General features: G+C 27.5%; 95 protein-coding genes and 4 tRNA genes (2 of these 99 cut by a window edge). 62 read left to right on the plus strand and 37 right to left on the minus strand.

Annotated features, from left to right (window positions below; all coding sequences use genetic code 11):
- The 4 genes from ABM4_RS02475 to hisA form a co-directional block, all read right to left on the minus strand.
- Nucleotides 1-330 carry the 5' portion of a flavodoxin gene (locus tag ABM4_RS02475; protein ID WP_016358102.1) on the minus strand. The gene continues 162 nt to the left of window position 1, outside the view, so 330 of the gene's 492 nt are visible here — the first part of the coding sequence; it begins with the start codon at nt 328-330; its stop codon lies beyond the left edge, outside the window.
- Between the two features lie 265 nt (nt 331-595).
- Nucleotides 596-1639, minus strand: coding sequence for an N-acetyl-gamma-glutamyl-phosphate reductase (gene argC / locus ABM4_RS02480; RefSeq protein WP_016358103.1), 1044 nt, complete (start codon nt 1637-1639; stop codon nt 596-598).
- A gap of 61 nt (nt 1640-1700) precedes the next feature.
- The gene (locus ABM4_RS02485) at nt 1701-2159 is read right to left on the minus strand and encodes an adenylyltransferase/cytidyltransferase family protein (RefSeq protein ID WP_016358104.1); all 459 of its coding nucleotides are present in this window, start codon (nt 2157-2159) and stop codon (nt 1701-1703) included.
- Nucleotides 2160-2370: 211 nt separating this feature from the next.
- The gene (gene hisA / locus ABM4_RS02490; protein ID WP_016358105.1) at nt 2371-3111 is read right to left on the minus strand and encodes a 1-(5-phosphoribosyl)-5-[(5-phosphoribosylamino)methylideneamino]imidazole-4-carboxamide isomerase; all 741 of its coding nucleotides are present in this window, start codon (nt 3109-3111) and stop codon (nt 2371-2373) included.
- Between the two features lie 531 nt (nt 3112-3642).
- Between hisA and truA the strand changes: the two genes are divergently transcribed.
- The 5 genes from truA (at nt 3643) to ABM4_RS02515 (ending at nt 9205) form a co-directional block, all read left to right on the plus strand.
- Complete coding sequence (truA, locus tag ABM4_RS02495; RefSeq protein ID WP_016358106.1) at nt 3643-4533, plus strand: tRNA pseudouridine(38-40) synthase TruA; 891 nt, start codon at nt 3643-3645, stop codon at nt 4531-4533.
- A 25-nt stretch (nt 4534-4558) separates the two neighbouring features.
- Entirely contained in the window at nt 4559-5107 is a 549-nt protein-coding gene (locus ABM4_RS02500) for a hypothetical protein (protein ID WP_016358107.1), read from the plus strand.
- 217 nt (nt 5108-5324) lie between these two features.
- Nucleotides 5325-6656 (plus strand): non-hydrolyzing UDP-N-acetylglucosamine 2-epimerase, encoded by a 1332-nt coding sequence (wecB, locus tag ABM4_RS02505; protein ID WP_016358108.1) that lies wholly within the window; start codon nt 5325-5327, stop codon nt 6654-6656.
- 47 nt (nt 6657-6703) lie between these two features.
- The gene (locus ABM4_RS02510) at nt 6704-7861 is read left to right on the plus strand and encodes an ATP-grasp domain-containing protein (protein WP_016358109.1); all 1158 of its coding nucleotides are present in this window, start codon (nt 6704-6706) and stop codon (nt 7859-7861) included.
- 300 nt (nt 7862-8161) lie between these two features.
- Nucleotides 8162-9205, plus strand: coding sequence for a hydantoinase/oxoprolinase family protein (locus ABM4_RS02515; RefSeq protein WP_016358110.1), 1044 nt, complete (start codon nt 8162-8164; stop codon nt 9203-9205).
- Here ABM4_RS02515 and ABM4_RS02520 read toward each other — a convergent pair whose 3' ends face one another.
- The gene (locus tag ABM4_RS02520) at nt 9206-9421 is read right to left on the minus strand and encodes a hypothetical protein (RefSeq protein WP_040682606.1); all 216 of its coding nucleotides are present in this window, start codon (nt 9419-9421) and stop codon (nt 9206-9208) included.
- A gap of 253 nt (nt 9422-9674) precedes the next feature.
- Between ABM4_RS02520 and ABM4_RS02525 the strand changes: the two genes are divergently transcribed.
- From ABM4_RS02525 to ABM4_RS02535, 3 genes are all read left to right on the plus strand, one after another.
- Nucleotides 9675-10004: a helix-turn-helix domain-containing protein gene (locus ABM4_RS02525; RefSeq protein ID WP_016358111.1), complete on the plus strand. Its 330-nt coding sequence runs from the start codon at nt 9675-9677 to the stop codon at nt 10002-10004.
- Nucleotides 10005-10009: 5 nt separating this feature from the next.
- On the plus strand, nt 10010-10726 hold the full coding sequence (locus ABM4_RS02530; protein WP_016358112.1) for an ImmA/IrrE family metallo-endopeptidase: 717 nt from the start codon (nt 10010-10012) through the stop codon (nt 10724-10726).
- Nucleotides 10727-10799: 73 nt separating this feature from the next.
- Complete coding sequence (locus ABM4_RS02535; RefSeq protein WP_198008271.1) at nt 10800-11303, plus strand: hypothetical protein; 504 nt, start codon at nt 10800-10802, stop codon at nt 11301-11303.
- Between the two features lie 130 nt (nt 11304-11433).
- Here ABM4_RS02535 and ABM4_RS02540 read toward each other — a convergent pair whose 3' ends face one another.
- On the minus strand, nt 11434-12000 hold the full coding sequence (locus tag ABM4_RS02540) for a CDP-2,3-bis-(O-geranylgeranyl)-sn-glycerol synthase (RefSeq protein WP_016358114.1): 567 nt from the start codon (nt 11998-12000) through the stop codon (nt 11434-11436).
- A gap of 242 nt (nt 12001-12242) precedes the next feature.
- On the opposite strand from ABM4_RS02540, the gene tes reads away from it, so the two are divergent.
- From tes to ABM4_RS02565, 5 genes are all read left to right on the plus strand, one after another.
- Nucleotides 12243-13772 (plus strand): tetraether lipid synthase Tes, encoded by a 1530-nt coding sequence (tes, locus tag ABM4_RS02545; RefSeq protein ID WP_016358115.1) that lies wholly within the window; start codon nt 12243-12245, stop codon nt 13770-13772.
- Between the two features lie 264 nt (nt 13773-14036).
- Complete coding sequence (locus tag ABM4_RS02550) at nt 14037-15026, plus strand: beta-ribofuranosylaminobenzene 5'-phosphate synthase (RefSeq protein WP_016358116.1); 990 nt, start codon at nt 14037-14039, stop codon at nt 15024-15026.
- A gap of 660 nt (nt 15027-15686) precedes the next feature.
- Complete coding sequence (locus tag ABM4_RS02555; protein WP_016358117.1) at nt 15687-16682, plus strand: beta-ribofuranosylaminobenzene 5'-phosphate synthase; 996 nt, start codon at nt 15687-15689, stop codon at nt 16680-16682.
- Between the two features lie 644 nt (nt 16683-17326).
- Nucleotides 17327-17812: a homoaconitase small subunit gene (gene hacB, locus ABM4_RS02560; RefSeq protein ID WP_016358118.1), complete on the plus strand. Its 486-nt coding sequence runs from the start codon at nt 17327-17329 to the stop codon at nt 17810-17812.
- A gap of 117 nt (nt 17813-17929) precedes the next feature.
- Nucleotides 17930-18565, plus strand: a complete 636-nt coding sequence (locus tag ABM4_RS02565) for an HVO_0476 family zinc finger protein (RefSeq protein WP_016358119.1) — start codon at nt 17930-17932, stop codon at nt 18563-18565.
- A gap of 226 nt (nt 18566-18791) precedes the next feature.
- Here ABM4_RS02565 and ABM4_RS02570 read toward each other — a convergent pair whose 3' ends face one another.
- Nucleotides 18792-19430 (minus strand): hypothetical protein, encoded by a 639-nt coding sequence (locus ABM4_RS02570; RefSeq protein WP_016358120.1) that lies wholly within the window; start codon nt 19428-19430, stop codon nt 18792-18794.
- Between the two features lie 367 nt (nt 19431-19797).
- Entirely contained in the window at nt 19798-20553 is a 756-nt protein-coding gene (locus ABM4_RS02575) for a hypothetical protein (protein ID WP_156815319.1), read from the minus strand.
- A 789-nt stretch (nt 20554-21342) separates the two neighbouring features.
- Between ABM4_RS02575 and ABM4_RS02580 the strand changes: the two genes are divergently transcribed.
- The 4 genes from ABM4_RS02580 (at nt 21343) to ABM4_RS02595 (ending at nt 28687) form a co-directional block, all read left to right on the plus strand.
- Nucleotides 21343-24081, plus strand: coding sequence for a type I restriction endonuclease subunit R (locus tag ABM4_RS02580; protein ID WP_016358122.1), 2739 nt, complete (start codon nt 21343-21345; stop codon nt 24079-24081).
- Between the two features lie 1027 nt (nt 24082-25108).
- Nucleotides 25109-25657 (plus strand): restriction endonuclease subunit S, encoded by a 549-nt coding sequence (locus ABM4_RS02585; RefSeq protein ID WP_016358123.1) that lies wholly within the window; start codon nt 25109-25111, stop codon nt 25655-25657.
- A gap of 312 nt (nt 25658-25969) precedes the next feature.
- Nucleotides 25970-27505 (plus strand): type I restriction-modification system subunit M, encoded by a 1536-nt coding sequence (locus ABM4_RS02590; protein WP_016358124.1) that lies wholly within the window; start codon nt 25970-25972, stop codon nt 27503-27505.
- An 18-nt stretch (nt 27506-27523) separates the two neighbouring features.
- Nucleotides 27524-28687 (plus strand): restriction endonuclease subunit S, encoded by a 1164-nt coding sequence (locus ABM4_RS02595; protein ID WP_016358125.1) that lies wholly within the window; start codon nt 27524-27526, stop codon nt 28685-28687.
- Nucleotides 28688-28745: 58 nt separating this feature from the next.
- Here the strand turns inward: ABM4_RS02595 and ABM4_RS08885 are convergent, their stop codons facing one another.
- Nucleotides 28746-29363, minus strand: a complete 618-nt coding sequence (locus ABM4_RS08885; RefSeq protein WP_083925400.1) for a restriction endonuclease subunit S — start codon at nt 29361-29363, stop codon at nt 28746-28748.
- 132 nt (nt 29364-29495) lie between these two features.
- Here ABM4_RS08885 and ABM4_RS02605 point away from each other — a divergent pair, with 132 nt between their 5' ends.
- Nucleotides 29496-30479 (plus strand): integrase, encoded by a 984-nt coding sequence (locus tag ABM4_RS02605; protein WP_232216526.1) that lies wholly within the window; start codon nt 29496-29498, stop codon nt 30477-30479.
- On the opposite strand, the gene ABM4_RS02610 is transcribed toward ABM4_RS02605, so the two are convergent.
- A complete protein-coding gene (locus ABM4_RS02610; RefSeq protein WP_083925401.1) occupies nt 30476-31618 on the minus strand; it encodes a restriction endonuclease subunit S in 1143 nt (380 codons plus the stop codon). The two genes, ABM4_RS02605 and ABM4_RS02610, sit on opposite strands and share 4 nt — an antisense overlap.
- Before the next feature lie 787 nt (nt 31619-32405).
- On the opposite strand from ABM4_RS02610, the gene ABM4_RS02615 reads away from it, so the two are divergent.
- The 4 genes from ABM4_RS02615 (at nt 32406) to ABM4_RS02630 (ending at nt 34891) form a co-directional block, all read left to right on the plus strand.
- Nucleotides 32406-33686, plus strand: coding sequence for a tRNA (N(6)-L-threonylcarbamoyladenosine(37)-C(2))-methylthiotransferase (locus ABM4_RS02615; protein ID WP_048201002.1), 1281 nt, complete (start codon nt 32406-32408; stop codon nt 33684-33686).
- A 635-nt stretch (nt 33687-34321) separates the two neighbouring features.
- Nucleotides 34322-34522, plus strand: a complete 201-nt coding sequence (locus ABM4_RS02620; protein ID WP_016358130.1) for a histone family protein — start codon at nt 34322-34324, stop codon at nt 34520-34522.
- Nucleotides 34523-34743: 221 nt separating this feature from the next.
- Nucleotides 34744-34815: transfer RNA gene (locus ABM4_RS02625), tRNA-Val, on the plus strand.
- A 3-nt stretch (nt 34816-34818) separates the two neighbouring features.
- Nucleotides 34819-34891 (plus strand) — tRNA-Phe (locus ABM4_RS02630).
- Between the two features lie 894 nt (nt 34892-35785).
- Here ABM4_RS02630 and deoC read toward each other — a convergent pair.
- Nucleotides 35786-36502, minus strand: coding sequence for a deoxyribose-phosphate aldolase (gene deoC, locus ABM4_RS02635; protein ID WP_016358131.1), 717 nt, complete (start codon nt 36500-36502; stop codon nt 35786-35788).
- A gap of 144 nt (nt 36503-36646) precedes the next feature.
- The gene (locus ABM4_RS02640; RefSeq protein WP_016358132.1) at nt 36647-38359 is read right to left on the minus strand and encodes a tRNA uridine(34) 5-carboxymethylaminomethyl modification radical SAM/GNAT enzyme Elp3; all 1713 of its coding nucleotides are present in this window, start codon (nt 38357-38359) and stop codon (nt 36647-36649) included.
- Between the two features lie 186 nt (nt 38360-38545).
- Between ABM4_RS02640 and ABM4_RS02645 the strand changes: the two genes are divergently transcribed.
- The 3 genes from ABM4_RS02645 (at nt 38546) to ABM4_RS02655 (ending at nt 39957) form a co-directional block, all read left to right on the plus strand.
- The gene (locus ABM4_RS02645) at nt 38546-38770 is read left to right on the plus strand and encodes a PRC-barrel domain-containing protein (RefSeq protein WP_016358133.1); all 225 of its coding nucleotides are present in this window, start codon (nt 38546-38548) and stop codon (nt 38768-38770) included.
- Nucleotides 38771-38794: 24 nt separating this feature from the next.
- Complete coding sequence (locus tag ABM4_RS02650; protein WP_016358134.1) at nt 38795-39103, plus strand: DUF2098 domain-containing protein; 309 nt, start codon at nt 38795-38797, stop codon at nt 39101-39103.
- 356 nt (nt 39104-39459) lie between these two features.
- Nucleotides 39460-39957: a DUF308 domain-containing protein gene (locus ABM4_RS02655; protein WP_016358135.1), complete on the plus strand. Its 498-nt coding sequence runs from the start codon at nt 39460-39462 to the stop codon at nt 39955-39957.
- Between the two features lie 301 nt (nt 39958-40258).
- On the opposite strand, the gene ABM4_RS02660 is transcribed toward ABM4_RS02655, so the two are convergent.
- Nucleotides 40259-42343 (minus strand): DEAD/DEAH box helicase, encoded by a 2085-nt coding sequence (locus ABM4_RS02660; RefSeq protein WP_016358136.1) that lies wholly within the window; start codon nt 42341-42343, stop codon nt 40259-40261.
- A 195-nt stretch (nt 42344-42538) separates the two neighbouring features.
- Nucleotides 42539-43012 carry a cyclic pyranopterin monophosphate synthase MoaC gene (moaC, locus tag ABM4_RS02665; protein WP_016358137.1) on the minus strand — a complete coding sequence of 158 codons (474 nt, stop codon included), beginning with the start codon at nt 43010-43012 and terminating at the stop codon, nt 42539-42541.
- Between the two features lie 378 nt (nt 43013-43390).
- Here moaC and ABM4_RS02670 point away from each other — a divergent pair, with 378 nt between their 5' ends.
- Nucleotides 43391-43807 (plus strand): cupin domain-containing protein, encoded by a 417-nt coding sequence (locus ABM4_RS02670; protein WP_016358138.1) that lies wholly within the window; start codon nt 43391-43393, stop codon nt 43805-43807.
- Between the two features lie 111 nt (nt 43808-43918).
- Here the strand turns inward: ABM4_RS02670 and ABM4_RS02675 are convergent, their stop codons facing one another.
- Nucleotides 43919-45010, minus strand: a complete 1092-nt coding sequence (locus ABM4_RS02675) for a glycosyltransferase family 4 protein (RefSeq protein WP_016358139.1) — start codon at nt 45008-45010, stop codon at nt 43919-43921.
- 337 nt (nt 45011-45347) lie between these two features.
- Nucleotides 45348-46358 (minus strand): NADH-dependent flavin oxidoreductase, encoded by a 1011-nt coding sequence (locus tag ABM4_RS02680; RefSeq protein WP_016358140.1) that lies wholly within the window; start codon nt 46356-46358, stop codon nt 45348-45350.
- Nucleotides 46359-46849: 491 nt separating this feature from the next.
- Here ABM4_RS02680 and ABM4_RS08705 point away from each other — a divergent pair, with 491 nt between their 5' ends.
- Nucleotides 46850-47977, plus strand: a complete 1128-nt coding sequence (locus ABM4_RS08705; protein WP_016358141.1) for a hypothetical protein — start codon at nt 46850-46852, stop codon at nt 47975-47977.
- 108 nt (nt 47978-48085) lie between these two features.
- Here the strand turns inward: ABM4_RS08705 and cbiD are convergent, their stop codons facing one another.
- The 3 genes from cbiD to sppA form a co-directional block, all read right to left on the minus strand.
- Nucleotides 48086-49234: a cobalt-precorrin-5B (C(1))-methyltransferase CbiD gene (gene cbiD / locus ABM4_RS02690; RefSeq protein ID WP_016358142.1), complete on the minus strand. Its 1149-nt coding sequence runs from the start codon at nt 49232-49234 to the stop codon at nt 48086-48088.
- 221 nt (nt 49235-49455) lie between these two features.
- Nucleotides 49456-49701: an MJ0307 family thioredoxin gene (locus ABM4_RS02695; protein WP_016358143.1), complete on the minus strand. Its 246-nt coding sequence runs from the start codon at nt 49699-49701 to the stop codon at nt 49456-49458.
- Between the two features lie 126 nt (nt 49702-49827).
- Entirely contained in the window at nt 49828-50694 is an 867-nt protein-coding gene (gene sppA, locus ABM4_RS02700; RefSeq protein WP_016358144.1) for a signal peptide peptidase SppA, read from the minus strand.
- A gap of 168 nt (nt 50695-50862) precedes the next feature.
- Here sppA and ABM4_RS02705 point away from each other — a divergent pair, with 168 nt between their 5' ends.
- From ABM4_RS02705 to ABM4_RS02745, 9 genes are all read left to right on the plus strand, one after another.
- Nucleotides 50863-51723, plus strand: a complete 861-nt coding sequence (locus ABM4_RS02705; RefSeq protein WP_016358145.1) for a shikimate kinase — start codon at nt 50863-50865, stop codon at nt 51721-51723.
- Between the two features lie 144 nt (nt 51724-51867).
- On the plus strand, nt 51868-52197 hold the full coding sequence (locus tag ABM4_RS02710) for a chorismate mutase (protein ID WP_016358146.1): 330 nt from the start codon (nt 51868-51870) through the stop codon (nt 52195-52197).
- A 35-nt stretch (nt 52198-52232) separates the two neighbouring features.
- On the plus strand, nt 52233-52427 hold the full coding sequence (locus tag ABM4_RS02715; RefSeq protein ID WP_016358147.1) for a 30S ribosomal protein S17e: 195 nt from the start codon (nt 52233-52235) through the stop codon (nt 52425-52427).
- A 448-nt stretch (nt 52428-52875) separates the two neighbouring features.
- Nucleotides 52876-55137: a UvrD-helicase domain-containing protein gene (locus ABM4_RS02720; RefSeq protein WP_016358148.1), complete on the plus strand. Its 2262-nt coding sequence runs from the start codon at nt 52876-52878 to the stop codon at nt 55135-55137.
- A gap of 427 nt (nt 55138-55564) precedes the next feature.
- Nucleotides 55565-56791 (plus strand): aspartate kinase, encoded by a 1227-nt coding sequence (locus tag ABM4_RS02725; protein WP_016358149.1) that lies wholly within the window; start codon nt 55565-55567, stop codon nt 56789-56791.
- Nucleotides 56788-57681: a 4-hydroxy-tetrahydrodipicolinate synthase gene (gene dapA / locus ABM4_RS02730; protein ID WP_016358150.1), complete on the plus strand. Its 894-nt coding sequence runs from the start codon at nt 56788-56790 to the stop codon at nt 57679-57681. The genes ABM4_RS02725 and dapA overlap by 4 nt, the downstream gene beginning before the upstream one ends.
- A gap of 88 nt (nt 57682-57769) precedes the next feature.
- Nucleotides 57770-58591 carry a 4-hydroxy-tetrahydrodipicolinate reductase gene (gene dapB / locus ABM4_RS02735; protein WP_016358151.1) on the plus strand — a complete coding sequence of 274 codons (822 nt, stop codon included), beginning with the start codon at nt 57770-57772 and terminating at the stop codon, nt 58589-58591.
- 20 nt (nt 58592-58611) lie between these two features.
- A complete protein-coding gene (gene asd, locus ABM4_RS02740; protein WP_016358152.1) occupies nt 58612-59661 on the plus strand; it encodes an aspartate-semialdehyde dehydrogenase in 1050 nt (349 codons plus the stop codon).
- Between the two features lie 316 nt (nt 59662-59977).
- A complete protein-coding gene (locus tag ABM4_RS02745) occupies nt 59978-62101 on the plus strand; it encodes a hypothetical protein (RefSeq protein ID WP_016358153.1) in 2124 nt (707 codons plus the stop codon).
- Nucleotides 62102-62348: 247 nt separating this feature from the next.
- On the opposite strand, the gene ABM4_RS02750 is transcribed toward ABM4_RS02745, so the two are convergent.
- The 3 genes from ABM4_RS02750 to ABM4_RS02760 all read right to left on the minus strand — a co-directional run bounded on the left by ABM4_RS02750 (nt 62349) and on the right by ABM4_RS02760 (nt 65764).
- On the minus strand, nt 62349-62978 hold the full coding sequence (locus ABM4_RS02750; RefSeq protein ID WP_016358154.1) for a cyclase family protein: 630 nt from the start codon (nt 62976-62978) through the stop codon (nt 62349-62351).
- A 361-nt stretch (nt 62979-63339) separates the two neighbouring features.
- A complete protein-coding gene (locus ABM4_RS02755; protein ID WP_016358155.1) occupies nt 63340-65478 on the minus strand; it encodes a heavy metal translocating P-type ATPase in 2139 nt (712 codons plus the stop codon).
- 22 nt (nt 65479-65500) lie between these two features.
- Complete coding sequence (locus tag ABM4_RS02760; RefSeq protein WP_016358156.1) at nt 65501-65764, minus strand: hypothetical protein; 264 nt, start codon at nt 65762-65764, stop codon at nt 65501-65503.
- A gap of 455 nt (nt 65765-66219) precedes the next feature.
- Here ABM4_RS02760 and ABM4_RS02765 point away from each other — a divergent pair, with 455 nt between their 5' ends.
- Nucleotides 66220-66783: a flavin reductase family protein gene (locus tag ABM4_RS02765; RefSeq protein ID WP_016358157.1), complete on the plus strand. Its 564-nt coding sequence runs from the start codon at nt 66220-66222 to the stop codon at nt 66781-66783.
- Between the two features lie 426 nt (nt 66784-67209).
- Here ABM4_RS02765 and ABM4_RS02770 read toward each other — a convergent pair.
- Nucleotides 67210-67283: transfer RNA gene (locus ABM4_RS02770), tRNA-Gly, on the minus strand.
- A 3-nt stretch (nt 67284-67286) separates the two neighbouring features.
- Nucleotides 67287-67361, minus strand: a tRNA-Gly gene (locus ABM4_RS02775).
- 559 nt (nt 67362-67920) lie between these two features.
- On the opposite strand from ABM4_RS02775, the gene ABM4_RS02780 reads away from it, so the two are divergent.
- Both ABM4_RS02780 and ABM4_RS02785 read left to right on the plus strand, forming a co-directional pair.
- Nucleotides 67921-68211: a hypothetical protein gene (locus tag ABM4_RS02780; protein WP_016358158.1), complete on the plus strand. Its 291-nt coding sequence runs from the start codon at nt 67921-67923 to the stop codon at nt 68209-68211.
- Nucleotides 68212-68221: 10 nt separating this feature from the next.
- The gene (locus ABM4_RS02785) at nt 68222-68494 is read left to right on the plus strand and encodes a hypothetical protein (RefSeq protein ID WP_016358159.1); all 273 of its coding nucleotides are present in this window, start codon (nt 68222-68224) and stop codon (nt 68492-68494) included.
- A gap of 771 nt (nt 68495-69265) precedes the next feature.
- Here ABM4_RS02785 and ABM4_RS02790 read toward each other — a convergent pair.
- The 3 genes from ABM4_RS02790 to thsA all read right to left on the minus strand — a co-directional run bounded on the left by ABM4_RS02790 (nt 69266) and on the right by thsA (nt 74065).
- Nucleotides 69266-70756, minus strand: coding sequence for a sodium-dependent transporter (locus ABM4_RS02790; RefSeq protein WP_016358160.1), 1491 nt, complete (start codon nt 70754-70756; stop codon nt 69266-69268).
- A gap of 703 nt (nt 70757-71459) precedes the next feature.
- Nucleotides 71460-72140 carry a class I SAM-dependent methyltransferase gene (locus tag ABM4_RS02795; RefSeq protein ID WP_016358161.1) on the minus strand — a complete coding sequence of 227 codons (681 nt, stop codon included), beginning with the start codon at nt 72138-72140 and terminating at the stop codon, nt 71460-71462.
- A gap of 305 nt (nt 72141-72445) precedes the next feature.
- Nucleotides 72446-74065, minus strand: a complete 1620-nt coding sequence (gene thsA, locus ABM4_RS02800; protein WP_016358162.1) for a thermosome subunit alpha — start codon at nt 74063-74065, stop codon at nt 72446-72448.
- Between the two features lie 771 nt (nt 74066-74836).
- On the opposite strand from thsA, the gene ABM4_RS02805 reads away from it, so the two are divergent.
- The 6 genes from ABM4_RS02805 (at nt 74837) to ABM4_RS02830 (ending at nt 80751) form a co-directional block, all read left to right on the plus strand.
- Complete coding sequence (locus tag ABM4_RS02805) at nt 74837-75877, plus strand: hydroxymethylglutaryl-CoA synthase (RefSeq protein WP_016358163.1); 1041 nt, start codon at nt 74837-74839, stop codon at nt 75875-75877.
- 12 nt (nt 75878-75889) lie between these two features.
- A complete protein-coding gene (locus tag ABM4_RS02810; RefSeq protein WP_016358164.1) occupies nt 75890-77050 on the plus strand; it encodes a thiolase domain-containing protein in 1161 nt (386 codons plus the stop codon).
- 400 nt (nt 77051-77450) lie between these two features.
- Nucleotides 77451-77918: a flavodoxin gene (locus tag ABM4_RS02815; protein WP_016358165.1), complete on the plus strand. Its 468-nt coding sequence runs from the start codon at nt 77451-77453 to the stop codon at nt 77916-77918.
- A gap of 245 nt (nt 77919-78163) precedes the next feature.
- On the plus strand, nt 78164-78628 hold the full coding sequence (locus tag ABM4_RS02820) for a GNAT family N-acetyltransferase (RefSeq protein WP_016358166.1): 465 nt from the start codon (nt 78164-78166) through the stop codon (nt 78626-78628).
- Nucleotides 78629-78838: 210 nt separating this feature from the next.
- Nucleotides 78839-79402: a TetR/AcrR family transcriptional regulator gene (locus ABM4_RS02825; RefSeq protein WP_016358167.1), complete on the plus strand. Its 564-nt coding sequence runs from the start codon at nt 78839-78841 to the stop codon at nt 79400-79402.
- 221 nt (nt 79403-79623) lie between these two features.
- The gene (locus tag ABM4_RS02830; RefSeq protein WP_016358168.1) at nt 79624-80751 is read left to right on the plus strand and encodes an aldo/keto reductase; all 1128 of its coding nucleotides are present in this window, start codon (nt 79624-79626) and stop codon (nt 80749-80751) included.
- A 177-nt stretch (nt 80752-80928) separates the two neighbouring features.
- Here the strand turns inward: ABM4_RS02830 and bsh are convergent, their stop codons facing one another.
- The gene (gene bsh, locus ABM4_RS02835; protein ID WP_016358169.1) at nt 80929-81906 is read right to left on the minus strand and encodes a choloylglycine hydrolase; all 978 of its coding nucleotides are present in this window, start codon (nt 81904-81906) and stop codon (nt 80929-80931) included.
- A gap of 483 nt (nt 81907-82389) precedes the next feature.
- On the opposite strand from bsh, the gene ABM4_RS02840 reads away from it, so the two are divergent.
- The 8 genes from ABM4_RS02840 (at nt 82390) to ABM4_RS02875 (ending at nt 95185) form a co-directional block, all read left to right on the plus strand.
- Nucleotides 82390-83457, plus strand: a complete 1068-nt coding sequence (locus ABM4_RS02840) for a sensor histidine kinase (protein ID WP_016358170.1) — start codon at nt 82390-82392, stop codon at nt 83455-83457.
- Between the two features lie 30 nt (nt 83458-83487).
- Nucleotides 83488-83832, plus strand: coding sequence for a response regulator (locus ABM4_RS08710; RefSeq protein ID WP_016358171.1), 345 nt, complete (start codon nt 83488-83490; stop codon nt 83830-83832).
- Between the two features lie 756 nt (nt 83833-84588).
- On the plus strand, nt 84589-85005 hold the full coding sequence (locus ABM4_RS02850; protein WP_016358172.1) for a response regulator: 417 nt from the start codon (nt 84589-84591) through the stop codon (nt 85003-85005).
- 540 nt (nt 85006-85545) lie between these two features.
- Entirely contained in the window at nt 85546-87594 is a 2049-nt protein-coding gene (locus ABM4_RS08890; protein WP_016358173.1) for a glycosyltransferase, read from the plus strand.
- A gap of 19 nt (nt 87595-87613) precedes the next feature.
- Nucleotides 87614-88249 carry a hypothetical protein gene (locus ABM4_RS09045; protein ID WP_016358174.1) on the plus strand — a complete coding sequence of 212 codons (636 nt, stop codon included), beginning with the start codon at nt 87614-87616 and terminating at the stop codon, nt 88247-88249.
- A 593-nt stretch (nt 88250-88842) separates the two neighbouring features.
- A complete protein-coding gene (locus ABM4_RS02865; protein WP_198008272.1) occupies nt 88843-91842 on the plus strand; it encodes a right-handed parallel beta-helix repeat-containing protein in 3000 nt (999 codons plus the stop codon).
- Nucleotides 91843-92305: 463 nt separating this feature from the next.
- Nucleotides 92306-93724 (plus strand): nicotinate phosphoribosyltransferase, encoded by a 1419-nt coding sequence (locus ABM4_RS02870; protein ID WP_016358176.1) that lies wholly within the window; start codon nt 92306-92308, stop codon nt 93722-93724.
- 351 nt (nt 93725-94075) lie between these two features.
- Complete coding sequence (locus tag ABM4_RS02875) at nt 94076-95185, plus strand: M48 family metallopeptidase (RefSeq protein WP_016358177.1); 1110 nt, start codon at nt 94076-94078, stop codon at nt 95183-95185.
- 399 nt (nt 95186-95584) lie between these two features.
- Here the strand turns inward: ABM4_RS02875 and ABM4_RS08715 are convergent, their stop codons facing one another.
- Complete coding sequence (locus tag ABM4_RS08715; protein ID WP_016358178.1) at nt 95585-98335, minus strand: Ig-like domain-containing protein; 2751 nt, start codon at nt 98333-98335, stop codon at nt 95585-95587.
- A gap of 609 nt (nt 98336-98944) precedes the next feature.
- Nucleotides 98945-100114 (minus strand): zinc ribbon domain-containing protein, encoded by a 1170-nt coding sequence (locus ABM4_RS02885; RefSeq protein WP_016358179.1) that lies wholly within the window; start codon nt 100112-100114, stop codon nt 98945-98947.
- A 333-nt stretch (nt 100115-100447) separates the two neighbouring features.
- On the opposite strand from ABM4_RS02885, the gene ABM4_RS09050 reads away from it, so the two are divergent.
- The 4 genes from ABM4_RS09050 (at nt 100448) to ABM4_RS02900 (ending at nt 103218) form a co-directional block, all read left to right on the plus strand.
- Nucleotides 100448-100696 (plus strand): hypothetical protein, encoded by a 249-nt coding sequence (locus tag ABM4_RS09050; protein ID WP_198008273.1) that lies wholly within the window; start codon nt 100448-100450, stop codon nt 100694-100696.
- The gene (locus ABM4_RS09055) at nt 100696-101238 is read left to right on the plus strand and encodes a class I SAM-dependent methyltransferase (protein WP_255349076.1); all 543 of its coding nucleotides are present in this window, start codon (nt 100696-100698) and stop codon (nt 101236-101238) included. The genes ABM4_RS09050 and ABM4_RS09055 overlap by 1 nt, the downstream gene beginning before the upstream one ends.
- Before the next feature lie 312 nt (nt 101239-101550).
- On the plus strand, nt 101551-102006 hold the full coding sequence (locus ABM4_RS02895) for a MarR family winged helix-turn-helix transcriptional regulator (protein WP_016358180.1): 456 nt from the start codon (nt 101551-101553) through the stop codon (nt 102004-102006).
- Between the two features lie 321 nt (nt 102007-102327).
- Nucleotides 102328-103218, plus strand: a complete 891-nt coding sequence (locus ABM4_RS02900) for an aldo/keto reductase (protein ID WP_016358181.1) — start codon at nt 102328-102330, stop codon at nt 103216-103218.
- Nucleotides 103219-103492: 274 nt separating this feature from the next.
- On the opposite strand, the gene ABM4_RS02905 is transcribed toward ABM4_RS02900, so the two are convergent.
- A complete protein-coding gene (locus ABM4_RS02905) occupies nt 103493-105244 on the minus strand; it encodes a glycosyltransferase (protein WP_016358182.1) in 1752 nt (583 codons plus the stop codon).
- Between the two features lie 515 nt (nt 105245-105759).
- On the opposite strand from ABM4_RS02905, the gene ABM4_RS02910 reads away from it, so the two are divergent.
- The gene (locus ABM4_RS02910; protein WP_016358183.1) at nt 105760-106425 is read left to right on the plus strand and encodes a YitT family protein; all 666 of its coding nucleotides are present in this window, start codon (nt 105760-105762) and stop codon (nt 106423-106425) included.
- Nucleotides 106426-106485: 60 nt separating this feature from the next.
- On the opposite strand, the gene ABM4_RS02915 is transcribed toward ABM4_RS02910, so the two are convergent.
- Both ABM4_RS02915 and ABM4_RS02920 read right to left on the minus strand, forming a co-directional pair.
- Nucleotides 106486-107655: an MFS transporter gene (locus tag ABM4_RS02915; protein WP_016358184.1), complete on the minus strand. Its 1170-nt coding sequence runs from the start codon at nt 107653-107655 to the stop codon at nt 106486-106488.
- Nucleotides 107656-108063: 408 nt separating this feature from the next.
- Nucleotides 108064-108825, minus strand: a complete 762-nt coding sequence (locus ABM4_RS02920; RefSeq protein WP_016358185.1) for a hypothetical protein — start codon at nt 108823-108825, stop codon at nt 108064-108066.
- Between the two features lie 702 nt (nt 108826-109527).
- Between ABM4_RS02920 and ABM4_RS02925 the strand changes: the two genes are divergently transcribed.
- The 4 genes from ABM4_RS02925 (at nt 109528) to ABM4_RS02940 (ending at nt 114357) form a co-directional block, all read left to right on the plus strand.
- A complete protein-coding gene (locus ABM4_RS02925; RefSeq protein ID WP_016358186.1) occupies nt 109528-109932 on the plus strand; it encodes a pyridoxamine 5'-phosphate oxidase family protein in 405 nt (134 codons plus the stop codon).
- A gap of 777 nt (nt 109933-110709) precedes the next feature.
- Nucleotides 110710-113103: a response regulator gene (locus ABM4_RS08895; protein WP_016358187.1), complete on the plus strand. Its 2394-nt coding sequence runs from the start codon at nt 110710-110712 to the stop codon at nt 113101-113103.
- A gap of 15 nt (nt 113104-113118) precedes the next feature.
- Nucleotides 113119-113736 carry a hypothetical protein gene (locus ABM4_RS02935; RefSeq protein ID WP_016358188.1) on the plus strand — a complete coding sequence of 206 codons (618 nt, stop codon included), beginning with the start codon at nt 113119-113121 and terminating at the stop codon, nt 113734-113736.
- A gap of 15 nt (nt 113737-113751) precedes the next feature.
- On the plus strand, nt 113752-114357 hold the full coding sequence (locus ABM4_RS02940) for a signal transduction histidine kinase (RefSeq protein ID WP_016358189.1): 606 nt from the start codon (nt 113752-113754) through the stop codon (nt 114355-114357).
- A gap of 83 nt (nt 114358-114440) precedes the next feature.
- Here the strand turns inward: ABM4_RS02940 and ABM4_RS08725 are convergent, their stop codons facing one another.
- The 4 genes from ABM4_RS08725 to ABM4_RS08970 all read right to left on the minus strand — a co-directional run.
- Entirely contained in the window at nt 114441-114701 is a 261-nt protein-coding gene (locus ABM4_RS08725; protein ID WP_052312810.1) for a hypothetical protein, read from the minus strand.
- Between the two features lie 215 nt (nt 114702-114916).
- A complete protein-coding gene (locus tag ABM4_RS08730) occupies nt 114917-115132 on the minus strand; it encodes a hypothetical protein (protein ID WP_198008275.1) in 216 nt (71 codons plus the stop codon).
- The gene (locus ABM4_RS08735) at nt 115113-115301 is read right to left on the minus strand and encodes a hypothetical protein (RefSeq protein WP_156815322.1); all 189 of its coding nucleotides are present in this window, start codon (nt 115299-115301) and stop codon (nt 115113-115115) included. Before ABM4_RS08735 ends, ABM4_RS08730 begins: the two co-directional genes overlap by 20 nt.
- Nucleotides 115276-115343, minus strand: the 3' end of a protein-coding gene (locus ABM4_RS08970) for a hypothetical protein (RefSeq protein ID WP_156815323.1). It continues 70 nt past the right edge of the window; 68 of the gene's 138 nt are visible here — the last part of the coding sequence; its start codon lies off the right edge, out of view; it ends in the stop codon at nt 115276-115278. Before ABM4_RS08970 ends, ABM4_RS08735 begins: the two co-directional genes overlap by 26 nt.

The raw sequence follows: 115343 nt of genomic DNA on the forward strand, positions 1-115343 counted from the left end.
TGATGAGGTCATTGTTGCAAATAATACCACATCTTTACCTCTGAGGTCACATCTATCGATTATTGTAATAATAGCGGGACTAGGTTTACCTGACCATACAGGTGTTCCAAAGTAAATTACATCATAGTCACTAACATCAACACGTTTTGGAGAAATTTCGGTTTTATTTTCTCTTAAAGCATCAATGGAGGATGTTAACCTATTTTTAAAACCTGAACGATTTTTCTTATCTTCTATCTGTATTAAATCTCCATCTAACTTAACAGATAATGTTTCAGCAACAATCTTTGTTTTTTCACTGTCAGAGTAATATATAATTAAGGTTTTCATTTTAATCAATATTTTCTTTTATTCAATATAAAATTCAATATTATGTAAAAGTATATTTTTTCAATTAATATAGTTTGTTATTATTTAATAATATTAATCAATTTATAAAATATCTATTTAAAATTAATAGTTTAAATAAAATTTCTTAAACTTTTCATGTTTTTGTAAAATTAGCGATTTTTCAGATTGAATATTTTTATATTGTATCTTATTTTGAAATAATTTTTATAATAATTAGTTAAAAAGATTATGGGAGGTTTTAATTTTATGGATGTAATCCATAAAGGTTTAAACCTGCCTTTTCATCAAATCCACACATGATATTCATGTTTTGTATTGCTTGACCTGCAGCACCTTTTACAAGGTTATCTATTGCAGAAATGACTACAAGTTGACCAGTTTCATCAACTTCAAAACAGCCAATGTGGATATAGTTGGATCCACGTACTGAGCTTAATCTTGGAATCTCACCATTTTCAAGTATCTTTACAAATGGTTCGTCTTTATATTCTTTTTTATAGATTTCTGTGATTTTTCCTTGAAGATCTTCCCTTTCCTCTTTAGTTTCATATCCCACATCATCAGATAACAGTACATGGTTAGTTGTAAGTATTCCCCTTTCAACAGGTACGAGTATTGGTGTAAATGAAATCTTGACATCTGAGAATCTTTGAAGTTCCTGCTGGATTTCAGGAGTATGTCTGTGGGTAGTTACTTTATATGGATTAACATTATCTGCAATGTTTGGATAATGGGTTGTTTCGGAAGGTGAAATTCCTGCACCACTTACACCAGTTTTAGAGTCAAATATCATTCTATCTGCTAATTGGTGTTTGGATAATGGATAACCTGATAGGATGGCTCCTGTTGTAAAACAACCTGGATTTCCAATAAGTCTTGATTTTTTAATCTCCTCCCTGTGAATTTCTGGAAGACCATAGACACTTGGTATTGGCTCTGTGTGTTTTAAATGATACCATTTTTCATAAACGGAATAATCATCAAACCTATAATCTCCACTTAAATCAATGATTTTTGCATCGGTCTTTTCATATAAATCAGGAATGATTTTCATTGATGCTCCATGAGGTGTTGCTGTAAATATTATATCCTCATCAAATTCCCCAAGTTCTTTGTTTTCAAATACCAATCCAGTATCTTGTAAATGGTGATGGATTGTCTCAATTGGTTTTGATTCATTACTTCTTGATGTCACTGTACTTACTTCAACTTCCGGATGATTTAACAATAATCTTAATAATTCACCACCAGTATAACCACTGGCTCCAATAATAGCTACATTAACCATAATTCAATACCTTCTATTTTTGTTATTTATTTTAAATACTTTAATTTTCAATTAATTAGGATTAATCACAGTTTTCTAATCTTTTGTCTTTAAAATCAGATTCTTTTATTTTTTTAATGATTTTACAACTACTGTCCAAGTCGTCTCTGTGATAATCATTAACCTTCATAACTTTTGAATTAATTCCACGTTTTCTTAAGGATTCTTCCAATCTTTCAATATCAAAATCCTGATCTGGTCCTATGGATATGATGTCCGGTTTTAATTCTTTAACGATTCTGAATTTGTCCCCTTCATATCCAAGATATGCCTCATCTACAGGCTTTAACATCTTGATCATCTCAAGACGTTGGTTTTCATTTATAACGGGAATTCTTTTTCTTGCTTTAACAGTGGAATCACGTGCCACAACAACTACTAACTTAGCATCAGGTCCTCCTAATTCCTTAGATTTTTGAAGATAAATTCCATGTCCAGGATGTAACAAATCGAAAGTTCCTGTTGCCATAACTGTAGTCATATTACTAACCTCTAAATTTTTTTAATATATTTTTAGTTTTTATATAATATTAATATAGTTCTTTTTAGATTTTTAATTTAGTTAATATTATAATAGTTTAGTTTTTTTCTAGAATTCTTAAATAGTTCATATAATTTCATATTTGATTTAGTTTATATGTTATTAAAACATTATTTCAAGATTCCTAATTCAGCTTTTCTGGATTCTTCGATTAATCTATATCCTGATATTTTAAAGCATCTTTTAGATTTAATTTATTCTTATATAATGCAGATCCAATTACTACTCCTTTAACGCCTGTATTTTGAAGTATCTTTAAATCGTCCTCGCTACTTACTCCACCGGAATATACAACTGGTATTAGAGAAGACTTGACAAGGTCTATAATCGGTTCTGTATTTAATCCATTTAAAAGTCCCTCAACATCAACATTTGTATAGAGTATACTTCCTGCACCATTGTCTGCAAATTCCTTTGATAATTCCACAGGGCTTTTATCTATCTTTTCCTGCCATCCTTTAATTACTACCTTTGAATCTTTACTGTCAAGTGAAATCATGATGTGTTCCGGACCATATTCATCAGATAATTCCCTTATTGTCTCGGGATGTATTATGCCCATAGTTCCAATTATTACCCTTTCAACTCCGAGATCTAATAGTTGGCCGGCATATTCTACAGATCTTATTCCTCCCCCTATTTGAACTGGAACATTTACTGTATCAATGATTTTTTTAATTAACTTAACATTGCTTTTACCGTCTATGGTTCCATCAAGGTCTATTACATGGACTACCTCAGCACCTTCATTTTCCCATTTTAAAGCAACCTCTTCAGGATTATCAATAATTACTTGTTCACTTCCAGGTTTTCCCTGAACAAGCTGAACACATTTTCCATTTTTTATATCTACCGCAGGCATAATCTCCATTTTATTGTCTTCAAATACCATTTAAAACACCAAAGATTTATTATAAATAAGTTTTTATTTTATCCTATATAAAAAATTTTAATTTATCAATGTTTCAAATCTTAATTTGAATAGAAATGGCGGAGTATCCGATTTAAAAAAAGTATTTGGGTTTTTATATTTTTAGTTTAAAAAAAGTTGGTAGAATATTAATTTAATATTCTACTTATGTTTATTCTAATTTAAATTATCTGATTTTGATTTAATAGGATTTTTAGTGTTTTACGATTTTTTTAAGAATCTTAAGTTTCAATGCTCTTTTTGCATGTTTCTTAATTCTATGTTCGTCTCTTAAACTAGGCATTTTTTCTACCTCCTATTTTGCTAAAAAGTATATTTTGTTTTATTAGATTTGCATATACTAATAATTTTCCTTTTAGAATCCTTGTTTGAACATTTAACTGTTTTTGAATAAATGGATATTATATTCTGTCATTTTTTTAAACCCTTCATATTGGCTTAGAAAATTATTTTAATTATCTAATTAAATATTGTATTAATTATTGTGATATTATGAGAAGAACAGCATTTAAAGTGGCATATATTGGCTCTAATTTCAGTGGTTTTCAAAGACAACCTGATGTTAGAACAGTTGAAGGAGATATTATTAATACTTTAATGGAACTTGAATACATTGAAGATCTAAAAGATGCACGTTTTAGAATTGCAGGAAGAACCGATGCAGGTGTTAACAGTCTTGGAAATGTGGTAAGTTTTCAAAGTGAAAAGGAGCTACATATAAATAAGATTAACAGATATCTGCCTGAGGATGTTCAATTCTTAGCCCAGGCTCCAGTTAGATTCGGATTTAAACCTAGATATGCTAAACAAAGATGGTACAGATATGTTCTCTTTAGAGATGATCTGGACATTGATAGATTAAATGAAATGGCTTCTTTATTTGAAGGTTCTCACAATTTTACAAATTTTACAAAAAGATATCAGAAAACTACAACAAGAACCATTGATAGGATTTCTGTAACGGTTCCGGACATAGGAGAGGATGAAAGATTAAAACGTAGTTTTAAAACCAATAACTTCACTAAACAGCAGAACTTTCCACATCTTAACAATAATTACTCACCTATCTTCATTGATGTTTATGGTGAAAGTTTCCTGTGGAATATGATACGTAAGATGATGAGGGTGTTTGTCGAGTATTCATGTGGCAACATGTCATATGGGCAGGTTGAGGATTATTTGAATCCTAAAGAGGATGAACCAAGAGCTCATATTAAAGTTTTGGAAGCTGAAAATCTTATCTTAATGGATACAATCTATGATAAAATCAATTTTCAATATGATGATTATGCCGTGGAAAAGTTTAAACGTTATCTTGCATCTAAACTTATTGATTATCAAAGGTCTTATGGTATTGTTGAATGTATTTTAAACAGTTTTTAGATTATATTTTCAAGGAAGTATTACAATGGAAGACTTATCTGGTTTATCTAATATAGAATATTATAAATATTTCAATAATCTTTCAGAGGAGGAGATTTTTGACTATATCTATGATTTAAGTGATATTGATTTTTATAACCATATTATAAGATATATTGACTATTTTAAACTTACTAAAGATTTTATTGTATCAAATTCTTACAACAATGTTTATGTTCCTAACCCCGATTATTCTGATTATTATGACCTTGACTTAGGTTCCATCTACACCAATTTCAGACAGTTTCTGGAATATCACGGTTTTGAATCTCTAAACTATCTTGATAGGATTTATGAGATTCAATCTTTTATTATGAGAGGTTCAAGGTCTACAATTGAAGACAATCTTAGATTTATTAGCAGTGCAAGCATATCCGATATTGAGGTTTTCTTTACTTTTATAGAAGGTAGAAACAATCATTTTGGTGAGATTATTTTAAGCCGTTATGACTGTGATGTTTATATTGCAGGACTTAGTAGAATTAAAGAAATAATTAATGATGAAGATAGTTTTGACGATAGATTTAAACATTAATCTAAAAAAATCTGATGATATTGTTTACCTAATTAATGACAAGATGATTTTGATAGTAGTTTAGATATCAGTTTAAAAGATTTAGGTAATATTATTTATTTAGTTAATTTATTGTGAAGATGATTTTTAAACTATAAAATTTTATTAATTTAAAAAATATATATAATACTAATTTATATAATATGAAAAATTTTTAATTATAAGAAAGGTGTTTATTTTGAAGATAGGTGTTGTATTAGGTACTAGACCTGAAATTATTAAAATGGCTCCAGTTATTGATGAAATTCAAAAAAGAGGTCATGAATTACTTTTAATCCATACAGGCCAACATTATGATAAGGAAATGAGTGAGAACTTTTTCATTGATTTAGAACTTCCTAAACCTAACTATAATATCCATGTAGGTTCCGGTTCTCATGGAAAACAAACTGGCCTTATGATGGAAGGTATTGAAAAGGTTTTGATTGATGAAAAACCTGACATTGTTCTTGTTCAGGGAGATACAAATGCTGTACTTGCAGGTGCATTGGTTGCTCAGAAACTACATATTCCAGTCGGACATGTGGAGGCAGGACTTAGATCTTATGATGTCTCAATGCCTGAGGAGATCAATAGAAAGGCAGCCGATGATTGTTCTTATTTCTATTTTGTACCGACCGAACAATCTGCCATTAACTTAGTGCTTGAAGGTTACTCTCCTAAGGATATTTATATCACAGGTAATAGTGTGGTAGATACTTGTTATAGGAACTTAAAGATTGCAGAAAAGACAAGTACAATCTTGGACGATTTGGACTTAAATGATAAGGACAATATAATTACACTCACTATGCACAGGGCAGAGAATGTGGATGATAAAGAGAGGGTTACCAGTATTATCCAGGCTTTATTGGAACTTAAAGACTTTAATATTGTTTTTCCAATCCATCCAAGAACTAAGAAAACCTTGGAAAAATTCGGATTATATGAGAAACTGGAGGAAGCAGAACATATCAAAGTTACAAAACCGATTGGCTATCTCGACTTTTTAGTTTTAATCTCCAAGTCAATTATAATCCTAACTGATTCTGGAGGTCTCCAGGAAGAGGCTATCACATTAAATGTTCCTGCATTGACCTTAAGATATAACACTGAAAGACCTGAAACAGTCACTGCCGGTGGAAATATTCTTGTAGGTGCGGATAAGGAAACCATACTTGTAACTGCAGATAAAATCTTAAACAATAAGGAATTCTATAATAAGATGAAAAATGCCAAGAATCCATATGGTGACGGCTCTGCAGCAAGTCAAATGTTGGATGTTATTGAGAAGGCCTATGACAATGACGATTTAAAGATCGAATCACCTCATAGGATAATGACCACCTTTGATGTTGAAATGAGACATGTTGATGAGAACATCACTGTCGAGGAATTCGAGGATATCCATAACACCCTTGTAAGGGTCATATATAAGAATGATTCAATGGTTTTCCCTAGTCCCGATTTAAATATTAAAGATTCAATTATCTTGTTTAATCAATATGGCTTAGATGAAATGTTATATTAATAATATTTTTTAATTTTAACTTTTTTTAAAATATTTATGATGATATTATGTCTTATGATTTAAGTTCTGTAAATGAAAACTCTATATTGGTATTTGAATATTATACCTCTACAGGTTTAGATGATTTATGTATTAGTTCCGAAGCGGCGGCACTTGTAAGTGGATTGGTTGACGATTTAAAAGATGAGGATGTATACTTTCTTTTAAGTAAAAAGTATTCCTATCTTGCAGATGGTAAGGATGCAAATATAATTGTCCTTGATGAGGATAAATCCGATAACGCTTTAGAGGATTTTCTAATAGAAAATGTCCGTAAATTTAAGAAATCCATATTTATAGCATCTGAGGAAGAGAACAATCTTTATGATTTAACAAAATTCCTAGAGGATAATGATGTAAAGCTTTATGTGTCCAATGCAGAGTCAACAGGTATATGCTCAGATAAATTCAAAATGTATCAAGCATTAAAATCCGATGCAATTCAGCCATTTACCTATAAAATCACTTTGGATTCTGATATATTCTGGAAAAAACCAATATTGTTCAATCTTAAATCTTATAATATGGATAAGGAAAATTATGAATACGGTCTGGATGATGAGTTGATAGACAATCTGGAAATTAAAAATAAATTCATTGCAAAACCTATAAATGGTGTGGACTGTGAGGATATCAAGATCATCGAGTCAAGGGAAGATATTGATGATTTGGAAAACGTCTTTGCGGAAGGCAGTGATGTTCTAATCCAGGAATATATTGAAGGTGAGGTATTAAGTGTGAGCCTTATAAGTGACGGTGTTGATGCTATACCAGTAAGCCTAAATAAACAATTTGTAACCATATCAAAGGATAAACAACAATATCTTGGTGGCCAGGTTCTATATAATCATCCTGCTTTAAATCAGATATTTGACTCAGCCGTTGAAGCTGTTAAGGCTATTGAAGGACTTAAAGGTTTTATTGGTGTAGACTTAATTGCCAATAAAAAGGATAATGGTAAATTTGAAGTCTATATTATTGAGATAAATTCAAGATTTACAACACCTTATGTAGGCTTAAGACAAGCTTTGGATATGAATATTGGTCAAACCATTATAGATTTAATAGACGGTAAAATATCTATTGAAGATATTAAGGATATACCTGTTAAATATCCCGTTAAATTCTATAAAAAGGATGGACTATTGAAGCTTGAAAAGGCTTAAGAATTAACATATTAAAAACTTTTAAATGGATTTTATTATTTCATATAACGTTTTTAACCTTTAATTTTTTAATTTTTAAAAATATTCTTTTCCAATTAAAATATTTTTTTTAGAGAATATCTTCTATCTGATTTTTACCTTTTTAATTTTTTAATTAGAAACTATTTTTTAAAATGTAAGATTTAATTATAATAGAATCTTATATAATTATTATATTCTTAAAATTAGAATATTGTTTTCTAATAATTATTACAATTATTTTAAAATTTCAATTCAAATTATTTATAAGGAGTTTATTTAATGAAAATAGCAGGTTTTGATATTGGTGGTGCAAACACTGATTTAGCTATTGTTGATTTTGATAATAATGGAGAAATAAAAAATATAGAAACTGATTTCTCATTTTTACCAATGTGGAGTGAAAATGATACACTTGAAGATGTTTTAAAAGAATTAATTGAGAATATCTGCCCTCTTGATGAACTTGATGGTGTAGGTATCTCAATGACTGCGGAACTTGTGGACGCATATAACACCAAAAAAGATGGGATATTGGATGTTGCAGGTAAATGTGAAAACGTCTTTGATGTTCCTCTAGGATACATTACTCTTGATGGTGTAAAATCTCCTGAGGATTTAAGAAAAGATCCACTTAAAGCCGCAGCTGCAAACTGGATTGCAACAGCACCAATTGCAAGTAAAATCGCTGATGATTGTATATTTGTAGATACTGGAAGTACTACAACCGATATTATCCCAGTTAAAAATGGAAAGGAATGTGCTAAAGGTCGTTCAGATATGGAAAGATTAGGTACTGGTGAACTTGTATACACAGGTACATTAAGAACTAATCTATGTGCATTTTTAGATAAGGTTCCTCTTGAAAAGGATGGTGAGACTATTGAATATAGGGTTGGTTCCGAGCTATTTGCGGAAACCGCTGATATCTATATGGTTTTAGGTTTAATCGATGAGGATGATTATGTCTGTAATACTAATGATGGAAAGGGAAAATCTATCATCGAATGTGAAAGACGTATTGCAAGGGTGTTATGTGCAGATTTAGACATGTTAAGTGAGGATGATATTAAACAATTATCTGAAAACATTCATAAAGCTCAAATTAAACAAGTTGCAGGGGCTATTGGTGAAGTATCAGAAAGGGAAGGACTAGATACTATCGTTGTAACCGGTCTTGGTAAAGATATTATAGATAGACCTGCTGCAGAATCATTAGGTCTGACTGTTAAATCTATGGATGAATTCTTAACAGATGAGGAATGTGTTGTAGCACCTGCTGTAGGAACTGCAATATTGACTGAAGAGTTTTTAAGAAACTCTTAATCACTTTTTATTTTTTTTATCCATTTTTTTTGAATTCTGATTTTTTTTTTTAAAATCTTGGTTATTTTTTTTAATAGGTTGTTTATTAGCTATTTTTCTACTAAATTTATTTTTGTCTCGATTTTCCCATAATTTACCTATTTTTTGAGTTTTTATTTTTTTATTATTTTTAGCTGTTTTTCTTAAATTAGGTATATTTGATCTTTTAATTTTCAATATTCAATAGTTTTATTTTAATTTTTTTATTTAAATTATTATAATATTATATTATTTAGTTTAACAAAAATTATATTCTTATTTTTGATGTATAGTTAAAAATATAAGTTATTTTTAGATTTAACATTTATTTTATGGGAATGAAAAATCAAGTATCAATTAAATTTTATACTTTGACCTAAATAAATGGAAAAAAATATATATTTTATAGGTCAAATATTAAATTAATTATTTGGGAGGCAAGGTGTTTAAAATGGGTGAAAAACTTGGTGAAAGACTTGAAAAATTAAGGAAACTTAATAATTTAACTCAGGAACAAATAAGTAATTATCTTGATTTGGATCAAAGTAATTACTCAAAGATTGAAAAGGGCAAAAGAAATTTAAATGTAAGTTCCTTGGATAAGGTATGTTTGTTATATGATTGTTCTCCAGAGTATCTTTTAGGTGAATCTGATGTGTATAATCCTCAGAAAATAGCATTTCGACTTGATAAAAAGGATTATGATTTAAATGTTGTAAGTAAAATTAATGAGACAATGAAGTACTTAAACTTATTAGAGGAATTAAATGATGGGGAATAAGATTTATGGAAAAAGAAGAGAAACTAGCTATTAGGCTAAGAGATAGATGGGATATAAACACACATAGTCCAATTGATATTTTTCCATTGGTTTTAGATAAGATTAAGGATCTAACTTTGTTATGGTATGATATGAATCAATCTATTAGTGGCTGTTGTTGTAAGAATGATAAAAATCAAATAATCATGATTAATTCTAATCATACTAAGGGAAGACAGAATTTCACTTTGGCTCATGAGTTATATCATTTGTTATTTGATGGGGATAATAATTGGTCTGTTTGCGGTACTAATTTTAATAATGAAAATGAGATACTGGCTAATAACTTTGCCTCTTATTTTTTATTACCATCATGCGGATTAGAAAAGTTTATTGAAAATAATAATATTAACAAGTGGAATCTTGAAGATATTATAAAATGTGAGCAATTTTTCCAGATTAGTCATCATTCAATGTTATTTAGGCTTAAAAATGAGGATTATATATCTCAAAGAGAGTTTGATAAATTTAAGAGTTCTATAAAAATTAATGCTATGAATTTAGGCTATGATTTAACATTATATAATGAATCACCAAATGATAAGAAATTTTACATGTTAGGTAAATTGATTCCTTTGGTGAATAAAAGTTATGAAAGGGGTTTAATTTCAAAAGGTCTAATGGAGGAAATCTTAATAAAGAATTATAGATCAGATATTGTATATAATTTAAAGGAGGATTAAATTGATTAAAAAACAAACTTTTTATGATTCTGATTGTTTATCCTCTTTTTTAATAATTAACGAGGGAAACCTTTTGAAAGAACTCTTTCATGAAATTAATATACCTTCACAAGTTTATGAGGAATTAACATGTGAAGGAACCCCAGAAAATGTAAAAAATAACTTACAAGAATTGATTAAGGATAATTTTGTAAAAATAGTTGATTTAAATGCCGGAACAGCAGAATATTTAAATTATAGAAATATTATTAATGGAAACCTGTATAAAGGTTGTAGAATAGGTAAAGGTGAAGCTGCAGCAATCACTTTGGCCTATGAAAATAAAGGTATTTTGGCATCAAATAATTTTAAAGATATTAAATTTTATGTTGATTATTTTGAATTACCTTTATTAACCACGGCTTACTTGTTGGGGATATTGTTTGATAAAAATATAATAAATAAAGATGAAGCTAATTCAATGTGGAATAAAATGATAAAATACAGAAGAGCATTACCGGAATCATCTTTTGAAATATATTATAATAATCTTTATAAAAAAGATTATGATGATTTCGGAAAAAGAATTGAATTTTAATAAAAAGGCGATTTTTTTTATCAATGATTTTTTTGTTATTTGATTTTAAGAGTATCTATTCAAACTTTTAAGATTTGTAGAAAATATTTTAAAAAATAAAAAAATAAAAATAGGGTTTCAAGTGAAGAATTTAATACCACACATCTTTTGCACCAATTAAATATGCTATCATATTGGTGAATAGGTGTAGGAATAAAGTTAAAATACATATTGTAATTATAACCTGCCAATCAAGTCTTATTGCAAATGCAGATATAATTAATGCTCCAAATACGAAATCTAGCTGATCAAGTATTGGTGCAGGTTCGCCTTGTTGTATGTTGATTCTTCTTTTAATGAAACTTCCACTGGCATCACCAAGCAAAGCCCCTAGGCCAAGTAAGAATCCAATAAGTAAACCTTGATATAGTCCGTTATATGTAATCAAAGGGATAATTCCATAGGATAATTGGATAAGTGTTGGCGTGTAAATTCCCTGAAGACCACCTACAATGGTTCCGATAATAGTACCTGCTATTAGTCCTCTCCAGGTACATCCTTTACCAATTATGTCATGTCCGTCTTTGGTTTTATGACCAAAATCTAATGGTGTACCTCCCCCAAATATAAGGCCACTAATATTGGATAGGTATGCAGGTAACATAAAATAAATTGAAACTACACATAAGATACCAATATAAAAAAAATCAATGTTCATTTTTTCCCCAAGTAAATTCTATAAACATTATTAGATTTAATTATCCTTTTAAAAATAGTTTTCTAATATTTTTCTAAAAATTTAAATATTCATTGTTATAAATATATTTAAATATTATAATAATTAATAATTTAATTAGTTTAAATTTTATTTTGTTTTTATATTACTTTTTCATTTTAATAAATTTTTAATTTAAACTTTATTATTATAGGTAATGTTATTTTAAAAATATAGGTGATTATTTGATTAAAAAAACCAAAAGTCTATGTCCGGAATGTTTTAAACCTGTAGACGCTGAAGTCTATGAGGAAAACGGAAAAATAATGATTAAAAAAACATGTCCTGAACACGGGGAGTTTACTAACACTTATTGGAGTGATGCAAAACTTTATGAAAAGGCAGATAGTTTCCCAACTACTGCTACAAAAATTGATAATCCTCAGATTAAACGTAATTCTGGTTGTCCTAACAATTGTGGTTTATGTGAGCAACATCAAACCTCAACAGTTTTAGGTTTAATTGACGTTACAAACAGATGTAATCTTAAATGTCCAGTATGTTTTGCTAATGCGGCAGTAAGTAAACGATTATTTGAACCTACCCAGGCTGAAATCAGGATGATGCTTCAAAACCTAAGGAATCTTAAACCAGTTCCTACTCCTGCTATCCAATATGCTGGTGGAGAGCCTACTGTAAGAAACGATTTACCTGAACTTATTAAGATGGCTAAGGATGAGGGATTTGTTCATGTTCAAATTGCTACCAATGGTTTAAGACTTGGAAGGAAGAAAGGCTATGCTGAGGAGCTTAAAGAAGCAGGCCTTAACACAGTTTACATGCAATTCGATGGTGTAACTGAAGAGCCTTATATTAACAACCGTGGTAAAAACCTACTTCCACAGAAACTTAAAGCTATTGAAAGATGTAGGGAAGCGGAACTAGGTATGGTACTTGTACCTACACTAGTCAAAGGTGTAAATGATCAGCAAGTTGGAGACATCATTAAATTTGCATTTGACAATAGGGATATTATCTATGGTGTTAACTTCCAACCTGTATCCTTCTCTGGAAGAATTGATACCAATCTTGTAGAACAACAAAGAATCACCATTCCAGATTTCCAAAAAGAAGTCGAAACACAATTGGATGGTCAAGTTACCACCAGTGCTTTCTATCCACCTTCCTCAGTTGAACCTGTCACAAGATTCATCTATGCTTTAGATGACAGTGTAGATCCAATCATGTTAAACTGTCACCAACACTGTGGTACAGCAACCTATGTATTTTTAGATACTGATGAGGATGGAAACTCTAAATACATTCCTATCACTGATTTCATTGATGTTGATAAATTCCTAGGTTTCTTGGATGAAAGTGCTAACAAGATTAACGAAGGTAAATTTGCAGCTAAAACAAGAATTGCAGCAAGTGCTATTAAAAACTTGTCCAGCTTTATAGATACTGATAAAGCACCAAACGGTTTGGATATTAAACATATCCTTTATGAGGTATTTAAGAACAAGTCCTATGATGCTTTAGGCGAATTCTCTAAGAATGCCATGTTGATTTCCTGTATGCACTTTATGGATCCATACAACTTTGATGAGGACAGGGTTCAAAAATGTATTATTCATTATGCAGTTCCTGATGGTAGAATCATACCATTCTGTACAATGAACTCAAGATACAGATCAGGTATTGAGGAAGAATTCTCAGTTCCTTATACTAAAGAAGCTGTAAAAGAAGTTTTAGATATAGAAAATAAAAGCTAAATAAGTTTGATACTTATTTGCTATTTTTAATCTATTTTTTATTAATTTTTTAAAATATTAAATTTACTAATTTTTAATTGATTTATTATATTTTACTATTTCTTTTTCAGAGAAAAATTTAAGGTATTTAATTTAGAAATATATATGAAGTTAAAAAAATTTTTATAAAATCCTGATTTTATAATGGTATTTTTTTTGGTTTGGAAAAATTTAAAATGGTAAATCTTGATTTTATAAAAGTATTAATTGGTTGAGGAAAATTAAATGATAATAAAAACACCATCCCGTCTTCATATGGCTCTTATTAATATGGATGGATCAAATGGTAGAATGGACGGAGGAATTGGTCTTACATTAAGTAAACCAAATCTAGTTTTAAAAGGAGATTTTTCACAAAGTAATAATATCACTGTCGAATTTAAAGAGGAACTTAATGATGATACTATATCTGAGTATAGTTCTAAAATTAAAGAAACAGCAAAAATAGTTTGTGATTATTATAACATTGAGGAAGGTTTTGATTTTGAAGTTCTTGAACATATTCCAAATCATAGTGGTTTAGGTTCTGGAACACAGATAGCTCTAGCTACTGCTAAAATTATCACGGAATTAAAAGGTATTGAGGTATCTGCAGTTGAATTATCTGCAATTGTTGGTAGAGGAGGTACCTCTGGGATAGGTACTTTTGCATTTGATAATGGGGGATTTATTGTAGATGGGGGCCATAGTCGTAGTGAAAAACCTGACTTTTTACCATCCTCTGTATCTCCTGCAAAACCACCAAAGCTTATTGGTAGGTATGATTTTCCAGAAGATTGGAAAATAATGCTTGCATTTGCCAAATCAGGTAACAATATTAATGGTAATAGGGAGGTAAACATCTTTCAAGATACATGTCCTGTTCCATCCCATGATGTTGAGGAAATGGCGCATATTATCTTCATGAATCTTGTACCTTTTTTACTTGAAGGTGACATTGAAGAGTTTGGAAAAGCTGTAAATGATATCCAGTATAAAGGGTTTAATAAGGTAATGATAGACCTACAAGATGAGAAAACTCAGAATCTTATGAGATTTATTAAGGAAAATGGTGCTTATGGTGTGGGTATAAGTTCTTTTGGACCTTGTATTTACGCATTCTTTGATGATAAAAACAGTGATATTGTAGATAAAACTAAAAATTATTTGGATGAAGATGATATTGTATTAATTAGTTCTGCTTCTAATAATGGTTTTGAGATTATTGAAAAATAGTATTATTATTTTTTAGGTAAATAATGATGAATCTATGATCCAATTATTTGGTAGGATTATTTTTTAAGTAATGCAGGTAGAGCCATATTCTAATTATTTGGTGGAATTATTTTTTGGGTAATAATGGTAGATTCATTTTTTTATTATTTGGTAGGGATTATTTTTTTAGGTGTTAATGGTAGAGCCATATTCTAGTTATTAAATTTTTTTTTATTAACTTAGTCAATCTTTTTTAAATTTAGATTTAATGGTTATTTTTAAATATTTTTATTATTTCAATTTTAATTTTCTATTTTTTCCAATTCAATTAGTTTTTAATTTATTCAATCAAGTTTTCACTTATTTTAGAACTTTTTAATTAAAATTTTTTCATCGTCTTTATTTTACTTATTTTTCCTTTTAAACGTTTTTATTTAAATGACTGTACATTAACTTTTTTTTAAATAATTAAACAAGTTTTAATAAATTTGTTTTATATGTTATAAACAAAATTTTGTAGTTTTAATAAAAAAGTCATTTAGAAAACTTTAATAATAAGTTTCATTAAAACTTATTAAAGATTAGTAAAATTAAATTTAATTTAAAATTTTTTTAATCGATTTAAAAATTTGTTTAAATGTTGATTTATTTTATCTAAAAAAACAATTGGGGACACTTAAAATGATAATTAAGACGCCTTCCCGTCTCCATATGTGTCTTATAGATATGAGTGGTGCATATGGTAGAATTGACGGAGGAATTGGGCTTACTATAGATCAACCAAACTTTATAATAAAAGGGGAAGAATCCGATACAAAGGATATTAAAGTTGATTTTTGTGAGGATATAGATGAAGAGATAAAACCGGAATGTAAAGAGAAGATTGTAACATCTGCTGATAGAATTCGTAAATATTATGGAATTGATGAGGGATTCAATTTTGAAGTTGAAAAAGCTTGTCTTCCACATTCAGGATTAGGATCAGGAACTCAGACAGCATTAGCTACAGGTAAACTTATAACTGAGATGAAAGGTATTCATGAGGACTCAGTTCAATTGGCTAGTGTAGTAGGTAGAGGGGGCACATCAGGAATTGGTACCTTTTCATTTGATTATGGTGGATTTATTGTAGATGGGGGCCATAGTCTTAAAGAGAAAGAATCTTTCTTGCCTTCATCAGCATCAAATGTTAGACCACCACAACTTTTAGGACATTATGATTTTCCAGAAGACTGGGATATTTTAGTTACAATACCTACTAATACAGAACATATTAATGGTAAAAAAGAGGTTAATATTTTCCAAGCTAATTGTCCTATAAATAAAAGTGAAGTAGAACAAATGTCTCATATTATCTTTATGAATTTAATTCCTTTCATGCTTGAACATAATATATATGAATTTGGTTCCTGCATAGATCAAATACAATGTAGGGGATTTAAAAAGGTGGAGGTTAGTTTACAACCACCTAAGTTCTTAAATTTAATGAAATATATGCGTGATAATGGAGCATATGGTGTGGGTATGAGTTCATTTGGACCTGCAATTTATACTATTTTTGATAAAGAAAATAAAGATATTGTAAAGGCTACTGCAGACTATCTTAATGAAGAGGAAGGAGATACATACTTTGTATGTAAGGCTCAGAACTTTGGTCATCAAATTATTGAAAAATAAGTCTTCACATAAAAAGGGTATAATGGTTGCACTATTATAATCGTGATATAATTTAATCTATGTAATATTAGATTAATTAAATAATCCTTTTTCTACTTAGTTAACTTTAGGTTTACTCTTGTTTTAATTAGTTTTAGGTTTAGATTAGATTAATAAGGTTTGGACTTAGTTTCTTTTAAATTAGTAATTTAAGTTAAGATTAAATATTAGGTCTTTTCTACATAATAATTTAATTAGTTTTAGGCTCAGTAAATTAGTAAGGATTAAACTTATTTTCTTTTATAGTTAGTAATTATTAGTTTTAGGTTTAGATTAAATATTGGACTTAAGTTTTTTCTGCATGGTAATTTGATTGTTTTAGTTAATTTCATAGTTCAAAATTGAATGTTATATGGGAAATTAAAGTTTTATTTTTAAATTCCTTTGTATGAATCTAATTTTTTATATAAAACCATCTTATTTAAATATCTTAAAACTGACTAGATTTAAACCTTCTTTATGAAGATTTTAATTTATAAAATTTTCACTTGTCTTATATTTTTTATAAAACAATAAGTTTTTAAATATAAAATACATATAACTAAAAGATTATACTTAATGAAAAATAATATATTAAGTATTGAAAATTATTTTTTGTGATAACAATGGAAAAAATTCAAGGAAGAGTATGGACATTTGGTGAAAATATAGATACTGATTTAATCATACCAGGTAGATATCTTAGAACATTTAATCCTGAAGATTTAGCAGAACATGTGTTGGAAGGAGAAAGACCTGATTTTACACATAATGTTAAAAAAGGAGATGTAATTGTTGCAGATGAAAACTTTGGTTGTGGCTCTTCTAGGGAACAAGCTCCTGTAGCTATTAAAGCTGCAGGTGTTGATGCAATTATTGCTAAATCATTTGCAAGAATCTTCTATAGAAATGCAATAAATATAGGATTACCAGTAATTAAAGCAGATATTAAAGCATCTGATGAGGATATTGTATCTGTAGATTTAAGTGAAGGTATTATTCGAAATGAAACTACTGGTGAGGATGTTGAATTTGAACCATTTAAGGATTTCATGTTAGAAATCTTAGAAGATGGCGGTTTAGTAAATCATTATTTAAAATCTAAAGAATAGGTTTTACTTTTCAATATTAAAAAATTACTGATTTTTTTTATTAATTTATTTTAAATTAAATTAAGATTTTTAATGATTATTTTTTATTAAAATTATTATAATTAGAGGGAATTAAAAATGGAATGTCCAATTTGTGGATCTGATAATATAACGGTTTTAAAATCAAAAGAAACTTCGTCAAAATCAAAGCATATTAATGATTATTTGTTAAGATGTAATGAATGTGAACATGTATTCAAGGATAGGGTTACCCAAAGAAATCCTATATCCTGCAGATTAATTGTAAGTGAAAACGAAAACTCTAAGAAAACATCAATTAAGTTATATCCCGATGAGGTCTTAAAATGTGGGGAAGTTTTACTTGCAGACGATGGCCAAGTAAAGGTAAATTCAATTGAAACAAAAGAGGGAAGAAGAGACTCTGCATTGGTTTCTGATATAAAGACTATATGGGCAACATCACTTGAAATACCTGCAAGAATAGGTTTATCAATTGATTTTGGGGGTAAAGTTAAATCCTATAAACTTGATTTAAATAGGGATTTCGAGATTAATACCAATGATATAATTAGAATAGAAGATTATACCCTTAAAGTTCATATTATTAAAACAGGTTCCAAGAAACTGTCTACAGGCTCTGCAAGAGCAGATGTAATCAAGAGGGTTTACACAAAACCTATAGATTTAAAAACATATGACTACAATTTGACTGATAATATAGTCCAAATAAACTTTAAAGATGACTATTATTAGTTAATCTAATTTTTTATTATTTTTATTTCAATTTTAACCTAATATTAGCTATTTTTTTTATAAATTCAATTAGATATGGTTTACTTCATTGAATTTTATTATTTTTTTAAATTTAATATAGAAAATTATAAAATCTTTTATGAAAGTGATGTTTAATACTTGGGTTTATGTTTAAGTATATTGATATAATTATATTTTATATTAATCATTGCCATAAACTCTATAATCATCCACAAAGAGGATAAAAATCCATTGCTACATCATTTGCAGGATCTTCTGATTTATACATTCTTTTTATCATTTCCTTTTCGGATTTTACAAACTGTTTCGCATCCTCTTCACTATATCCGCAAGAATTTATTAAGCAGAATATAATATCATCAATATATTCATTGATATTATTGTAATTTTTAAACTTATCACATTCATCTAAGTATTTATTTTTTTCAATTACCTTTGTCAATGAATTATAAAATTTATTTGCTTCAATATGTGAAGGATATTTTTCTACTATTTTTTTAGAGTATTTAACTGCCAAATCAGCTTGATAAATTTTTGAATAAAGTTTTGCTTTATCAATGCATGAAGATATGTTTTCGGGTGTAATTTCAAAGAGTTTTAAAAAGAATTCATCATAATCTCCCTTGAAATTTTTTAAATTTTTTGATAAGACTTCATCATACCATTTAAAATTATTTATTTCATCTATTCCGCATTCAGAAATTTTATCGTACCATTTATAGCAAGTATTCTGAACATTATTTTTAAAATCTTCACTAGCTTTTAAAACATTTTCATATGCATCAAATGATTGTTTTAAGTATCCTAATTTATATAATTCATATGCTTTGCATTCGAAATACATTAATTTTTCATGAAAACGAATAGAATGGGGATCAATGTATCCATGAGATAATTCATCCTTAAATCTGATAATATCATAGTCATTTGGAAATTGATTTAAGTATATATCTACGCTTTTTAAAGCTTCATCTAAGTCTTCTCTTATATAAAAATCTTCTCTTGCCTTTTTTAAGTAACATTTCCCTCGATATTGGTATACTAAATCTCTACCCTTAAAATCAAAACCCCCATATTTAAAGGAATAATTGAAATATTTGATAGCTTCTGATATTCTATATAAATCGGTACAGATAAATGCTAAAAAATTATAAAATCTATAATCTTCGGGATAGATGTCTATTGCATAATAAAGTAAATCAAGAGCTTCTTCATATTTTTTTTAAAGAAAATAATACACTTACTTTAAAATTAATTCTGTCAGCATCACTATTATCATAAGTTAATATCTTTTCACGATATTCATTAATATGATCATAATCATCTGATGCAATGTATTCATTAACTATTTTTTCAACAAATTGAAAATCATCTTTATGTTTTTTGATTATTTTCCAAATTGTTTTAAACTCTTTTATTGTTAAAGCACAATTAGAATTATTTCCTACAAAAGTTGAAATAAGTGCTTCACCCATATCTCCAGTTGAATAAACCATACTTTCAACATTCAATACAACAAATCCACTTCCACCATAACTATCATCAATAATAGGTTTAAAGTTTTCTTTCTCAAGAAAAGTTAAAAAATCATTTTCATAGTTATTAAGGGAGTTATCACATATTAAAAATGTAGAACAGCCTTGGCTAAGCCTTCCTGTAAATTTTGGTTTATTAATATGTTTTTTTAATATTTTCCAAATAATTTTAAATTCATCAATTGTAAATGGATTTTTTGTATTCTCATCAATTATTGTATTAGCAAGGTTCGCTGCTTTATATATTCCATCTGAGTATCGTAAATTGTTAACATTGATGTAAAAAAATCCTCTATCATATGTATAATATTTTTTATATTCTTTAAATCCTTCCTTTCTAAGATATCTTTTGAATTGTTTTTTGGTCATGGTTTCTGATGTGTTGTAGACTAAAAAACAAGCGCTTCCCTCTAATATTTCTAATTTATCCATACTATCACCCTTAAACATAATTAAATTTTTTTCATTCATATTTTAAAATATTATATTTAAATCCTCTTAATATTTGTGTATAATATAAAATTTGGATAATAAACTAATCAATTTTAAATAAAATTCAATTTCAATTGATATAAACCTTTAAAATTAAAATCTTATGTATGATTTTTTTATTTTTTTTATTTTTAATATTCATTTTTTTATAATTTTAAAGATATCATATTTTATTCTTAATGATGCATTTTTAAAATTAGTTATATGATAGAGAATAGTCGTTAAATTTGTAAATTTAAATAATAAATTCAATAGATTATATTTGGGGATTAAAATGAGTATATTTTAAATTTGGATAAAAATGACTTATTTTTTTCATCGAACAGAATATTTAAAATTATCTATTCTATAAATATTTACTCAATGATAATGAATTAAAAAATAAAACAGTCATTTTAAAATTTAAATTTTAGATTCATAATTAATTTCTTTATTTAATTTATTTAAAAATTTACTTAATTAAATTGACATTTATTGAAAGCTATCTATTTTTTTTAATATTTCTAATAAAATTAAATCAATACATTTAAAAATATTATAATACATAAAAATTAATGTATACTTAGATATTTTTATATGGGTGAAAATGTTTTTTAAATTTAAAATATAATTCAGATTAAATTAATATTTGATTTTAAAATTTTTTTATTATTTAAATTTTATCTTTTTATGGCTTATTTATGGAGTTAAACAATAATATGTATTGTTATATGAATAAGGAGTATTAAAATGCCAATTCAAAGTGAAGAAACATTAGAGAAAAATTTAATTGCACAATTGCAAGAAAATGGATATGAATATGTTAATGTTAAAAATGAAGATGAATTAAAAGAAAATTTCAGATTGCAACTTGAAAAATTAAATAATTGTAGTTTTTCTGATGTGGAATTTGACCGTATTTTGGTATACTTAGATAGTGGCAGTATATTTGATAAGGCTAAAAAATTAAGAGATAAATATTATGTTGATAGGGATAAAGACTCTTTTTATATTAAATTTTTAAATACAAAAGAATGGTGTAAAAACATTTTTCAAGTAGCTAATCAAATCACTGTTCATGGTCTTCATGAAAATAGATATGATGTAACTATTCTTATTAATGGATTACCTCTTGTTCAAATAGAACTTAAAAGAAGAGGGGGAAATATTAAAGAGGCTTTTGATCAAATTATTAGATATAAATCTCATTCATATAGTGGTCTTTTTAATTATATTCAATTATTTGTTATAAGTAATGGTGTTAATACTAAATATTTTGCAAATGGTTCTAAAAATGATCTTAATTTTGAATTTACCTTCTTCTGGAAAGATGTGAAAAATAACAATTATCATTCATTAGACCAATTTACAGATACCTTTTTAGAAAAATGTAATATTGCAGAAATTATTTCAAAATATATGATTTTAAATGAATCATCTAAAACCTTAATGGTTTTAAGAGCCTATCAGATATATGCTGTAAAAGCAGTATTACATCAGGCATTAGAAGTTAAACAAAATGGTTATATTTGGCATACAACAGGTAGTGGAAAAACTATTACCTCTTATAAGGTAAGCCAACTTTTAGCAGAAGATGAATCTATATACAAGGTTCTTTTCATTGTTGATAGACGTGATTTGGATATTCAAACAAATAAAGAGTTTAACAGTTTTTGTAATGGTTGTGTTAATGAAACAAAGCATACAGGTGCTTTAATTAAACATTTAACCACAACCGGTAATGGTAAACTTGTTACAACAACTATACAAAAATTATCAAAAGCAGTTAAAACAAGGGGGGATATGAAGAAACTCCAAGACATTCGTGATAAAAATATTATTCTAATTTATGATGAGTGTCATAGAAGCCAATTTGGTGAAATGCATCAATCCATTATTAATTTCTTTAATAATGCATTATCTTTTGGTTTTACTGGAACTCCCATATTTGAAGAAAATTCCAATGGCCTAAAAACTACTAAAAGCATTTTTGGAAAAAGACTTCATGAATACTCAATTAAAGATGCTATTGCAGATAATAATGTTTTAGGTTTTTCAATTGATTATTTTGGTGGAGCTAAAATGCTTACTGAAACTGATTTGGAAGTTGAAGGAATTGATAAGAGAGAATACTTTGAATCTGATAAGCGTCTTAATCAAATCGTAGATTATATAATTAAAAGTTATGATAATAAAACTAAAAATCGTGAATTTAATGCAATGTTTACAGTTGCACGTGGTGGAGTAATTCACAAATATTATGATTTATTTAAAAAGAAAAAAGATGAAGGAAAACACAATTTAAAGGTTGCTACTATCTTTACATATGTTGCTAATGAAGATTTGTCTGATAACAAACAGTTATCACGAGATAAACTTGATAAATATATGGATGACTATAATGAGATGTTTGGTACTAATTTCAGTACTGATGATTTTAAAGCTTACTATGTAGATGTTTCTAAAAGAATGAAAAATAGGGAAATTGATTTACTTTTAGTTGTTGACATGTTTTTAACTGGATTTGATAGTAAACTTTTAAATACATTATATGTAGATAAAAATCTTCAATATCATGGTTTATTACAAGCATTTTCTAGAACAAATAGAATATATAATATGCGTAAATCTCATGGAAATATCATTTGTTTTAGAAATCTTAAGGAAAATACTGATAGGGCAATTAGATTATTCTCTGATTCTAATGCATCTGAGGATATTATTTTACCACCATATGGCTTCTTTGTAGATAAATTTAATAAGGAAGCTGAAAAATTTTATTCCCTTGTTGAAACAGTAAACGATGCAGTTAATTTACAAAGTGAGAAGGATAAGAAACAATTTGTATTAAATTTCAGAGAACTTTCAAGAATATTAAATAAGATGAATACTTTCTCAGAATTTTCATATGATGATATTGAAATGACTGAACAGGATTTCTCAGATTATAAAAGTATTTACTTTGATATTCATGATGAACTTAAAAGTCCAGATAAAGAAAAAGTATCTGTTCTTGATGATATTGACTTTGAACTTGAATTGCTTAGAAATGATAAGATCAATGTAGATTATATTCTTAATATTCTTAAAACAATGGATCCTAAAGATTCAAGTTTTGAGCATGATAAAAAACGTATATTAAATATTATGCAAGAAACTGAACATTTAAGAAGTAAAATCAGTTTAATTGAGAAATTCATTGATGAGGAATTAGGAAATATCAATGATAAAGATTTATCTTTTAATGAAGTATTTGATGGATTCATGTCAAAAGAAAGAGAGAATGCAATTCTGGATATTATTTCTGAAGAGGATTTAAATGAAAAGATTGCTCGTCAAATTTTCGATTATTATGAATATTCCGGTAAACTTGATGAAGATAAACTTAAAAAATCATTTAATCATAATCTCAAATTTAAAGAAAGAAGAAATAAAGTTAAAGAAGTTAAAAATATGATTGAAAATTTCCATGAAAAATTTGATTATTAATTAGAAACTTTTTATTAATTATTGTTTTACTTAATTGAGTTTTTTTTATTGGTTAAAATTTTATTTTTAAATTTACTTTATTTTTCTATATTTTCTATTTTTTCTATAATTTTTATATTTTTTATATTTTCTATTTTTTTATCTATTTTCTATAAATTGTTTTGATTGGTTTAAATTTAGTCTAATATATTATTATGTTTTTGTTTTATTCAATATCTATTTTAATATATTATTTTTCTAATTTAATTAATATTTAATTGTATTTATCTATTTAAATTTTTTATTTTTCTTATTTTGTTTTATTTATTTTAGGAAAATTTATTGTAATTAGTAATTAATGACTAAAATTTTCGTTAAGTTTATATATGATGATGTCAAAACAATTAATTGTAATTAGTTACTAAGTACAAATTTTTGTATAAGTAAATAGTTACAAAGAGGTTTAATATTCTTGGGTGAATATTAGTTTATTACTTGAATATGTATATGAATTAAATTCATATACTTTCAAGTATTTCAAATCCTCCTTTAATCGTTGATGGGTTCGACTCCCATTTGGAGGTAAACTCGTTTATACATTTAATATATAATAAGAGACGGTTCTCTATTGTATGTTATTAAAATTTCACCTTTTTTAAGTATAATAAGTAAAATTATCGCAATTACTTATTTACTTTATATTTTAGGTTGAAGTTAAATGATATATCTTAAATTGAAATAAAAATTCTATTTATAGAAAATTTTTAATTGAGATTTAAGTTAAGTTTAAAGATTCTTAATGGGATTATCTATTAATTCTTATTAAGGTTTAAGTTAATTGAATGTTTGAATTTCTTAATGATTGATTTTATTGAGTGAATTTAAGTTAAGTTTAAAGATTCTTAATGGGATTATCTATTAATTCTTATTAAGGTTTAAGTTAATTGAATGTTTGAATTTCTTAATGATTGATTTTATTGAGTGAATTTAAGTTAAGTTTAAAGATTCTTAATAGGATTATTTAATAATTCTTATTGGGGAGGTTTTCATGACTAAAGAAAGACTAAATGATATTGCAGAGGTATATTCTGGAGTTCACTTGTCACGTTTTGTTAATTCAGAAGGTAATTTAAAACCAGTTATCCGAAATAAATTTAAAGAAGAAGGTATATTTGAATTTGAATATAAACATATTTCTGATGATTTAAATCAGAAATATTATTCAAAAAAAGATGATATTGTAATATCATTATCTGAACCAAATACTGTTACTCGATTAAATGAGGAAGGATATATTATTACAATGAACTTTGCAGTAATTAGATTAAAAGAAGGTTACAATCCATCATTCTTTTATCATCTACTAAAAAGTAATTATTTCCTTTCTGAACTACATAAATTACGTGAAGGAGGAGCTTTAAGAATAATTAAAGTTGCAGACTTAAGAAAAATTAAATTTGACATTCCTGATTTAGAAACTCAAAAGAAATATGGGATGTTTTTGGATTTAATTGACAATAAAATAAAATTAGAAAAAGAACTTATTAAATATCAAAATGATTACAAGGAAGCAATAATTGAAGATATTTATAGATAGATTCTATTTATTGCTTCTTATTAAATCAATATTGTATTTATAAATAAAATATTCTATTAAAATTATTAAATAGTGGAATTTGTATTAAATTATTAAATAATAAATATTGTATTAGTTTATTAAAAAACCTTTATAAACTATTAAATAAGTAAATGTTTGCATTAGAATTTGATAAATAAATCTTTTGTTTAATTGTTAAATAAGTAAATGTTTTATATAAAACTATTAGATAAGTAAATGTTTTGTATTAAAAGCTATTAAATATATTATGTTTATGGAAAATTATTAGACCTTTAAGGGGCGTGAATTATTATGGCAAGTCAAGAATTAGAAAGTAAACTTTGGGCAATTGCAGATGAATTAAGAGGAAATATGGATGCTAATGAATTTAAAAATTACATATTGGGATTTATATTTTACAGATACCTCTCTGAAAAATTAGAAATTCACATGAACAAAGAATTAGAAGTAGATGGTATCACTTTTAAAGAAGCATGGGAACGTGATGACTATAAGGAAGATTTGAAAGATGAAGGAATAGATTCATTAGGATACTTTATTGAACCTCAACATTTATTTAGTTGCATTATTAAAAAAGCTAAAGTTGGAGATTTCATATTGGATGATCTTAATAAAGCATTAAATTATATTAGTAATTCCTGTATTGGTACTGAAAGTCAAGATGATTTCAGCAATCTTTTTGAGGATGTGGATCTTCATTCATCTAAACTTGGAAGAACAAATGATGATAAAAATAAGTTAATATCAAAAATATTACTCCATTTAAATGATATTGATTTTGAACTTGAAAATAGTGAATCAGATATTCTTGGTGATGCATATGAATACTTGATAAGTCAATTTGCATCTAGTGCAGGTAAAAAAGCAGGGGAATTTTACACTCCGCAAGAGGTTTCAAAAGTACTTGCTAAAATCGTGACATTAGGTAAAAAACGTATTAAATCAGTATATGATCCAACATGTGGTTCTGGTTCATTACTTCTACGTGTATCTAAAGAAGCTGATGTAGCAAACTTCTATGGACAAGAATTAAATCAAACAACATATAACCTTGCACGTATGAATATGATTCTTCATGGTGTTAAATATCAAGACTTTGATATAAAACAAGGAGATTCTTTAGAACATCCAATGCATAAAAATATGAAATTCGAAGCAATCGTTGCTAATCCACCATTTAGTGCAAAATGGAGTGCAGATAAAACATTCCTTGATGATGAACGTTTCAGTGCATATGGAAAATTAGCACCTAAATCTAAAGCAGACTATGCATTTGTACAACATATGATATATCATTTAGATGAAAATGGTACAATGGGTATTGTACTTCCACATGGAGTATTATTTAGAGGAGCTGCAGAAAGTAAAATACGCAGATATTTAATTGAAGAAAAAAACTATTTAGATGCGGTAATTGGTCTACCTGCAAATATCTTTTATGGTACAAGTATTCCAACATGTATATTAGTATTTAAAAAATGTAGAACAGAAGATGAGGATATACTCTTTATAGATGCATCACAAGAATTTGAAAAAGTCAAAAATCAAAATAAACTAAGAAAACAAGATATTGATAAAATAGTAAACACTTATGCTAAACGTGAAGAAATTGATAAGTATTCACACAAAGCAACAATGGAAGAAATAGAAGAGAATGATTACAATCTCAATATACCAAGATATGTAGATACTTTTGAAGAAGAAGAACCTATTGATCTTGATGAAGTTTGTAAAGAACTTAAAGAAATTTCAATTAAAGAAGCTGAAGTAGATAAAGAAATTAATAAAATATGTGAAGAACTTGGAATTCAATCACCAATATTTTAAAATTTAGGGGGTTAAAATATGAGTGATAATGAGAATGTTTCTACTAAGAAACAAGGTATAAATGATGACAATCAACATGTCCCAGAGTTAAGATTTCCTGAATTTAAAAATAATAATCAAATAATTATTTATATTAATAAATTATGTGAATTTATAAAAGATGGAACACACGGAAGTTATAAAGATAAAAATGGAGGAATACCCTTATTAAGTGCAAAAGATATAAAAAATGGAAATATATTAATAAATAATAATCCCAGAACCATTTCTAAAGAAGATTATAAAAAAATTCATAAAAATTATGAAATAAAAAAAGGGGACATATTATTAACTATAGTTGGTTCAATAGGCCGAACTGCTATTGTTAACATAAATAATAAATTTACATTGCAAAGAAGCGTATCTATTTTAAGAGTAAATAATTTAAAAATTAATAATAAATATTTATATTATTATATTCAAACTAATAATTTTCAAAAACAATTGAAAAAACTAATTAATGTATCTGCACAAGGTGGAGTTTATTTAAATTCATTAAAGAATATTAAAATTAATATTACTAATAATTTAAATGAACAGGAAAAAATTTCAAATTTCTTATATTTAATTGATAGGAAAATTGACTTATTAGAAAAGAAATTGTGTTTGTACCAAAAATTCACGGAAGGCTTAAAAGTTGAATTATTTTCAAATTTAAATAATCCAACTCATAAATTAAATAAATTTTTAAAAATTTCAAAAATTAAATGTGAAGATAATATTAATAAAAGATTAACTGTAAAACTAAATTTGAAAGGTATAACACCTAGAAAAACTAAAACAACAGAAAAAGAAGGTGTTACGACACAATACATTAGAAAAAAAGGCCAATTTATTTATGGCAAACAAAATTTATATAAAGGTGCTTTTGGAATTGTTCCAAAAGAATTAGATGGATTTATGTCTTCAAGTGATATTCCTTCATTTGATTTTATTAATAATGATTTAAATCCATATTGGTTATATTATTTTATGTCTAGAAAAAATTATTATACTCGTCTAGAAAAATATTCAACAGGTACTGGATCAAAAAGAATATCTCCGGAAGAATTTTTAAATATTAAAATACAAGTACCATCAATTGAAGAACAAGAAAAACAAGTTAAAATATTAAATAAATTAATTAAAAAACAAGATTTATAAAGTATAAAAAAAATTATTTAATTAATTTTAAAAAGGGATTATTACAAAAAATGTTTGTTTAGATAAACATTTTTTGAAGTAAAAACTTTTTAAAATTTTTTATATTATTCAATTTTTCACAAATTAAATCAATTTTCTTATTAAATTTTAATAATTTATTAACAATACTTAATTGAATATTATATTCAGGTAACATAATAGGTATTGCATTTAATGTTTCTGTATTTAATGTAATTCCTTTTGCTGCTTGTGATCCATATTTTTCAATATTTAATGTTTTCAAATAAAAATACATAAATTCCGTAGATATATTATCAATTTTCCAAGTAAAATTTGCAATAGCTTCATTTGTATACATATCTTCTTTTAATATTGCTACTTTTCCAATAGTTAATTTAAAACTCATGATTAATGTGTCTTTTTTCACTATATTTTTATTTTTTATAGCATTTTCCGAAATTCTTTTCTTTGAATTTTTAATGTATTTTTTATTTATGTCACTAATACTTAGCCAATAATATTTGCCATTATTCCAATATTCTTCTTTTTTAGTTGATGGTGTGAATCCTTTTTTAATTTCAGCAATATTACCTAATTGATATTTAATGTATTTTATTTTATTACTTTTAAAATTAAAAATATCTTTTCTTATTTGTTTTTCATATTTTTGGTACAGTTATTTTAATAAATCCTTTTTAATGAATAAACACAATTAAAATATTTATTAAAATTTATTTAAATAATATTTATGTATACTAATGAACTTTTTATTAAATTTTGTAGAGAAAGGAATATTAAAGATAGTACTATGAAAGGATATGAATCTGCTTTAAAGAAATATGAATCATTTCATAATAAAACTATTAATGAATTACTTAATGAAGCAATTAAAGATGAAGAAATGAGAATTCCACTTAAAGAAAGAAAACTTAAGAAAAGACTTCTGGAATATCGTAATTACTTACTAAACAGTACAATGTCACCTAACACTTCAAAAACATATTTCTCAAAATTAAAGACATTTTATATACATTTTGAAATTGAAATACCACATTTACCTGATGCAAAATATGATAAAATATATGAAACAAATTATTTAGATTTACCAACAAGAGAACATATATATCAAGCACTTGAAATAGTATCAATTGACTTAAAAGCAATAATATTATTTATGTCATCATCAGGAACAGCAAAAGCAGAAACATTATCACTAACAGTAAGACAATTTATAGAGGGAACAAGTGAATATCATAATGGTGGACCACTTAATAATATATTAAATGTACTTGAAAAAAGAAATAATGTAGTACCAACTTTTTATCTAAAAAGAATTAAAACAGATAAATATTATTATACTTTTTGTTCACCTGAAGCAAGTCATGCTATAGTTAAATATTTAAAAACAAGAGAAGATTTAAAATTAGAAGATAAATTATTTGATTTTACAAGTTCATTATTGTTATCAAGATTTCAAGAAATAAATGATAATATGAATTGGGGATTTAAAGGAAAATATAGATTCTTTAGATCACATACACTAAGAAAGTTCCATGCATCCAATATTGGACTAACTGCTGAATATATTGATTCATTACAAGGAAGAAGTAAAAATATAGTACATGAAACTTATATAAAAACAAATCCTCAAAGATTAAAAAAGATCTATATGTGTGCAATGCATAATGTAATGATTTTTACTGAAAAAGAAGAAAAAGAAGAAATAATTAATGAAGAATTCCATATTACAATAAATATTTTTTTAGGTGATAAATATTATAATATCACCTAAACAAACATCTTCTGAAGAAGACCTTTTTTGAATTGTTTTATAATTAATATATTATTATCAATTTTTTCTGATTTTTGATTAATAATATTAATGGAATCAGATATTTTCTTTTGTTCTTCTAAAACAGATGGTAAATATAAACTTTTTGATAAAAAAACTTTATTGGTTATATTCATCGTATTTTTTGCACCTTTTTGTACTATTGGATGTAAATAATTTCTTGTATTAACTGATGATTCAAAATAAGCATCTAAATAGTTACCTAAATATTTTGATTTCGGTGTAAAAACCCCATATAATGGTGAAACCACAACATTTTTGTTATTTTTATTTTGTTTAATTATACCTAATTCAAATCCTCCTGTTGGGCTTTTAGTATAAATTAAATCTCCAGGTTTTACTAATTTATATTTGGATAAATCTTTTGTTGCAAATGATCTTCCTAAATGTTCAATTTGATTAACCACCCCTTTATGTACTGAAACGGAATAAACTTCTTCATTTCCAGTATATTTTAATTTATGTTCAAATAATATTTCACTAAGTTTAATTTCTTTCCAATCTGAATAATATGTTCCATCATTTTTCTTAAATTTGATTTTACCTGTTCTTAATTTTTGTATAAATCCATGTTTATATTCTTTTAGTAAGTTACTTTTCTTTTCTAATAAGTCAATTTTTTTATCGATTAATTCAATAAACATAACTATTTTATTTTGCTCTTCAATAGAAGGTAAATTAATTTTAATTTCTGATATCAATGGATATTTTAAATTCCAAGTATCTGATGTTAAACCTTGAGAATATTTCATGAATTGATATATCATATAATGTGTTTTAAAATAATAATAAAAGAATTTTGAATTTATATTATTTTTTGGTGATAATATAGTATATGCGGGACTTACAATACCTTCATAATCAGAAACACCACATGCACCTTGCCACATTCTCATAGAATTATAAGCAATGTCTTTTGGTAAAACTCTTTTATAATTACTTTTATTTGAATTTGACATGTCTTTAGAATCTAAATCTTTAGTTTTAATAACTCCTTTATTTATAGTTACAGATAATAATTCTAAATTAACATATCCCTTTTCTTTTCTTTCATTAAATATATCTTTAATTTTAACAATTTTCCATTCATCTTTGAACTTCCTGAATCGTAATTTCGGTACTAACTTTTCCTGTTGATTAAATTAAATTAAATTAAATATTTTAGAATAAAATTTGTAACTAAAAACACTTCAAAATATAATTTACTTAAACTTGGAGATATTGTATGTGCTAAAACCCCACTAAATATTTTCTATTAAGTATAATTAAACAAATTAGAATTTAATAGAAATGTAATTGTATTTCCATTAAATGTGTTTTACTTCTGAAACATAATATTCAGGTTATAATTTAAATGATTATTTTGAATCTTTTCAGTAATACATATAATCTTATCGTGCTAAAAGGAGTTAAAAACACAAGGAATATAAAGTAACAAAACATTCTTATTCAAATCTTTAATAGTTCCAGTTGACTCTGAAGAACAAAAATTATCTCTAATTTCTTATTTAACATTGAAAAAAATTAATTTTAAATAAGATTAAAATCAATAAAATTAAGAATTCTAAAAGGGCTTACTACAACAAATGTTTGAATTTCTGCTTTTTCTATTTTTTATTTTTAATATTTTGTAAATATCTTTGTGATTCAAATCCAATTGTTTATTTATCTGAGATTTTTAAATTCATTTTTAATTTAGTATTAAACCTGAAATTTCAATTAATCCTAGTTTTTCCAATAAGCCATAAGATATATATAAAAATTAAATAATTATATAAACAGTAAAGTAATATATTATCTTATTATTAATTAAAAATTTAACATATTATTTTTTATAAATTACTTAGGGTTCTGATTATGAGTCAAATTAAAGTATCTATTGAAACATTTGGATGTACTTTTAATAAGGCGGATTCTCAGATTATGGCAGGTGTGCTTGCTGAAAACGGTATGGAGCTTGTTGATAATGCTGAGGATGCCGATGTAATTATTGTAAACACTTGTTATGTAAAACAACCAACAGAAAATAAGGTAACTAACAGGATTCAAAAACTTCAGAAACATTATCCCAATAAGAAGGTTGTTGTCAGTGGATGTATGGTTGAGATAGATCCGGAAAAACTTGAGAAGATAGCTGAGGACGGAACTTCCTGGATAGGGCCTCACCAATTAGATAAAACTGCTGATGTTGTAAAAGCAGCATATGAGGGTAAGACTGAAAGGGATATAGGTTTATCCAAAAAAACAAAAGTAGGTCTTAAAAAGGTTCAAAGTGATGATAAAGTACACATCATTCAAATATGTGAAGGATGTATGGGAAAATGTACTTTTTGTTGTACAAGACTGGCTCGCGGACCCCTTCATTCTTATCCAATAGCAGATATTAAAGCCGAGGCAGAACAAGCTATTAAAGATGGTGCTGTGGAAATTGAACTCACTGCCCAGGACACTGCAGCATTTGGTCATGACACCCATGAAAAACTATCTGATTTAATCAAAGAGGTTGCAAGTTTAGACGGTGATTTTAAAATTAGGGTTGGAATGATGCATCCTAAAAACATTTTCGATGATGTTGACGGTATAATCGAGGCATTTAAAATGCCAAAGGTATATAAATTCATGCATCTACCTGTACAAACAGGTAGTGATAAGGTTTTAAAGGACATGAATCGTCGCCACACAATTGCAGAATATAAGGATTTTGTATCAAAAGTTAGAAGTGCGATTCCGGATTTAACCCTTGCAACTGATATTATAGTAGGTTATCCAACAGAAACGGAAGAGGATTTCGAGGAAACTATAAAATTATTAAGGGAGATTAAACCAAGCTTAATACATCTATCTAAATATAGACATAGAGAAGGTGCCATTTCCTCCTCACTTAAGGAAATTCCATTTAAAGTAATGAAGAGAAGATCTAAGGAACTTACCAATATCAAGGAAGAGATAACCGAGGAAGAGAATAAACAATTAATTGGTAAAACATTAGAAACTTTAATTGTTGGTAAGGGTTCCAAAGGTGGATATATGGGAAAAACATATTCCTATATTCCGGTAATTCTTCCTGAGGCTAAAATTGGTTCTTTTGTCAATGTTAAAATAAACGATGCTACAAGCACCTATCTATTAGGTGAGATTGTAGATTAATTATTCTTTTTTTAACTTATCTAAAAATTGTTTACTTTTATTTTTTTTAAAAATAAAATAATACTATTTTTTAATAAATTCATAAGATAAGTTTAATAATTTTATTAGTATAAGTGATATTTTTTTTAATCTTTCTAAATTCCATTAACTGCTAATATTTTTATGTAATATTTATCTTTGTCTTCTGTTTTGAAATATTAAAACATTATTTAAAACATTAAAAAATATATTGAATTTTAAAGGTCTTTAAAGATATATTCTAATTAATTTTCTTTTATTTTATTAATTAGGGTATTAAAACAATTTAATTAATTGATTTAAGAGATATTATTAATTTTTATAAAAAACATATTTTATTTGTTTTTTTAAACTATTTTAAAGATTATTTGTTCTTTTATTCCTAATTTGAGATATTTAAATAGATTTAATTTTTGAATTTTTTAATTGCTTATAATGCCAGTTTAACTTATAAGTTTTAATTTTTTTAGTATTTTTTAATAGTAATATGTTAATAATTTTTTAATTCATGATAAAAATAATATTAATTATGTTGAGTAAATATTAGCTTATTTTAACCATTTTTTAACGAAACCTTTATATACTATGTAAAACAACTATTATTTGGAGGTGAAAAAATGAGTGAATTACCAATCGCACCAGTCGGTCGTATCTTAAAAAATGCTGGAGCACAAAGAATTTCCGATGAAGCAAAAATTGCATTAGCTGAAGCTTTAGAAGAACAAGGTGAAGAATTAGCAAGAAAATCTGTTGATTTTGCACGCCATGCTGGTAGAAAAACTGTCAAAGCTACTGATGTAAAATTAGCTATCAAATAGGTTTTTTAATTTGCATCCAGTTAGTGATGAATTTTTTTATAAGTTTGGCCAGTTCTATGGCCAATTACTTATTTTTAAATTTTTTTAGTTAGACTATTTTTTAGTGTAATTATTCTTTGGAAAAGATTTGATATTTTTTAAAAAATCCTTAGATTTTAATAAAGAAATAGTAATCTTTATATATGAGAATCTATAAACTATAATAGGTATGTATGTTTGTAGGTCCGGTGGTCTAGGGGTATGATACCTCCTTGACGTGGAGGGGATCACGAGTTCAAATCTCGTCCGGACCATATGCCATGGTAGTTCAGATGGGAGAACGCTAGACTGAAGATCTAGATGTCGCTGGTTCAAGTCCGGCCCATGGCACTAGATACATCTTTTTTTAAGATTTTATTTTTTAAATTTCAACTATTTTTGTAATTTTTGTTTTATATTATTTGTTTAGTTTATTTTTATTGTATTTTTTATTGTATTTGATTTTTTTAGCTAGTTTTTTGTATTTTTTTGTTGTATATTTTGCTTGTTTAGTTTATTCTATTGCATTTTTTGTTGTATTTGATTTTTTTAGCTATTTTTTTAGTAATCTCTATTTTGATTTTTTCAATTTGTCCTATATTTGAAAATTCATGTTTCAAATATATCTTGAAAATTACCTTTTGATTTTAAAATTTTAATATTATCAAATTTTTATTAAAGATATCTATATTTACAAATTGTTATTTCCTGATATAAAATTAGATACAAACTAAATTCATGTTACAGTTAATTTAATTAAATAAAAAATATTTAAATAGAAAATTATTATTTCACATTTTAATTAAATGATGGAATTTTTCAGTATGGATTATGGTTTTATAGTTTAATAATTTTTTCAATTTAATTTTCCATTGTAATTTTAGAATTAAGTTTTTAAGAAATAGATATGTGGGTTATGGTTAAGGTTCAATTTTTTCGTTGAAGTTAATTTCACTTAAAATTTGATGATTTATAGGAACTTGTAATTTTAGAATTAAGTTTTTAAGAAATAGATATGTGGGTTATGGTTAAGGTTCAATTTTTTCGTTGAAGTTAATTCTACTTAAAAATTTGATGATTTATTGAAACTTGTAATTTTAGAATTAGAGCTTTTATAGAAATAGATATGTATATCTTATAATTATAATGAAGTTCAATTTTTTAATTGGAACTCTAATAAAAAATAGTAAATTATTTAATTAAAATATAATCTTTAAAAATTAAAAAAAGTAGAAGAGGAAATGTTTATAAACTAATTTTTCTAGGTTTATAAGCTTTGTTCTCGAGTAAATTTTGATATTCTTCAAGAATAAGATTTGCAGTAGATGATCCGATTCTACTTGCACCTGCAGCTAAATATCTTAAACAAGTTTTTTGGTTTTTAATACCTCCAGATGCTTTAATCTCTGTATGAGGTGCTGCAGTTGTCATTATTTGAATATATGTGATCATTTCATTAAAGGTATTGTTTCCTGTAAATCCTGTATTGGTTTTAATGAAATCTGCATCACTCTTATCAATCAATTTACTGATTTTTCTAATGTCGTCTTCCTGGAAGTAATTTGTTTCAATAATCACTTTTAAAATTCTATCACCAATTTCAGCTCTTACAGCTGAGATTTCCTCAAGAATAAGTTGGTAATTTCCATTTTCATATGCAGGAATATTCATTACCATATCAATTTCATCTGCTCCATCTTCAACAGCAATCTTAGCTTCTAATGCTTTTACCCTTTTATCATTAGTACCTAATGGAAAACCTACAACGGTTCCTACTTTAACGTCACTGTCTTTAAGTAATTCAGATGCTAATTTAACGTAACAAGGACTTACCACAACAGAAAACATATTCCAATCATCTGCAATTTGACAGAATACCTTCATATCTTCTTTTGTAGCAGTATTGTCTAAGTAAGTAAATTCCATACTTCTTGCAAGTTCTCTTGGTGATTTATTCTTCATAATTTTACCTCGTTTTTTCTCCCTACTAATTTCTTAATTATAATTTTAAAAGTATATAAATATTTATAATTCATATATAACTTTTCTTATATAATCCTAACCGAAAATTTTTTATAGTAACAAATCTGAGTTGGGATTTGGATTTTATATCAGTTTTTTTGCCATATATGGTCCTTTTCTTTCATAACCAAATTTACGGTAATAGTTTCTGGTACCGATTCCACTTATAATCAGTATTTCCTCTTTGTTGTTGTCTATTGCAATTTCCTCGGCCCTTTTAAGTAACTGTTTTCCAAAGCCTGTATGCTGACCTATCTTATTTGATTTTTTACCAATATGTATAAGGTTTCCATAGACATGTAATTCACGGATTAAAGCTGATTTGCCGGTAATCTCTTCTCTGAATGTCTGCGGTGATGGAAGTCTTAGTCTTAAAAATCCTGCAAGACTTTCCTCGTTTTTATCTTCTATGGACAGGAAATGTTCTACACCATTACAGCAGTCGTAACTTTCCTCGAATAATTGATAATCGTCGATTGTATACTCCTCTTTTGTTTTTTTATGGCCTATTTCTCTACATCTTATACATTGACAGTTAATGTTCTCCTCTTCAAGTCTTTTATATACAAATTCTCCAAGATTTGAATTGGATATTCCTCCCTGTATTAAGGTTGTTGGAATATCCCTCTGGATTCTCATGGTCCTGACCCATTTAGGTAGTATCTTTTTGATTTCAACTATTAAATCAACAGCCTCTTCTGTGGTATATGGTTCATATCCACCCTTAAGCCATAGATCGTATAGTTCACTACCCTTGGTTACAAGTACCGGATAGATCTTTAACATATCCGGCTTATAGTTCGGATCTGTAAATATGGTTTTAAACATTTCAAGATCCTCTTTCTGGTTCTGGAACAGTCCGGGCATAAAGTGCATTGCAACTTTAATGGCAGAATCTCTGAGGTTTCTATTTGCATTAATACTGTCTGCTACGGTATGGCCTCTTTTAACACGTTTGTAAATATCGTCATGTATGGTCTGAACACCTAATTCGACACGCGTCACTCCCATTTTCAACATTCTGTTTATGTGTTCGGGTTTGCAGTAATCGGGTCTTGTCTCAAATGTCATTCCAATACATCTTATCTTGGAGGATTCATTTGCCTTTTGAATGTCCTCTAGAATCACATAATCATTTGGCTTATATGGTTTTACAAGTCCATTGGAATATGGTGGATATTGTTTTAGAATATTCTTATCAATGTCATCTAAATCCAGATTTCTTGTGCTTCCATGATGTTTAATCTCAACATCATCAAGAACAATACCAAAATCAACCATTGCCTTAAGACATTGGGAGACAAACCATTCCTGATAACAGATGTCCAATGACGGGAAAGTACCCCCCATAATAATAAGCTCAACCTTGTCTATAGGGTGTCCTACTTTGTGAAGTTGCATTAATCTATTGTAAGTTTGAATATAAGGATGGAATTTAAACATTCTTCCACGTAAGGCAGCAGGTTCCTCACCGGTATAACTTGGAGGTGCTGTACTACTTTCAGGACAGTAAAAACATCTTCCATGTGGGCATTTATGTGGATGGCACATAACCGCTACAATTGCAACACCTGATAAAGTTCTGGTAGGTTTTTTCTGAAGTATTGGTGTGATTAAATCCATCTCCTCGTAGCTTGCACGTTCTAAAATATCCGCATTGCTCATAAATTTAGAAAGTTTCATCTGTCTACATAACTGTCTTTTTTCAACTTCTAAATCCTTACGATTCTGGATTTGACCATTTAGAATATTGTCAATAATAATTCTACAAGCTTTATCTAATGTTTCCTCTGTCATATTATCCTCAAACATAATGTTAAAATACTTTCTTTTTTAAAAAAATAATAAAATCAGTTCTAATTGAATATTTAATTTTCTTAATAGAAATATATTAGTTAATTATTTATATTTTTATTGTTAAATTCTTAATTAATTAATATTTAGATTTAAATATTTTTAAAATTTATTTAGGAGAGACTTCTCATGAAGGTTAAAGATTTATTAGGTATGAAGGTATTGGATACTGATGCTAAAGAAGTTGGAAAAGTAGTGGATGCTGATTTTGATAGTGAATCTGGTCAAATCCAAAAACTTACAATTTCTCTTAAAAAAAATATGATATCTAGTGATGAGGTTGTTGTAAGATATGACAATATTAAAAGTATTGGGGACTATGTATTATTAGATGTTAATATAATTAAAGGATAATTTCATTTTGTAGAGATGATATTAATGGATATTTTAGATGCTATTGGTAGGGTAATAGAGGAAGGTAAAACTGTCCGATATATACCTACCGGTACTACTGGTGAAGTAGAGGATATGCGTATTAAAGATGATAAATATTGGGTTAAGATAGCTAATACTAATATGTGGTATGTTACCAGTGAGGTAGAGGTTTTATCTGAGGATGAAATCATTGATAAAAAAGATTATAAACTTGAGGATACTACCAAATTCGATGAGGAAAAATTCAAAGAAAGACAAAGACAATTTGCTGATGCAAGAATTGATGATCAAGTAGCTGATGGTGGAGGTTAAATCCACTATTTTCCTTTTTGGATTATTTTTTAATACAGAGTTTTCTCTGTTTTATTTACTTATTTTCAATCTTTAACGATTTTTATTCAATATTGGCTATTTTGATTCTTATAACCTATTTTTTTATTTTCCATAACTCCTATTTAATATGGGCTTTTTTTCTATTTCTACAGGTTTTACATAACTTTTATTTAATGAACTTCATTTCTGTTTTATTTACTTATTTTTTTAATCTTTAAGATTCTTTTTTAATTTTAACTTGTTCATTTTTTATTAAATGTCCATTTTGCTTATTAAAAGTATATATACTTCTTAATTATATTTTAAATTAGAAAATAATTATCAGAGGTGAGGATATGAATGATTTAACTATTACAGGAATAATTACAATTGTTGTCGGAATCATTATTTTAGCATTTCCATACTTAAGCCAGACATTTTTATCATTTATATTTGGACTTATCTTCATAATTCTAGGTATTTATTACTTTATTAGAGGATGTTGGGAGTGGTCTAGTTACGCCGCTCATTCACTTACTAAGATATTTCTATCAATCTTAAGTGTAATATTGGGTATCTGTTTAATTGGAAATATCCAATTATTTGATGCGATATTTGGATTAATATTTTGGATTGTAGGTTTAATAATGGTAATATTTGCAATATTAAATATTTATTATAGGGAGTACGGTCCACTTAGAGCTACGGCTATTATAATGTTGATCTTAGGTATTATCACAATAATATTGGGTTGTCTATCATGGCTTAATCCTTTCTATGTAGCGCTTATTCTTGCAATAAGCTTAATCCTTGATGGTTTAGGATTTATATCTGCAGGATCTAATATCTATTAAAAAATATCCCTTTTTTTATTTATAAAGGGTTATTTCTATTTTTTTATTATTTCAATTAAATAAGAAGATAAAATGTTTTCATTTATTTTTTGATTAAACGAATAAACTTTAATTTATAAATAAAAGGATTAACTGTTTTTATTTATTTTTTGATTAAATGAGTAAATTAAAATGAGTAAATTTGACTAAATAATTGAATTAATTGTTTTTATTTAATTAAATAAAAAAAGTAATGTTTTTAATTATTTCAATTGAATAAAAAAGAGTAAAAAAAATGATTAAATCTATAATGGATTTAATCTTAATCTGTATTATAATGTTCGGCAAATTCTTTAATGCTTTTTGCAAGTTTTTTGCCGATTCCATCAATCCTTTGAAGTTCATTTTCAGATGGAACCCTTAAATCATCACCAAAGGCATTAACGACTGCCCTTCCACGTCTTCTTCCAAGACGTTTTACACCAATTACAAGAGGTATTATATCCTCTTTAACTCCATAGTAAAGTCTTGCAGATAGTTTATCCAATTCGTTGGAGTATGAGAATTTACCTAAAACCTCAAATGTGTCTTTTACAAATTTGACGAGTAATGATGCATCTAAAGCACAACGTCTACATGAAGCAGAATATACCTGGTATTTATTTTCTATTTCGAATTCCGTTCTCTCGTCAATCCATTCCATAAGTGAAACTGTAGTGGCTTCGGGGTTTCCAATATCGGTTACAAATAATCCAAGTGAAGCCATCTTCTCACGGACAGGATCCTTATTTTTGCGTGCTTTAAATGATATTAATGGTAAGTCTGGTGTCTGGCTTAGTAGGTAGATTAACTCTCCAATATTGATATAGTCATTAACAACATTTGTGTATTCTTTAATCTTAACTGCTGTTTCAACTGAATAATTGGATTTGGCAATGAGTTGACCAAACTCGGTAGTTTTAAGTCCTTCTGGTGTTGGTCTTAATATTCCATTTTCCATTAGGAATTTAAGGGAGGTTTCTATCTCATACTTAAGACTTTCCTCTGCAAAGAATTTCATTGATTCATTTGCAGTCATTTGGTAACCGTATAATGTTTTTGAAAAGAAATCGAATAATTTCTCAGGGGTTTTGGAAAGTGATGAGGCGACCTGTGCTATTATCTGTTTATAGAATGCATCTTTATTGTCAACAAGTTTTGAATTAGTTGGCTCGATTTCACCATTTACATATTTTTCCTTAAGTAGCTCAGACTCATCCATTGTCTTTGCAAGTAAATATGAGAATCCCTCATTGTCATATAATGGTCTTCCAGCTCTTCCAGACATCTGTTCATAATCAAATACAGGTATTTCCTGAGGACCGTTTTTAGTCCAACGTGTATAGTCACGGATTACAACTGACTTTGAAGGTAGGTTTACACCGTACATTAAACTTGGTGTTGCAACAATCATTAGAATATTACCTGCTCTAAATTCGTCTTCAATAATCTCTTTCTGTTCAGGAAATAGTCCTGCATGGTGGAAAACGCAACCATTCTTTGCAGCCTCTGCAAGCTTTAAACAGGTGCTTGTTGGTCTTGACCCTTTCTTCTCAGGTACTTTAAGTAGTTTGTCTGCAACTTCATTAAACTTAGCCCTATCTTCCTTTGAGATTTTATTTTTGATTTTACCTGCCACATATTTTGCAAGACTTTCTGTAAATCTTCTTGTAGATACAAATGCAAGGGCCTGGGAGTCCTCATTCATTGCCTTTTCTATAATCTTTACAACAATGTCATTTTTACTTTTAACATTGAACATCTCATTGTCAAGAACTGTTTTAACAAGTGGAACCGGCCTATAGTCATGTTCTACAACTTTTGCATCTAACCAGTTTTGAATATCCTCCATATTGGAAAGTGTTGCAGAAAGAGCTATAACTCTAAGTGATGGATTGACAATTCTTGCCCTTGTGAGTGCACATTCTATTGTAGGTCCACGGGTATCCTCTCCAATCATATGGAACTCATCCACAACTATGGTGTCAATTTCCCTTAATGTATTCCATGAGAAACGACTGATTGCATCAAAGCTTTCAAAAACCATTACAGAAAGATCATTGTATCTTGGAGATTTACCTACCTTTATTCCGAATTCCTCAAATTTTTTGAATTCTTTAACCTTTTCATTTTGAATAGAAACTAATGGAACTGCATATATTGCTTTTCCACCATTTAAAATTGTTTTTAATAAGCCAAGAACTCCTAAAACCGTTTTACCACTTGCAGTTGGAATAGCTATAATGTAGTTAGAATCGTCATCAATATATCCACTTTCAATAACAGCTTTTTGAGCAGGATTAAATTCTTTAATATATGGATATGCAGTTTGAATTACCTCTTTTAAATCATTGTCTAAACTTTCCATATGAATCCATCTTTAATTTATTTCATTATAAATTTCTAATACTTTTTATATAAAATCTAAGTAAGAGCATCTGAAAAATAATCATTATCTTTTGTTTTAGAAAGATATTAAATTCTTAATTTAGTTTTATTATTCTTTTATATCCTCTCTTTTTTAAGGACTTAAATTTTATATCAAGTTAGTTTTATTATTCTTTTATATCTTCTCTTTTTTAAGAACCTCAATATTGGAAATATTGGTATCTGGATATTGGCCGTTTTCATCCTTTTCAACAGCTTTAACCATATCCCAAATTGTAAGAAGTGCTACACTACAACCTGTAATTGCTTCCATTTCAACACCGGTCTGTCCTTTACTGTTAACACTTACAATACAATTGATATAATTCTTATTTGTTTCAAATTCAATTTCAATACCTGTGATATGTAACGGATGACATAGGGGTATGATCTGAGATGTGTTTTTAACTGCTTGAATTCCAGCTATTTGGGCAGTAGTTAAAACATTACCTTTTTTAATCTCTGAATTTTCAATCTTTGAGATTGTACTTTCCTTTAGTAAAATATTTCCACTTGCAACTGCTTTTCTAGTTTGTTCTGGTTTTTTCCCTACCTCTACCATATGAACTCCGTCTTCTGTTAAATGTGTAAATTCTTCACCACTACTCATAATATACCTCTTAAAATTTCATTGAAATTATATTATATTTTAATATTAATTTAATATATTATATATTGAGATTATTCTATTAAAAACTTAAATGATTTAGATTAATTGAAATTTTACAAGAATGTTTATTTTTACTAACATGTCTTAAAATGGTAGATAAATAGATTTGCTTCAAGGGTTTTAGATAATGTCTTTAGGATATCTAGGAGTAGTTTCTAAGGCTGTTTATTAAAGGACTTTTTAACTTGAATATTCTTTTAATTATGTGGTTCGGGATTTTTTTTACCCAAACTTATATATACACATTATAATAGATTAATTAATATATATTTATGTTAAATTATAATATTATTACAAAATTAATGAGAGGTAATTATCATGAGTGACAATGAACATGGTGGAGACTTTGGTCTTGGAGAACCTAACGATGCTTTTGCAGAATACTTTATTGGACAATCCTATTTGAATCCTTTAGTTGGTCCAGATGCTAACTTGTTTTTGGCAAATGTGACCTTTGAACCAGGATGTAGAAATAATTGGCATATACATCATTCAACAAATGGTGGAGGTCAAATTTTAATATGTGTCGATGGTGAAGGATGGTATCAGGAAGAGGGTAAACCAGCTCAGAGTTTAAAACCTGGAGATGTTGTTGAGATACCTCCGAATGTTAAACATTGGCATGGTGCTAAATCTGATTCCTGGTTTTCACATATAGCTATTGAGGTTCCTGGTGAAAACACAAGTAATGAATGGTTGGAAGAAGTTTCCGATGAGGAATATTCTAAATTGTAAATCATATTTATAAGCCTAGTCAATTTAACACCCCCCTTATTACAAAACCTAATTATCATTAAATTGGCTGGCTTATTTACTTAATCATTATAAATCAATATTTTCTTTAACTTATTCTATTTTGTCATAGGGTATTTCTACTTTTGCAAAATCCATGGCCCTACTGCGGGCATTTGATTCAAACTTATTCTTTAAATCCTCGTTAGTTAAAATCTTGGTAATCCCTTCATTAATGGTACTGGGATTTTCGGGATCTATTAAAAGACCAACATCCTCGTTAATGATTTCTTTAATTCCACCTACATTACTGCCAATAACTGCCTTACCACATGCAAGTGCCTCTATAAGTACAAGTCCGAAACTTTCACTATGGGAAGGTAGGATAAGCATATCGCAGCTTGGTAAGATATTTTCAACATCTCCCCTTGAACCTACAAAATAGATATTGTCCAAATCCTTTGATTGTTCTTTAAGCCTTTTGGCCTCAGGTCCGTCACCTACAACTAAAAGATTATATGGAATGTCACTTAATCTTTTAGCATCAATTAAACTATTCACATTTTTACGTGGAATTAGATTACCGACAAATGCCACAATCGGATAATCGTTGTTGAGATTGTAATCCCTTTCAAGCTCCCCTCTAAAATTATAGTCATTCTCTATCTTAAATTTAGAAATATCTACGGAGTTATGGTGTATTCTAAGTTTAGATTCTAATCCTTTAATATCAATCTTAAGCATATCATCTTTAAGGGCTTCACTTACTGCAAGCACAACATCTGCATTCTTTAAAACCTTCTTGATTATGTGGTGTGAATATGCTTTTTTATTATACAGTTCAAAAATATCGGATCCATGTGCTGTAACATATGTTTTTATTCCTTCTGATTTACCGACTTCAACAGCTATAAGACCTGCAGGCACTAGATAATGGCCATGGATAATGTCAATATCCTCTTTTTCAACTAGTTTTTTAAGTTCCTTTTTACCATTAATATAGAATCCTAATCCTCTAAGTCCGGGGATATTTATTCCTTTAGTTCCAATTACATGGATTCCATCAATATCCTTAATATCTTTGTGTGGATAGGTAATCACATATACCTCATGGCCTTTTTTAACTAATTCCTTTGCAAGTGAATGTATATGAACACCTACACCACCAATATGTGGTGGAAACTGACCTATCATAGCTATTTTCATTAAAACACCTTTAAATATTTCTAAAATTAACACTGTTTATAAAATTGTTTTAATATTTATCTATTTTATTTTTTAAAATTAGCTATTTATTAAAATTATTTTATTTGGGATTTCGTAAAATACGTGAAAAGTAGTTTATAAAAATATTATTTTAAATGTTAAAGTTGTAGAAATATGTGAAAAGTAGTTTTTTAAAAGAATTATTTTTAGGTTATTAATTGTAATAATATTTGAAAATTTTTTTTAAAATATTATTTTAAATGTTAAAGTTGTAGGATATGAAAAGTAGTTTAAAAGATTATTTTGGAAATAATCTTAAAAATTAAAAGAAGATATTTTAAACATTATCAGTTCCATTAACAAAGCATGTACTTACTTTCTTAGAATAACAATTTTTACAGTTAATGCATTTGGTTTCTGAACTTGTACCTGCTTTCCAATTTACTAGGAAATCTGGTTCTGCTACAAATGGTTTGCTCATTGAAATGTATTCGATATTTGTTGTATTTAAAACATTTTCAATGTTATCCTTGTCATTGAATCTTCCACCTAAAATAATTGAAATATTTGTATCGCCACTTAATTTATCTGCATAATCAATGAAAGGATTGCTGCCGTCACTTGTTGGGAATGTATTACTACGTGAAGTTAACTGTATACTGTCCGCACCATATTCTTCAAGTAATTTGCACATTTCCATACTCTCATCAAAACCTATTCCACCTTTTCTTCCGTCATTGGCATTTAGTTTTACATTTACGTGAATGTCATAGTTCTTCTTAATAACCCTGACGATTTCAAGTACAATCCTCATACGGTTAAAGGTCTTTCCACCATATTTGTCTTCTCTTTGATTGAAGTAGGGATTAATGAAATTACTTAAGTAGAAGTTATTTCCCATGTTTATTTGAATACCGTCAAATCCGGCAAATTCAAACTTTTTGGCAGCTAAGATTACATCTGTCTGGAATCGTCTTATACCTTCAAAACTTATATCATTTGGTGTGACTTTTTGATTAAGTCCGTCATTATACCAGAAGATTGCCAATTGTCCTAGAATAGGGACATTATATTTATGTGCTATGTTGGTGATTTCATTATAGTCCTTGACGAATCCCTTATAATTTACATTTGAGGAGTACTTTGCAAATCTGTCTCTTGGATCTATGCAGAAGAATTCTGAGTTGATTAGTCCCACTCCACTTTTTGCAATATTTTCATATCTATTAAATACAGCCTGATCTAGAATTCCATTTTCACTTTTTTGAGATTCCCACATTCCAGATCTGATTATCCTACTTTGAATATCAAAGTTTCCAAATTTACATTTATCAAATATGTTTTTCATGTTATCATCCGACTATAAAAATTAATAATTAATCTATATATTTAGATATATAAATATGATTGATTTTTAAACTTGTTTGATTTGATTTATTTTTTAAAATTAGTTTATTATAAAAGTTAAATTTATTGTTAAATTATTTTTTCCAAATTAAACTTATTTTTTCTAAATATTAAAATGAAAAAATTTTAATTTTAATTATTTTTTTTATTTTGTTTTAATTTATTAATTTATATTTATTTATTTTATTAAAATATTGTTTAAATATTTTAAAAAGTTTAAAAAAATATTTATAGATTGTTATATTAGAAAATTAGAATTTATATTATTTTTTTATGGTTTATAACTTTTTATTCTTTTTATTAACTTGTAAACATTCTATGAATTTTGTATCTAAAATTTTTTATAATAAATTATTTATATTATTAATATAAAATTTGATATTTTAAAATTTTAAATATTTTAAAATTTTTTGTTAATTATGGTGGTAATATATGCAATTAAAAAATTTTTATTGGATATTGTCAATTTTTCTAATTATCTCATTGTCTATAGGTTCTATTGTGGCAGTAGATTCTAATTCATTAACTAATTTGACTAATGTTGACAATTCTCATAGTAATAATACCGTTAATTATAATCAAGACAATGATAGTTATTTGGAAAATGAAAATGTGGTGAATAATAATGAGGATATTTTAAAATATGATGATTTAAATACAAGTTCTACAGTAAATGGTGGAATATGTAATATTTCTTTTACTAATGGGTATAATGGGTATTGTATTAATATGTCTTTACATAATGCGGAATCTGGTCAAACATTTACTGTTACTAATACATCTAATATTATTAATCATTTAGATGGTTCTAATGTAGGGGAATATATTAAAATCTTGTTTTATAATTATTGGGATATTGTAAATTCTGATAAGACTGCTACTTCTGATGCAATTTGGAGATTTACAGATAGAACTTATATTCCATATACAGGTAGTGATTATGATGGTCCAGTTGTTTCTTTATTAGTTACAAATGTATTATCTGATTATAATAATGGGTTAAGAGTTCCTGATCATGGAGCTGTTAAAAAAATAAATGAAACTAGTGAAATGGTTTTTGACTTTATAAGTTTAATCTCTGGTTCTGATAGTATTCAAAATTATTTTGGATATAAGGTTACAATGCAAGATATAACTCAGAATAATACTACAAATAATACTAATATTACTAGTAATTCTACAAATACAACAGGTAATAATACAAATAATAACAACACTAATAATTCTACAAATATGGCTGGTAGTAATACTAATAATACTAATATTGGTAATTCTACAAACAATAATACTAATATTACCAATAATACTACAAATACAACAGGTAATAATACAAATAATAACAACACTGCTAATTCTACAAATAACAATACAGATAGCTCAAACAATATAACAAATTCAACAAATGGTAATAACACCAACAGTACCATGAATAATAATACTCTGGTTAATAATCAGAATAATAAAACTGGAACTGGTTTATATAATACAGGTAACCCATTATATGTTCTATTTGCAGCTTTAATGTTATTAACAGCATTACCATTCTATCGTAAGAAATAGTTTAAAAGTTTATAATCTTATTAATTTTCATAAATTAATTTGATTATATCTTTTTAAATTTAAGTGTTCTTGTTTTAATATAAGATAAGTATTTTAAATAATGATTTTTTAAACAAATTCTTTTTTTAATAGTTCTTTCGTGTAGTTGGTGTTCAATATTTCTCCTTTCATATTGACGATTATCACGTTTAAATCAATATCAAATCTATCTTTTACCCTTTCCTTAATTGCATCTGCAATACTGTTAAGTACAGCCACATCTAAATTATCCTTCTTTAATAGGTCAATGATTTCCTCAGTGGTCTTGGATTTATAGACTTCTTGAATTAATTTGGTACTTCCACCACATATTCCGGTGTGGGCTGCAAAGATTTCCCTTCTTCCGTCTGCAATGGAGTGTTTGGTATTAAAAATACCTCCTGCAAGTTTCACTAATTTTCCGATATGGCCAACTAAGGTTAATCTGGTGATATTTCTTTTTTCAGCTTCTTCAAACATATAGCCTACAAAATTAGTTGTTTGAATCACCTGATCTGGATGTATGTCTAGTATTCTATTTGCAATCTTCTCACCGATATTTCCAGGTACATAGATAAGGTCATTGTATTTTTCAGCTATTGCAACATTTAGAGGTATTAAAAGGGAATCTTTATATGCTTTAGTACTCATTGAACGAGCTATTCCAGTTGTTCCAAGAATTGAGATTCCACCTTCAATTCCAATACGGGGATTCATTGTTCTTTTTGCAATCTTTTCCCCTTCCGGAATATTGATTGTTACGATTGCAAGCTTATCTTCAGGAACATGCTCTTTTAAATTTTCTTTAATCATTTTACGTGGTACTGGGTTAATTGCATATTCTCCAATCGGTATTTGAAGACCGTTTTTAGTAACCTTACCAACTCCACATCCTCCGTTAATAACCACATTATCCTCCTTATCAATTAACGGATTTGCATAATCGATTTTATAACTGGATTTATCTACAAGTTCTACTGTAGCATATATCTCAATATTTACAGTAACATCTGGATCATCATATGGATATTTATGTGCTGAGGATACTGCTTTATTATCTGATTCTTTTTTAACTGAATCTATGAAAATGTCTAATTTTTCCTTCGGTGTTTTAATTTGAACTATATCTGTTTTTTTATCCTCAGTTAGCATTTTTAAACTACTTAAGGCTGTAGCTGTTGCAATGCTTCCTGTAGTTGGTCCAAACTTGTATCCTTTATTTTGATGATTTCCACACATAAAGTAAATTATTGTATTTAAAAATAAAAAACTTATCTATTATTTTAGATTAAACAGTTTTATTTAAAAACAGTATCTTATGTGGAAAAATTAAAAGGTCTTTATTTTTACTTAAAATTAGTTTTTTATGGAAAAATTATAAAGTCTTTTTTATTTAAAATTAGTATCTTATTTGAAAAATAGCGTTTTAAAAAATAATGAAATAGTATTATTAGATAAATTTATTGTAATCTATCTAATAATTCTGGAAGGCTAGGTGCACCAACAAATTCAACATGGTTATTAATTGCAATGGTAGGTACAGCCATAATTCCATAGTTTATAGCAGCTTCTCTGTTTTCATTATCTTCAATGTTACGGATTTCAACATCGAGGTCAGGTACTTGTTGTTTTGCTTCTTCTACAACTCTGATAGCACTTGGACAGTGAGGACAAGTTGATGAAACGAATACTTCTACTTTTGTCATTTATATCACCTAATTTTTTTTATTCACTTTTCTAGAATAAACATTTAACAAGTTTATCCGTTCGTAGTTAATAGAATTTTTATTCTATTAATAATTTTATATTTTCATATATAAAGGTTGCTGTTACTACTTAAATATTAATCTATTTAGTGTATTGGCTATGTTGGTCTGTGATGTTAGACCTAAATAAAAAGTATTGTCGGTGCTATAGGTTTCGGTATCATAGGTAGATGGTAAACCTCCAAGTTTGACTGCAAGTTCTATTGCATCCTTTCTACTTCCCACATTGTCTACAAGTTTATTGTCCTTTGCTTGCTGTCCATCATATATTGAACCGTCTGCAACCTTATCAACTTCAGATTTAGACATGTTTCTATTTGCCGCTACATTGGATTTAAAGCGGTCCGCATCATTATCAACAATAGTCTGTAACATTTTACTCTCATTGGAGTTTATGCTTTTATAATTTGCTCCGATATCTTTATACTCTCCACTTTTAATGGAATATGTTTTGATTCCAGTTTTATTATTGTAGTTTGACATATCTGTCAAGGTTATAATTGTTCCAATGTTTCCAACTAATGAGGAGTTACTTGCCACAATCCTATCTGCTCCTGATGCTAATAGGTAGGCTCCTGAGGTACCACTTTCACCTATCCGGGCAACTGTTGGTTTTGAGCAGTTTTTGACCATCTTCATCATTTCATCACTTGCGACAGTACTTCCTCCAGGTGAATTGATGTCTATTACAATTGCTCCGACTGAAGGATTATTTTCAGCTTGAGTAAGCGCATTTTCAAAGGCATCTGGTGTTATAACACTGGTTGTATCATTGCTTCCATAAGCTATTTCACCATAAACAGGAATGACGGCAACTGTGGTTGTTCCAAGTAATCCTGTAGCTGGTAAAATGAATAATAATAAGAAGATAATTATGACGATTGCAAAACCGCCTAATATTCCAAGTCCAAAGTACTTTGTTTTCAAATCCATGTTATCTCCTAATTTATTTAATAATTATTATGAAATAATTTATTCAATAAATTTTATATAATTATTTTAATAAATTTTATCTTAATTATATTTATTTTATTTATATTATATAATAGAATTATTTTTAAATTTTATAATTTTTTTAAAGCTTATATTTTTGGTGATTGTTTGAAGATTTTAGTTAAATCTCCAGGATCTGCAACTATTATAAATGCAATAGCTTCAGGTTTTGGTTCTGCATTTGGTATTGATTTGAATATTATATCTAAGGTAAGTGATAACAGGTCCTCTGATATTAAATCCAAGTCTGATATTGGTGTTAGTACTAAATTAATGGATATGTGTGCAGAAGCTGTTTTAAATCATTATGATGTTAGCTGTGGTTTAGATATTGAAACTGAAACTAACCTACCTTTAGCCTCAGGACTTTCAAGTAGTAGCGCATTATCAAATAGTGTGGTAACTGCCGTTTCAAAATTCATCTCAGAGGAGTATGATAAGGAACCATTAACTGATATGGAAATTTTAAACTTGGCTATTGACACTTCATTAAAGGCTAAAGTAACTATCACAGGTGCTTTTGATGATGCTTCAGCGTCTTATTTTGGAGGGGTTGTTGTAACAGATAACTATAATAGGAAACTACTTATTAAGGAACCAATGGAAGAGAAAAAAGTATTAATATTTCTGGTTGATAAGGAATCATCTACAATCAATTCCGATGTGGATAGAATGAAATTAATTTCTCCAATGGTGGATTTGGCATTTAATGAGGCAAAAAACAAGAATTACTATCTTGCATTAAATTTAAATGGTCTTTTATATTCAAATGTTTTAGGATATGATTCAAATATAGCAATTGAGGCACTATCTGCTGGGGCATTGGCGTCAGGTTTGTCTGGTACAGGTTCAGCATTTACAGCTATTGTTGATAATGATTCCATTGATGATGTAAAAGATAAATGGTCTCAGTTTGAAGGTAGGATAATTGAAACTAAGGTTAATAATGAGGGTACTGTTTTCTTATAGGAGGATAATCTTAAAACTGTTAATTATCTATTTTTTTTAATTTTTCTAAAACCTTGTTAAAAATTCCTCGGATACATTATATTTAAATATAAGAAAGAAACAATATTATAATATTATTAATTATTATATTGTGGAGAATTTTTCATGGATGAAGATATTAAGAAATCATTGTTTGAAAATGAGAAACAAGCAAAGGAAACTCTTAAATTTTCTAGAATGGAAATTGATAAACTTGATAATGACTTAATTAATATTATTTCTGAACGTACTTCTTATGCGGAAGATATCGTTAAAGCTAAAACTTATTTAGATATGGATATTTATGATGAAAAAAGAGAAAAATCCATCCATGATAAGGCTAAAAAATTAGCTTCACAAAAAGGTATCGATCAGGATATCTTATTTGAAATATTAGATGATTTGGCTCTTTTAAGTAAACGTAAACAGAAACATATCTTAGATGAATTAGAATAATAAAAATTTACTTTAAAAAATATGGAGGCATGACTATGGGAAATATAAGAACTACTTTTGTAAAACGTATATCAAGAGAACTTATTGAAACTCACAGTGATTTTACTACTGATTTTGAAACCAATAAAAAATTAGTTTCCGAATATTCTACTGTCAGTACTAAACATTTAAGAAATAAAATTGCTGGTTACATCACTAGATTAGTTAGATTAGAACAAGAACAAGCTTAAGTTTAACTAATTCTATCTTTTTTTCTTTTAGTTTTAATTTTAAATTTATTTTTGGTTTTTTATTATTGATTTTACATTTTTAGCTATTTTCTTATTGGTCATATTTTGTTATTTTGGCTATTCTATAATCTTATTGCGATATTTTTCAGTTATTTTAACAGTATTCCTATTTTAGGCTGTTTTTAATTTCTTATAGTTTGTTTGACTATTTTTATAGGTTTATTATTAGTTCTCATAATTTTTACATCTTATGATTTTTTATTTTCAGCTGGTTTCATATAATATTAAACTCTTATTAATTTCAGTGTTAAATAAAATAATAAATATTAAAAAATAGATATTCTAGATTATAAAATAGAATTTTATAACTAGTTCTAATTCTTATAAATCTAACTTATGCATTTGGGAAATTGTAGTCGGGGGATTTTTTATTAAGGAAAAAATATTTATGGAAAAAGACTTTTATAATCGGTTTAGCCAATTTGCAAATAAGTTAAATGAGGATTTAGATGATCTTCTTCTTGGTAAAGTTTTATATATCTCATTAAACGATTTACCTATTGTCAAATATAAGAATCCTAAACATGTCAAGGTTCATAATATTGACTTAGGTGATGATTTTGCCGAATATTTATCTGAATATGTAAGGTCAAGGAATATAACGAAAAGAGACTTATTCTATACAGCCATGAAATCCCTTGATGATGGTGATGTTGAGGTTATTAAAATCGGCTCATATAATTTCAATAAAACTAGTCATGAGATAAATGAAACTAAAAAATCTGAAAACCTGAAAAATAAAGATGTAAACGAACTATTTGATTCTAATGGCAGTATTAAACAGAATAAGATAATTGACAGATCAAATACTTTAAATAAAAATCTCCATATGAGGAAATACTCTAAGGAAATTGAGATATTGAATGGATTTGATAATAAAATCAATAATTTAATTAAGGGTTATGATCTGGGGGATATCGAATATTTTAATGGAGATTATGAGGAAATCAATCTGGATAACATGTCCTCTGATTTAAAAGCAGAATTAAATGAGAATAAATCTTTTTTCAATAATATTCTATCCTGTAGTTTGGATGATTATCAGAAGTTGGCAGTGGTTGTAGACTGTGATAATGAACAGATCATTGCCGGTGCAGGTACTGGTAAAACCTTAACACTAATTGCTAAGGTAAAGTATCTAGTTGAAATTAAGGGTGTAAATCCAAACAATATTCTATGTTTGTCATTTAGTTCTAATTCTACTTTTGAACTTAAAGATAAACTTTATAAAACCTTGGGTAAGGATATTGAAACCCGTACATTCCATGCTTTAGGTCGTAAAATCATAAGGTCCTATGACAATACTGTATATGGCAGTCCTATGGATTTTGCTGATTTTTTCATTAAACGATTTAAGAATAGTCTATCTATTGATGAGATGAAAGATGTTATCAAATTAGCATATAACTATTTTAAGGTATTTAAAAGGGGTTTTAATGATTATATAAATAAGAATAGAAATTATTCCCGTGAAGAACTGGTAATGGAAGAATACAATTATGTCCTGCAAAACTGTGCTCTTCCAGGTTTAATCGAGGAGTTTACAGAAAGATTTAAACGTAACAACTATACTATTGATAAGTTTGATGAATTCTATCAATATGACTATGATGAATATCTGGATGAACGTTTAATATTCTTGGATATTGCAAAGAAATTTTATATTGAATATGAATTATATCTGCTTAAGAATAATTTTATCGATTTTTCAGATATGATAAATAAATCAATACCCCTTGTTGAATTATATGGTATAAAAGATAATTATGATTATATATTAATCGATGAGTATCAGGATACTTCCTACATGAATTATAGACTAATTAGGGCTATTAAGGACAAGACCAATGCAAAAATTATAGTGGTAGGTGATGATTGGCAATCTATTTATGGTTTTAGGGATACCGATTTGGATTTGTTTAATAACTTTCCGAAGTATTTCAGGAATCCGAAAATTGTCTTTACATCTAAAACCTATAGGAATTCTCAGGAATTGATTGATGTTGCAAGTAAATTTGTATTGTCCAATGAAAAACAGATTAAAAAGGATTTGGTCTCTGATGTTTCAATAAAGAAAGCACCAATACAATTAATCTATTATAATTATGGTAAGACAAGTAGGGTTAAATTGTTTGAAGATCTTTTAATGGATTTAACCTGTAAGTTTCCAGGTTCTAGTTTACTTGTACTTTCAAGAAATAGGGAGGATATTAAAGCCTATTTATCCCCACGTTCCTTCTTCTCAAAAAATCCGAGTAAGATTGGAAAGTCTAATAATCTAAGGATCACTTATCCTAAAAATTCCAATGTAAAAAAGGAAGATAGATTGGATATCCAATTTAAAACCATTCACGTATCCAAAGGTTTGGAAGCGGATAATGTAATTATAATAGTCAATGATAACTTTCCAAGTCAGGTTAAAAATAGCGGTTTACTTGATTATGTAAGTAATGGTAATGATATAGGTTTAAAACGTAGTTTGGAAGAGCGCCGTTTATTTTATGTAGCATTATCCAGAACCAGAAACTATGTTTTCTTATTTACAAATCTCCGTGAAAAATCCTCATTTATAAAGGAGTTAGAATCTTATTATGCATTAGACGAGTTTAAGGATTCCTTTGATGTTTACCATAATCAAGAAACTAAATAACATTCTTTCTAATGTTAAAATTTTTTTTATATAAATAGGTTTAAGATTTTAATTTTATCTTAACCTAGATACCAAATGATATATTCTTTCAATAGATGGATTTTTCTTTTAATCGGAATCTCTTTTGTCAATGGTTTTTGATCTTTTCAATTTGAATCTTTTTTTGTTGATTGATTTTTTAATCCTTTGATTTTTATTTCAATTAATATTCTTTTTTTTAATTAACTGATTTTTTTAACAATTTAATTTTTATTTCAATTAAAATTTAAGATTCTTCTATTATTTGCTAAAATTTATTAATATGTATTATTATAAATATCACTGTATAATAATTTTAAAATTTGAAGAAAAATAATTATTTTTATAGATAATTAATTAATTATTTTTATTATTATAATTTTCTTAAATTTTATGGTTGTGAATTTTAATGGAATTAATTGTGGCGAAATTTGGAGGAACCTCGGTTGGAAATGGTTCTAGAATAAAAAAAGCGGCACAATCTGTCGTAAATGAGTATATGAAAGGAAATCAAATAGTGGTTGTAGTATCTGCTATAAACAAGACTACTGATGATTTAATAGAAGTTACTAGTGATGCAATGGGTGATGATGTATCTTCTCAACAAATGGCAGAAATTTTATCCATGGGTGAGATGACTAGCACTAGAGTATTTGCATCTACAATTGAATCATTAGGTGTAAAATCTACATTTGTTGATCCTTATAATGATGCTTGGCCTATTATAACTGATAATAGTCCTTTAAATGCTAAAATAAATTATAAAGCTTCTGAATATCAATCTAAAAAAATTTCACAGCTCTTAGACCAAGGTGTTATTCCGGTAATCTGCGGATTTTTAGGTAGAGGTCCTAATAATGAAATAACTACCATTGGCAGGGGAGGTAGTGATGTAACCGCTTTCTTCCTAGGTCATGCACTTAAAGCTAGTGAGGTTGTAATTGTAACAGATGTGGATGGTGTAATGAGTACCGATCCTAGAAAGATTGAAGAAGCTGAAAAACTAGATAAAATTTCAGTTGAAGAAATGAGGGATATTGCTTTACATGGTGCACAGGTTTTACATCCAAATGCTTTAAAATATAAAGATCCGATGATTAAAGCTAAAATTATCAGTTTTGAGAAATGTGATTTATCAGATAAAGGAACTGAAATTGTCGGTCCTTTTGAGGATGGGATGCTTAAAAGAGCAATATTATATCCTGAGAAATTATCCATATTAGCTGTTGTTGGAGAACATATGATTGAAGCTAAAGGATTACTTGCAAACTTAACTAACATTCTTGCAGAAAATGATATTAATATTTATGGTATTTCTGCTGGAGAAAACTCTATGACTGTTGTGGTAAGTAAAAAAGATTCAGATAGAGCTTATCATTTATTGCACCGTTTAGTTGTTAATATTGATAATTTAAGTTCAATTTCAATGGGTGAAGATATTGCAATGTTGACTGTTGTTAGTCCTGAATTCAGTCAAGCTGAATCACCGGGTATTATTGCAAATATTACTAATCCGTTACATAAAAATAATGTTAATATAGTAGAAATCTCTTCTTCACAGTCTGCTGTTATTCTATTTGTTGAATGGGAAGATGGAGAAAAAGCACTTAAACTTGTTAGGGAGGTTTTAAATTGAAATTTGAAGGAACTGCTATTGCAATGATTACTCCTTTTACATCAGATAATAAAATCGATGAAGAAGGTTTTAGAGAAAATATAAACTTTTATATTGATAGTGGGGTTGAAGGCTTACTTGCTGCTGGTACCACTGGTGAGTCAGCTACTTTGACCCATGAGGAACATAGAAAATTGATTGAAATCTTTGTTGATGAAGTTAATGGTAGGGTAGCAACTATTGCTGGTGCAGGTAGTAATTCTACTGATGAGGCATTAGGTCTTGTTAAATTCTGTCAAGATGTTGGTGTTGATTATGGACTTGTAATTACTCCTTATTATAATAAACCTCAACAACATGGTTTAGTTCAACATTATAAAACATTAAATGATAATGCAGATTTGGATATTATTGCTTATAATGTACCATCACGTACCGGTGTTGATATGGCTTCTGAAACTATCTGTGAAATTGCAAAACTCGATAAAGTTACAGCTATTAAAGAGGCTAATCCAAGTTTAGATAAAACAAGTCATACATTCTCACTTTTAAGAGATAATGATCTTTTAGATGATATTAATGTTTTATCTGGTAATGACGGTTTAACACTTCCTTTAATGTCCATTGGTGCTAAGGGTGTTATTAGTGCATCTGCAAATGTTGATCCTGTAAGGATGGTTAAAATGGTTCATTGTATTCAGGAAGGTAAATATGATGAAGCAAGGGAATTACATTATCAAATGTTGCCATTAATTAAAGCATTATTCTTAGAAACTAGTCCTGCTCCTGCAAAAGCTGCTTATCATATGATGGGTAAACCTGCAGGACCTTTAAGATTACCTCTTGCACCTATTAAAGAGGATACTAAAAAAGTTTTAGAGGATGTTCTTAAAAAAGACGGATTTATTTAGATTTCTAATTGTAGATTAATAGTTTATTTAAATTTAAACACTATTTTTATTTTTTTAATTTTATTTAAAAAGTATGGAGTTAATAAATATGATTAAAGTTGCTGTTACTGGAGCTGCTGGAAGAATGGGTTCTGGTATTGTTAGAAGAATTACTGAACAAGATGATATGGAAGTTGTTGCAGCTATTGAAATACCTAACACACCTCTTGAAGGTAAAGATATTGGTATTCAAGCAGGTATTGATGAACTTGGAGTACCAATTGTTGGTTCTGAAAAATTAGAAGAAACATTAAAAGAAACAAAACCTGATGTTTTAGTTGATTTCACTATTGCTGCAGCTGCAGCACAAACAATTCAAACCGCTACAAAATGTGGAGTAAATATTGTTGTGGGAACTACCGGATTTTCACCTGAACAAGAAGCTGCAAATAAAAAGGCTGTTGAAGATAATAATGTAAAGGCAGTTATTACTTCCAATTTCTCCATTGGTGTAAACGTATTCTTTAAAGTTATCCGTGATTTAACACCTATTTTAGATGATTACGATATTGAAATTATTGAAGCTCACCATAATCAGAAACAAGATGCTCCTTCTGGAACTGCAATGACTGCTTTAGAAACAGTTTGTGATGCTTTAGGAAGAGATCCTGAAGAGGTAGCAGTTTATGGAAGACATGGCCATGTAGGTAAAAGAACCAAACAAGAAATTGGAGTTCATGCTATCCGTGGTGGAGATATAACTGGTGATCATACTGTGCTCTATGTCGGTGACGGTGAAAGATTAGAGATTAAACATATGGCTCATAAAAGGGAAGTTTTTATTGCAGGTGTAATTAGGGCTATTAGATATATTCCTGATGCTGAAAACGGTAAAGTTTCTGATATGACTGATGTATTAGGATTAAATTAAAATTTTAGAGAGTTGATTAAATGGTAAATGTAGGTATACTTGGTGCAACAGGTATGGTTGGACAAAGATTTATCCAACTTTTAGATAAACATCCTGATTTCGACATTACTGCCCTTGCAGCATCAGAACGTTCTGCAGGTAAACGTTACGAAGATGCAACTACTTGGTATCTTGATGAGGCAATGCCTGAATCTGTTAAGGATATTGAAGTCTGTGAAACCAAACCTGAAGCTATGTCTAATGATGTTGATATCCTATTCTCATCACTTCCAACAGATTTTGCTGCTAAGATTGAACCAGCATTTGCTCAAGATTATATTGTAGCATCTAATGCTAGTGCAATGAGAATGGTGCCAGATGTTCCTCTTGTTATCCCTGAGGTTAATCCTGAGTTCTTAGGTTTAATAGAAACACAACAAAAAAACAGGGGATGGGATGGTTTCATTGTAACCAATCCTAATTGTTCTACTATTGCATTAACTTTAACATTGAAACCTATATACGATGCATATAATATTAACAAGGTTTATGTTTCAACTATGCAAGCAATATCTGGTGCAGGTTATAATGGTGTTCCATCTATGGCAATAGTTGATAATATTATTCCGTATATTGGTAATGAGGAAGAGAAGATGGAAAGTGAAACTTTACAACTATTAGGAAGCTTTGAAGATGGTGTTGTAAAAGATGCTGATTTCAAATTATCTGCTTCATGTCATAGGGTTGGAGTTGTAGATGGACATACTGAAGCTGTTTTCATTGAACTCGATAAAGATGAAGATATTGATGATATTAAACAAACTATGGCTAATTTCAAAGGTCGTCCACAAGAATTAGGTTTATATTCTGCTCCAAAAAATCCTGTAATTGTTAAAGAAGAGGAGGACCGTCCACAACCTAGATTAGATAGGAGTGCTGATGGTGGAATGGCTGTTACTGTTGGCCGTGTAAGAAAAGATGCTGCTATGGACAATAGTTTTAAATATGTTTTAGTTGGACATAATACAGTTAGAGGTGCAGCTGGAGCATCAGTATTAAATGCAGAACTAATCAATAAAGAAATACTTTAATATTTTTTCAAAAAACTTTTCTTTTTTTCTTTAATTTTTTGTATTTTCTTATTATTTACTTTACATTAGGCTATTTTTTGTAATTAAGTTTAAATATAATTAAAATATATAATAAATATTATATAATTTAATGAAATAGAATATTGAAAATTATTTTAATTTCTTAGTCATTTTAATAATTTGTACTATGAAATTATCTTAAAAATGTCTATTTTCATTGGAATTTTCATGATAAATTTTATTATTGCTGTGGAATAAAGTGTTTGGGATTTTTATTTCATTTATATTTTATTTATAAGGTTTAGTTGGGAGAATAATGGTTTTTGAAAATGATGAGAAGGAGACTCTTCAAGCATTAGTTAGATCTTGTTTATTGGAGATAAACAGATTAAAAACAGATTTAGCTGCTGCTGAAAAGGATAGGATTGATTTACAGAATCAAAAAATAAAACTTGAACATGATGAGACTATAAATAAATTGGAATCTGATTTAAACAATAAAGAAAATGAACTTATGCAGTATAAATTAGATGTTCAAGAGAAAATGAACGATTTACAATCTGTAATCAATGATAAGAATGAAGAGTTAAATGTTAAAAATAAAATCATCATAGACAATGAAAACCTTATAAGTAACCAAGATGAAAAAATTCGCCAATTAAGCGATTTTGATAATAATATTAAATCCATACGCCTTGCTATTGAAGATGATATTAACTCAATTAAAACATCACTTGAAGATGTTCTTGAAGGATTTAGGAAAGATGAATCTTTAAATGATGAGAAGATTCATGAAAAAATAGATATCATCAATGAGAAAGATGATGAGATTAAATCATTGTCTAAGAATATTGATGAGTATAAAATCCAAATCATTGGACTTAAAAATCAGATAGAATCTAAAGATAGTTATATAGAACTCAAAGATGAACTTTCTAATACCAAACATAGACTGGAAGAAAAGGAAGATGAAATCACTGTTCTTAAGGAGGATTCTATTCCAAAATCTGATTATGATAGTTTATATGCTCAGTTTACAGAATTGAAAGGTGTAATTCAATCTAAAGACCAAAGTATTAGGGAGTTACAAGAGTCTAACAAAGAACTTTCCAATGTCAAGAATGAATTGGATCATACAAAACAGGTTTTATCAGTTAAAACTCATGAACTGGATACTCTTAATGAAAATCTTGTATCCTCTGAGGATCATATTGATTTAAAGAATAAATTGGATAATGCTAACAATTTATTAAGTTCCAAAGACCGTGAAATATCTGATTTGAAATCATCAACTGTAGATAAAACATTATATACTGATTTACAAAAAGATTATAATGAACTAAAAGATTCCACAGTTTCCAAAACTTCATATGAAGAATTAGGTCAGGAATTGAAAAAAATTAGGGAAGGCACGGTAAATAAAGAAAAATATAATGTTTTAGTAAATGATTTTGAGACATATAAATCAAGTGCAGTTCCTAAGGAAATTTATGATGATTTAAAAGAGGAATTACAGACTGTCAAAGATTCAGCTGTTTCAAAAGAAGATTATACTAATTTGGAAATTGAACTACAGCATGTTAAAAATAGTTCAATTTCAAAAGATATCTATGATAAAGTTTCTGAAGAGTTAGATGAATTAAAATCTAATGCAGTTTCTAAAAATGAATTCGATGAAGTTTCTAGTGAGTTAAATCAATTAAAATCATCATCTATTGCTAAAGCAGAATATGATAGAGTTAAATCTGAACTTGATTCTGTTAAAGAAAATATTCTTAAAAAGGATAATGAAATTGCCTCTGTTAAAAATAATACCGTTGATAAAGATAGATTTGATAACATTCAGAAAGAACTTAATTCTGTTAAATCTGATTTATCCAGTAAGGATAAGGAAATTTCAGAACTTAAAACCAATTCAATATCTAAACAAGAATATGATAGGCTTAAAAAAGAGAATGAGCTTAAAGATGAGAAAATTGATCGTTTGGAAAAAATCAAGGATTTATTCTCTGAACTTGAGGCTCAACACAATTCTGATTTAGAAAACTTAGAACAACTTCAAAGTAAAATCAAGAATATTGAAGATGGAGATTCTGATTCTGTAAATGAAGAGAATCAGGAACTTAAAAAAGAGATTGAAGAAAAGGATAAAACCATTAAAGATCTTGAGGAAATTAAAATATTATACAATAAACTACTCATTCCTCCAAAAACAGATTTAACTTCATTCCAATCCCAAGTATTTAATTTAATTCCAAATGAGCCTATGAATGCAAAGGATATTCATGAGTATATTAAGAGTGTAGCATTTGATAAAATATCCCTTGCAAGTGTTCAAAACATCTTGAAGAAATTAGTTAGAAAGGGTTATATGGAATCTTATGAAGAGGGAGATGAGGTTATCTATAAAAAAATAGCAGAGGATATTGTAGGTAAATAGATACCTTTAATTTTTCTTTATCTAATTTTTCTAAGATTTTTTTTATTTTTTCTTATTTTTTTTAGGATTTTTATTATTTTTCAGGATTTAAATTATTTTCTGATTTTGTTATTATTGTTTTTTCACTGTTTTTTGGATTTTCATCCTTCGCTTTTAAGTTTCATTTTATTGTTTTTTATTCTTTATCTATTTTATCTGTGGGCTGTTTTTGTTATTATATTAATAATTTGATTTATTTTAATTAATATTAGATATCTCTAACAAATGCTCTTATTAAACTTGCTTCACTATTGATTTTCAGCGGAATAAAATATCCGTAGTATTTATCTTTTTTAAGTAAGTCTAAATTACATAGATTTTCTATAATTAACACGTTATTCTTCAGTAAATATTTATGGATTTTAGTTTCTCCATAAAAATCGGGGCTTGACATATCTGTAGCAATTAATGAAACATCATTTTCAACTAAAAGTTTAGCAAATTCAATACTTAAGCTAGGATTATTAAGAAAATACTTATCACTATTAAAATTTTTAGCCCATAATGTTTTTAAAACAACTATTTTCTCAAGGCTTTCTGGGATATTTTTTATATCATTAACATTGATGTCATCATTTCTCTTTACAGGACTTGCATCTAAAATATTACATGGACCAATTAAATTTTCTAATTCTAAATCAGGTATTTTATCTAGGTTATTAAAATAATGATAAGGACTATCAATATGGGTTCCGGTATGGTTTGAACTTGTAAGTTTTGATAAATTACATTCTCCATTGTTATTTAATGAATCAATATATTCTATATTTAAATCAGGATCTCCTGGATATGGCTTAATATTATTTTCAAGTTTATGTGTTAAATCAATGAATTTCATAATTAGAATTAGGCTTTAATGATTAAAATTTATATTGAAATAGTTTTTATTAATTTAAAAATTAGCTTATTATTTGAAAATTATTTTTAATTTGGAATCAGCTTTAATAATCTTTATTAGTTAAAAAATTATACTAATTAAAAATGGTTTTTATTTAAAACCAGTTTAAAATGATTTTTTGTTTATTAAAAAGTGGTATACTAATTAAAAATCAGTTTTTATTTTAAAATCAGTTTATGGTTTTTGTTTATTTAAAATATTTAATCAATTAAAAATCGATTTTATATCTATTTATATAATCTTTAAAAAAAGGATGAATATTTAAAAGAGATTTAACTCCCTTTTTAAATATAAAATTGTTTTATGCATTTATAGGTTTAATCTCATCATTAGCTGGATTTAACATCTTATCTTTATCTCTCAATACTGACTTTGTACTTGCTATTCCAAGTAACATTGTGGATAAATTGTGTATTGTTGAGGATGTTGAAGGTGTGATTATACCAAGAATTCCTAATGCAATTAAAGTACCATTTATTCCAACGATTTTGTGGTAATTACTATTGATCTTATCTAACATTTTACGACTTAAAATTCTTAAAGTTATTAAATCGTATAAATTGTCTGATAATAAGGAAATATCTGCTACCTCTCTTGCAATGTCAGATGAATTCTTCATGGATACAGAAACATCTGCAGCTGCTAATGCTGGTGAATCATTAATGCCATCACCAACCATTATGATTGTTTTTCCTTCTTCTTTTAATCCTTCAATTATATTTGCTTTATCCTCTGGAAGTACTTGAGATTTATAATTTGTTATTCCAATTGATTCGGCAATACTTCGTGCACCACTTTCACTATCACCTGTTAACATGATAATGTTTTCAATGCCCATTGTTTTAAGTCTTGTTATAACATCTTTTGCTTCATCACGTACAGGATCATTAATACAGATTAATCCTTCAAGTTTATTGTCGATAGCTAAATATATTACAGAATTTTCTTTAACTTTTTCATCAATTAATTTTTTCTGTTCTTCGGTAATTTCAACCTTCTCATCTTCAAATAAGAAGTGTTTACTACCTATTACAGCTCTTTTGTCATTGTATCTAGTTGCAATTCCATGAGCTACTATATATTCAACTTCACTATGTTCTTCCTTATGGTTTAATCCTTCAGCCTCAGCTTGTTTTACAATTGCTTTTGCAATACTGTGTGCAAAATGCTCCTCAATACAAGCTGACATCTTTAACACTTCGTCTCTTGTGTAATTTCCAGTTGGAATTACATCTACTACTTTAGGACTTGCATGTGTTAATGTTCCAGTTTTATCAAATACAATTGTATCTGCTGTTGCAAATTTCTCGATGAATTTTCCACCTTTTATCATCATTCTATTATCGGATGCTTCACGCATAGCTGATATGATTGATAATGGGGTGGTTAATTTTATTGCACATGAGAAGTCTACCATTAAAACGGATAATGCCTTTGTAGTATCCCTTGTAAATAGATAAGTTAAGAATGTTAAAACAAAACTATATGGAACTAGTGAATTAGCTAATTCAACAGCTTTACTTTCGGTTTCAGCTTTTAGATTTTCTGAATTTTCGATTAATTCAACAATATTGTTTAACCTTGTATCTTGATCTACAGAATAAACCTCGATTACGATATTTCCCTCTTCAAGTACTGTACCTGCATTAACGGTTTTACCAATGTCTTTATGTACTGCTAAAGGTTCACCAGTCATTGAGGATTCATTAATCATTCCTTCTCCATCAACAATCTTTCCGTCTACAGGAATCATATCTCCCATATGGATTTTAACTTTATCTCCTTTTTTAATGTCTGCTAATGGATAGGTTATTTCAGTTCCATCATCTCTTACAAGCCATACGGTATCGATGTTTAAGCTTAAACTTTCTTTAAATGTACTTTTTGATTTTTGTACAGTATATTCCTCAAGTAAATCTGAGATTGAAAGTAAGAACATCATTGAACTTGCAGGTTCAAAGTCTTTTTTAAGTAATGAACCTGTAACAGCAGATCCATCAAGTAAATCTACATCAATTCTAAAGCTTGTTAAACTGTCTAGACCTTTTGCTATATATTTTACAGCTTTAATTAGAGTTATAGCATTTCTAATGTCTAATGGTAAAAAAGGTCTAATCAAATATCTTTTAATAAGTTTTTTAATAATCTTTAGATAGAATTTATTTGTAATTTCATTAGATTCGTTTTTAGGACTTGGCTTTCCTTCAAATAAATCCTCCATTCCAATATTATCTAATATTCTTAAAATCTTATCTTTATCTTCTATGTTGTAATAGTTAATTAAGATACTTCCATTTCTATGGGAAGTTCTTACATCTTTAATAAAATCATTTTCCAAAAGTAGTTCACTAAGACCATATCCTTCATATTCAGTAAATGCATTTTTACCAGAACGGACCCTTAATCTGGTCTGGTTGTCATACACTATTTGATATTTCATAGTTTAGCCTTGAGATATGGTTCTATTCTTTTTTAGAATCTGCATATATTTGTTTTTTCTCAGCTTTACTACTGTCAACAACGATATCTTCTGCATTTTCTTTCATATCTTGATAGCATTCTTCAGCATCTCTTTTCACTGCCATAACTGATGCCATCCCTTGAGTACAAGCTTTTTTTACTTGCTGTGATTCAAGGATTTTTTTTCCAATATATGCAGTAGCAATTCCTCCTAAAAATATTAATGCTTCTCTATGTTCACAAATTTCGTCCCAATAGTCGCTCATTTTTCGACACTCCTTGTAAATTTTTATATAATTAATTTTTACACCCACTTTTAGATATACCTAAAATTTTTAGATAATTTTAGCTTTTATAAAAAATTTTATACTTATTTTTTAGTATACCTAAAATTTTTAGGCAATTTTAGTTTTTATAAAAATTTATATTTAAAACTTTTGATTTTTTTAGGTAAACTAAAACTTTATTAATAATTTTTATATATTATTAAAAAATAAATATTAATAAATAGTCTTTATTGGTTTGAATTAATTTTTTAAAATTGTTTCATTTTTATAAAATGCTTAAATCTAAAATAAATGTGTTTTAAATTTAATTTATTTTGCCTAATTTTTGTAAAAATAAGTGTATTAATTAATTATTTAAATAGTAATAAAATAATATTATATTATATTATAAGATTGATTATTTTTTATGATAACAAATAAGAATAGATGATATTATGAGAAAAAATTTAGATACTACAAAAATAATACCATCACCGGTTTTAATGGTTGGTACTTATGATAAAGATGGAAACGCTGATGTTATGAATGTTGCATGGGGAGGTCAATGTGGACCAAATCACATAGCATTAAACTTAGGCCTAGCACATAAAACTGTGGAGAACCTTAAGGAAAAAGAGGCTTTCACTGTAAGCTTTGCAACTAAAAGCACTGAGGAATTATCTGATTATTTCGGTCTTCGTTCAGGAAATGATGCTGATAAAATTGCTGAATCTGGTGTAAGTGTAATCAAAGCAGAAAAGGTTGACGCTCCAATTATTGAAGAATATCCTTTAACTATTGAATTTAAGGTCATAGAAATGAAGGAAACTTTAGGTGAATTAAGAGTTGTTGGTGAAGCGGTAAATGTCTCAGCAGATGAATCAATATTGGATGATGATGGAAATATCTCTATTGAAAAATTAGAACCTATCATATTTGATTCTGTAACTAATTCCTATCGTGTTATTGGAGAGGTAGTTGGATCTGCTTTTTCAGATGGTAAGGAGTTATTTAATTAATTTGTATAAAAATAGTTTTTATATAATTTTAAACTTTTTTTCTTCATTAAAAAGGGTAAAACTTAAATTAAAGAGTAATACCTTTTTTCATGATTAATTTAAGAATTTTCAACATACTTTTTTTAGTTATATCTATATTCCCTTTTGATTTTTGATAATGTATAAATGCCATTTATTATGTTTAAGTTAAAATTCAATTTTTGATAATATATCAAGGTCTTATTTTTCAATTATCTTAAAAGTTAAAATCCATTGATGGAATATCAAAATCTTATTCTTCAATTATTTTAAAAATAGATTTATTCATTTAAAAATTAAACTAGCAATAATATGTTTATTAATCAAAATTAGTAAAGTATAAATTTAGATTAATCAACAAAAATAGCTGAAAGTATTGATTAATCTAAAAAACATACAAAAAAAGCATGCAACCGCCGGGATTCGAACCCGGGTTTTTGGCTTGGAAGGCCAAAGTAATAACCAGACTATACCACGGTTGCTTATGCGGCGTCCGGGATTTGAACCCGGGTCTCTAACGTGGCAGGCTAGAGTCTTAAACCAGGCTGGACTAACACCGCATTTGATTGTACTTTCATACAACATAATTATTTTTGTTATCATACTATATAAAGCTTTCTATTTTTATCTGATTTTTTTCAAATTTTTTATTTTAATATTCTAATTAATTATTTGAAAAATTTTAATCATCTTCTGATTTCATTTATATTTTCATTGGTTTAAGAAATTACCATTTATATATTCTTATTTTTCTATGGTAAATTCTATATTTTTTCAGTTATATTTCCAAAAGGATCTATATTAATCATTGCTTAATATTTACGGTTTAATTTCTTATATTCCATAAATATTTATATTCTATTTTATGAATATAATAATGTTATTATAACAACATTTAAATATTATAAAACCTATAAAAATATTGTTATTTATTAATTTTATTAAATATCTATCAATATTGATATTATTGATTTTATTAAATAATTTTATTTTAATATTATCTGGTGATTTAAAAAGGGTTCGATTCCTTTAGATATTATTTTTTACTCTCTTTAAGAGTAAAAAAAATTGTTTGTTATTTTCTTAAAAAAATAATAAAAAATCATATATGGTGATTAGATGTTTGATTTAAGTGCTTATGTTCCATTTTTAGGACTTTTAATATTTGGTAACATAGAAAACTTAATTCTTGCTTCACAAGGAGTAGTTGCCAAGGCAGATATGAAAAAATTAAGTTTAGCAAGTATTGTTGCTGTTATAATTTGGTTATTAATTGGTACTTTAGCTACTGCAGCTGCAATTAAATATGCTGATGCAATCAACTTTATTGGTGGTTTAGCTATTTTCATATTAGGTTTACAATCTATGCTTCAAGCAACACATCTTATTGGAAGTAACGACGGAAACTAAAGGTGTTATAATGTCATTTATGAATGAAATAAAACCATTTTTACCATTAATCATATTTGGTAACATAGAAAACTTAGTTTTAGCTTCCCAAGGTGTTACTGCAGGAGTAGATCCTATTGTTTTAGGTGGATTAAGTTTAATATTAGTTATAATATGGTTATTAATTGGTACATTTGGAACTAAAATTGCTATTAAATATGCTGATGCTATTGAATTTATCGGTGGTTTAGCAATATTTATTTTAGGTATTCAATCAATGTTAGAAGCAGTTCATATTATTTAAATGAAAATTTAAATGAATATATAAATTTTATGGAATTATTTATTATTATTTCAAGAAAAAACAATTTTTCAATAATACAAACCTTTTGGTTTTGTTATTCTTTTTTGAGGGCTTTTTTCATATTTTTGCTGAGTTTTAAACTCACAAAAAATATTTTTGGAAATTTATTCAAACATGCTATTTTTGTTTTCTGGTAAACTACTTATTTTCATTTTCATCCGCAGTGGATAAATGCCTTATTTTTTCATGTTAGGATAGAGTAACTCTTAGACTTATTTTTTTCGAATTAATTTAATATTTTAATTATTTTTTATAGCTTTATGACCTTGATATTTTAAAAGCTTATTTTATAGTTCTCTTTAGATTTTTTAATATAATTGATAATCTTATTTAATAAGAATGCTATAAAACTTCTAATAGTTTTTATATCTTAAATAATTTTTTAATTATTTATTGAATAGATGTACATGATGTTATTTTATTTTATAATACTTTCAGAGCAAATTAATTATATTAAAAATTTAGTTAAAATAACGAGTGTGTTTATATGATTATATGATTTTAAAGATCTTATTTTTAAAAATTACCTGATGAAATTATTTTCTATAAATAGCATAATTTTTTCTAAATTCAATATCAAATTTTAAAGAGTGTTCTATGAAAATATTTTCTATAAGTAGTATGGATTCTTCTAAATTCAGAAATGTTTTAAAAATAGCATTTAAATTATATTAAAAAAATAAAAAAAGTTAATTAAATGAAATTATTCATTTAATCACATTCAATTTCAAGTTTCTTATCACTTTTTGGAAGCAATGTTAAGACTATAGGTAATACTATGAGTATTGCTGCAATTATTCCTTGAACTGTTATTGAGAATAAATTATTGGTTGTTATTAATGTGTAGATTCCATTTAACCATAATGCTATGAAAATTATTGGAATCACATATTTAATAAGATATTTCCACCAGCTACCAAATTTATATTTCGCATTTCTATTTACAATATCCAGTAATTTATCAATATTGTATAACCAACCAAAGATTAAACATTCAAGGACAATACCGAATAGTACTGCAAACTCGTTTAGGAAACTATCTGCAATGGTAAGTAAATAATTTCCAAGTCCTGTAGCATATACAAATGATAATCCGAAACCGATTATACAAAGTACAGTTACTATGACTTTTCTTCTAATTTTGAATTTACGTGTTATACCAAGAGATAATGGTTCAAGAAGGGAAATTGTTGTTGTTATACCTGCAAATAATACACATAAGAAGAATAATGGTGCTAAAACATAAGCAAAATTACCCATTATGTTAAATACTGTTGGGAATGCAACAAATATAAGTCCAGAACCTTGTGTAATTACTTGGTCTATTGGAACACCTTGACTAAGTGACATAAATCCGAGGATTGAAAATACTCCAATAGCTGTAAAGAATTCAAATCCACAATTTGATATTGCAACGATTGCTCCATTTTTAATAAGCTGTGAATCTTCCGGTAGGTAACTTGAATATGTAGATACTACACCCCAACCTAAACTTAATGAGAATAATATTTGTCCTGCAGCTGCAAGCCATATATTCGGATCAAACAATGCATCCCATTTTGGAGTAAGTAATGTCTGTATTCCAATATATGATCCAGGTAAACTTACACCATAAATAATTACAATAGCCATGATTCCCATAAGTGCTGGAATCAAGACTTTACTGAATTTTCCAATACCATTATTTAAGTTTTGGTGTGAAATGTACCAGATTATTATCCATAATACAAGTAAGGATATTACAATTGGCCATATAACAGTAGAAAGTCCTGAAATTGATGTGGTACTATGGAGTAATGTGTTAGTGTAAAAATTACCGGGATTAGTTCCCCATCCTTTTGAGAAACTTAAAAGGAAATAGATTAAATCCCATGCAATAATAACTATATAATAACATAGAATCAGGAAGGAGGTTAAGCATATGAACCAACCAACAACTTCCAACTTACTCTTAACCTTTTTAAACATATTTGGTACAGAGGTTTTAAATTCAAAACCTACTGCATATTCTAAATATAAATAAGGTAAGGCCATAAGAAGAATAGAGATTAAGTAAGGTATAAGGAATGCCCCTCCACCATTTGAATATACTACATATGGATATCTCCATATATTACCAAGTCCAATAGCAGATCCAATCATCGCCATAATAAAGGATAATGTACTGTCCCATTGGCAAACTTTTTGATTTTGACTAGCCATCTTTATTTCACCTATGATGAATAAGATTTATAATTTAAATCATAATTATTATTAAAAAAAAGAATTGGATTAAAAATCTTAAAAAATATTGATTTATTTAAAACAATAAATTTGATTGATTAAATAATTTAAATCCTTAATTAGTTGAAATAATTTATTATTTATTAAATTATAAATTTCTAAGTTTAATATGAGAATTTAAAATATAAGTTTTATTCAGATATATTTACTTTTTTCACATATTTTTACAACTTAAATATATTTATTTTTGTTTGTTATTAAGTTTTTTTAATTTTTCAATATTTTTTAGATTAAGCTTTTATGGCTTGTTCTGGGGATTACTTCAAATTGAATACAATTATATAGAAAATAGTTTTAATATAGATTCTTAATTTTAAATGTTTAAAAAATATTTTAAAACGGGAAAAATTGGATATTGTTTTTTTTTTTATTTTAAAATTTTTAAAAATGAAAAGATGATTTTTTTTATATTTGGAAATGTTTAAAATTAGAATAATAAAAATAGGTTTATTTATTTTTAGAAGTATTTAAATTTAGAATAATAAAAATAGGTTTATTTATTTTTAGAAGTATTTAAATTTAGAATAATAAAAAAGGAGTATTATATATTTTTAAAAAATATTTAAAGGAAAAATAAAAATATTTTAAAAAATAATTGAATGAAATAGTTTTTTTAAATGGATTATTCTTTTCTACCAATTGCACATAAATATGTTGTTTTGGTGTTGGTAAATGTTGTAACGTCTTTAAAGCCTGCCTCTGCTAACATTTCACCAAGTTCATCTTCGGATAAGATAGTCATGTCCAATAATTCAATTCTATTTCCCATTCTTTCTTCTAGTCCCTCATCTTTCCTCTCTTCATTACAGATGAAAATTGCACCATCTTTTTTAAGGACTCTGTGAATTTCTTTAAAATCGTTTAAAAGATCTGGCCAGAAGTATATGGTTTCAAATCCGCTTACAATATCAAAACTTTCATCATCAAAAGGAAGTTCTGAAACAGATCCCTGAAGTATCTTAACTTGACCTTTTTCAATTTCTTCTTTATTGTATTTTTCAGATTCCTTAACACTAGTCTCGGAGTAGTCTATTCCATAGACCTTTCCGTTAGTCATACCTGCAAACCTTTTAACATTAACTCCTCCACCACAACCAATGTCTAATATGTCATCATCTTCACATACGTTTAAATGACTTACGCCCCATTGTGCTAAGTTTTCATGGGACTTATTCATTCTTTGAATCATTTTCTCTCCAAGTTCTCCTTCAGGTTTACGGCAGTTAAGAACTAGTTCGTCTGATTCTTTTTCTTTAATTTCTTTAAAGTCTTTATCTGACATTTGGTTATCGTTTGCACTCATAATTATTACCTTAATTATTGTTTAAATTTAGAATTAGATTAACAATATAATATAGTTTATATTATACTTATAATTTTTAAAGCTTATTGATTTTAAACTTTTAATTATTATATTTTTTTTATAAAAATTAGTAATGGTCTTTAAAATTAAAATCTTACATATTAAAATTCTTTACTGTAAACTTTAATATTAGGTTAAAATCAGAAAATGGATATTAAAATAAGTGTTGCTTGGTTAAAGATATTTTTCTATAAAAAAGGTAGAGATAGAAGGATTCTATCTCCGTGTTTGTAATCCCTTTATATTTACATCATAGGTGGCATTCCGCCTGCTCCAGGAGCTCCGCCCATTTGGGATGGGTCAGGTCCTTCTGATGAAGATGCGATAACATCGTCGATTCTTAAAATCATTTCAGCAGCTTCGGAAGCAGATTGAATAGCTTGTTTTTTGACACGTTTAGGTTCTACAACACCAGCTTCTTTCATATCAGTGACTTTACCATTGAATACATTTAATCCCATGGTGGTTGAGTTTTCATGAGCAGCTCTTAAATCTACTAATGAATCGATACTGTCAATACCTGCATTTTCAGCTAAAGTTTTTGGTACAACTTCTAAACTTTCTGCAAATGCATTTACAGCTAATTGTTCTCTTCCACTGATTGATTCAGCATAGTCTTTTAATCTTTTTGCAATAGCTACTTCAGGAGCTCCTCCTCCAGCAACTACTTGACCATCTTCAATAGTTGCAGCAACTACACCAATAGCATCTTCGATAGCTCTTTTGATTTCGTCTGCAACATGTTTGGTACTACCTCTTACAAGTAAGGTTACTGCTTTAGGTTCTTTACAATCTTCTACAAAGATCATATCTTCACCAGAGACTTTTTTCTCGATTACTGAACCAGCTTCACCTAAATCATCACTAGTTAAATCTTCAACATTACTGATGATGTTTGCACCGGTAGCTCTTGATAATTTTTCAATATCTGATTTTTTAACTCTTCTTACAGCTAAAATTCCTGCTTTTGATAAGTAGTGTTGAGCTAAGTCATCAATACCTTTTTGACAGAATAATACATTTGCTCCAGCATCGGAGATTTTTGCAACCATTTCTTTTAACATGTTTTCTTCTTGTTCAATAAATGCTTGCATTTGATTTGGATCTGTGATTCTGATTTCTGCATCTACTTCGGTTTCTTTAACTTCAAGAGCAGAGTTTAAGATAGCTATTTTTGCACCGTCAATTTCTGAAGGCATACCTTGGTGTACTCTTTCTTTATCAATAATTACACCTTGTACTAATTCAGAATCTTCGACAACTGCACCTTCTTTTTTCTCAATTTTAATGTGGTCAGTATCTACTTTTCCATCTTCTTCAACTTGTTCAACAGCTTGAACAACTAATTTTGCAAGAGGTTCACGAGCTTTTTCAGTTCCTTTACCGGTCATTGCAGTCATTGCAACTTTTTCTAAGGTTTCAGTATCAATATCACTTATTGCAATTTCATCTAAAATTTCTTGAGCTTTTTCAGCAGCTTGTCTGTATCCCATTGCAATAATGGTTGGGTGAATATCCATATCTAATAATTCTTCAGATTGTTTTAATAATTCTCCTGCAATGATAACAGCAGTAGTAGTTCCGTCTCCTACTTCATCTTCTTGTGTTTTTGCTACTTCAACAAGCATTTTTGCTGCAGGGTGGTCGATATCCATTTCTTTTAAGATAGTAACTCCATCGTTAGTTACTACAATATCTCCAAGTCCGTCTACTAACATTTTATCCATACCTTTTGGACCTAATGTAGTTCTTACGGTTTCAGCTAAAACTTTAGCAGCTAAAATATTATTTCTTTGTGCATCTTTACCTAATAACCTGTTAGTACCTTCAGGTAAAATGAATATTGGTTGACCTTGTTGTGCCATAATTTCACCTCAATATTTAAAATAATTCTTATAATCATTATCTAAATAGAATTATCTAATTAGACTTTAATTTTGCTTGATGTTTGTATTTAGGGAATATAACCATCTCATTCAATTATTTTAATACTATAACATAATGGTTTATACCCTTGTTAGTTTTTTTAAAAAAATTTAAAAAATTATCTAAAAATAAACATCTACATATAGAAGTGGGTTAGAGGTTATATAAATACTTTACGGTTAAAAGTAAATTTTTGTAACTAAAATAATTTATCATGATTTTCAATGATTATTATTTTATTTTCGGATTATAAATATAAATTCCTTATTATATTTATTTTTTTATGATTTAATGAGATGTCATCCTTTGTTTTATTAAATCAATAGATTTAACTAATGAATATATTGGAATTTAATAATGTTTTAAAGATTAAGATGTGATTCTTATCTCTTAGGTGATTCATTATAAAATATATTAATTATTCTATGGAATTGTTAATTTAAATTCATTTTTAATTTTTAATATATTGGAAAATTTTTATAGATTGGATTTTTTATTTAATTTCCTTAAAAAACATATAATTTTATATGTTTAAAAAACTTATAATATATTAATATAAATATTTAGTTAATTTTTTAGCTAAGATATATAACTTAAATTTCAAGATTTTTTAATAGATTATAATGATATTATTTTAAATAGTTGAATAATGATTAAAACTTTATGGAATTTTAATTTGATTTAATTTATTTGTAAAACGGTGTGATTTTATGGTAGGAATCGTAGGTTATGGTGCTTATGTACCTTCTTATAGGATTAAGGTTGAAGAAATTGCTAAAGTATGGGGTGATGAACCTGAACAATATAAGAAAGGTTTAGTTGTTAACGAAAAATCAGTACCTGCTCCTGATGAAGATGCTGTTACTATTGCAGTTATGGCTGCTAGAAATGCAGTAAGAAGAGCTCAAATAGATCCAAAAGATATTGGATCAGTATATGTTGGATCTGAATCCCACCCATATGCAGTTAAACCAACTGCTACTATTGTTGCAGATGCAATTGATGCAACTCCAAATTTAACTGCTGCAGATTTAGAATTTGCTTGTAAAGCAGGAACTGCAGGTATTCAAATGAATATGGGTTTAGTTGGATCTGATATGATTAAATATGGTTTAGCTATCGGTGCAGATACTTCTCAAGGTGCACCTGGTGATGCATTAGAATATACTGCATCTGCTGGAGGAGCTGCTTATATAATTGGTAAGGAAAATACAATTGCAGATATTACAAGAACCTGCAGTTTTACTACAGATACTCCTGATTTTTACAGAAGAGAAGGTCAGACTTATCCTTCACATGGTGGAAGATTCACTGGTAAACCTGCATATTATAAACATGTATTTGGTGCAGCAAAAAGAATGTTAGAAATGTCTGAAACTAGTGCGGAAGATTATGATTATTGCTGTTTCCACCAACCTAATGGTAAATTCTATATTAGAGCTGCTAGAACCTTAGGATTTAAACCAGAACAATATGAACAAGGTTTATTAACACCTTATATTGGTAATACCTATTCCGGTGCTGTTCCTTTAGGTTTATCACATATTTTAGATATTGCAAAACCTGGAGATAAAATATTTGTAGTAAGTTATGGTTCAGGTGCTGGTAGTGATGCATTCACTATTGAAGTAAATGATAGGATTGATGAAGTTAGAGATTTAGCTCCTAAAACTGATGATTATCTTAATGAGAAACATTATGTTGATTATGCAGTTTATGCTAAATATAAAGGTAAAATTAGAATGTCATAGGAGTGTATTACAATGAGAGATGTAGCAATTATAGGAGTTTCACAAACAAAATTTGGAGAATTATGGGATTCATCATTTAGATCCCTTGTTGCAGATGCTGGTATTGAAGCTATTGTAGACTCTAATATTGGTGGGGATGATATTGATGCAATGTATGTTGGTAATATGTCATCAGGTTTATTTGTAAATCAGGAACATATCGCATCACTTATATCTGATCATATGGGTTTAAATCCAATTCCATGTACAAGAGTTGAGGCAGCATGTGCATCTGGAAGCTTAGCATTGAGACAAGGTATTTTAGCTGTAGCTTCAGGATATCATGATGTTGTTGTATCTGCTGGTGTTGAAAAAATGACTGATGTTGTTGATGCTACACCTGCTATTGCAACAGCTTCTGATGTGGAATGGGAAGCTCAGCAAGGTGCAACTTTCCCTTCATTATATGCAATGATTGCAAAAAGACATATGTATGAATATGGTACTACAAGAGAACAACTTGCAGAATTTGCAGTAGTTGCTCATCACAATGCATCTAACAATCCTAGGGCACAATTCCCATTTGAGATTACTGTAGATAAGGCATTAAATTCAACAATGGTTGCAGATCCCTTAACTTTATTTGATTGTTCACCTGTTTCTGACGGTGCTGCTGCTGTTGTTTTATGTCCTGCTGAAGATGCTAAGAAATATACTGATACTCCAATTTATGTGAAAGCTTCACAACAAGCTTCAGGTACTATTGCACTTCATGATAGAAGAGATATGACTACTATCGATTCTACTGTTTATGCTTCAAGAAAAGCATATAAACAAGCTGGAGTAACTGAAAAAGATATAGATCTTGCAGAAGTACATGATTGTTTTACAATTAACGGTTTACTTGCTGTTGAAGATTTAGGATTCTGTAAGAAAGGTGAAGGTGGAAAAGTTATTGCAGATGGCCAAACAAGAATTGATGGTGATCATCCAATTAACCCATCAGGTGGTTTAAAAGCTAGAGGCCACCCATTAGGTGCAACTGGTATTGCTCAAGCAGCTGAAGTTGTATGGCAATTAAGAGGAGAAGCTGGAAAACGTCAAGTGGAAGGTGCAGAACTTGGACTTACTCATAATGTAGGTGGTACCGGAGGTACTTGTGCTGTACATATTTTAGGTGTTGACCCTAACTAAACACTTCTCTTTTTTATTTTCTCTTTTTAGATTATCTTTAAGTTATTTTAATGTTTTTCTGATTTTTAAATAATTTATTTTAGATTATTGGATTATTAAATTATTGATTATTTTTTAGTTTTTTTTTAGATATTTAATTAGATTATTTTTTTTATTTTCTGGATTTTCAAATTTCCAATTCTAACATTGAATTGTTTTTTGTTTTTAGATTTTCCATTCATTTGATTCTTATTTTTCTTAGTTTGAATTTTTTCTTATTTTTATCCTCTTTTTGGTGACTCTAATATTGTTTATAAAATTTTCTTTTAATTTTTAAAAAACTTTATATACAGTAATGTTGAAATTAATTTATATAACTGAGTATTCACTCATTTTTAAATAATATTAAAAAGGTGATATTATGGTAAACAATTTAGTTGCATATTTCTCATGTACTGGTACCAGTAAAAATGCCGCTATTAAATTGGCAAATGTTGTTGATGGAGATTTATTTGAAATCCTTCCAGAAACACCTTACTCCTCAGATGATTTGAATTATAGAAATTCTGAGAGCCGTAATGTTAAAGAAAGGGATGGTAAGGAAATTCCAAAAGTATCCACAAAGGTAAATGATATTAATCAATACGATACAGTTTATTTGGTATTTCCAATATGGTGGTATGTAGCACCTAAGATAATCAATAGTTTCCTTGAGGAATATGATTTGTCCGGTAAAAGGATTGTTGTATCTTATACCTCAGGTGGAAGCAGCCTTGGAAACACAATTCCAGAACTTGAACCATCTGCACCAGGTGCAGAATTTATTTCTGGAGTAAGATTCACCTCCTCTGATTCCGAGGTTGATATTAAGTCAAAATTAAACCTCTAAGATATAGGGGAACTGTTAAAAAATAGAATTAAAACTTTCTATTCTAACTTATTTTTCAACTTTTATTTTTTTATGTTTGTTTAATTTTTATACGGATATTCTTATTTTTTAATAAAATTTTATACACAGCTTAATATTATGTATAAAAAATTTCTATCTTTTTCCATTTAAAATAAACACATTTATATATGATGATTTTTAATATTATCATTCTATGAATACATAAAATTTGTGAGGTATTCAAAATGGAAATTCAAAGAGCTGAATATAATGACATAGAGGAAATTTTAGATCTACAATATAAGGCATTTATAACTCAGGCTAGAAAAACTAAGGATTATTCTATAGAACCTCTCCATCAAACTGTATCCAATGTACAGGAAGAGTTTGATAATGGTTTGATTTTAAAAGCTACAGATGACGAGGGTAAAATAGTAGGTTCTGTCAGAAGTGTAACTGAGGACAATACAGTCCATATTAGTAAGTTATTTGTTGATCCTAAATTGAAAAACTGCGGATTAGGTAGTACTTTACTTAATACTATTGAAGCAGAATCAAATGCAGAAAGAGCAGAGTTGTTTACAAATTCCTTATGTACCAAAAACATAAGCTTCTATAAGAAAAATGGGTATACTCCATATAAATTTGAATATATACCAGAATTAGCTTTAAAGTTCGATTTCATATTTCTTGAAAAATATTTAACTTAATTATTATTATTATTATTTTTTATTTAATTTTATTTTAGTTGGCTAAAAATATAATATTTATTTTTAAAATTAATTTGAGTTGACTTTTAGTTTTAAATAATTTTTTAGTCAGCTTTTTCTATTTTTTTCTTTTTAAATCTATAATTTTTATATATCATTAACTTATAATATTATCATATTAAAAAACTTATTTATAAAAGGTTGATTATTTTGAAAGATAAAGAGAAAAGGATACTTTTATCTGCAATAGAACTATTTTCTAAAAATGGTTATGGTAATACTACTACAGCAAGTATTGCAAAGAAGGCTAATGTAGGTGCAGGTACCTTATTTATTTATTTTCCAACAAAGTTAGACCTATTCCGTCAGGCCCTTTTATATGCTAATAAAGATTTTATTGATTATGTTAAGGATTTAAAAGAGAAAAAAGATTTTAAAAGGGGGATGATTGAAGTGTGGAATAGGATGGTTGACTATGCATTAATGAAACCTTACGAATATAATTTCATCGTTCAATCTAAAGGATCTACATTGGTAAGTGAAGAATTTGAGGAAGAACTGTTTAATCAAGGTAAATTCTTCTCTAATGTTTATAATAAATTTCAATCAAAAGGTGAAGTTAAAGAGCCATTTGGATTATTTAGTGTTTTCATGTTTCATGATGTTACAGCAACTGTAAACTTTATTAATGATGATCCTGATATTGACGTGGATAAAATTAAAAAGATTGGCTTTGATTTCCTATGGAAAGGAGTTAGCCTTAAAGATGATTAATCTTTTTAATTATTTTTCTGATTATTTAATTCTTGTATTATTTTTTGACAAAAAACCTACCGTAACATGTTTCCATACTATTGATTCTTTAATTCTTGTATTATTTTTTGGCTATTTTTACTAGGTTTGGTAATATTTATATATGTTATATCTTAATATTATATTACTGAGTGTTTAGTCAGTATTATAAAATATATGATTTTAATAAGGTATGTGATTTTATGAAACTTTTTGGTATGGGCTTAATGAGGTTACCTCTTTTAGATGAAAACGATTTAACTAGTATAGATCAGGAACAAGTTAATCGGATGGTAGATGAATATATTGGAAAGGGATATAATTATTTTGATACGGCATATCCTTATCATAAGGGATTAAGTGAAGTTACATTAAGAAAAGCAGTTATTGAGAGATATCCTCGTGAAGATGTGATTATTGCAGATAAATTGCCTATGTTTTCTATTGATAAGAAGGAACAATTAGAACCAATCTTCAATGAACAGTTGGAAAGATGTGGTGTCGATTATTTTGATTATTATATGTTACACAATGTTTCTACATGGACAAGGAAAGCTGTAGAAAATACTGATGCTTTTCAATTTATAGTGGATAAGAAGAGGGAAGGTAAAATTAAGCATATTGGAATTTCATTACACGACAAATCCAAATTCCTTAAAAAGATATTAGATGAACATCCTGAGATTGAATTTGTACAATTGCAAGTTAATTATCTTGATTGGGATAGTGATTCAATAGAAGCAAGGAAATGTTGTAATTTGGTAAAAGAGTATGGTAAGGAACTTATTATAATGGAACCTATTAAAGGTGGAATGTTGGTAAATATTCCTAGTTCTGTAGACTCTTTATTTAAAAGATATAATCCTGATATCAGTCCAGTTGAATGGGCATTTAAGTTCTGTGCTGGTTTGGATCCTATGGTTATTTTGTCCGGTGTAAGTAGTATTGAACAAATGAGGGATAACCTTAATATCTTTGAGAATATTAAGCCTTTAACATTAGATGAGTCTTATATGATAGGTGAGGCATCTATTTTAATTAATAATGATGTGGTTATTCCATGTACTGATTGTAATTATTGTATTCCCGCATGTGAACATAATATTCCAATACCAAAATATATTAGATTATACAATGATTCAAAAAGGGAAGGCGTCGATGCAGCTAACGCTCCAATATATTATACAACTCTTTCAATGGGTGAAGAGTTTGGCTCTGCTGCAGACTGTGATGCCTGTGGTGAATGTACTAAATTATGTCCACAGAACATTAAAATCGCTAAATGGCTTGAAAAGATCAATGAAGAGTTTGAATCAGGTGTATCCCTTTAAATGAAATTATTTTTATAGTTTCATTATTTTGCTTATTTTTTGTTTTTTCTAATTCTTTTTTTTAATTGGAAATTTGAAAATAAGAGTTATTTTTTTTTATTTGAATTATTGGATTTATTATAAATAGTTTAAAAAAAAGTTTAAAAAATAATTATAAAAATTTTTTTTAATATTAATCTAGTTTTGATAGTTTACATTCTGTTTGTTAATTAAAGGATATGAAATTAAACTTTCAGAATCCAAATCCTCTTTATGCATATCAACTGCATTAATCTGACTGTTTTCATAGGTTCTATAATAATAGATTCCCTTATCTGTATTTACACATGATGAATAAATAGTGATTTCATATTTATCTGGTTCTTCAATAAATGCAAGGCCTCTTTGTTGTTCAACTGATCCAAGAATGTGGAAGAACTGACTAACACTTTCAAGTTCATCTTCACTGGATAGTGAATTCATTTTGGTAAAACTTGCTTTTACAAAACGGGACATTGAGGATAAATCCCCAGGTAAACCTAAACCTCCCATTCCCCGACTATATGCCATTAAATCTAAATCATCACTAAATGTGTTATCCGGTGTTTTACTGGATAAGTATCTATAATTATTTAAATTGAATAACTGTTTATCAAATGGGGGATTGTTTGTTAAAACACCTACAGGGTTATCATAAACTTTAAGACCCTCTTTGACTGTCTCAACGGTTATGGATTCATTTTTATCTGAAATAATCCAATGAAGTGATGAGTTTGGAAGTTCATCGGAAAATTGGATGTTGACAATGTTAAGATTTTCTAAGAGTTTTCTTGCTTCTTTAACATCTTTGCATTGTGATAAAATCCAAGGAATAAATTCAAAAGATGCAACATTGGTTTTATTTTCATCTACTTCTTTATAGTCTGCAAAATCTGTGAAATTTAAACCAGCTACACTTAATCCCTTTTCATTTGTAGCATCATAATATAGTGGATAGGTTTCAATACCTGCTGTAATTCCAATAAATGCATAATGGCTGTTTATTGTATCTTCAACTCTAAATTCTAAAGGATAATTTCTTGGAGTTATAGTTATTTTCTCATTGTATGATAGTTCATAGTCAAAATTACGTCCAAAATAATGATCTTTTGATAAATAATTTGCTGCAGTACACATTGTCTTTCCTCACTAATTGATTATAACTTTAATATTGTATTTATTTTAATACGGTAATTAATATTTTCCATATTCTTGTTTTTTATTTATTTATATCTGTTAAAACTTTTATAATTAATTTTTAATATTAAAATTCAATTTGAATCTTGTTTTTCTATTATGTTAATTAAAAATATTTTTTATAGGGATTAAAATTTTTACATATATATTCACATGTCTAAAAATCACACTTTATATTTAATTTTTTTATAAACTTTTGATATATTATAAATTTTGTTTAATATTTATGAATTGTATAAATTATTTGTATATTAATCGGTTTTAATGAATTATTTTTATTAATAAGTATACATTTTTTTTATTTGTCTGAATATTTAGTTTATAAAATATTTATATAGTATAAACAATAAAATCTTATTCTGATATTAAAAATATTATTTTTAGGTTTTGTTACAAATTTTTTTTAGTTAAATGGGGATGTTCATGAAATATGAATATAAGGATAAAGAAGATTTAGTTGAATATATTAAGCCATTTTTCAATGTTCATTTAGCTGTTAATGACCAGGTTAATGAAATTATTTCATTTTTGGGTATTACATGGAAGGATCGTAAAGTTCAGTATGAGGATAATTTTTATAACCTATTTAAAATAGATGAGGATATTATAGAAAAATCTGGTTGGGATGAATTTATAAACATTTTAATTAGTAGATTTATTGATTATAATGATTTTAATGTTTCTATACGTAAATTATTAAGGGATATAAAGGAATCTAAATTTCAATCTGCTTTTATGGATAATATTTTTTATGATACTGGTGACTTGATTCTTTGTTTACAAATATATTTTGCAAATATTATTATTGATGGTGAACCTTCATTATTGATAGTTGTTTTACATGATAAAGGAATTATTAAAGATAAATTAGAACTTATTGAAACATCTAATCATAAGGATTTATTGCTTAAAGAAGTACATCATAGAGTTAAAAATAATTTACAAATCTTAAATAGTTTAATTAATTTGCAACAAAGATTTGGATACGCTGATAGTGAAGTTATTGAATCTATGAAGTTATTTATTTCATCAATGTCAATTGTGCATGAAAAACTTTACTCAGGTGATGTATTTGGTCGTGTAAATTTGTCTAGTTTTTTTAAGCAGTTTAAATCTCTTTTTTTAGATTTATATTCTCCTTGGAAAATTGACTTTAAATATGATATTGATGAGGATTTAAATCTAGATATACAATCAATCATGCCCTTCTCCTTAGTTTTGAATGAATTAATTATAAACACAATCAAATATGCATTTCCTGATGATTTTGAAGGTAAAAAGGAAATTTATTGTAGTTTAAAAGGTGAAAATGATGTTCTTCTCTTCAACTATAGGGATAATGGTATAGGTTTACAGGGAAAATCATCTAAAAACTCTTTGGGTAAGATTCTTGTAAATTCTTTAACTAGACAAGTTGATGGGGATTTTGAAGTTATTGATTCTGATAAAGGGTTTGCTTGTGAAATCCGCTTCCCTTATGATAATATTTGATCTGTTGGGGGTGTTATAATAACAACAATATTGGTCATAGAAGATGAAGCAATAATCTCTTTAGATTTATGTTTCAAATTAAAAGATAAAGGTTTTACTGTTTATCATTCAGATGATTATCATGATGCATTAAAAATCATTTCCGAGAAGAAACCAGATTTGATTATCACTGATTTAAAACTTAAATCTGGATTTGTTGGAATTGATCTTTATAATAAGTTTAAAAAGGATGGTTATAAATTTATTATTATTTCTGGAACTGATCATGATAAAAAACTTGATGATTTTATTAAATCTGAGAATTTAGTTTTTGTCAGTAAACCTTTCGTTTTTGAAGATTTATTTGAGAAGATTAATGAACTTTTAAATAAGTAATTTTTTAATTATTTTTTTTAATTACATTAGATTGATTTTTTAACTTTATTTTGATGATTTTATTAGTTTTTTTCTATTTTTTTATTATCTGTAAGTAATTACTCTATTTTTTAATTATTCTTGAAACAAATAAACTCTTTTTCTAGTTATTGTATTTTTCTTTCAGTTTCATTTAATTTAAAAAAGGTTTTTTTCTAGGGTTGTTAATTTAATTTTTATCAATTTTTTTATAATTTTTGTAACTGTTTAATTATTTTTGTTTTTAAAATGAGTTTATATACTCTAATATGTAATTTATTAAAAAATTAAATAGATAACTATTTAAATAGAAATCTATATATTAATATTGTAAATTTATTTATTATATCTGATTTAAATGTTTTTTATGAAAATATTCTTTAAAATAAACGATTTTAATTCAAATTTTCTTTAAAGCTTAAATTAAATCATTTTTAAGAATATAGCTTTTCAAATACTTTTATTAATAATAAGATATATTTAAGAGGAATGTATTTTATTATTAATTTAGGTCATTGATTGATTAGATGTAATTTTTTTCAAATATATATTTAAACAATCATTTAAAAAATTAATATATTTTTTAAGATTTGATTAATATTATTTGTTTTTCAAAGTTTGATTTTTTTAATTTTTCATTTTCATCTTTTTTAAAAATAATCTTTCATATTCGGATTGGGTTAAATCTTAAAATTTATAAATAATATTTTTTTTTAAAATGTTGTTGGAAGGATATTTATGAAAAATACTATATTAATTGTAGAAGATGAGTCAATTACGGCACTGGATTTAAAATTTACACTGGAAGAGTTGGGTTATGATGTTGTAGGCATAGCTGATAATGGTAAAGATGCGATTAATCTTGCAGCGGAATTATCACCAGATTTAACTATTATGGATATTCATCTAAAAGGTGAGATGACTGGTATTGATGCTTCCAAAAGGCTTTCAGAACTTAATTTGCCTTGTATTTTTCTAACTGCATACTCTGATGATAATACTTTTAATGAAGTCTTGGAAAGCTCTTCCTATGGCTTTATTACAAAACCCTTTAATAAACGTACGATTGGTCTAAATGTTGACTTTGCAATTAAACGTTCTAAAGTTGATGCTGAAAAACTTAATATGGCTCAGGGTTTTGTAAAAGGTAAATAAATTTTTTTTATTTTTTTTTTATTTTTTGAAGGATTCAAGAAAAATATTTTTTTTTAAAATTGATATCTCTTTTTTTTAAGCAAATTGTATTTCAAATGAAGTGATTGTTTCAATCCTAAAATTTTTAAAACCTTATTTTTGTAAAATATAAAACTTTAATTACTTTATTAAATATACTTATATAAATGTATTTTTTAAATAAATCTAATAATATAAATGAAATTTCCTGTTTTATTATTGGAATAATTTAATTTAATTTAATTTAATATTATTTGTTATTTTTAATAGGGTTCACTACAATTTAAATTTTTACATATGGAATTCTACTTGAAATACAAAATTATCTATTATAAGGTCCTTTTTATGAATATTTGTTAGTTTTTAGCCAACCACTGATAAAAATTAGATTTTTTCTATAATTGCTTTATTAATGTTAAGTATTTTAAAGATTTAATAGTATTTTTTTCAATTGATTTAATATGGTTTTTCATTTTTAATGGATCTATTTATTTAAATAAAAAACTAAAAGGAGGTGTAATATTGGATAAAGATAGGGATATTGTTGTTGCAGACAGGGATATGAACAATAAAGGTATTGATGTCGATGATGATGTTAGTAAGGGTACTAACAGTATAAATGATGATGATCTTGTTAGTGCAGATGGGGATGTTGATAATGGTGCTAGTGGTATAAATGATAATGATACAGTTAATATGGATGGTACTGATGATGATGTTATTTATCAAATAGCTAATAATGAAATCTCATCATTAAATAATGCAAATAAGACAGATGATTTGGCTATAACTGTCTATAATGGTAATAATGGTTTAGTTACTGAAAAACAGCATGAAAGGATTCCAACTGTATATGTTGTTTCTAAAAGTAATATAGCTATTGATAATATTAAAAAAACCGTAAATGCTGAACATTATATTTTTTTAGGTGTTTCTGACAATAGTGAAGAGGCTCTTTACTTTATTGAAGAAAACACTCCGGATATCGTATTCTTAAGTTTAGATATCCATGGTAAATTGAAAGGTGAAGAGTTAGGTAAACTTATCAATAAATTAGATATACCAATAATCTATATTTTTAATTTAGATGATGGTTTAGATTATAGTAGTTTTATAGAAACAAACTATGGTTTTATATTTGAAGATTATTCTCCTGAAGAAATTAAATTTGTTATTAAAGTTGCTCTTAAAAAGCATGAATCTAATGTTAAATCTGTAATTAATGTTAAATCTAAGATGACTGAGAAGAATATAGAATTAGGGATTGAAAAATTATATTCTACTTTGCTTTTAGTACTTTCTGTGATTCTTATTGCAGATGGTATTATATCTCGTAATGTAACATTCCTTCAATGGATTATATTTATTCCTTCTGTAATGATGATATTTTTAGCAATTGTGAGTCTATTTAAAATGACTGAGCCAACTCCATATGAGATACCTCCTTTTGTTTCCGTTATTATTCCGGCACATAACGAACAATACACTATCGAATCAACTGTTAGAAGCATTGGAGGCATGGATTATAATTATAAAGGTAAATCTAACTTTGAGATTATTGTTGTAAATGACGGTTCTGAGGATAAAACCGGTGAAATCTTATCTGATCTTAAGAAGGAAATCCCTAATTTGAGAATAATTACTCGTAGACCACCTAAAGCAGGTAAAGGTAAAGGGTTTGTACTTAACGATGCTCTTTCATTGGCTAATGGATCTGTTGTAGGGGTATTTGATGCAGATACCCAGGTACATCCCGATTTCTTAGAGAAATTAATACCCTATTTAAATGATCCTAAGGTACAGGGTGTTCAGTCACGTGTAAGGATGTATAATAGGGATAAAAATTTCTTAACTAATATGCAAGATGTGGAATTTGCAGGCTTTGGAAATATACTTAGGGCTAAGGACAATCTTAAATTTAATGGCTTTCTTGGTGGAAATGGTCAGTTTGTTAAAAAAGATGCTATTATTAAATCTGGAAAATGGGACGGATTTGCTGTTACTGAGGATTTAAATTTAAGTGTTAAGATATTGATTAATGGTGGTGAGATTAGATATTGTCCGGAAGTTGCTGTTTATCAGGAGGCTGTCGATAATTGGGGTGACTTCATGAGACAAAGGGTTCGCTGGGCTATGGGTAATTTTGAAACATTGTTTGTGTATTTTTCAAGAATTCTTACCTGTAAATTACCTCTCTTTAAAAAAATAGGTATCATTTCACATATCAGTAATTATGCATTTAATTTATTCATTTTCGTTGGTTTTATTATATTTATCGTAAATATAATTGCATGGTTTATACTACATATTCCGACTGTAATACGTATGGAGGCACCTTTGATAATCGGTTTTATCTCAGCTATCGGATTTTTCCCGGGAATAACCATTTCACTTTTACGTGATGATAAGAAATTTAAAAGATTTATTATAGACTTGGTTGAATATTGGCTTTATTGTTTCCACCTGATTCCATTGTTCTTTAAAACAATGTGGGTTATGATTACGAGGGTTGAGAGAAGATGGACTAAAACCTCTCATAAAGGTATGGAAGATGAGGAAGAAGATAATTAATATTTTTAGAGGTGAATAAATGAGAAAAAAAGACATGTTGATCAGTTTTATTATAGTTATAATGTTTCTTTATGTGATTGCTAATTTAAGCACGGTTAATAGTATTTTATCCTGGGGTACTGAGAATAGAATTACTTTTGGTGATAGTACCGTAAACGTTCCACAGGCATGGAATACCACAAAACAGGTAAATTGGACAGATAAGGCTAAAACCAATAATTCCATTACTAACCGTTATGTTGTATGGGATTTGTGGGATGATTGGCCAGAAGGCTGTATAACGTCCGTGTCCGAGAAGAAATTAGCTCATTTGGAACATGGTAATTATAAGGTTTTAAATACTAGTACCGTTGATTTAGGTGGAAATAATGTATCCCGTCAGTATTTTATGAATCCCTCAAGGGGACCTAAAACGAATAATAGTAATATCGGTGTAACCTATATTTTCACAAGGGAGGATAGGAATTACTCCGTACAAATCCATTATTTTACAAAACATGATTATAATAACTCCTCTTATAGAAAGGAATTAGATGATCGTATGGAGGATTTTATATCAAACATCCACAATAAACATTATGACGGTTTCTTCTCAGGTTTAAACAAGATTATACATTTTGTTGCAGGTAGATTAAACATTAAATTAGATTTTTAACCTTTTATTTTTAAAAGCTATTTTAAAGTTGGCATGTGTAATTCAATTAAAAATGATTGGTTTTAAACATAAACCCTTTAAAGTTTCATTTCTATTTTTTTTAAAAATTTTAACTTTTTTTTAATTTTATTATTTTACTGTACATATTTTATCTTATTTTTTTTAAATTTTTAAAATCTATTTTTATGGTATTTAAATTGTTTTTAGATATTTATCTTTATTTGTTTATTTTTAATATTTCTTAAAATCCATTAAATTTATTTTTAAGTAAATATAAATAATTAATAGTAAATATTATTTTAATCTATAATTTAAGATAGAATAATAGGTTTAATTAAATATTTTTTTATTGTTTCACGTGATTTTATACATTTTTATAGAATTGTGTTATAACTTTAAATTTATTTAATTTTAAATTTAATCAATCAATTTATTAATTTAATATTTACTTAAATTATTTAGAATTTCAATTCTAATAATTTTTAGATATTTTAAAGATAAGAACAAATTTTAAAAGCTTCATTTATTTTTAAAATAATTGTAAATTTATAAGGGGCGTAATTATTTTAAAGAATAAAATGTTCACTTTATTATTGTTATTTACTCTTCTTGTAATTTCTGTAGGGGCGGTTTCTGCTGCAGATAATAATACTAATTTAAATAATGTATCAGATTCACAATATGCTACATCCACTGTTAGTGATAATACAAATCTTAATCTAGAAGATCCCCAAGGTAATCAATCCAATGTTTATTATGTAGGGGGAAATACTACAACTGATGGTGATGGAAGTGTTGATAATCCTTATAATAATTTAAATTTAGCACTAAACTCTAGTAAGAGTGGCGATACAATTATTATAAATGATGGGATTTTCTCTGGTGAAAATAATACAAATTTAGTTATTAGTAAATCTTTAACTATTAAAGCTGCTGAAGGTGCTACTCCTACATTTAATGGTCAATCTAAAAATAGAATATTTGTAATTAGATCACCAAATGTAACCTTAGACGGTTTAACCTTTATAAATGGGAATGTTCCTAAAAGTTATGGTGGAGCATTATTGATTCAAAGGAGTAATCTAAAGATTAGAAATTGTACTTTTAGAAATTGTTATGCTAATGCCGGAGGTGCAGTATTCATTTATCCAAGTGTAAGCAATACTGTCTTTAAAGACACCTGCATTGAAAGGTGTCAGGCTACATATGGTGGTGGGGTATATTTATATGATAGTTCAGTAAACAATACTGTCTTTGATAATACCACATTTAGAAATTGTTATGCTGCTGTTTATGCAGCTGCAATTTATAATAAGGGAAGCAACACTAAGATTATCAATTCTACATTTAATAAATCTAGGGCTACTTATGGTGGATCAATATTTAATGATAAAGAATCATCAAATCTATTGATTAATGGTTCTAGTTTTAATAATAATGTAGCTGATGATCAAGGTGGTGCTATATATGCTGGTGGTAGTACCAATCCTATAACCATTGTAAATTCCAATTTCACAAATAACATTGCATATGACAATAGTGTTATGGGTGGTGGTGCATTATTATTAAATGGTATTGGAAACAAGATTATCAATTCTACCTTCTCAAATAATATGGCATATGAGAAAGGTGGTGCAATATTATTTACTAGATCTAATAATTCAGTAATTAATTGTACATTTGATAATAACTCTGCTGTAAGAGGTGGAGCTATTGCATACCGTGCATATGTTGATGAGGCTATAGAAAATAACACTATAATTGGTTCTGTTTTCACCAATAATGGAAAAGATGTAATTAATAACACTAACTCTTCATTTACTAAAGGTGGAGCTGTATATGCTTTTGCAAATAACACCCAAATCATAAACAGTAGTTTTGATAACAATTCTGCTATTATGGGTGGTGCGGTACTATTCAGTCCTAACAGTACCAATAACAATATTGAGTCATCAAATTTCACTAATAATAAGGCTGTTTATTATAACGGTGGTGCCGTTGTTAGTGGAGGTACAAATGACAGTATAAGCGATTCTAAATTTATAAACAATACTGCTCAAAATTATGGTGGAGCAATAAGTATGAATAATATAACTGTTGTTAATTCCACTTTTGAAAACAATAATGCTAAAATTGGTTCAACAATTTATTCAATCAACTCTACAATTGTTAACTCCAGTTTTAGTAATGATGATATTTCAGAAGACGATAAAGCAATTGTTGCTTTAAACAAGATTGATATTATTAATTCTAATAGCTCTTCTTTAAAGATCTTGTCTTATAATAACGATAGAATTGTTAATGGTAATTATAGTGAAAATCAATCAACCTTTGATAACGGTTATCTTGGTTACTGTGCAGAACAATTCTCTGATTCTCTTATAGACGGTGTTGTTTTTGATAATTATACAATATTCAACAGGTTAAATGGAGAAGACATCTCAGATTTACTTAAAATATTAGTTTATGAATATTACAATGGTACATCATTACAAAGTGAGTTAAACATTTTAACTGATGGCGATTATTTAAACAGTAATAATACAATGATTCAGGATGTAGTTTCTAAATATAATTCAGGTTTAAGAATTAACAGCTCTAACAATGTTAAAGTCTTAGACAACGGAACATTTGGGATTTATGATTTCAAATTCCTTATAACACCTCAAGGAACCCAAAATTCATTTTTATTCCGTTTATCTGAAGGTGCTAATGAAACAGTTGTCAAGGAAACACTTACACCTGTTGTATTTAATGGAAACGATGCTAAATTCAATATTACTGTTATGAATAATGGAAATTGTAATTTAACTGGAATCTTTGTTCGTGATAATGATTTCAGTAATGGTTTAATCTATAAATCATTTGAATCCACATATAATTGGGTATATAATCCTGAAAATAATACCTGGATATTAAATGATACTCTTGAACCAAACCAAACTGCAGATTTAACCATTATATTCACTACAAGCCAATCAGGTGTATTGGTGAATAATGTTAGTTCTGGAGTTGGAAATTATGTTTTCAGTAATTCTTCAAATAATACTACTGCTTATACTCCTAATATGACTGTTGTTAAGATAGCAAATAATCCAAATGTATTTGTAGGTAATTTAACCTCATTTACTATTGTTGTTACTAACACTGGTGATTATAACTTAACCGGTGTTTATGTTGTGGAATCCAATTATACAGGTTTAAACTATGTAGGTTTCAATGGTGACAATTGGGTTAAAAATGATAATGTCTTTACCTATTTAAACACTTTAGGTATCGGCCAATCAGCTAACTTTACAGTTATATTTAATACAGTTAAACCTGGAAATTATACAAATATTGTTATTGCAGGTTCTAATGAAACTGTTAATATAACTACAAACAATACAACTAGTGTTAAAGAAAATAAAACAGATAATAACACTAATCACACTAATAATAAAACCAACAAAAACAACCACAGCAATACGGTTGATCATAATAGTGAAAAGAATTTAACTGGTATAGCTCAAGGAACTCCAGCAACTGGTCTTCCTATAGTGGCATTCTTAATTGCTTTATTATGCCTATTGATTCCAAGAAGAAGAAAATAAAATTTAAATTTTTTATTTAGACAATTCTTGTCTTTTTTTCTTTTTTTAAGGGTTTTTAACTAATTTTTCTAAAAACATATAAAGCATGTTTTAATTTAAGCATGATATAAATGGAATCTTTTTTTTAAATTTTAATCATAATCTCCCTTTATGGATTTGTTTTGTAATTTTGAATTTTTAAATAGTCATATCTTTTATTGATTTCTTTTGTAAGGGATTATTCCTTTGAATTTTTGAATTTTTAAATAATTATATTAAGTGTAACTAATAAAATAAAATTAATATTATTATATGATAAATTGAGGGTAGTGAATATTGTATAAACGATTAATCTAAGTAGTTAAATATTAGAATTCTTATTTATTTTGTTTTAGAATATTATCTAAATTAATGGTTTTAGAAATTCATTATTTATAAAACACTTTAATAATATTAAGCTTTTAAATTATTTTATGGTGATTTGATGATAGAAAACAATATATGTCTGTTAACAGATAGTTATAAGATTACACACCACTATTTCTATCCAAAAGGTACTGAAAAAATCTATTCATATCTTGAAAATAGAACCGGAGCGGAATTTAATAAAACAATCTTCTATGGTTTGCAATATATTCTTAAGAAATACCTGGTGGGAGATATTGTAACTGAAGAGAAGGTTGAAGAAGCAAATGAGATTATGAAGGTTCATCTTGGAGATGGAATATTTAATTATGACGATTGGATGTACATTGCAAGGGAACTTGACGGTAAACTTCCAATTGAGATTAAGGCGGTTCCTGAGGGAACTCCTGTAAATGTAAGCAATGTTTTAATGACAGTCGAAAATACTGATAAACGTTGTTTCTGGTTAACAAACTATCTTGAACCATTACTCCAGCAGGTATGGTATCCTTCAACCGTTGCAACATTGTCTGCAGAGGTCAAGAAATTATGCGATTTTTATCTTGATGTAACCGGATCTTCTAAGGATAATCTTCCATTCATGTTACACGATTTCGGATACCGTGGTGCCAGTTCCACTGAATCTGCAAAATTATGTAGTTCTGCACATTTGCTTAGCTTTGCCGGCACTGATACCTTAGTTGCACTTACAGTTCCACCTAATTATTATAATACTCCTGAAATTGAAGGTTTTTCAGTTCAAGCAACTGAACATAGTGTAATGACATCACAAGGTCCTGATAATGAGTTAAACCAGGCAATAAATGTAGTTAGAAGTGCACATGACGGTGTCTTGTCAATGGTAATTGACAGTTATGACTATAAGAACTTTTTAAGAAATGCTTGCTTTGATGGATATCAGCTCAATAATGAGATTAAGAAATTTTTAGATAGAAAAGAAGGAAATAAAATTGTTTTTCGTCCAGATAGTGGAGAACCTGTATCCACTACATTGGATTGTCTTGAAATTATTGAAAAGGGATTTGGTACTCATTTAAATAATAAAGGTTATAAGATTTTCAATGCCAATGTCGGTGTTTTATGGGGTGACGGATTAAATTACCATAAGATACGTGATATCCTGTTTGGTATTAAAGCCCATGATTGGGCAGCTGAAAACCTTATATTTGGTATGGGTGGAGGATTACATTCTGATGTCACCCGTGATACTCAAAGAACTGCATTTAAATGTTCCGCCCAATATAGGGATGGTAAATGGTTTGATATATTTAAGAAACCATTAGATAACAGTAAAAAATCTAAAAAAGGAAGATTAAAATTATTATATGATGGTCAAAACTTTAAAACAGTTCCAATTGATAGTCCTGGAGAGGACATCTTAAGAACTGTGTTTAAAGATGGTGAACTTCTAATTGATGATAACTTTAATGATATTAAATCAAGAACTATGAGATATAATTTATATCCGGTTCAATAATTTAACAATTCTTTTTTTATTTTTTTAAATTACTTAAAAATATAATTTAAATCTTTTTAATTTTATAATCTGTTTAATATTTGGTTCAAACCATTTTTTAGTTTTTTCTATTTTAGGAAGGCTATGTTTTATAAAATCTTTAAGATTTATAAACTAATAATTGATTTAAACAATTCTTTTTTTATTTTTATTTTAGGAATTACTCATTTTAAAATTTTTAATTTTTCATATATTTTTTATCTAAATGTATATATTATGAATCTTTTTAGGGAATAATTCTTTTAAGATAATATAAAATCTTATATATTTTTAAATCTATAGTTTATTTTAAGAATAATAATGGGTGAATATATGAGAAAAGATGATAGAAGTGAAATTAATCCCTTTACAGGAAAGGCGGCATTTGATATATTGGATGATGATAAGTTTCTTGGTGAATGTTATGCTGAATATAATGCTATAATTCAACAGAATAAAATCATTGATGAAACACCTTATGGTCAGGTTTTACAGAGAGTAGCTAACAATTTGATTAAATCAGTAACAGATTATCTTGCAAAAATTAATAGGCTTGATTATATTGAGGATTATTACGATTGGGAATTTCATTTAATATCAAGTGATACAGTAAATGCTTTCTGTATGCCTGGAGGAAAGATTGTAATGTATTCAGGAATGTTTTCCATTGCAGGTACTGAAGAAGAGATAGCTTTTATCATAGGTCATGAAATGGCCCATGCATTACTTGATCATTCAAGAACTAAGTTAAGTAAGGAAAAAAGGAAAGACAGTATCACAACACTTACAAGACTTGGTGGACTTGGATTAGCTCTTTTAGGCCATGGTGAAATAGGTAATGGCTTGATTGATTTATCATATGCGGCAGATATTGGTTATAATTCACTTATTTTAATGCCTTTTGGAAGGGATCAGGAATTGGAAGCAGATCGTTTAGGAATGGCTATTATTTACTGGGCAGGATATAATATCCACAATATACCTAATTTCTGGGAAAGAATGAGTAAAAACAATCCTAATAAAATCGATTTTTTATCTACACATCCCTCTGATGATAAAAGGATAGCTACGATGAGAGGTTTAATTGTTGAGATTGAAAATGAAACTGATTTCTACAGTAAACCAATAATTGGAGATAATGATGTAATGATTAGTACAGATAATATTCAATTAAATCAGCAAGCCCATATTGTAACAAGAAATAGATGTGAAAAATGTGGAAATGTATGTGGGGAAGAGGATTTGTATTGTATTAACTGTGGAACTAAATTAACACCTGAGTATTTATGTTCCAATTGTAATTCAAAAGTAGAAAAAGATGATATATTCTGTAATAATTGTGGTGAAAGATTTAAAACTAAGCAAGTCTTTTGTATTAACTGTGGAAAACAATTGGATGAGAAAGACATCTTTTGTAGGAATTGTGGTTATAAGGTAGTTTAAAAAAACATTAAATATTATCTTTGAATTTTATCTTTAATTTTTAGCTATTTTTCTTATTTAATCTCCTAGATGGATTTTTTATATTAGTAAATCCTGAGTAAGCATAAATTTGAACAATTTTTTTTAAATATTTTTTTATTGTCTTTAGACCTTTATATATCTGATTGGTTTAGATCTTTATAAAAAATTCTCATTTTATTACTTGGAATATATGTTGATTGATTTAGATCTTTATAAAAAATTCTCATTTTATTTATATTTAAATATTATATGGATTAAATCAAAGCTTTTTATAAAGTATATTTTAAAATTAGTCTATTTTTAATTATTTGGTAGAAATCAATAAAGTTGAATCTAAAAAAAGTAAAAAAATAATTTAAGAATTTATCTTAAACTATTTTAGGTATTTACAGTAATGCTACTAGGTAATTTCTTGTTATTATCATAATAGACTAAAACTTCTGTAAATAATTTAACTAAATTATTATATGGAACTCTACCTACAGTTGTAGTTGAGTAATTAGGACATTGATCATAATTTAAAATAAATTTGTATGTCCTGGTTGCAGAATCAACATATCCAGATTTGGATAAACTAGCACCACTAATACTATCTCCACGGTTTGGATCTGATGGTGAATCTACTATGTTAATTAATGATAAATCCTTAGTATTTCCATCATCCAATTGGGATATGGCTCTACAAACATAATAGAAGTATTGGTTTAATGAAAATGGAGTACCTTCAATAGTTACCATGGAAGGAAGTTTACCAACTGTAGATGAAATATCTACATCTTTCATACTTCCATTTAATAATTTATGTGCGTCTGATTTAGCTGCTCTTACAGTAGCAACTAATTTTTTAAGATTATTAACTGGATTATTAACATGGTTTAAACCATCTATGCAAGAGAAATCTGCATCACAGTCAGCACAGAAGATATGTCCTTCAGCTGAACCACCTTCTTTATTACCTGTTGCAGGGAATACTCCATAATTATCATATTCGTTACCTGCCCAGAATATACTCCAGTAAAGATGTGTACCTCCACATATTGGACATTTCCTTTCAAATACACTTCTATAAAAGGTATAACCATATTTTGATAATTCACCATTAGCTGATGGTCTACCAATAGCCATAATATATTTGCCGTCGGAAGAAACACCATATTTATCAAATGTATATTTAGTACCATTTAACACTGCACTATACTGGTCTTTAACCCAATTTGCAGAGTCTATAAGTGAATTAATTGGGATACTTCTTATCATATTACTTACTGAGATATTAGACATTCCACTTGATTTTGGATAATAGCTATTTCCCGCAAAGCTATATGTTATGATATAATTTCCAGCTGGTAAATTAATTGTTACACTAGCAATTCCTTTTGAATTAGTTTTTCCAGTATAAATAGTAGAAATACCACTAATTTTAAAGCTTATTTGTTGATTTGCTATCGGATTTCCATATGTGTCTTTTAAAGTAACATTATACTTAACATTAGAATTATTTAATGTATTAAGATCGGTACCTGTAATCTTTGTCACATTACTGTTAATAATGGATATTGTCTTTGAACCACTTGAGGATAATCTCTTGTTACTATTTGTATAATAATAATTTACAGTGTATTTGCCATTTAATTTGGGAATTACAAAGTTTGCAACACCTTTTGAATTAGTAGTATTGGTATATGTAATACCATTAATTTTTAAGCTAATTTTTTGAGATTTAACTATATTTCCTTGAGAATCTTTTAAGGTTACAGTAAATATACCACCATTTAAATAATTGGTGGTTGATGGAACTGACATATAAGTGTAGTTTCCAACCCTGTTACTATGGACATATACTGAAGCAGGTAATGCTTTGGTATTTTCATAATATGAAAGAACCTCACAGAAGGTTTCAATTAATTTATTGTATGAAACTCTACCTACAGTTGTAGTTGAGTAATTAGGTCCCTGATTATTGTTTAAGATATACTTATAGGTTCTAGTTGCAGAGTCAACATATCCAGATTTACTTAATTTTTTATTAATGGAATCTCCTGTATTTGGTCTTGAAGGTTCATTAAATTTCTTATTGACAATTTGGATATTTGCTTTGTTGTTTGAGTTTAGTTGGCTAATGGCTTTTGACTGGTAGTATAGGAATTGGGCTAAGGTGAGTTTTACAGATCCGACGGTTACAGTACTGGGTAGTTTGCCATTCTTATCATAGTATTCCTTTACAACTTTTGAAGCTGAAACTATTTGATTAATAGTAAAAGACTTAGCACTTGTATTTGTATTAGGAGTACTTGATGGAATAGTGGTTTTTGAATTGTATTTAACGTTAATAGTACTAGGTAATTTATTATTACTATTATAATAATCGAGAACAACACTAAAAGCTTCAATTAATCTATTATATGAAACTTTACCTATGGTTGTAGTTGAATAGTTTGGACCTTGATTGTAATTCAATATAAATTTATAGGTTCTTGTAGCTGAATCAACATAAGCAGATTTACTTAATTTACCGTTTACTGAGTCACCGGAATTTGGACGTGACGGTTCATCTAAAGATCCTATGATTTGGATGTTTGCTTTGTTGTTTGAGTTTAGTTGGCTAATGGCTTTTGACTGGTAGTATAGGAATTGGGCTAAGGCGAGTTTTACTGACCCGACGGTTACAGTGCTAGGTAATTTACCATTGGCAATGTAATATGCCTTAACAGTCTTTGAAGCACTGGTAATCTGTGAAATACTGAAACTGGTAGGTTTGCTACTGATTTTTAATACTTGGGTACTGGATTTAGTAGAAATATTAGTATTATTGACCTTGTTTGAATTGTCACTAACTTGATTATTTAATGTTTTAGTACTATTTGTACTTGAATCAAGTGAATTGTTAATGGAATTATCATTGTTAACTGCTTTATTAAGATTGGAATTAGTATGATTGTTATCAACATTCGAATTATCTGAGTTATTGGAATCTATAACTGTACTAAGAACCTGACTTTGATTAGATGAATTTGCTCCTAAATCAGTTGAACTGTTGTCATTAAGATTAGCAGCACTTAAAGCGCCAAGACTAATGAAAACAATAATAAAGACTGTTAAAAAACCAATTAATCTAAATTTTTTCGACATTTTGTCCCCCTACAATTTTTAAATATGAATTCATTAAAAAATATTTTATTATTAAAAATCATATCTTGGAAAATTTTTAATAGAAATCTAAGAATTAATTGTAAATTTAAAATATCATTCAATAATTTTTAAACATTACAAAGAACTATTTTTTTTAAAATAGTTTTCTTAGATTTTAAAATATTTTTTTTACAATAAAATTTTTAGCTTAAATTATATATAAATCTTTTTTTTAAGAATAAAGCTTCTAAATCAATACATTTAACTATAAAAGCTTAATTAATTATATAAATAGATAAAATAATTATTATTATGCTAAAATAAAGAATAAAAAGATAAAAAATAAGTTAAATTAAAATCATTTTTTAAATATGGTTAAACTCTTAAAATAAAAATTTAAATCTTACCATATGTAAACCGCATGGAATTTATTTGAAATTAGAATAAATCTAGGTAAATGATTATTTTAATTATGGTTTAAATCTTAAATAGAAATTAATTACGTAAATCAACAATTTTAATTCGTTTAATAAAAAAACTTATAAAACTTTATTTTTATAAATGGATATGCTTTAAATTAAAAATTTTCAAATCAAAACTTGGTACTTATTATATGATTTTGGTACCACATGCAGAGCAGAATTTATCATCTTTATCTAATTTATTTCCACAATTTGGACAGAAATTAATTTGCTCATGGGCACCGTTATTCTCCTCATTTCTACTTGTTTTCAGAATTTCATTTTTCTTATTTAGATATTCCCTTTCTGTAATTATTCCTTTTTTCTTAAGTGTATAGAATTCCTCTAATTGTTTTGCTTCGTCATTTACCTCATGAACATAATTTCCATAAGCATGATTATTTACATATTCTTTAAAATCCTCTAATAGTAATCTTTTTAAGGTAGGGATATTAATTGCTTTTCTTAATGGGTGATCTTCATTTAGGAAGATATAGTAAATATTTTCTATGCTCTGTGTGATTTCTTCTGCATTAAAGTCTTTTAATAATATTGCATCGAATTCCTTGGATTTTAGATAATCATCTGCATCTGCTTCAGTAATCTGATTCCAACTATATGTGTTCTTAGGTAATTTCTTATCCTGATTAATGTCAATAATTTGAATACTTATGTTGTTTTCATTTGCGTTAATATTTACCTTATATGTTAGTTCGTCCCTTGCAGGCACTACTTTATTATATGTTTCTTCTTTTACTCCACTAGTTCCTGCAAGTCCGAAAACACCAAATAAACCAGTGGCAACTACCTTTGTTCCTGTTCCATGTTTATTTTTTACAACTGAAACAGGTACCGTATGTTCTGGAATATGGTTGTATAGATTAAATTGGATTTCTCTTGTATTTAATATATGAAAGAACATCTCCTTTGCATCTTCATGAACCATTTCCTGATATTTTTCAACAGGCATTTTTTTAAGGTTATTTAAATCCGTTGCAAGTTCCAAATATCTTCTTCTTAAGGTATATGGATTAAAATCTTTCTGATAGATTAAATGTTCCATGGTTAGTGTAAATGCGATGTTGTCCTTTTCATCATTACCTTTTATGTTAAATTGGTCCTTTAGTAAAGCTTTAAAATCTGAGAAAACCCCTTTCGGATTTAATGTTTTGTTAATATATTTTTCAAAGTTTTTATATTCCTTTTCTAATTCTTCCTCAGAGTATATTACATCAGATAATACTCTTCCACAGGTACTGCATCTTATAATATTTGAATCCATATATGTTTTACAGTGAGGACATATTCTATAGTTCATACTTTTCCCCCTTATTAATAAATTTTTAGATTTTTAATATTTAACTATTAATATGTATTTTAATGTCTTTAAAATTTTATATGAATTACCTTAAATTCGGGGAATTATTTTAGATTCTTTATTTTTCATGATTGTATTATCATTCTAATGGTTCTACAATATTGTTTTTTTAGGTATGCCTAAAAATTTAGAAAGGTTTATATATGACATTATTTAATTTATAAATAAATAAGTAAATTGAGCTTTAATAAATTGATTCTTTATTTTTTTATTTAAAATATTGAATATTTTTTAATTTTTTAGTTTTTCTTTATAATTTTAAAAAGTGATTATATGGAACCGGATTATAAGAATTGGATGCCTATTCAAATGATTATAGGATTTTTGGTAGGAGCTATTATATTTTTCATTTTATCCTTAATATTCAAAGAGAATATGTTGGTAATTAATCAAGGATGGAATGGAATATTATTTGTTATATTTCTTGTTCTTACAATTATAATGGCTTTAATATGTGTATACATGTATATGTTATATAGAGCCTTTGATTATAATGGAGGAAGAAATCTTTCAAGGATATAATTGAAAAAACTGCAAAATTCTCAAGGGTGGTGGAAGATGGTAAAGTATTGGATATTGGTTGTGGGTCTGGTGCATTAACAATAGCTGTAGCAAAAGAAAATCCAAAATCATATGTAATAGGATTGGACCGTTGGGGCAAGGAATATGCATCGTTCAATAAAAAATTATGTGAAAATAATGCTAAAATAGAGGGTGTAAGTGCTAGAACTGAATTTATTGAAGGCAATGCTGTTAAACTACCTTTTAAAGACGGGTCATTTGATGCAATTGTTAGTAATTATTGTATACATAATATTCCCTCAGGAGATCGTCAAAAAATATTGTTGGAGTCTTTAAGAACTTTAAAAAAAGGGGGAACCTTTGCCTTACATGATATTTATAGTAGGGGAAAATATGGGGATATGGATAGATTTGTTGATAAATTAAAAAGTAAAGGCTATGAAAAGGTGGAATTAATAAATACTACTGATAAGTTTATGAAGAAAAGAGAGGCTAGTTTATATTTTTTAAATGGGTCTGGAATATTATATGGTAAAAAATAATATTTTTTTTTTTTTTTTAATGGTTTTAATTGGTGTATTATAAAAAAATATAGGCTTTAATGTTCATTGATTAAAATTATTTGATTTGGGAAGGATTTGTATTTTGATATTTATTCCTTTTTTAAATTATTGAATATAATCTTTTATTGTTTAAGATACGGTATTATTTTTTATTATAACCTTTATTTATTATTTAAAACATTTCATTGTTTTTTATTAAAACAGTTATTTTAAGAAACTTTATATATCATTTCATACAATAACTATTAATTAAGTTTTAACGTTTTTTACTTATTTTATTAAAGGGATAATATGGCACTTCCAAAACAATTTAAAGAAGAGAATTTTGAATCCATTAGAATATATCATTATGTGGAAGAGTTGGTATATAGTTATCGTGAATATATGGGTGATTTATTAAAGGACAATGAAATTCCTTTAACTGAAGCTCCATTTCTTATAAGATTAAGATTTTCGGATAATACTACTCAGATGGAATTAACTAAATTATTTAAGGTTAGTAAAGGTTATACTGCTAAACTACTTAGAAGATTTGAAGATAAAGGTTGGATTATAAGGGAAGAGGATTCTAGTAATCGTAGAAAAAAGATTGTTAATCTTACACCAGAAGGTGTTAAAAAAACAGATGAATTAATAGCCCTTTTAGATACCTGGGAGGATAAGGTTTCTTCTGGTTTATCTGATGTTGAGATTAGTGTTCTAAAAAACCTTCTCTTTAAGCTTGTTATGGAAACTGAAAACTTTTAATTTACATATTAAATTTGGTTTCTAATATTTTTCTTATTTTTTTGATTTTGATTTTAGGTTTTTTTAGATTGACTTTACTTTAAAAGTCTATCTTTTATTAATCTAATCTTTCATGTTTTAATAACCCTTAAATTTAAGTTTGTGGTTTTTTAATATTCTAATTTTTTTATTATTTTAGAATTAAATTAATTATTTTTTTATAAATATTTCTCTATAAAATATGAATTATATCATAAATAAACAGTTTCATAAAGAAACATTTATATAAGAAAACATTCATACTATTTAACATCAAGTTAAAAAACTATTGAAGGTGTAGATATGGAATATGTAACTTTAAACAATGGTGTAGAAATGCCAATTTTAGGTTTTGGCGTATATCAAATTCCTCAGGAAGAGACAAAACAAGCAGTTCTTGATGCAATAAGTGTTGGTTATAGGTCTATCGATACTGCTCAAAGTTATTTCAACGAGGAACAAGTTGGTGAGGCAATTAAGGAAACTGATGTTCTCCGTGAAGAGTTATTTATCACTACAAAAATTTGGATTGATAATTATGGATATGAAAAATGTAAGGAATCTGTATATGAATCACTTGAAAAATTAGGCTTGGATTATATTGACTTGGTTTTACTTCACCAGCCATTTGCAGATTATTATGGTGCATATAGGGCTTTAGAAGACTTATATAAGGAAGGTAAAATTAGGGCTATTGGTGTATCAAATTTCTATCCTGATAGAATAACTGACATGTGTTTATTTGGTCGCGAGATAGTACCTGCAGTTAATCAGGTAGAAACCAATCCGTTAAATGCGCAATATGGGGCTCAAGAGAATATGAAGGATTTAAATGTTCAAATGGCTGCATGGGTTCCTTTTGGTGAGGGCATGCAGGGCATGTTTACCAACGAGACACTTGTAAATATAGGTAAAAAATATGGTAAATCTGCTGCTCAAGTAATCTTAAGGTGGTTAATTCAAAGAAAAGTAGTTGTATTATGTAAATCAACACATCTTGAAAGAATTAAAGAAAACTTTGATGTATTTGACTTCAAGTTAAGTGATGAGGATATGGAGGAAATTAAAAAATTGAATACCAATGATAGTTTATTCTTCAACCATCAGGATCCTGAAATGGTTAGATGGTTTGATGAAATGGTTGAGACAAGACGTAACCAACATAAGGCATCATCTGAACAGAAGAAATGGTAATTATATCAATAAAATAGATTCATATTTTTTATAAAAATTTATTTTTTCTCATTTTTAAAAGAGGATTAGTTAAAATTTTAAAAATCCTTAAAATACAGCCCAAAGTACTTTATATATGGATTAAATTTTTATCTAATCCTTAAATTTTAATATTTGATTTATAAATAAAACTCACTCATTCAATCCTATTTTTTATAAACATACATAAGTTAGATTTTATATAATTTTTAAAATTTTAGATATTTAATTTATAAATAAAATCCATCTTTATGCATTATATATAGTATACATCAAGTGGCATGTCTTTGGATAGGTTGGTGTATACCTCTTTATTTATTATTTTGTTGGTTATGTCATCTTCCTGACCTAATGTGAATTTATCGGGGCCTTTGGCTATTGATATTTTCTTATTTAAATATTTATAGTGTAAAATTCCTTTACTTATAAAATCATTGTCAGTAATGTCTTTTAAGATAATTATGAATTCACTATTGAGATTGTGGATATAATCATAAAGGTCATTGTCTTCTATTTGGATGTCATCTATTTCCGGATATTCTGATTTGATATTATTAATGTTCGCTGATTTATCAAGGATAATGATGTTTAATTTTTTATCCGGATAGTCTATTTTGTCATATGAGTCAATAATCTTCTCTATGTTGTCTGTTGAATCTGATTTAAAGATTATTGTAATGTCATTTACATCCTCACTATAAGGATATCCGATTGTATCTAATATCTGTTTAAATCTGTTGGTATAAGTGTGATTTTCTAAGACATTGTATAGGTTGTTCATTCTTTTTTCCATATAGGAACCGTTGAAATCAGGTAGTTTGTCCATTTTATCAAAGAAAAACACGTTGTCTCTGAATATTCTTTCAACAGCTTTGGAATAATTGGTTAAAATTAGGGTATTGGTTAAAGATAACTCGAATACCCTTCTTGCAAACATGGTATTTGATTTAGTTACTATATTAAGATTTAGACCCCATTTCATTTTCTTATATAATAGAGCGGTTTCCTCATATTTTATGGCAGGACGGACATATTTCTGATATTTTTCAGGATAATCGAATCGTTGTTTATAATAATTACGATCAAATATTATAAGATCACCCCACTCTTCAATGACCTTATCAAAAATCATATTCATTTTTTCCGTTCTTTGGGGATGATTTTCACCGTAATATGCACCTGCAAATACGGGGTATTCAATGGTTTCATTGCTTAAATTCAGCGGATTAAATAATTTAGGTTGTCCGGCAAACATTAAGCAATAAACGTTTGGATGATTATAATCCTTTTTATAACGTTTAATACATTCCTCAGAGGATGTGAAAATATAATCAAACTCTGAGGCAGTATCTGCATAGGACCAAATTTCGGTTCTGTAATGAACTGGATCCTCTTTATTCCAGAATATGGTAGGTATATTATTGTTTTTACAATATTCCAGGATTTTAAGTAGTTCCTTACGATTTTCATCTTTATAATCATATCTCTTAAATATCTTATTTCTCCATGGTTTCTCATTGTTCTCTGATGCAATTCCATCCCAGGCGGATTCGCAGAAAAATAAGTCTGGTTTATAGATTCTAAATTTTTCCTGCCAGTCGTCTGGATTGATTAGAATGGCTTTGAATTCATATTTGTATGAGTCGTAGGTGAATTGATCTGCAATAATTGCCACTTTGATATCCTTTAAATTTTTAATTGGTTTATTGCTAAAATCTAAATTAGATTTTTCAATTTTTTTATTAGAATGGGATTTATTGTCTTTATTTGGGAATATTTTGTCTTTTATTGTGGCATATTTTATCCATACTTTGTATGCTTTTGTGGATTTGAAATGTTGGTTCTTTTTAAATAGTTCGTTATTTTCTTCTTTTAGGTTTAAGTTTTCTTTATTTAACTGAAAGTTCCTTTTATTTACTGTTTTGTTTTCTTTCTTTAATTTATCGACTTTATCTTCAAGTTCAAGATTTCTATATTTTTCAGTTAAATAGTCATAATCTTCATCCATGATATCCCTTAATTTAGTAAAAATGAATTTATTAATATATAATAATTAATTTATTATATTTAATATTATTTTTTATAAAATTTTCAAAATTATATTATAAAATTTATAATAAATTAAAAGATTTTATTGTATTTTTAATTTTAAATTGTCATTTGAATAATCTTGTTTGGGATTAGGTTTAGAGTATGTTTTTAATTTAATGAGGTCATCTGGACATTTCATATTGTATTGTTTAAAATATTTTCATTTTTTTATTAAATGAGGATTAATCATATTTTAATTTAATAAGGATGTTTAAACATTATATTAAATATCTGTTTAGAATATAATCCTTTTTTTATTAAAAACGAGGATTTTAAATTTAAATTTCTACAGGTTAAATGATGTTTGAAGATGGACTTTCCATTCATGTCTTTTCTATTTCTGTTAAATAATAGTTAAATTATAAAATCCTTTTTATATTCGATAATTCTTCTAGAATATTTTTAAATAATTTAAAAAACATAATATATCCCATGAATAAAAGATTAAACGATTATAGATTGTATATTTTCTATGTATTTTCCTTGTTTATCTCTTCATTGGGAGTTGCTTTTTCTGTAAAGGCAGAACTTGGAACTTCACCACTTGTTGCAATTCCTAATGTTTTAAGTATTCTATTTCCTCTTTTTAGTATTGGTATCTATTCGATGATCTTTAATATAATACTTATTTTACTTGAATTAATTATCTTAAGAAGCAAATTTCCTAAAATACAATATTTGCAGTTTTTTGTAGCTATTATTTATGGATATTTTATTGATATGTCTTTGTACTTAATTAGGGGTTTAAACCCTTTCAATTATATTGTGCAGTGGGTTTTTTGTGTTGTAGGTGCAGTAATTCTTGCATTTGGAATTTATCTACAGTTAAAATCAGCAATAGTTTACTTACCTATTGACGGTTTTGTATTGTCCATTGCATATATTAAAAACAGTGTATATTCAAAGATTAAACCCTTTGTAGATATTTCATTGATTGTTATTGCAGCAATTATCTCTTTGTATTACATTAACGGTCTTGTTGGTGTAAGGGAGGGCACTATATTTGCAGCGTTATTTGTAGGTCCTCTTGTTGGATTTTACAAAAGGCACTGTGATGATTCTATTAATAGACATTTTAAATTCTTAAATAATCAATGAAAACGGTTTAAAAATTAAAAAAATTAGTTTTTTTTATTTATTATACTTATTTTATTTGATCTATTTGGTATAATCCGGATTTATTCTTACCCTTAATGCAAGGAAAATTAATGAGAGTAATGAAATTACTAAAGATCCTATAAAGATATATACTGTCCCATAACTTACGATAATAAAACCACCAATACTTGTACCGATGGTTATGGCAATATTTAAAACACTTATAAATATTCCATTTGCAAACTCAGGTGCATCTGGTGCAGCAGATACAATCCAATATTGTATAATGTTATTGACGAGTCCATCAAGAAAACCCCAAACTATCATGAGCAGTACCGTTGGTATAACCTTATTACAGTAATAAAATAATAGTATGAATAAAATGGCAGTTATGAATGGGTAAGTTATCACTGTTTGATTAGGTTTACTGACTAGTAATTTTCCAGCAGCCCAATTTCCAAATAATGAAGCTATTCCAAATAGGAATAATGTTATACTTAGGTTTAAATCTATAATATGGGTTATTGTTTGTAAAAATTGGGACATATAACTATAGCTAGTACATATTCCGGTAAGTAGTACAAATACTCCTAAACATGAAACCAGGAACAGCCTTGTTTTTGCATTGGAGATCTGTGTTCCATATGAAGTGGGATTTCCTGGAAGGTTTGGAAAGAATATTAATGTCGCTATAAGCGCTATTAAATTTACAACAGCAAACCATAACATCGCTGATTTAAAACCCAAAACCGTTGCCATAAATGTTGTAATCGGTACTCCAATAATGGATCCTGCACTTACTCCCATCATGACTCTACTTACACTTTCAGTGGCTTTTTCTTCAGGTACAATTTCTGCAGCTACAGTTAGTGATAGACTGATATATGCGGGATAAAATAAGGCAGGTATTATTCTGCATAATATTGCAATGTAGAAATTCTTATATAATGCAGATACAAATGAACATATGACGAATATGGATAATACCAATGAGAATACTTTTTTTATATCATACTTACTGAAGATTAATGGTATAAATAGGCTGGATATTGCTATTGTTATTGAAAATGAACTTACAAACAGGCCTGCATAGTTTATACCAATATTAAAATACTGGGCTATCTGGGGCAGTATACCTATTACACCAAGTTCAGTACTGAGTATTCCAAATGTTCCAATGGTCATTATGAGAATTAATAGATTTGGATTGTATTCTTCATTTCTTTCCATTTAAATAAACCTTAAATTTAAATTAATAAAATAAAACCTAACATATAACTTTGATTATACTTATATTTAAATGGATATGTTTTAAATTAGAAATTCTAAGGAATTTTCATGTTTTATAGTTAAAAAAAGTTTTAATTTTTATAAATATCTAAAAAAAGCTTGAAATTGATAAGATTTATTATTTTTTATTTAAAGATTTATATTGAAATGAGATCTTTTTGTATTAACTCATATGCTCCACATAACACTTTCAAAATAATCACGTAATGTTATTATTCTGCTGCTTTTTTAACTATTACATTATTTCAATGTAAACTATTTTCAAACATTCATCTAAAAAAAATATAAAAAATAAAATAGATTAATTATTCATTTGATTTATTGAAAAATCTAATTTTAAAACCTTATTTAAATACTGGCTTGTGTCTGTGTGAAAGTTACATTCTGAGTATAGAAACTTTCGTTACTATCATAATCATTTTTAAGTGATATTTCAGCTTTCACTGGTTTGAAAGTATCAAAGTAAGTACTTTTTATTTTATATACTCCTGGATTGATATTATATTGACTCCATGGTGTATCCGTGCTTATAATTTTACCATCCTGATCGTAGTATATTACATCAGCCTGAATATAATCCATACTAGTATTTACATTAAGATCATAGGTAACATTACTGTTATAATATCCAAATGAATCTTCACACTGGGCATTTAAGTTTGATATGGAAATCTCATTAGAAAGGTTATCCTCATACATTGAACTTGCAAATCCCGCAATAAGAAGTATAATAATTAATAAAATAAAGGTTCCGGCAGGGATCCCAATCAATCTTTTATCTGATACTGAGAAATTTCCACCTAAAAATATGGTGATTAAACCTGTAAGAACGAATAAAATCAATCCATATGTTGCCATATTCTGTATTAACGCAAACATAAGTATTCCAGTTACCATAAATTGAATACCTGAAACCAATGTTTCATCGGTTTTCCAATATAAAATTACAGCAGCTAAACCACCAACAACAGAAATAACCATTTCTGTTATAATATTTTCCCATCCAAAAAGAACAGGGCAATTTAAACCTTCAACAAGACCAAGAAATACACCTAAAATACCTAAAACTAAAGGCAAATATTTTAATTTATCTTCATTATTACTTTCCATTTATATTCCTCTAAATTCATTAGGGATAAGGGCAGATAACTAAGTTTAGTATTATTAGATAATTTAAAACAGATATTACTTAATTTAACAATTAGATTATATTATATTCAATAAATTTAAATAAAAACAGTCAATTTATTCATTTAAATTTTTTTTAATGAGATTAAAATTATAAAACAATAAATAATTTCTTTAATCATTATGTTATGAATAAATCAACTAGTTTTGGATTAAATCTTAATAGATATTTCCTATAAAATCTTAAACTAAATCAATACTTTAAATCTAATAAAAAATCTATATTCTCTTTAACTTCCTTTTTTTTTGAATTATAAAAATCCATATAAAACAAAAGTTCATTAAAGAGGTGAACTACAAAAAAAATATTCAGTATATTCTCAAAAAACCTTTTTAAAATTTGATAATATTATTGAATATATACATAATGTCACAACCCTTAAACCGATTTAATATAAGTAAGTTTAGACATAAATATTTTTTTATTTAAACCAAATATAAAGGATTTAAATATGGTTAAAGGGAATTTAAAGAATCGGTAAGAATAAGGTAGTAACATTCAATATAGTTTAACTTATTGTTTAGTAATGATTATTTGATAAGGTAAGTAATTTAAAAGATCCTTACATAAGAAAATCAAATAGATTAAATACAATTAAAACACAGTATGATTAGGTGAAAAAAATGAGTATTGAAAAAGTAGACGAGATGTTATCTAAAGCAGGAGTATTTTACCTTGCAACAGTTGATGGAGATAAACCAAAAGTAAGACCATTAGGTTTTCATTTATTATATGGGGATAAGATCTATTTTGGAGTTGGAACTTTCAAAGGAGTATATAAACAATTAGAAGCAAATCCAAATGTGGAAATAGCTTCATGGGACGGAGAATGCTTTTTAAGGTACTATGGAACTGCAATTTTAGATGATAATGAGGCGGTTGTTGAAAAAGCATTTGAACTTATGCCGGATATAGCTGAAATGTACAGAACAAACGGCTGGCAAATGGGTGTATTCTATCTTGATGATGCAACTGCAGAATTCAGAAATATGATGGAAGTTGAAGAATCATACGAATTTAAATATTAAGGGAAAAATCCCTTAATAAAAACACTATAAAATAAATATTTAGAAATTAATTTAAACTAATCTTCTTTTTTAGGTATAATTAATATTATAAGACTTTAAAAACAATTAACTGTTGTTTTAGATAATTCAATACAATAAATGTTTTTAATCAGTTGCTATTTTTTTGATAAGCTCAATTTTTACGGATAAAAACGATTAAAATAGAGGGTTAAGTATTAAATCATGTCTTTTTTTATAAAAATTTTTATATCTTTGCTTAATTCTTATTATTGTTAAACATTGTCATTAATTTAAAATTATTGTACTTTTTTTAGTAAGATAATAATATTCAAGTAAAAATCAGTACATATATTACTCAATATATTAAAAAAATAAAATTATTTTATAATATGTATAAAATCTTTGATAGAAATTAATCATGTTAAATTAATTTGTATATTTTATTATTTTTAAAAATCTATTTTATTTTAAAATAATAAATTATTATTATACAATGTTTAAAAAACTATGGAAATATTTATAAAGTTTAAGGTATTTTTCATTTTTATTGGGATTATTTATAAAAGTATAAATATATAAAAAATTAAAGATATTAGTGTATTTTAGGAATTTAAGGGGTTATCTTGTATTTTTTTATTTAATTACAATCTGTTTTAACTTCTTTTTTTTAAATAAAACTAACCTATTTTTTAAAAATTAACTTTTAAAATAAAGGTTTTTAATTTTAAACAATTTAATAATAGTTATTTTAGTTTTAATGGACAAAAGGGGCATAAAATGAATGAAGGAAAAGGCGAAATTAAATCAAAATCTATTCTGATTGTAGAGGATGAGGCGATTACTGCTTTAAACCTGAAGTTGGATCTTGAAGATTTGGGTTATGAGGTTATAGATATTGTAGATAATGGACAAGACGCTATTGACAAGGCAGTCCAATATCGTCCCAGTTTGACAATAATGGATATTAACCTTAAGGGAGATATAAATGGTATACAGGCAGCCGAAAAAATTCTGGCACTTGATTTAGCTGTAATCTATTTAACGGCAAACTCTGATGATATGACATTTAATGATGCACTTAACCAGTCACCGGCATCAGCATTTATATCCAAACCATATAACATAAATACACTTTCTAAAAATGTTGCTTTGGCTATTAACCGTCAATCCGTAGAATCCGAGAAGGTAAATGAAGCAAGGGGAATTAGTAAGGATGAAAATAAAAATAGTGATGTTCCATTAATTGAAGGGTCTGAAAACGATTTAATTGAATCATCACAAGAGGAAGAAAATTATCAGAATTACTTGGATTATAGCGACCTTCAAAAAAAGGCAAAAAATGAGTATAAATTATCCGCTGAAGCTATAAAACATTTTAAAGAAAATAAAAATTCAAAAAAGAAGATCTTAGTTGCTGAAGATGATTCAGATACGGCATTAAATTTAAAACAATATTTGGAAGATTTGGGTTATGAATTTCCAATAATTGTAGATAATGGAGTTGAAGCTGTTAAAAAGTCAAAAGAGATTTTTCCAAGTGGGGTTTTAATAGACATTCAGCTAAAAGGTGAAATGACTGGTATTGAAGCAGCTAATGAAATTGGTGAACTTGGAATACCTATCATATTTCTAACTGAAACAATTGATGATTTAACTGCATTTGATGCATTGAAAGCCATACCCTATGGTTATTTGACTAAACCGTTTTCATCCAAGGATTTAAAGTTAACCATTGAAATGGTACTTAAAAAACATGAGGCAGATGTTAATACAATTATTAAAACCGAGGACAAAGTCGCTGAGAAAAACAAGGAACTTATTATTGAGAAGACAGATGTTTCTATTCTTTTAATCACATGTATTGCATTGATTGTTGTAAGTCTTTTTAATCGTAATGTAACATGGTTGCAATGGGTTTTATTTATTCCATCTGCGATTATGGTATTTTTAGCTATTGTCAGTCTTAAAAAACAGGATCCTGTTGAAGAATGGGAAGTTCCACCATTTGTAACAATGATTGTTCCAGCACACAATGAGGAGTATACCATTGAAGAGACTGTAACCAGTTTAGCTTCAGTAGATTATTATCACAATGGAAAAATTAATTTTGAACTTATTGTCTGTAATGACGGTTCCGAGGATAGGACTGGTGAAATATTGGAAGGTTTAAAAGAAAAATTCCCTCATTTAAGAATTGTAACCCGTGTTCCACCACGTTCTGGCAAAGGTAAGGGTTTTGTATTAAATGATGCATTGGAAATTTCAAAAGGAGATATTATTGCAGTATTTGATGCAGATGCAAGGGTAGAACCTGATTTTCTAAATATCATTGTACCTTACTTAAATGATCCTGAGGTTCAAGGTGTTCAATCACGTATTAAGATGTATAATAAAGATGAAAACTGGCTTACTCTTATGCAACATGTTGAGTTAGCAGGTTTTGGTAACACCGTCCGTGCAAAAGATATTCTCGGTAAGGCAGGATTTTTAGGTGGTAATGGACAACTTGTAAAGAAGGAGGCTATCTATGAAGGTGGAGGCTGGGACGGTTTTGCAGTTACAGAGGATTTAAACCTTAGTGTTAAATTAATGATTGAAGGTTTCGCTATAAGATATTGTGGAGAAACATGGGTTTATCAGGAGGCTGTACAAACTTGGAGACAGCTATTCCGTCAAAGGGCTCGTTGGGCTATTGGTAACTTTGAAACATTGTTTATTTATGGAACAAAGATTATTAATTCACCAATGCCTGTATTTAGAATGTTTGGTGTATTGGAACATGTTGCATTCTATGGATTAAACATGTTGGTGTTCTTTGGTTTTGTAGTATTCTTTGCCAACCTTATTGCATGGTTTGTATTCCATCAGGTCACATTAATTAGAATGGATGCACCTTTAATTATTGGAATCATATCCGCATTCGGTTTCTTCCCAGGAGCAATAATCACACTGGCCCGTGATAAAGTAAATATTTTTAAACTTATTTATGGTGTTTTCGGATATTGGCTTTACTGTTTCCACTTGATTCCATTATTCTTTATTACAGTATATCAAATGTTGGTTAGAAAGGAGAGAACATGGGCTAAGACTGTACATAGTGGTGACGAGGAAGATAAAGAAGCTGAAAAGAATGATGAGGAGATGCCGGTAGGTGAATTACCTAATAACTAATTTAAGGATGATTATATGAATTTTAAACAGAAAATAGGATATGCTATTTTATTAATAGTGTTACTTACGATTGTAGTCAATATTGGTGCTGTTAATGATTTCCTAAGTTTCCATACCGATAAAACCATTCAATTTGATAATTCATCTTATGTGGTGCCGGATCATTGGAATACAACAGATGAAATGAATCTTACAGGAAAGAATGGAAATGCAATGACCAACAATTATATTATATTGGATTGTTGGGATGATTGGCCTGAAAATCATATGGGGTCAAAATCTAGGGCTAGATTAAGATCTCTTGAGAAAGGAGGGTATGTACCATTAAAAACCGAGGTTATTAGATTGGCTGGTAGAAATGTCACAAGGGAATATTACACAAATCCCTCAAGAGATACTAAAACACAGTATGATCATATAGGGGTGGTATATCTTTTTAATAAACAGGATAAGAATTATTGTATAGAGGTCCATTACTTTACAACTCATGACTACAATAATAAAAGTTATACAAAAGAAGTGGATGACCGTGTAGAGGACATGATTGCAAATATGCAGAATAGGCAATATAACTGGTATGTTTCTACATTTAACAGAATATTAAATCATCAACAAATTGAATGGAATATATAGATAGTAAGTGTTATTATGACAGATAGTTTAGGTTCTGATGAGAAAAGAGCAATATTAAAGAAATTTAATCATGATTTAAATAATAATCTTCAATTTATATTGGCATATACTAAGCTTCAAAATAGATTTGGTGTGGATAAGGACGAGATTATTAATACGTCATGTGTTTTTATCGCATCTATAGCAGCTATTCAAAACAAGAAATTTGAAGCAAGGCATGAAAAGAATTTAATTCCAACGGAAGGGTTTTTAAAAGATTATATTGGAATTCTTAACGAATATTATTCCAGTATAGACTTTTCCATTAATGCTAAAGAGGAATTTTATATAAAGCAGAAACAGCTCTTCCATATAATAGCTCTTATTAATGAATTAATTAATCTATCCATTAATTCAACTTTTAAAGAAGATTCAAATAGGAAAATAAGCTTCAGTCTTGAAAAAAATCAAGAAGAATGCACTTTAAAATATTCGGATTATGGATTTGGCATTCGGGATATTATTTCAAAGTCAAATATGAGAAGTGTCCTATTTGAACAACTAGTAAAACAGATAGAAGGGAAATTAAATTATTCCAATGACAATGCAGAAATTACCATTAATTTCCCATACTTACAATAAAATATACCTATTTTTTTATTTTTTGTAATAATCTTTGTATAATAAATTTAAAAAACTTTAATGCTAATTAAAAGCATACAAATTTACTGTGATTGTATGATATTACTTTCTATCATATAATTTACAGTATCTATAACTGTTTCCTCTGCAGAACGCGGATTCCATCCTAAAACTTTTTTTGCTTTTGTATTGTCCCTATGATATTTCAGACCTGTCATGGTGTTCAATACCTTCATCGGTGCCTGGAATCTAGCCATAAGGCTTATTATGAAATTTGGAATAACCATGGTACTAACTTTGTAATCAGGGTATTGTTGTTTTAAAAGCTTAGCCATTTGAGCCATGGTCATCTCTTCTGATTCTGCAATAAATCATTGTCCATCTGCAGCATCATTTTCCATTGCAAGAATATGAAGTTCTGCAAGATCCCGTACATCTGCAACAGGATATATTACATTTGGACTTGGTGTTTCCTTCATGAGCATTTAAAAAACCTGATCAGTACTACTACGTTTTTTATCCATATATGGTCCAAAAATTGCTCCAGGTAATATGGTTACTAATTTGGTGTTTGATTGTTTCTCGATATGTCCCATGCAGTCTTCTCTGCAATAATCTTGGAACGTTGATAATTAGTAATGTCTTTATTGTTAAGATCCGTCCAATAGTCCTCATTGATTTTAGGATTAGAATCTGATTTATATGGATAGCAGGCAGCCTCACTAGATGTCATGACAATCTTTTTTATGCCGTTATCAATAGCAGCATTCAACACATTTTCCACACCTTTTTTTTGCAATTGGAATTAATTCCGGATTTTCATGATTATCTCCTCCTAGTGGAGAAGCTGTATGTATCACATAGTCCATATTTTCCATAGCATTACTCCAGCCATCAGGTTTAGTCAAATCAGCCACTTTAAATGATAGGTTTGCAGTATCCACCCCCTTCATTGTTTAGCATTGTAATTACTTTTTCGCTTTTTT

The sequence above is a fragment of the Methanobrevibacter sp. AbM4 genome (genome assembly GCF_000404165.1).
In the GTDB taxonomy this organism is placed as follows: domain Archaea; phylum Methanobacteriota; class Methanobacteria; order Methanobacteriales; family Methanobacteriaceae; genus Methanarmilla; species Methanarmilla boviskoreani.

What these genes read in the sequence shown, in the direction of transcription:
- ABM4_RS02935 (WP_016358188.1), top strand. Translation starts at nt 113,119, where the DNA reads ATGAATTTTAAACAGAAAATAGGATATGCTATTTTATTAATAGTGTTA.
- hisA (WP_016358105.1), bottom strand. Translation starts at nt 3,111, where the DNA reads ATGGTATTTGAAGACAATAAAATGGAGATTATGCCTGCGGTAGATATA.
- ABM4_RS02920 (WP_016358185.1), bottom strand. Translation starts at nt 108,825, where the DNA reads ATGGAAAGTAATAATGAAGATAAATTAAAATATTTGCCTTTAGTTTTA.
- ABM4_RS02725 (WP_016358149.1), top strand. Translation starts at nt 55,565, where the DNA reads ATGGAATTAATTGTGGCGAAATTTGGAGGAACCTCGGTTGGAAATGGT.
- moaC (WP_016358137.1), bottom strand. Translation starts at nt 43,012, where the DNA reads ATGAGTAGTGGTGAAGAATTTACACATTTAACAGAAGACGGAGTTCAT.
- argC (WP_016358103.1), bottom strand. Translation starts at nt 1,639, where the DNA reads ATGGTTAATGTAGCTATTATTGGAGCCAGTGGTTATACTGGTGGTGAA.
- ABM4_RS02805 (WP_016358163.1), top strand. Translation starts at nt 74,837, where the DNA reads ATGGTAGGAATCGTAGGTTATGGTGCTTATGTACCTTCTTATAGGATT.
- ABM4_RS02760 (WP_016358156.1), bottom strand. Translation starts at nt 65,764, where the DNA reads ATGAGCGACTATTGGGACGAAATTTGTGAACATAGAGAAGCATTAATA.
- deoC (WP_016358131.1), bottom strand. Translation starts at nt 36,502, where the DNA reads ATGAAGAATAAATCACCAAGAGAACTTGCAAGAAGTATGGAATTTACT.
- ABM4_RS02745 (WP_016358153.1), top strand. Translation starts at nt 59,978, where the DNA reads ATGGTTTTTGAAAATGATGAGAAGGAGACTCTTCAAGCATTAGTTAGA.
- ABM4_RS02575 (WP_156815319.1), bottom strand. Translation starts at nt 20,553, where the DNA reads ATGGATAAATTAGAAATATTAGAGGGAAGCGCTTGTTTTTTAGTCTAC.
- ABM4_RS02785 (WP_016358159.1), top strand. Translation starts at nt 68,222, where the DNA reads ATGTCATTTATGAATGAAATAAAACCATTTTTACCATTAATCATATTT.
- truA (WP_016358106.1), top strand. Translation starts at nt 3,643, where the DNA reads ATGAGAAGAACAGCATTTAAAGTGGCATATATTGGCTCTAATTTCAGT.
- ABM4_RS02795 (WP_016358161.1), bottom strand. Translation starts at nt 72,140, where the DNA reads ATGAGTGCAAACGATAACCAAATGTCAGATAAAGACTTTAAAGAAATT.
- ABM4_RS02840 (WP_016358170.1), top strand. Translation starts at nt 82,390, where the DNA reads ATGAAATATGAATATAAGGATAAAGAAGATTTAGTTGAATATATTAAG.
- dapB (WP_016358151.1), top strand. Translation starts at nt 57,770, where the DNA reads ATGATTAAAGTTGCTGTTACTGGAGCTGCTGGAAGAATGGGTTCTGGT.
- ABM4_RS02565 (WP_016358119.1), top strand. Translation starts at nt 17,930, where the DNA reads ATGGAATGTCCAATTTGTGGATCTGATAATATAACGGTTTTAAAATCA.
- ABM4_RS02755 (WP_016358155.1), bottom strand. Translation starts at nt 65,478, where the DNA reads ATGAAATATCAAATAGTGTATGACAACCAGACCAGATTAAGGGTCCGT.
- ABM4_RS02620 (WP_016358130.1), top strand. Translation starts at nt 34,322, where the DNA reads ATGAGTGAATTACCAATCGCACCAGTCGGTCGTATCTTAAAAAATGCT.
- ABM4_RS08715 (WP_016358178.1), bottom strand. Translation starts at nt 98,335, where the DNA reads ATGTCGAAAAAATTTAGATTAATTGGTTTTTTAACAGTCTTTATTATT.
- ABM4_RS02750 (WP_016358154.1), bottom strand. Translation starts at nt 62,978, where the DNA reads ATGAAATTCATTGATTTAACACATAAACTTGAAAATAATATTAAGCCA.
- ABM4_RS02555 (WP_016358117.1), top strand. Translation starts at nt 15,687, where the DNA reads ATGATAATTAAGACGCCTTCCCGTCTCCATATGTGTCTTATAGATATG.
- ABM4_RS02645 (WP_016358133.1), top strand. Translation starts at nt 38,546, where the DNA reads ATGAAGGTTAAAGATTTATTAGGTATGAAGGTATTGGATACTGATGCT.
- ABM4_RS02595 (WP_016358125.1), top strand. Translation starts at nt 27,524, where the DNA reads ATGAGTGATAATGAGAATGTTTCTACTAAGAAACAAGGTATAAATGAT.
- ABM4_RS02550 (WP_016358116.1), top strand. Translation starts at nt 14,037, where the DNA reads ATGATAATAAAAACACCATCCCGTCTTCATATGGCTCTTATTAATATG.
- ABM4_RS02580 (WP_016358122.1), top strand. Translation starts at nt 21,343, where the DNA reads ATGCCAATTCAAAGTGAAGAAACATTAGAGAAAAATTTAATTGCACAA.
- ABM4_RS02525 (WP_016358111.1), top strand. Translation starts at nt 9,675, where the DNA reads ATGGGTGAAAAACTTGGTGAAAGACTTGAAAAATTAAGGAAACTTAAT.
- ABM4_RS02710 (WP_016358146.1), top strand. Translation starts at nt 51,868, where the DNA reads ATGGATGAAGATATTAAGAAATCATTGTTTGAAAATGAGAAACAAGCA.
- ABM4_RS02765 (WP_016358157.1), top strand. Translation starts at nt 66,220, where the DNA reads ATGAGAAAAAATTTAGATACTACAAAAATAATACCATCACCGGTTTTA.
- ABM4_RS02670 (WP_016358138.1), top strand. Translation starts at nt 43,391, where the DNA reads ATGAGTGACAATGAACATGGTGGAGACTTTGGTCTTGGAGAACCTAAC.
- ABM4_RS02695 (WP_016358143.1), bottom strand. Translation starts at nt 49,701, where the DNA reads ATGACAAAAGTAGAAGTATTCGTTTCATCAACTTGTCCTCACTGTCCA.
- ABM4_RS02820 (WP_016358166.1), top strand. Translation starts at nt 78,164, where the DNA reads ATGGAAATTCAAAGAGCTGAATATAATGACATAGAGGAAATTTTAGAT.
- ABM4_RS02885 (WP_016358179.1), bottom strand. Translation starts at nt 100,114, where the DNA reads ATGAACTATAGAATATGTCCTCACTGTAAAACATATATGGATTCAAAT.
- ABM4_RS02515 (WP_016358110.1), top strand. Translation starts at nt 8,162, where the DNA reads ATGAAAATAGCAGGTTTTGATATTGGTGGTGCAAACACTGATTTAGCT.
- ABM4_RS02895 (WP_016358180.1), top strand. Translation starts at nt 101,551, where the DNA reads ATGGCACTTCCAAAACAATTTAAAGAAGAGAATTTTGAATCCATTAGA.
- thsA (WP_016358162.1), bottom strand. Translation starts at nt 74,065, where the DNA reads ATGGCACAACAAGGTCAACCAATATTCATTTTACCTGAAGGTACTAAC.
- ABM4_RS02900 (WP_016358181.1), top strand. Translation starts at nt 102,328, where the DNA reads ATGGAATATGTAACTTTAAACAATGGTGTAGAAATGCCAATTTTAGGT.
- ABM4_RS02605 (WP_232216526.1), top strand. Translation starts at nt 29,496, where the DNA reads ATGAAAGGATATGAATCTGCTTTAAAGAAATATGAATCATTTCATAAT.
- ABM4_RS02540 (WP_016358114.1), bottom strand. Translation starts at nt 12,000, where the DNA reads ATGAACATTGATTTTTTTTATATTGGTATCTTATGTGTAGTTTCAATT.
- ABM4_RS02905 (WP_016358182.1), bottom strand. Translation starts at nt 105,244, where the DNA reads ATGGATGAAGATTATGACTATTTAACTGAAAAATATAGAAATCTTGAA.
- ABM4_RS08705 (WP_016358141.1), top strand. Translation starts at nt 46,850, where the DNA reads ATGCAATTAAAAAATTTTTATTGGATATTGTCAATTTTTCTAATTATC.
- ABM4_RS02660 (WP_016358136.1), bottom strand. Translation starts at nt 42,343, where the DNA reads ATGGAAAGTTTAGACAATGATTTAAAAGAGGTAATTCAAACTGCATAT.
- ABM4_RS02870 (WP_016358176.1), top strand. Translation starts at nt 92,306, where the DNA reads ATGATAGAAAACAATATATGTCTGTTAACAGATAGTTATAAGATTACA.
- ABM4_RS09045 (WP_016358174.1), top strand. Translation starts at nt 87,614, where the DNA reads ATGAGAAAAAAAGACATGTTGATCAGTTTTATTATAGTTATAATGTTT.
- ABM4_RS08725 (WP_052312810.1), bottom strand. Translation starts at nt 114,701, where the DNA reads ATGGCTCAAATGGCTAAGCTTTTAAAACAACAATACCCTGATTACAAA.
- ABM4_RS02485 (WP_016358104.1), bottom strand. Translation starts at nt 2,159, where the DNA reads ATGACTACAGTTATGGCAACAGGAACTTTCGATTTGTTACATCCTGGA.
- ABM4_RS02875 (WP_016358177.1), top strand. Translation starts at nt 94,076, where the DNA reads ATGAGAAAAGATGATAGAAGTGAAATTAATCCCTTTACAGGAAAGGCG.
- ABM4_RS02655 (WP_016358135.1), top strand. Translation starts at nt 39,460, where the DNA reads ATGAATGATTTAACTATTACAGGAATAATTACAATTGTTGTCGGAATC.
- ABM4_RS02815 (WP_016358165.1), top strand. Translation starts at nt 77,451, where the DNA reads ATGGTAAACAATTTAGTTGCATATTTCTCATGTACTGGTACCAGTAAA.
- ABM4_RS02830 (WP_016358168.1), top strand. Translation starts at nt 79,624, where the DNA reads ATGAAACTTTTTGGTATGGGCTTAATGAGGTTACCTCTTTTAGATGAA.
- ABM4_RS02720 (WP_016358148.1), top strand. Translation starts at nt 52,876, where the DNA reads ATGGAAAAAGACTTTTATAATCGGTTTAGCCAATTTGCAAATAAGTTA.
- ABM4_RS02680 (WP_016358140.1), bottom strand. Translation starts at nt 46,358, where the DNA reads ATGAAAAACATATTTGATAAATGTAAATTTGGAAACTTTGATATTCAA.
- bsh (WP_016358169.1), bottom strand. Translation starts at nt 81,906, where the DNA reads ATGTGTACTGCAGCAAATTATTTATCAAAAGATCATTATTTTGGACGT.
- ABM4_RS02500 (WP_016358107.1), top strand. Translation starts at nt 4,559, where the DNA reads ATGGAAGACTTATCTGGTTTATCTAATATAGAATATTATAAATATTTC.
- ABM4_RS02715 (WP_016358147.1), top strand. Translation starts at nt 52,233, where the DNA reads ATGGGAAATATAAGAACTACTTTTGTAAAACGTATATCAAGAGAACTT.
- ABM4_RS02940 (WP_016358189.1), top strand. Translation starts at nt 113,752, where the DNA reads ATGACAGATAGTTTAGGTTCTGATGAGAAAAGAGCAATATTAAAGAAA.
- ABM4_RS02810 (WP_016358164.1), top strand. Translation starts at nt 75,890, where the DNA reads ATGAGAGATGTAGCAATTATAGGAGTTTCACAAACAAAATTTGGAGAA.
- ABM4_RS02780 (WP_016358158.1), top strand. Translation starts at nt 67,921, where the DNA reads ATGTTTGATTTAAGTGCTTATGTTCCATTTTTAGGACTTTTAATATTT.
- ABM4_RS02530 (WP_016358112.1), top strand. Translation starts at nt 10,010, where the DNA reads ATGGAAAAAGAAGAGAAACTAGCTATTAGGCTAAGAGATAGATGGGAT.
- ABM4_RS02640 (WP_016358132.1), bottom strand. Translation starts at nt 38,359, where the DNA reads ATGACAGAGGAAACATTAGATAAAGCTTGTAGAATTATTATTGACAAT.
- ABM4_RS02850 (WP_016358172.1), top strand. Translation starts at nt 84,589, where the DNA reads ATGAAAAATACTATATTAATTGTAGAAGATGAGTCAATTACGGCACTG.
- ABM4_RS02915 (WP_016358184.1), bottom strand. Translation starts at nt 107,655, where the DNA reads ATGGAAAGAAATGAAGAATACAATCCAAATCTATTAATTCTCATAATG.
- ABM4_RS02570 (WP_016358120.1), bottom strand. Translation starts at nt 19,430, where the DNA reads ATGTATTTCGAATGCAAAGCATATGAATTATATAAATTAGGATACTTA.
- ABM4_RS08895 (WP_016358187.1), top strand. Translation starts at nt 110,710, where the DNA reads ATGAATGAAGGAAAAGGCGAAATTAAATCAAAATCTATTCTGATTGTA.
- ABM4_RS02650 (WP_016358134.1), top strand. Translation starts at nt 38,795, where the DNA reads ATGGATATTTTAGATGCTATTGGTAGGGTAATAGAGGAAGGTAAAACT.
- ABM4_RS02925 (WP_016358186.1), top strand. Translation starts at nt 109,528, where the DNA reads ATGAGTATTGAAAAAGTAGACGAGATGTTATCTAAAGCAGGAGTATTT.
- ABM4_RS02585 (WP_016358123.1), top strand. Translation starts at nt 25,109, where the DNA reads ATGACTAAAGAAAGACTAAATGATATTGCAGAGGTATATTCTGGAGTT.
- hacB (WP_016358118.1), top strand. Translation starts at nt 17,327, where the DNA reads ATGGAAAAAATTCAAGGAAGAGTATGGACATTTGGTGAAAATATAGAT.
- ABM4_RS02790 (WP_016358160.1), bottom strand. Translation starts at nt 70,756, where the DNA reads ATGGCTAGTCAAAATCAAAAAGTTTGCCAATGGGACAGTACATTATCC.
- ABM4_RS09050 (WP_198008273.1), top strand. Translation starts at nt 100,448, where the DNA reads ATGGAACCGGATTATAAGAATTGGATGCCTATTCAAATGATTATAGGA.
- ABM4_RS02510 (WP_016358109.1), top strand. Translation starts at nt 6,704, where the DNA reads ATGTCTTATGATTTAAGTTCTGTAAATGAAAACTCTATATTGGTATTT.
- ABM4_RS02675 (WP_016358139.1), bottom strand. Translation starts at nt 45,010, where the DNA reads ATGAAAATAGCTATGATAGGTCAGTTTCCACCACATATTGGTGGTGTA.
- ABM4_RS02910 (WP_016358183.1), top strand. Translation starts at nt 105,760, where the DNA reads ATGAATAAAAGATTAAACGATTATAGATTGTATATTTTCTATGTATTT.
- asd (WP_016358152.1), top strand. Translation starts at nt 58,612, where the DNA reads ATGGTAAATGTAGGTATACTTGGTGCAACAGGTATGGTTGGACAAAGA.
- ABM4_RS02590 (WP_016358124.1), top strand. Translation starts at nt 25,970, where the DNA reads ATGGCAAGTCAAGAATTAGAAAGTAAACTTTGGGCAATTGCAGATGAA.
- cbiD (WP_016358142.1), bottom strand. Translation starts at nt 49,234, where the DNA reads ATGTGTGGAAATCATCAAAATAAAGGATACAAGTTTGGACCAACTACA.
- sppA (WP_016358144.1), bottom strand. Translation starts at nt 50,694, where the DNA reads ATGGATTTGAAAACAAAGTACTTTGGACTTGGAATATTAGGCGGTTTT.